At 62.1% G+C, this 111,203-nt stretch carries 118 protein-coding genes and 1 riboswitch (1 of these 119 running past the window's edge); of the genes, 36 read left to right on the top strand and 82 right to left on the bottom strand.

Annotation, left to right across the window (positions count from 1 at the left end):
* The 35 genes from nuoL to ACROHD_RS04265 form a co-directional block, all read right to left on the bottom strand.
* On the bottom strand, positions 1–2,006 hold the 5' portion of the coding sequence (nuoL, locus tag ACROHD_RS04435) for an NADH-quinone oxidoreductase subunit L (RefSeq protein WP_432676144.1). It extends 187 nt beyond the left edge of the window; the window shows 2,006 of its 2,193 coding nt (coding positions 1–2,006); it begins with the start codon at positions 2,004–2,006; the stop codon falls past the left edge of the window.
* Between the two features lie 6 nt (positions 2,007–2,012).
* The gene (gene nuoK, locus ACROHD_RS04430) at positions 2,013–2,321 is read right to left on the bottom strand and encodes an NADH-quinone oxidoreductase subunit NuoK (protein WP_432676143.1); all 309 of its coding nucleotides are present in this window, start codon (positions 2,319–2,321) and stop codon (positions 2,013–2,015) included.
* 91 nt (positions 2,322–2,412) lie between these two features.
* Complete coding sequence (locus ACROHD_RS04425; RefSeq protein WP_432676230.1) at positions 2,413–3,021, bottom strand: NADH-quinone oxidoreductase subunit J; 609 nt, start codon at positions 3,019–3,021, stop codon at positions 2,413–2,415.
* A gap of 10 nt (positions 3,022–3,031) precedes the next feature.
* Positions 3,032–3,445, bottom strand: coding sequence for a carboxymuconolactone decarboxylase family protein (locus ACROHD_RS04420; protein ID WP_432676142.1), 414 nt, complete (start codon positions 3,443–3,445; stop codon positions 3,032–3,034).
* The gene (gene nuoI, locus ACROHD_RS04415; protein WP_432676141.1) at positions 3,442–3,936 is read right to left on the bottom strand and encodes an NADH-quinone oxidoreductase subunit NuoI; all 495 of its coding nucleotides are present in this window, start codon (positions 3,934–3,936) and stop codon (positions 3,442–3,444) included. The genes ACROHD_RS04420 and nuoI overlap by 4 nt, the downstream gene beginning before the upstream one ends.
* Before the next feature lie 3 nt (positions 3,937–3,939).
* A complete protein-coding gene (nuoH, locus tag ACROHD_RS04410) occupies positions 3,940–4,977 on the bottom strand; it encodes an NADH-quinone oxidoreductase subunit NuoH (protein WP_432676140.1) in 1,038 nt (345 codons plus the stop codon).
* A 6-nt stretch (positions 4,978–4,983) separates the two neighbouring features.
* Positions 4,984–5,355: a hypothetical protein gene (locus ACROHD_RS04405; protein ID WP_432676229.1), complete on the bottom strand. Its 372-nt coding sequence runs from the start codon at positions 5,353–5,355 to the stop codon at positions 4,984–4,986.
* A 50-nt stretch (positions 5,356–5,405) separates the two neighbouring features.
* Complete coding sequence (gene nuoG / locus ACROHD_RS04400) at positions 5,406–7,415, bottom strand: NADH-quinone oxidoreductase subunit NuoG (RefSeq protein WP_432676139.1); 2,010 nt, start codon at positions 7,413–7,415, stop codon at positions 5,406–5,408.
* Between the two features lie 243 nt (positions 7,416–7,658).
* On the bottom strand, positions 7,659–8,036 hold the full coding sequence (locus tag ACROHD_RS04395) for a DUF5333 domain-containing protein (protein ID WP_432676138.1): 378 nt from the start codon (positions 8,034–8,036) through the stop codon (positions 7,659–7,661).
* Positions 8,037–8,186: 150 nt separating this feature from the next.
* Positions 8,187–8,480, bottom strand: coding sequence for a hypothetical protein (locus tag ACROHD_RS04390; RefSeq protein ID WP_432676137.1), 294 nt, complete (start codon positions 8,478–8,480; stop codon positions 8,187–8,189).
* Positions 8,481–8,611: 131 nt separating this feature from the next.
* Positions 8,612–9,097, bottom strand: a complete 486-nt coding sequence (locus ACROHD_RS04385; RefSeq protein WP_432676136.1) for a hypothetical protein — start codon at positions 9,095–9,097, stop codon at positions 8,612–8,614.
* A gap of 59 nt (positions 9,098–9,156) precedes the next feature.
* Positions 9,157–9,729, bottom strand: a complete 573-nt coding sequence (locus ACROHD_RS04380) for a hypothetical protein (RefSeq protein WP_432676135.1) — start codon at positions 9,727–9,729, stop codon at positions 9,157–9,159.
* A gap of 147 nt (positions 9,730–9,876) precedes the next feature.
* Positions 9,877–10,527, bottom strand: coding sequence for a class I SAM-dependent methyltransferase (locus ACROHD_RS04375; RefSeq protein ID WP_432676134.1), 651 nt, complete (start codon positions 10,525–10,527; stop codon positions 9,877–9,879).
* Between the two features lie 101 nt (positions 10,528–10,628).
* Entirely contained in the window at positions 10,629–11,927 is a 1,299-nt protein-coding gene (gene nuoF, locus ACROHD_RS04370; protein ID WP_432676133.1) for an NADH-quinone oxidoreductase subunit NuoF, read from the bottom strand.
* Between the two features lie 2 nt (positions 11,928–11,929).
* A complete protein-coding gene (locus ACROHD_RS04365) occupies positions 11,930–12,160 on the bottom strand; it encodes a DUF5337 domain-containing protein (protein ID WP_127560878.1) in 231 nt (76 codons plus the stop codon).
* A 154-nt stretch (positions 12,161–12,314) separates the two neighbouring features.
* Positions 12,315–12,899, bottom strand: coding sequence for a helix-hairpin-helix domain-containing protein (locus ACROHD_RS04360; RefSeq protein WP_432676132.1), 585 nt, complete (start codon positions 12,897–12,899; stop codon positions 12,315–12,317).
* 42 nt (positions 12,900–12,941) lie between these two features.
* Positions 12,942–13,640, bottom strand: a complete 699-nt coding sequence (locus tag ACROHD_RS04355) for a helix-hairpin-helix domain-containing protein (protein ID WP_432676130.1) — start codon at positions 13,638–13,640, stop codon at positions 12,942–12,944.
* 80 nt (positions 13,641–13,720) lie between these two features.
* Positions 13,721–14,419, bottom strand: a complete 699-nt coding sequence (locus ACROHD_RS04350) for a methyltransferase domain-containing protein (protein ID WP_432676129.1) — start codon at positions 14,417–14,419, stop codon at positions 13,721–13,723.
* Positions 14,420–14,551: 132 nt separating this feature from the next.
* Positions 14,552–15,616 carry an NADH-quinone oxidoreductase subunit NuoE gene (nuoE, locus tag ACROHD_RS04345; protein ID WP_432676128.1) on the bottom strand — a complete coding sequence of 355 codons (1,065 nt, stop codon included), beginning with the start codon at positions 15,614–15,616 and terminating at the stop codon, positions 14,552–14,554.
* Complete coding sequence (locus tag ACROHD_RS04340) at positions 15,616–15,984, bottom strand: DUF4267 domain-containing protein (RefSeq protein WP_432676127.1); 369 nt, start codon at positions 15,982–15,984, stop codon at positions 15,616–15,618. The genes nuoE and ACROHD_RS04340 overlap by 1 nt, the downstream gene beginning before the upstream one ends.
* Positions 15,981–17,204, bottom strand: a complete 1,224-nt coding sequence (locus tag ACROHD_RS04335; protein WP_432676126.1) for an NADH-quinone oxidoreductase subunit D — start codon at positions 17,202–17,204, stop codon at positions 15,981–15,983. Before ACROHD_RS04335 ends, ACROHD_RS04340 begins: the two co-directional genes overlap by 4 nt.
* Complete coding sequence (locus ACROHD_RS04330; protein WP_432676125.1) at positions 17,201–18,070, bottom strand: sulfotransferase family protein; 870 nt, start codon at positions 18,068–18,070, stop codon at positions 17,201–17,203. The genes ACROHD_RS04335 and ACROHD_RS04330 overlap by 4 nt, the downstream gene beginning before the upstream one ends.
* An 8-nt stretch (positions 18,071–18,078) precedes the next feature.
* Positions 18,079–18,693 carry an NADH-quinone oxidoreductase subunit C gene (locus tag ACROHD_RS04325; RefSeq protein ID WP_432676124.1) on the bottom strand — a complete coding sequence of 205 codons (615 nt, stop codon included), beginning with the start codon at positions 18,691–18,693 and terminating at the stop codon, positions 18,079–18,081.
* A gap of 30 nt (positions 18,694–18,723) precedes the next feature.
* Positions 18,724–19,248, bottom strand: a complete 525-nt coding sequence (locus ACROHD_RS04320; protein ID WP_071688479.1) for a NuoB/complex I 20 kDa subunit family protein — start codon at positions 19,246–19,248, stop codon at positions 18,724–18,726.
* Entirely contained in the window at positions 19,248–19,613 is a 366-nt protein-coding gene (locus ACROHD_RS04315) for an NADH-quinone oxidoreductase subunit A (protein ID WP_071688470.1), read from the bottom strand. Before ACROHD_RS04315 ends, ACROHD_RS04320 begins: the two co-directional genes overlap by 1 nt.
* A gap of 396 nt (positions 19,614–20,009) precedes the next feature.
* Positions 20,010–20,804: a phytanoyl-CoA dioxygenase family protein gene (locus tag ACROHD_RS04310; protein WP_432676123.1), complete on the bottom strand. Its 795-nt coding sequence runs from the start codon at positions 20,802–20,804 to the stop codon at positions 20,010–20,012.
* Between the two features lie 61 nt (positions 20,805–20,865).
* Positions 20,866–21,648 carry a crotonase/enoyl-CoA hydratase family protein gene (locus tag ACROHD_RS04305; protein WP_432676122.1) on the bottom strand — a complete coding sequence of 261 codons (783 nt, stop codon included), beginning with the start codon at positions 21,646–21,648 and terminating at the stop codon, positions 20,866–20,868.
* A 3-nt stretch (positions 21,649–21,651) separates the two neighbouring features.
* On the bottom strand, positions 21,652–22,506 hold the full coding sequence (locus ACROHD_RS04300) for a hydroxymethylglutaryl-CoA lyase (protein ID WP_432676121.1): 855 nt from the start codon (positions 22,504–22,506) through the stop codon (positions 21,652–21,654).
* Positions 22,506–23,165: a glutathione S-transferase family protein gene (locus tag ACROHD_RS04295; protein WP_432676120.1), complete on the bottom strand. Its 660-nt coding sequence runs from the start codon at positions 23,163–23,165 to the stop codon at positions 22,506–22,508. The genes ACROHD_RS04300 and ACROHD_RS04295 overlap by 1 nt, the downstream gene beginning before the upstream one ends.
* Before the next feature lie 73 nt (positions 23,166–23,238).
* Entirely contained in the window at positions 23,239–25,185 is a 1,947-nt protein-coding gene (locus ACROHD_RS04290; protein WP_432676228.1) for an ATP-binding protein, read from the bottom strand.
* Positions 25,185–25,604: an ASCH domain-containing protein gene (locus ACROHD_RS04285; protein ID WP_432676119.1), complete on the bottom strand. Its 420-nt coding sequence runs from the start codon at positions 25,602–25,604 to the stop codon at positions 25,185–25,187. Before ACROHD_RS04285 ends, ACROHD_RS04290 begins: the two co-directional genes overlap by 1 nt.
* 7 nt (positions 25,605–25,611) lie before the next feature.
* Positions 25,612–27,216: a carboxyl transferase domain-containing protein gene (locus ACROHD_RS04280; RefSeq protein WP_432676118.1), complete on the bottom strand. Its 1,605-nt coding sequence runs from the start codon at positions 27,214–27,216 to the stop codon at positions 25,612–25,614.
* Positions 27,217–27,238: 22 nt separating this feature from the next.
* Positions 27,239–28,402, bottom strand: a complete 1,164-nt coding sequence (locus ACROHD_RS04275) for an isovaleryl-CoA dehydrogenase (protein WP_432676117.1) — start codon at positions 28,400–28,402, stop codon at positions 27,239–27,241.
* Between the two features lie 181 nt (positions 28,403–28,583).
* Complete coding sequence (locus ACROHD_RS04270) at positions 28,584–29,783, bottom strand: DegT/DnrJ/EryC1/StrS family aminotransferase (protein ID WP_432676116.1); 1,200 nt, start codon at positions 29,781–29,783, stop codon at positions 28,584–28,586.
* A 33-nt stretch (positions 29,784–29,816) separates the two neighbouring features.
* The gene (locus ACROHD_RS04265; RefSeq protein ID WP_432676115.1) at positions 29,817–30,482 is read right to left on the bottom strand and encodes an HAD-IA family hydrolase; all 666 of its coding nucleotides are present in this window, start codon (positions 30,480–30,482) and stop codon (positions 29,817–29,819) included.
* Positions 30,483–30,620: 138 nt separating this feature from the next.
* Between ACROHD_RS04265 and glmU the strand changes: the two genes are divergently transcribed.
* Genes glmU through ACROHD_RS04245 form a run of 4 tightly spaced genes read left to right on the top strand, consistent with a single transcriptional unit; the run spans position 30,621 to position 35,027 of the window.
* Positions 30,621–31,985, top strand: a complete 1,365-nt coding sequence (gene glmU, locus ACROHD_RS04260) for a bifunctional UDP-N-acetylglucosamine diphosphorylase/glucosamine-1-phosphate N-acetyltransferase GlmU (RefSeq protein ID WP_432676113.1) — start codon at positions 30,621–30,623, stop codon at positions 31,983–31,985.
* A gap of 1 nt (position 31,986) precedes the next feature.
* On the top strand, positions 31,987–33,804 hold the full coding sequence (gene glmS / locus ACROHD_RS04255) for a glutamine--fructose-6-phosphate transaminase (isomerizing) (RefSeq protein WP_432676111.1): 1,818 nt from the start codon (positions 31,987–31,989) through the stop codon (positions 33,802–33,804).
* Between the two features lie 3 nt (positions 33,805–33,807).
* Positions 33,808–34,350, top strand: coding sequence for a pyridoxamine 5'-phosphate oxidase family protein (locus ACROHD_RS04250; RefSeq protein WP_432676110.1), 543 nt, complete (start codon positions 33,808–33,810; stop codon positions 34,348–34,350).
* Positions 34,347–35,027 (top strand): DNA alkylation repair protein, encoded by a 681-nt coding sequence (locus ACROHD_RS04245; protein ID WP_432676109.1) that lies wholly within the window; start codon positions 34,347–34,349, stop codon positions 35,025–35,027. Before ACROHD_RS04250 ends, ACROHD_RS04245 begins: the two co-directional genes overlap by 4 nt.
* 299 nt (positions 35,028–35,326) lie before the next feature.
* Here the strand turns inward: ACROHD_RS04245 and ACROHD_RS04240 are convergent, their stop codons facing one another.
* The gene (locus ACROHD_RS04240) at positions 35,327–36,298 is read right to left on the bottom strand and encodes a threonine dehydratase (protein ID WP_432676108.1); all 972 of its coding nucleotides are present in this window, start codon (positions 36,296–36,298) and stop codon (positions 35,327–35,329) included.
* A gap of 118 nt (positions 36,299–36,416) precedes the next feature.
* Between ACROHD_RS04240 and ACROHD_RS04235 the strand changes: the two genes are divergently transcribed.
* Entirely contained in the window at positions 36,417–37,655 is a 1,239-nt protein-coding gene (locus ACROHD_RS04235; protein WP_432676107.1) for an aspartate kinase, read from the top strand.
* Positions 37,656–37,873: 218 nt separating this feature from the next.
* Positions 37,874–40,117, top strand: coding sequence for a phosphoenolpyruvate--protein phosphotransferase (ptsP, locus tag ACROHD_RS04230; protein ID WP_432676106.1), 2,244 nt, complete (start codon positions 37,874–37,876; stop codon positions 40,115–40,117).
* Between the two features lie 42 nt (positions 40,118–40,159).
* Here the strand turns inward: ptsP and ACROHD_RS04225 are convergent, their stop codons facing one another.
* The 3 genes from ACROHD_RS04225 to ACROHD_RS04215 all read right to left on the bottom strand — a co-directional run bounded on the left by ACROHD_RS04225 (position 40,160) and on the right by ACROHD_RS04215 (position 41,493).
* Positions 40,160–40,285, bottom strand: a complete 126-nt coding sequence (locus ACROHD_RS04225) for a hypothetical protein (protein WP_432676105.1) — start codon at positions 40,283–40,285, stop codon at positions 40,160–40,162.
* Entirely contained in the window at positions 40,282–40,641 is a 360-nt protein-coding gene (locus ACROHD_RS04220; protein ID WP_432676104.1) for a GNAT family N-acetyltransferase, read from the bottom strand. Before ACROHD_RS04220 ends, ACROHD_RS04225 begins: the two co-directional genes overlap by 4 nt.
* A gap of 375 nt (positions 40,642–41,016) precedes the next feature.
* Positions 41,017–41,493: a GNAT family N-acetyltransferase gene (locus tag ACROHD_RS04215; RefSeq protein ID WP_432676103.1), complete on the bottom strand. Its 477-nt coding sequence runs from the start codon at positions 41,491–41,493 to the stop codon at positions 41,017–41,019.
* Between the two features lie 85 nt (positions 41,494–41,578).
* On the opposite strand from ACROHD_RS04215, the gene ACROHD_RS04210 reads away from it, so the two are divergent.
* Positions 41,579–42,184 carry a flavin reductase family protein gene (locus tag ACROHD_RS04210; protein ID WP_432676102.1) on the top strand — a complete coding sequence of 202 codons (606 nt, stop codon included), beginning with the start codon at positions 41,579–41,581 and terminating at the stop codon, positions 42,182–42,184.
* On the opposite strand, the gene ACROHD_RS04205 is transcribed toward ACROHD_RS04210, so the two are convergent.
* Positions 42,159–43,055, bottom strand: coding sequence for a LysR family transcriptional regulator (locus ACROHD_RS04205; protein WP_432676101.1), 897 nt, complete (start codon positions 43,053–43,055; stop codon positions 42,159–42,161). The two genes, ACROHD_RS04210 and ACROHD_RS04205, sit on opposite strands and share 26 nt — an antisense overlap.
* 103 nt (positions 43,056–43,158) lie before the next feature.
* Here ACROHD_RS04205 and glyA point away from each other — a divergent pair, with 103 nt between their 5' ends.
* The 7 genes from glyA to ACROHD_RS04170 all read left to right on the top strand — a co-directional run bounded on the left by glyA (position 43,159) and on the right by ACROHD_RS04170 (position 49,221).
* Positions 43,159–44,475, top strand: a complete 1,317-nt coding sequence (glyA, locus tag ACROHD_RS04200) for a serine hydroxymethyltransferase (protein ID WP_432676100.1) — start codon at positions 43,159–43,161, stop codon at positions 44,473–44,475.
* Between the two features lie 55 nt (positions 44,476–44,530).
* On the top strand, positions 44,531–45,400 hold the full coding sequence (locus tag ACROHD_RS04195; RefSeq protein WP_432676099.1) for an S-methyl-5'-thioadenosine phosphorylase: 870 nt from the start codon (positions 44,531–44,533) through the stop codon (positions 45,398–45,400).
* On the top strand, positions 45,397–46,680 hold the full coding sequence (locus tag ACROHD_RS04190) for a DoxX-like family protein (protein WP_432676098.1): 1,284 nt from the start codon (positions 45,397–45,399) through the stop codon (positions 46,678–46,680). The genes ACROHD_RS04195 and ACROHD_RS04190 overlap by 4 nt, the downstream gene beginning before the upstream one ends.
* Positions 46,680–47,153, top strand: coding sequence for a DUF2269 family protein (locus tag ACROHD_RS04185; protein ID WP_432676096.1), 474 nt, complete (start codon positions 46,680–46,682; stop codon positions 47,151–47,153). The genes ACROHD_RS04190 and ACROHD_RS04185 overlap by 1 nt, the downstream gene beginning before the upstream one ends.
* Positions 47,154–47,214: 61 nt before the next feature.
* Positions 47,215–47,844, top strand: coding sequence for a LysE family translocator (locus tag ACROHD_RS04180; RefSeq protein ID WP_432676095.1), 630 nt, complete (start codon positions 47,215–47,217; stop codon positions 47,842–47,844).
* 90 nt (positions 47,845–47,934) lie between these two features.
* A complete protein-coding gene (locus ACROHD_RS04175; protein ID WP_432676094.1) occupies positions 47,935–48,603 on the top strand; it encodes a DUF2927 domain-containing protein in 669 nt (222 codons plus the stop codon).
* A gap of 78 nt (positions 48,604–48,681) precedes the next feature.
* Positions 48,682–49,221, top strand: a complete 540-nt coding sequence (locus tag ACROHD_RS04170) for an adenine phosphoribosyltransferase (RefSeq protein WP_432676093.1) — start codon at positions 48,682–48,684, stop codon at positions 49,219–49,221.
* Here the strand turns inward: ACROHD_RS04170 and ACROHD_RS04165 are convergent.
* From ACROHD_RS04165 to coxB, 12 genes are all read right to left on the bottom strand, one after another.
* Positions 49,218–49,994, bottom strand: coding sequence for a hypothetical protein (locus ACROHD_RS04165; protein ID WP_432676092.1), 777 nt, complete (start codon positions 49,992–49,994; stop codon positions 49,218–49,220). The genes ACROHD_RS04170 and ACROHD_RS04165 overlap by 4 nt on opposite strands.
* A 260-nt stretch (positions 49,995–50,254) precedes the next feature.
* Complete coding sequence (locus tag ACROHD_RS04160) at positions 50,255–51,676, bottom strand: FAD-binding oxidoreductase (RefSeq protein WP_432676091.1); 1,422 nt, start codon at positions 51,674–51,676, stop codon at positions 50,255–50,257.
* Positions 51,673–52,206 carry a DUF1697 domain-containing protein gene (locus ACROHD_RS04155; protein WP_432676089.1) on the bottom strand — a complete coding sequence of 178 codons (534 nt, stop codon included), beginning with the start codon at positions 52,204–52,206 and terminating at the stop codon, positions 51,673–51,675. Before ACROHD_RS04155 ends, ACROHD_RS04160 begins: the two co-directional genes overlap by 4 nt.
* Before the next feature lie 9 nt (positions 52,207–52,215).
* The gene (locus tag ACROHD_RS04150; protein ID WP_432676088.1) at positions 52,216–52,800 is read right to left on the bottom strand and encodes a GNAT family N-acetyltransferase; all 585 of its coding nucleotides are present in this window, start codon (positions 52,798–52,800) and stop codon (positions 52,216–52,218) included.
* On the bottom strand, positions 52,800–54,062 hold the full coding sequence (locus ACROHD_RS04145; RefSeq protein WP_432676087.1) for a M16 family metallopeptidase: 1,263 nt from the start codon (positions 54,060–54,062) through the stop codon (positions 52,800–52,802). The genes ACROHD_RS04150 and ACROHD_RS04145 overlap by 1 nt, the downstream gene beginning before the upstream one ends.
* Positions 54,059–55,447: a threonine synthase gene (gene thrC, locus ACROHD_RS04140; protein WP_432676085.1), complete on the bottom strand. Its 1,389-nt coding sequence runs from the start codon at positions 55,445–55,447 to the stop codon at positions 54,059–54,061. Before thrC ends, ACROHD_RS04145 begins: the two co-directional genes overlap by 4 nt.
* Before the next feature lie 16 nt (positions 55,448–55,463).
* Entirely contained in the window at positions 55,464–56,141 is a 678-nt protein-coding gene (locus ACROHD_RS04135) for an SURF1 family protein (RefSeq protein ID WP_432676084.1), read from the bottom strand.
* A gap of 145 nt (positions 56,142–56,286) precedes the next feature.
* Positions 56,287–57,102, bottom strand: a complete 816-nt coding sequence (locus ACROHD_RS04130) for a cytochrome c oxidase subunit 3 (RefSeq protein ID WP_432676083.1) — start codon at positions 57,100–57,102, stop codon at positions 56,287–56,289.
* A gap of 20 nt (positions 57,103–57,122) precedes the next feature.
* Positions 57,123–57,698, bottom strand: a complete 576-nt coding sequence (locus ACROHD_RS04125; protein WP_432676082.1) for a cytochrome c oxidase assembly protein — start codon at positions 57,696–57,698, stop codon at positions 57,123–57,125.
* Positions 57,695–57,889, bottom strand: coding sequence for a cytochrome c oxidase system small membrane protein (locus tag ACROHD_RS04120; protein WP_432676081.1), 195 nt, complete (start codon positions 57,887–57,889; stop codon positions 57,695–57,697). Before ACROHD_RS04120 ends, ACROHD_RS04125 begins: the two co-directional genes overlap by 4 nt.
* Before the next feature lies 1 nt (position 57,890).
* The gene (gene cyoE / locus ACROHD_RS04115) at positions 57,891–58,829 is read right to left on the bottom strand and encodes a heme o synthase (protein WP_432676080.1); all 939 of its coding nucleotides are present in this window, start codon (positions 58,827–58,829) and stop codon (positions 57,891–57,893) included.
* A 72-nt stretch (positions 58,830–58,901) separates the two neighbouring features.
* Entirely contained in the window at positions 58,902–59,789 is an 888-nt protein-coding gene (gene coxB / locus ACROHD_RS04110; protein ID WP_432676078.1) for a cytochrome c oxidase subunit II, read from the bottom strand.
* A 183-nt stretch (positions 59,790–59,972) separates the two neighbouring features.
* On the opposite strand from coxB, the gene tldD reads away from it, so the two are divergent.
* The 4 genes from tldD to dprA are packed head-to-tail and all read left to right on the top strand — an operon-like array spanning position 59,973 to position 63,614.
* On the top strand, positions 59,973–61,397 hold the full coding sequence (tldD, locus tag ACROHD_RS04105; RefSeq protein ID WP_432676077.1) for a metalloprotease TldD: 1,425 nt from the start codon (positions 59,973–59,975) through the stop codon (positions 61,395–61,397).
* The gene (locus ACROHD_RS04100) at positions 61,394–61,888 is read left to right on the top strand and encodes a GNAT family N-acetyltransferase (protein ID WP_432676075.1); all 495 of its coding nucleotides are present in this window, start codon (positions 61,394–61,396) and stop codon (positions 61,886–61,888) included. The genes tldD and ACROHD_RS04100 overlap by 4 nt, the downstream gene beginning before the upstream one ends.
* Positions 61,885–62,376 carry a GNAT family N-acetyltransferase gene (locus ACROHD_RS04095; RefSeq protein ID WP_432676074.1) on the top strand — a complete coding sequence of 164 codons (492 nt, stop codon included), beginning with the start codon at positions 61,885–61,887 and terminating at the stop codon, positions 62,374–62,376. The genes ACROHD_RS04100 and ACROHD_RS04095 overlap by 4 nt, the downstream gene beginning before the upstream one ends.
* 44 nt (positions 62,377–62,420) lie before the next feature.
* Complete coding sequence (dprA, locus tag ACROHD_RS04090) at positions 62,421–63,614, top strand: DNA-processing protein DprA (RefSeq protein WP_432676073.1); 1,194 nt, start codon at positions 62,421–62,423, stop codon at positions 63,612–63,614.
* Here the strand turns inward: dprA and ACROHD_RS04085 are convergent.
* Positions 63,581–64,012 carry a hypothetical protein gene (locus ACROHD_RS04085; RefSeq protein ID WP_432676072.1) on the bottom strand — a complete coding sequence of 144 codons (432 nt, stop codon included), beginning with the start codon at positions 64,010–64,012 and terminating at the stop codon, positions 63,581–63,583. The two genes, dprA and ACROHD_RS04085, sit on opposite strands and share 34 nt — an antisense overlap.
* A 121-nt stretch (positions 64,013–64,133) precedes the next feature.
* Between ACROHD_RS04085 and topA the strand changes: the two genes are divergently transcribed.
* The 3 genes from topA (at position 64,134) to ACROHD_RS04070 (ending at position 68,143) form a co-directional block, all read left to right on the top strand.
* Positions 64,134–66,737, top strand: a complete 2,604-nt coding sequence (gene topA, locus ACROHD_RS04080; protein ID WP_432676071.1) for a type I DNA topoisomerase — start codon at positions 64,134–64,136, stop codon at positions 66,735–66,737.
* Between the two features lie 111 nt (positions 66,738–66,848).
* A complete protein-coding gene (locus ACROHD_RS04075) occupies positions 66,849–67,442 on the top strand; it encodes a nitroreductase family protein (protein ID WP_432676227.1) in 594 nt (197 codons plus the stop codon).
* Complete coding sequence (locus ACROHD_RS04070; protein ID WP_432676070.1) at positions 67,439–68,143, top strand: EI24 domain-containing protein; 705 nt, start codon at positions 67,439–67,441, stop codon at positions 68,141–68,143. Before ACROHD_RS04075 ends, ACROHD_RS04070 begins: the two co-directional genes overlap by 4 nt.
* On the opposite strand, the gene ACROHD_RS04065 is transcribed toward ACROHD_RS04070, so the two are convergent.
* Together ACROHD_RS04065 and mce are read right to left on the bottom strand one after the other, a co-directional pair.
* Positions 68,115–68,393 (bottom strand): DUF1467 family protein, encoded by a 279-nt coding sequence (locus ACROHD_RS04065; protein WP_432676069.1) that lies wholly within the window; start codon positions 68,391–68,393, stop codon positions 68,115–68,117. The two genes, ACROHD_RS04070 and ACROHD_RS04065, sit on opposite strands and share 29 nt — an antisense overlap.
* Positions 68,393–68,797 (bottom strand): methylmalonyl-CoA epimerase, encoded by a 405-nt coding sequence (gene mce, locus ACROHD_RS04060; RefSeq protein ID WP_432676068.1) that lies wholly within the window; start codon positions 68,795–68,797, stop codon positions 68,393–68,395. The genes ACROHD_RS04065 and mce overlap by 1 nt, the downstream gene beginning before the upstream one ends.
* A gap of 156 nt (positions 68,798–68,953) precedes the next feature.
* Between mce and ACROHD_RS04055 the strand changes: the two genes are divergently transcribed.
* Positions 68,954–69,673 (top strand): response regulator, encoded by a 720-nt coding sequence (locus ACROHD_RS04055; RefSeq protein WP_432676067.1) that lies wholly within the window; start codon positions 68,954–68,956, stop codon positions 69,671–69,673.
* On the opposite strand, the gene ACROHD_RS04050 is transcribed toward ACROHD_RS04055, so the two are convergent.
* The 4 genes from ACROHD_RS04050 to aspS form a co-directional block, all read right to left on the bottom strand.
* Entirely contained in the window at positions 69,670–70,389 is a 720-nt protein-coding gene (locus tag ACROHD_RS04050) for a GNAT family N-acetyltransferase (RefSeq protein ID WP_432676066.1), read from the bottom strand. The two genes, ACROHD_RS04055 and ACROHD_RS04050, sit on opposite strands and share 4 nt — an antisense overlap.
* A gap of 65 nt (positions 70,390–70,454) precedes the next feature.
* Entirely contained in the window at positions 70,455–71,690 is a 1,236-nt protein-coding gene (locus ACROHD_RS04045) for a DUF1501 domain-containing protein (protein ID WP_432676065.1), read from the bottom strand.
* 4 nt (positions 71,691–71,694) lie between these two features.
* Positions 71,695–73,056, bottom strand: a complete 1,362-nt coding sequence (locus ACROHD_RS04040) for a DUF1800 domain-containing protein (protein ID WP_432676064.1) — start codon at positions 73,054–73,056, stop codon at positions 71,695–71,697.
* A gap of 139 nt (positions 73,057–73,195) precedes the next feature.
* Positions 73,196–74,971 carry an aspartate--tRNA ligase gene (aspS, locus tag ACROHD_RS04035; protein WP_432676063.1) on the bottom strand — a complete coding sequence of 592 codons (1,776 nt, stop codon included), beginning with the start codon at positions 74,969–74,971 and terminating at the stop codon, positions 73,196–73,198.
* 198 nt (positions 74,972–75,169) lie between these two features.
* On the opposite strand from aspS, the gene ACROHD_RS04030 reads away from it, so the two are divergent.
* Entirely contained in the window at positions 75,170–76,366 is a 1,197-nt protein-coding gene (locus ACROHD_RS04030; protein ID WP_432676062.1) for a class I SAM-dependent methyltransferase, read from the top strand.
* On the opposite strand, the gene ACROHD_RS04025 is transcribed toward ACROHD_RS04030, so the two are convergent.
* Together ACROHD_RS04025 and ACROHD_RS04020 are read right to left on the bottom strand one after the other, a co-directional pair.
* Entirely contained in the window at positions 76,351–76,998 is a 648-nt protein-coding gene (locus ACROHD_RS04025) for an aminotransferase class IV family protein (RefSeq protein ID WP_432676061.1), read from the bottom strand. The two genes, ACROHD_RS04030 and ACROHD_RS04025, sit on opposite strands and share 16 nt — an antisense overlap.
* Positions 76,953–78,083: an aminodeoxychorismate synthase component I gene (locus ACROHD_RS04020; protein WP_432676060.1), complete on the bottom strand. Its 1,131-nt coding sequence runs from the start codon at positions 78,081–78,083 to the stop codon at positions 76,953–76,955. The genes ACROHD_RS04025 and ACROHD_RS04020 overlap by 46 nt, the downstream gene beginning before the upstream one ends.
* A gap of 199 nt (positions 78,084–78,282) precedes the next feature.
* On the opposite strand from ACROHD_RS04020, the gene carB reads away from it, so the two are divergent.
* Complete coding sequence (carB, locus tag ACROHD_RS04015; protein WP_432676058.1) at positions 78,283–81,624, top strand: carbamoyl-phosphate synthase large subunit; 3,342 nt, start codon at positions 78,283–78,285, stop codon at positions 81,622–81,624.
* 70 nt (positions 81,625–81,694) lie between these two features.
* Here the strand turns inward: carB and ACROHD_RS04010 are convergent, their stop codons facing one another.
* From ACROHD_RS04010 to ACROHD_RS03995, 4 genes are all read right to left on the bottom strand, one after another.
* On the bottom strand, positions 81,695–82,705 hold the full coding sequence (locus tag ACROHD_RS04010) for a diguanylate cyclase domain-containing protein (RefSeq protein ID WP_432676057.1): 1,011 nt from the start codon (positions 82,703–82,705) through the stop codon (positions 81,695–81,697).
* Entirely contained in the window at positions 82,702–83,289 is a 588-nt protein-coding gene (locus tag ACROHD_RS04005) for a heme NO-binding domain-containing protein (protein WP_432676056.1), read from the bottom strand. Before ACROHD_RS04005 ends, ACROHD_RS04010 begins: the two co-directional genes overlap by 4 nt.
* A gap of 210 nt (positions 83,290–83,499) precedes the next feature.
* Positions 83,500–85,059 (bottom strand): trimethylamine methyltransferase family protein, encoded by a 1,560-nt coding sequence (locus ACROHD_RS04000; RefSeq protein ID WP_432676055.1) that lies wholly within the window; start codon positions 85,057–85,059, stop codon positions 83,500–83,502.
* A gap of 93 nt (positions 85,060–85,152) precedes the next feature.
* Positions 85,153–85,872, bottom strand: coding sequence for an HAD family hydrolase (locus ACROHD_RS03995; protein ID WP_432676054.1), 720 nt, complete (start codon positions 85,870–85,872; stop codon positions 85,153–85,155).
* Positions 85,873–85,975: 103 nt separating this feature from the next.
* On the opposite strand from ACROHD_RS03995, the gene ACROHD_RS03990 reads away from it, so the two are divergent.
* Positions 85,976–86,425 carry a MarR family winged helix-turn-helix transcriptional regulator gene (locus ACROHD_RS03990; protein WP_432676053.1) on the top strand — a complete coding sequence of 150 codons (450 nt, stop codon included), beginning with the start codon at positions 85,976–85,978 and terminating at the stop codon, positions 86,423–86,425.
* Between the two features lie 11 nt (positions 86,426–86,436).
* Here the strand turns inward: ACROHD_RS03990 and ACROHD_RS03985 are convergent, their stop codons facing one another.
* Positions 86,437–86,715 (bottom strand): DUF3572 domain-containing protein, encoded by a 279-nt coding sequence (locus tag ACROHD_RS03985; RefSeq protein WP_432676052.1) that lies wholly within the window; start codon positions 86,713–86,715, stop codon positions 86,437–86,439.
* Between the two features lie 91 nt (positions 86,716–86,806).
* Here ACROHD_RS03985 and ACROHD_RS03980 point away from each other — a divergent pair, with 91 nt between their 5' ends.
* Entirely contained in the window at positions 86,807–88,174 is a 1,368-nt protein-coding gene (locus ACROHD_RS03980; RefSeq protein WP_432676051.1) for a diguanylate cyclase domain-containing protein, read from the top strand.
* Positions 88,175–88,330: 156 nt separating this feature from the next.
* On the opposite strand, the gene ACROHD_RS03975 is transcribed toward ACROHD_RS03980, so the two are convergent.
* The 4 genes from ACROHD_RS03975 to ACROHD_RS03960 form a co-directional block, all read right to left on the bottom strand.
* A complete protein-coding gene (locus tag ACROHD_RS03975) occupies positions 88,331–88,828 on the bottom strand; it encodes a periplasmic heavy metal sensor (protein WP_432676050.1) in 498 nt (165 codons plus the stop codon).
* Positions 88,829–88,831: 3 nt separating this feature from the next.
* Complete coding sequence (locus tag ACROHD_RS03970; RefSeq protein ID WP_432676048.1) at positions 88,832–89,179, bottom strand: hypothetical protein; 348 nt, start codon at positions 89,177–89,179, stop codon at positions 88,832–88,834.
* Positions 89,169–89,753, bottom strand: a complete 585-nt coding sequence (locus ACROHD_RS03965) for an RNA polymerase sigma factor (protein ID WP_432676047.1) — start codon at positions 89,751–89,753, stop codon at positions 89,169–89,171. Before ACROHD_RS03965 ends, ACROHD_RS03970 begins: the two co-directional genes overlap by 11 nt.
* Positions 89,754–89,840: 87 nt before the next feature.
* On the bottom strand, positions 89,841–90,377 hold the full coding sequence (locus tag ACROHD_RS03960; protein WP_432676045.1) for an EF-hand domain-containing protein: 537 nt from the start codon (positions 90,375–90,377) through the stop codon (positions 89,841–89,843).
* A 167-nt stretch (positions 90,378–90,544) separates the two neighbouring features.
* On the opposite strand from ACROHD_RS03960, the gene ACROHD_RS03955 reads away from it, so the two are divergent.
* Positions 90,545–90,928 (top strand): DUF983 domain-containing protein, encoded by a 384-nt coding sequence (locus ACROHD_RS03955; RefSeq protein ID WP_432676044.1) that lies wholly within the window; start codon positions 90,545–90,547, stop codon positions 90,926–90,928.
* On the top strand, positions 90,901–91,593 hold the full coding sequence (locus ACROHD_RS03950; protein WP_432676043.1) for an NUDIX hydrolase: 693 nt from the start codon (positions 90,901–90,903) through the stop codon (positions 91,591–91,593). The genes ACROHD_RS03955 and ACROHD_RS03950 overlap by 28 nt, the downstream gene beginning before the upstream one ends.
* Before the next feature lie 85 nt (positions 91,594–91,678).
* On the opposite strand, the gene ACROHD_RS03945 is transcribed toward ACROHD_RS03950, so the two are convergent.
* Genes ACROHD_RS03945 through ACROHD_RS03935 form a run of 3 tightly spaced genes read right to left on the bottom strand, consistent with a single transcriptional unit; the run spans position 91,679 to position 94,443 of the window.
* Positions 91,679–92,605, bottom strand: a complete 927-nt coding sequence (locus tag ACROHD_RS03945; protein ID WP_432676042.1) for an AEC family transporter — start codon at positions 92,603–92,605, stop codon at positions 91,679–91,681.
* 3 nt (positions 92,606–92,608) lie between these two features.
* Complete coding sequence (locus ACROHD_RS03940) at positions 92,609–93,520, bottom strand: EamA family transporter (RefSeq protein WP_432676041.1); 912 nt, start codon at positions 93,518–93,520, stop codon at positions 92,609–92,611.
* A 41-nt stretch (positions 93,521–93,561) separates the two neighbouring features.
* A complete protein-coding gene (locus tag ACROHD_RS03935; RefSeq protein ID WP_432676040.1) occupies positions 93,562–94,443 on the bottom strand; it encodes a fatty acid desaturase in 882 nt (293 codons plus the stop codon).
* Between the two features lie 113 nt (positions 94,444–94,556).
* Between ACROHD_RS03935 and ACROHD_RS03930 the strand changes: the two genes are divergently transcribed.
* Positions 94,557–95,414 (top strand): helix-turn-helix domain-containing protein, encoded by an 858-nt coding sequence (locus ACROHD_RS03930; RefSeq protein WP_432676039.1) that lies wholly within the window; start codon positions 94,557–94,559, stop codon positions 95,412–95,414.
* Positions 95,415–95,538: 124 nt separating this feature from the next.
* Here ACROHD_RS03930 and fahA read toward each other — a convergent pair whose 3' ends face one another.
* From fahA to ACROHD_RS03890, 8 genes are all read right to left on the bottom strand, one after another.
* Complete coding sequence (gene fahA, locus ACROHD_RS03925; protein ID WP_432676038.1) at positions 95,539–96,798, bottom strand: fumarylacetoacetase; 1,260 nt, start codon at positions 96,796–96,798, stop codon at positions 95,539–95,541.
* A gap of 8 nt (positions 96,799–96,806) precedes the next feature.
* The gene (gene maiA, locus ACROHD_RS03920; RefSeq protein WP_432676226.1) at positions 96,807–97,439 is read right to left on the bottom strand and encodes a maleylacetoacetate isomerase; all 633 of its coding nucleotides are present in this window, start codon (positions 97,437–97,439) and stop codon (positions 96,807–96,809) included.
* A gap of 63 nt (positions 97,440–97,502) precedes the next feature.
* A complete protein-coding gene (hmgA, locus tag ACROHD_RS03915; RefSeq protein ID WP_432676037.1) occupies positions 97,503–98,861 on the bottom strand; it encodes a homogentisate 1,2-dioxygenase in 1,359 nt (452 codons plus the stop codon).
* Positions 98,862–98,926: 65 nt separating this feature from the next.
* A complete protein-coding gene (locus ACROHD_RS03910; RefSeq protein ID WP_432676036.1) occupies positions 98,927–99,469 on the bottom strand; it encodes a VOC family protein in 543 nt (180 codons plus the stop codon).
* Complete coding sequence (locus tag ACROHD_RS03905) at positions 99,466–99,672, bottom strand: DUF2783 domain-containing protein (RefSeq protein WP_432676035.1); 207 nt, start codon at positions 99,670–99,672, stop codon at positions 99,466–99,468. Before ACROHD_RS03905 ends, ACROHD_RS03910 begins: the two co-directional genes overlap by 4 nt.
* Positions 99,673–99,677: 5 nt before the next feature.
* Positions 99,678–101,294, bottom strand: coding sequence for an FAD-dependent oxidoreductase (locus ACROHD_RS03900; protein ID WP_432676034.1), 1,617 nt, complete (start codon positions 101,292–101,294; stop codon positions 99,678–99,680).
* A gap of 22 nt (positions 101,295–101,316) precedes the next feature.
* The gene (locus tag ACROHD_RS03895; RefSeq protein ID WP_432676033.1) at positions 101,317–101,832 is read right to left on the bottom strand and encodes a DinB family protein; all 516 of its coding nucleotides are present in this window, start codon (positions 101,830–101,832) and stop codon (positions 101,317–101,319) included.
* Between the two features lie 8 nt (positions 101,833–101,840).
* Positions 101,841–102,791, bottom strand: a complete 951-nt coding sequence (locus tag ACROHD_RS03890; RefSeq protein WP_432676032.1) for an MBL fold metallo-hydrolase — start codon at positions 102,789–102,791, stop codon at positions 101,841–101,843.
* A gap of 161 nt (positions 102,792–102,952) precedes the next feature.
* On the opposite strand from ACROHD_RS03890, the gene ACROHD_RS03885 reads away from it, so the two are divergent.
* From ACROHD_RS03885 to ACROHD_RS03870, 4 genes are all read left to right on the top strand, one after another.
* A complete protein-coding gene (locus ACROHD_RS03885) occupies positions 102,953–103,429 on the top strand; it encodes a MarR family winged helix-turn-helix transcriptional regulator (protein ID WP_432676031.1) in 477 nt (158 codons plus the stop codon).
* 116 nt (positions 103,430–103,545) lie between these two features.
* Positions 103,546–103,893, top strand: coding sequence for a Lin0512 family protein (locus ACROHD_RS03880; RefSeq protein WP_432676030.1), 348 nt, complete (start codon positions 103,546–103,548; stop codon positions 103,891–103,893).
* Positions 103,893–104,249, top strand: a complete 357-nt coding sequence (locus ACROHD_RS03875) for a Lin0512 family protein (protein ID WP_432676029.1) — start codon at positions 103,893–103,895, stop codon at positions 104,247–104,249. The genes ACROHD_RS03880 and ACROHD_RS03875 overlap by 1 nt, the downstream gene beginning before the upstream one ends.
* A 9-nt stretch (positions 104,250–104,258) precedes the next feature.
* On the top strand, positions 104,259–105,707 hold the full coding sequence (locus ACROHD_RS03870) for a cobyric acid synthase (RefSeq protein ID WP_432676028.1): 1,449 nt from the start codon (positions 104,259–104,261) through the stop codon (positions 105,705–105,707).
* 144 nt (positions 105,708–105,851) lie between these two features.
* On the opposite strand, the gene cobO is transcribed toward ACROHD_RS03870, so the two are convergent.
* Complete coding sequence (gene cobO, locus ACROHD_RS03865) at positions 105,852–106,472, bottom strand: cob(I)yrinic acid a,c-diamide adenosyltransferase (protein ID WP_432676027.1); 621 nt, start codon at positions 106,470–106,472, stop codon at positions 105,852–105,854.
* Positions 106,473–106,509: 37 nt separating this feature from the next.
* A riboswitch (cobalamin riboswitch) is annotated at positions 106,510–106,737 on the top strand.
* Between the two features lie 85 nt (positions 106,738–106,822).
* On the opposite strand from cobO, the gene ACROHD_RS03860 reads away from it, so the two are divergent.
* The 3 genes from ACROHD_RS03860 to cobN all read left to right on the top strand — a co-directional run.
* On the top strand, positions 106,823–107,209 hold the full coding sequence (locus ACROHD_RS03860; protein WP_432676026.1) for a DUF1636 family protein: 387 nt from the start codon (positions 106,823–106,825) through the stop codon (positions 107,207–107,209).
* A 3-nt stretch (positions 107,210–107,212) separates the two neighbouring features.
* Complete coding sequence (gene cobW, locus ACROHD_RS03855) at positions 107,213–108,247, top strand: cobalamin biosynthesis protein CobW (protein WP_432676025.1); 1,035 nt, start codon at positions 107,213–107,215, stop codon at positions 108,245–108,247.
* A gap of 9 nt (positions 108,248–108,256) precedes the next feature.
* A partial coding sequence (gene cobN / locus ACROHD_RS03850) for a cobaltochelatase subunit CobN (RefSeq protein WP_432676024.1) occupies positions 108,257–111,203 on the top strand: 2,947 nt, incomplete at its 3' end.

Raw genomic sequence — 111,203 nt, 5'->3', positions numbered from 1 at the left:
GTTCGTCCTATCCAACCGGCGGGGATGACGAAGATCCAGTTATAGATCTCGTCAAAGTACCACTTGTTCAGCAGGAATTGATAGGCGGGCTGGAACAGCTCTGCCGTGCGCGCGGGCAATGTCGGGCGAACGATGTAGAACAGCGTCGCGACGACAAAGCCGATAATCATGGCAACGAAGGGCGCCAGCTTGACCCATTTCGGAACCGAATGCGCGTCATTCAGCACGTGGTTGTCGGGTGCCATGTGAATGGCCCCCTCGCCGGCATGGCCGGTGAAGACATAGTGCGCCTCGCCATAGCCACCGTCCTCAGCAGCTGCGTGGCTGTCCTCCGTGGCATGGCTGTCAGCGGCCGCAGTGGCATGGGCATCGGCCTCGCCATGGCTATCCGCTGCGGCTTCGCCGTGATCATCCGATGCCATTGCCTCCTCGCCGTGACCGGCCTCATCCGCATGGCCTTCAACCGCGTAAGGCACGCCGAAGAAACGGCCGACGCTGTCGGCATGACCGAAGAACTGGTTGTACCAGACCATGCCCGAGAACGCCGCGCCCACGGCCAGAACCGCCAGCGGGATCAGCATCGTCTTGGGGCTTTCATGGGCATGTGCGTGCGCGTGCTTGTCGCCGCGCGGCTTGCCATAGAAGGTCAGGTAGATCAGGCGCCAGGAATAGAAGCTTGTGAAACAGGCCGCGACGACCAGCATCCAGAAGGCATAGGTGCCCAGACCGCCACCGAAGGCAAAGGCGCTTTCGATGACCGCATCCTTGGACGCGAAGCCTGCAAAACCAATCCAGCCGGTCAGCGGAATGCCGACACCGGTGATGGCCAGCGTGCCGATCATCATGGCCGCAAAGGTGAATGGGATCTTCTTGCGCAGCCCACCATAGTTCCGCATGTCCTGCTCGTGGTGCATCGCGTGGATGACAGAGCCCGCGCCAAGGAACAACATCGCCTTGAAGAACGCGTGGGTCAGCAGGTGGAACATGGCGACCGAGTAAACCCCGACGCCAGCGGCCACAAACATGTAGCCAAGCTGAGAACAGGTCGAATAGGCGATAACGCGCTTGATGTCGTTCTGCACCAAACCCACGGTCGCGGCAAAGAATGCGGTCGCGGCCCCGACGATGATGATGAAGTTCGACGCATAGGGCGCATATTCCATGATCGGCGACATGCGGCAGACAAGGAACACACCCGCCGTCACCATGGTTGCGGCGTGGATCAGAGCCGACACCGGTGTCGGGCCTTCCATCGCGTCCGGCAACCAGGTGTGCAGGAACAGCTGCGCCGATTTCCCCATGGCGCCGATGAACAGCAACATTCCGATGGTGTTCGCTGCATTCAGCTCGCGTCCCATGAAGCTGATGGTCTGTTCCGCCAGATGCGGGCCTTCCGCCAGGATCACGCTGAAGTTGATGCTGTCGGTCAGTTTGTAGATCGCGAAGATGCCAAGCAGGAAGGCGAAGTCACCCACGCGGTTGACGATGAACGCTTTCATTGCGGCGGCACCCGCGGTCGGCTTGCGGAAGTAGAAGCCAATCAGCAGGTAAGACGCCACACCCACGCCTTCCCAACCGAAGAACAGTTGCAGCAGGTTGTCGGCCGTCACCAGCGACAGCATCGCGAAGGTGAAGAACGACAGGTAAGCGAAGAAGCGGGGGCGATAGCTCTCACCCTCGCGGAAATGTTCGTCATGGGCCATGTAGCCGAAGGAATAGAGGTGGACGAGCGCCGAAACCGTGGTGATCACGATCAGCATGATCGCGGTAAGACGGTCGATGCGCACTGACCAGCTGGTATCCAGCGTGCCCGAAGCGATCCATGTAAACAGGTCGCGCGTATAGGTCTCGCCATCGAAGCCCAGAAAGACAACCCAGCTTAGCAGGCAGGACAGGAACAGCAGGATCGTCGCCGTCCAGCAGGCCGCTGCCTCACCGATCAGACGCCACGAGAACCCGCAGATGATTGCGCCGACGAGAGGGGCAAAGAGAAGGATGGTTTCCATTGGTACTCAGCCCTTCATATTCGAGACGTCTTCCACGGCGATGGTGCCGCGGTTACGGAAGAAGCAGACGAGGATGGCCAGGCCAATCGCGGCCTCGGCGGCGGCGACGGTCAGCACGAAGAGGGTAAAGATCTGCCCCGTCAGATCGCCCAGATAGGCGGAGAAGGCGACGAGGTTGATATTGACCGCAAGCAGCATAAGTTCGATCGACATCAGAATGACGATCACGTTCTTGCGGTTCAGGAAGATCCCGAAAATCCCGATGACGAACAGCGCTGCCGCCACCGTCAGGTAATGTTCCAGTGCGATACTCATCTCGTCCCTCCGGGGCCTGCGCCCCTTGGTTTTGCATCGTCGCGGACCGGCATTTGCGGCCCGCCGTGTATATTCGTCCCCGGCGCGGGCGTTACAGCCCCTGCCCCGGTTTCACATCTTTCAGTTCCATCGCCTTGGCCGGGTCGCGGTACATCTGGGCCAGCACATTCTGGCGCTTGACGTCGGTGCGGTGGCGCAGCGTCAGTACGATGGCGCCGATCATGGCGACCAGCAGGATCAGGCCTGCCAGCTGGAACAGCAGGAAGTAGTGGTCATAGACCACGGCCCCGATCGCAGCGGTGTTATGAGCGGCACCTTCAGGCGTGGCATTGGGTGTGGCCAGCAATTCCACCCCCTCGGCAGTCGCCCAAGGCCCGAAGGCAATCGACAGCTGCATCAGGATAACGACGCCGATCAGGCCTGCCATCGGGATGTATTTGGCCATCTCCGCCTTTAGCTCGGCGAAATCCACGTCCAGCATCATGACGACAAACAGGAACAGCACCGCGACCGCGCCCACATAGACAATGACAAGCAGCATCGCCACAAACTCGGCCCCGATCAGAACGAACAGCCCTGATGTGCTTAGGAACGCAAGGATCAACCACAGCACCGAGTGGACCGGGTTGCGGCTGATGACCACGAAAAGACCGGCCAGCACCGTGGTGCAGGCGAAGAGGTAGAAGGTGAAATCGGCGATACCCATGGGGTTACTCCTCGGTTCCGTCGATGGCCTGACGGGCAAGCTCCATCGCCTTGTTCATGGCGGGAACGCCGCCGAACATGGCAGCCTGCGCGATGGTTTCGGCAACTTCCTGTTTGGTGGCCCCGGCTTCCAGCGCGTGACGCACGGTCAGGCGGATCTGCGGTTCAGCCACGGCACCCTGAATGGTCAGGCCCTGCAAGGTCAGCAAAAGGCGGGTCTTGGAATCCAGCCCCTCGGGGTTGAACTGCTTGCCCATGAACGCCTCCATCATTTCGGCAGGCATGGTCGGCCACATTTTTTCAAAGCCCTGCGGCGTGAATTGCGCCATCGCAGGGTTAACCTGCTTGACCCAATCCTTGGCCATTTCCTGCGTCTGCGCCATCAGCGCCGCGAACGGGTTTTGCGGGGCTTTGGTCATCTGTAGGGGGCATCCAGTTCGAGGTTGCGGGCGATCTCAGCTTCCCAACGGGCCCCGTTTTCCAGCAGCTTTTCCTTGTCGTAGAACAGCTCTTCACGGGTTTCGGTGGCAAACTCGAAGTTGGGTCCTTCGACAATCGCATCCACGGGGCACGCCTCTTGGCAGAAACCGCAATAGATGCATTTGGTCATGTCGATGTCGTAGCGGGTGGTCCGGCGGCTGCCATCGTCGCGCGGCTCTGCGTCGATGGTGATGGCCTGCGCCGGGCAGATCGCTTCGCAGAGCTTACAGGCGATGCAGCGTTCTTCCCCATTGGGGTAGCGACGCAGCGCGTGCTCGCCCCGGAAGCGGACCGACAGCGGCCCTTTCTCGTGCGGGTAATTCACCGTGGCCTTGGGGGCGAAGAAATACTTCAACCCCAACTGGAAGCCTTTGACGAAATCCGCCAGCAGGAAATATTTCGCAGCGCGGGTGTAGTCGATCTGAGTCATGGATCAGCCCCCGATCATCCAGCGGGCATAGGCGCCGCCGAAGAGTTCGAATTTCGCCAGGAAGGCCACGATCACCACCCAGCCAAGCGACATGGGCAGGAACACTTTCCAGCCGATGCGCATCAGTTGGTCATAGCGGTAGCGGGGCGTGATTGCCTTCACCATGGCGAAGATGAAGAAGAAGAACGCCATCTTGCCGACCATCCACAGCACGCCATCGGGCAGGCCCGGAATGGGGGACAGCCAGCCGCCGAAGAACAGCAGCGTGACAAGCGCGCACATCAGGAAGATGGCAATGTATTCGCCGGCCATGAACAGCAGGAAGGGCGTTGACGAATATTCCACCTGGTAGCCCGCAACCAGTTCCGATTCCGCCTCTGGCAGGTCGAAGGGCGGGCGGTTGGTCTCGGCAAGCGCCGAGATGAAGAACAGGAACACCATCGGGAGATGCGGCAGCCAGTACCAGCTGAAGAAGCCGTAAGACCCATCCTGCGCGCGCACGATATCGCCGAAGTTCAGCGATCCGGTCGAGATCACGACACCGATGATGATGAGGCCAATCGAGACCTCGTAAGAGATCATCTGCGCGGCCGACCGGAGCGAGCCGAGGAAAGGATACTTGGAGTTGGACGCCCACCCACCCATGATCACGCCATACACCTCCAGAGAGGAGACGGCGAAGACATAGAGGATAGCGACGTTCAGATCCGCCAGAACCCAGCCATCGTTGAAGGGGATCACCGCCCAGGCAATCATGGCCAGCACGAAGCTGGTCATCGGCGCCAGGATGAAGACAGGCTTGTCAGCGCCTGCCGGGATCACCACTTCTTTGATGACGTATTTCAGTGCGTCTGCAACCGACTGGAGCAGCCCGAAGACCCCCACCACGTTGGGGCCGCGCCGCATTTGTACTGCGGCCCAGATCTTCCGGTCGCCATAGACTAGGAAGAGAAGCGAGATCATCACGAATGCGATCACCGCAAGACACTGCGCGATAATAATCAGCGCGATGCCGGGAGTGGTTGTAAAGAATTCAGCCATCTGTCCTCACACCGTCGGTATGCCTTGCTCGGCGCAGTCGGCGACCACCACTTCGGCGTCTATCGTCTGCACCCCCCGCGGGAGCGCCGGTGACACGGTGTAAACCGCATCTGCGTGCCAAAGGCCAGCCTCTTCCTGCACATTTGTGCGGACATGTCGCGCAAATCCGTAGCCCCGGATCAGCGTGTACTGAGCTGCTGCACATTCGGCATATGCCGCCACGTCCTCGCGCCCCCTTGCACCGCGCATTTCAACGCGGAAGTTAACCAGATCATCATCCAGGAGCCGGGTCTCGACCCCCAGATACTCAAACAGTGACGGATGCCGGTTCTGCTGAACCGCCGGATCGGGCGTACAGCCCGCCAGCACCAGCATCATGGCACCACCACCCACGAAGGGCCGGAGCGTTTGGCCGCCCGGCACCTCGATTACTCCGCCGCGATCGCGGCCTCGGACCGCGCCTTTGCCATCGCGCTGAGTTCAGCCATCACGGCCGATGCGCGGGCAATCGGGTTGGTCAGATAGAAATCCTTCACGGCAGGTACGAAATCGGCCTCGGCCGGTGCGCGCAGCTCTAGCGGAGCGATGTCGTTCACCGGAACCTCGTCGATCATTGCCAGATGCGGAACCGCACCGACCATCGCGTTGCGCAGCTGCGCCAGCGAGTCGTAGGGCAGCGCCGCACCCAATTCCGCCGACAACGCGCGCAGGATCGCCCAGTTTTCCTTGGCGTCACCCGGCGCAAACCCAGCACGAATGGCCAGTTGCGGGCGGCCTTCGGTGTTCACGAACAGGCCGTTTTCTTCGGTGTAGGCCGCGCCCGGCAGGATCACGTCGGCGCGATGCGCGCCCCGATCGCCATGGCTGCCCTGATAGATCACGAAGGGGCCGTCAGCGATTTCCACCTCATCCGCGCCGAGGTTGTAGATCACCTCTGCTCCGTCGATGGCCGCCGGCATTCCGCCCTCTGTCACAGCACCCACATCCATAGCGCCAACACGCGACGCGGCTGTGTGCAGCACCATCAGCTTCGCGCCGCAGCCTTCGACATAGGCCAGCGCCTGGCTCAGAACCGCTTCGCCATCGGCTTCGCGCAGCGCGCCCTGGCCGACGATCACGATCGTGCCCGGTTTGGCTTCCACCTTGGCGACCAGATCGGTCAGCGCCTTCCGGGACGCGCCGAAATGGTAGTAGTCATAGGTCAGGTCGGCCTTGGGGCCGATCAGCCCGATCCGTGCGCCATTGATCCACGCCTTGCGAATCCGGGCGTTCAGAACCGGCGCCTCATCCCGCGGGTTGGTGCCAATCAGCAGGATTGTCTTGGCGCTGTCGATATCCTCGACCATCGCGGTGCCCACATAAGCGCCACGGTTGCCAGCGGGCAGTTTCGCGCCATCGGTGCGGCATTCAACGTTGCCGCCTTGCCCTTCGATCAGCTGTTTGAGGGCGTAGGCCGCTTCGACCGGTGCCAGATCACCGACAAGGCCAGCAACCTTCTTGCCCTTCATGGCGGCAGCGGCCGCGCCAAGCGCCTCGGGCCAGCTGGCTTTGCGCAGTTTGCCGTTTTCACGGATATAGGGCGTGTCCAGACGCTGACGGCGCAAGCCGTCCCACACGAAACGGGTTTTATCGGAAATCCATTCCTCATTCACGCCGTCATGGTTGCGAGGCAGGATGCGCTTCACTTCACGCCCTTTGGTATCCACGCGGATATTCGATCCAAGCGCGTCCATCACGTCGATGGTCTCGGTCTTGGTCAGTTCCCACGGACGGGCGGTGAAGGCGTAAGGCTTGGAAGTCAGCGCGCCAACCGGGCAAAGATCGATGATATTGCCCTGAAGGTTCGAATCGAGCGTTTCGTTCAGGTAGCTGGTGATTTCCGAATCTTCCCCGCGCCCGGTCTGACCCATCTGCCAGATGCCCGCGACCTCGGTCGTGAAGCGCACGCAGCGGGTGCAGGAAATGCAGCGGGTCATCGCGGTGGACACCAGCGGGCCGAGGTTCAGTTCCTCGCTTGCGCGCTTGGGTTCGCGGTAGCGGCTGAAATCGACGCCATAGGCCATCGCCTGATCCTGAAGGTCGCATTCGCCACCCTGGTCGCAGATCGGGCAATCCAGCGGGTGGTTGATCAAAAGGAACTCCATCACCCCTTCGCGGGCCTTCTTGACCATGGGGGAATTGGTTTTCACCATCGGCGGTTGGCCTTCCGGCCCGGGGCGAAGGTCACGGACCTGCATGGCACAGGAGGCGGCGGGCTTTGGCGGGCCGCCAACAACCTCGACCAGGCACATACGGCAGTTGCCGGCGATCGACAGACGTTCGTGATAGCAGAACCGCGGAACCTCGACCCCGGCCTCTTCACAGGCCTGGATCAACGTCATCGCAGGATCCACCTCGATCTCTTTGTCGTCGATGATGATTTTGCGTAGATCGGTCATGCTTCACCCTTGCGCGTCGCTTGCTCCGGTTGGCGGCGTGTCTACCGCAAGCCCCGCCCGGATTCACGCGGAAAATTGCCGTGCCACCCTAGTGCCGCGATTGGCCAGCTTTTGCAACGTGATGGCAGCATTTTTCAAGCGGATAACTCGGATTGCACCGGTATATTTCCGCGCCTAATGCGCACATGCCCGCCTTTTGGGGGCGGGCATGGTGAATTGGTTCGAATTTTATCGAAAAATTGACTAGTGCAATAGCCTGCCAACCGTCGTGCGATCAGCGATCTCCTGACGTCCGACACGGCAGGCGCCTTCGACGTCATCTTCGGAATGAACGCCGCGTTGCGCAAAGTAGGCGCGCGCGAGCGAGAAGTACCGCTCTCTCTCGTCCTCGTCGTCGATATATTGCCGAATCTCATCCCGGCTGTAGCCAAGCGACATCGCGTGATGCGCCAATCCAAGCATAAAGGATGTAGAGGCTATGGTTCTTGCCTCGATGTCAGGGCAAGTGTCCTGGATATGTGCGCCGATGGTGACCACCAGCAGCCCGTTATGCACCCGTTCATCTTCTCTGAGTGCATCCCATTGGTCGGCAAGTGCCGGTTGGGCCGCAAATAGGGCCATCAAAAAAACCGGGAACAGTCGATGCATTCGTGTAAATCCTTAGCAAGTGAGTCTGGAACCGTGGACAAGATGGGGGCAGCGGGGCCTGACATTCAATAACAGGCGCCTGCTATGCACTTGAATCGGCCCGTTCCCGCCGGTTTCCGAATGTCAGAGCCGAACACCCCAATAGGCAATGATGAGGTAAATCACCAATCCGACAAAGCTGATCCCAAGTGTCGTGTAAATCGCCGCTTCCAGCTTTTCTGGGGTGTTGAGCACCATCATCACCATGCCCGCAAGCATAGCCCCGATCACGGTGCCAAGGATCGATCCGCCGATCCCCCATGTGTATCCCAGCCAAATGCCAAGCGCTGCAAAGCATACGAAAACGGCGACCACCCATACCCGGTAGACACCCACCAAAACCGGCCTGCCGCCGTCATATGCGCGTTGATCTGTCACTGCCGCCTCCACAGAGGAAACCACTCGCCCCGTTTTCGGGTGCTCATTTGGCGACACTCTACCCTTTTGCATAGGATTCATCAATGCTTTCAACGGGGCCGCCCAAAGCATCATGGGCTTGAGGACACAGGTCAGTAACAGAATCCAAGGGGATCCTCATCAATGATCCGATCCACCGTTTCCCTGAAGCGCGAAGAATAAAGCGCCGGATCATAATCATCGCCCAGATAGAACCCGCAGTGATACGCGATCTGGATTTCCGCGATGGCGACCCATGCGTCGACCTCCGGGACATGGGCAAAGACCTCTTCGAAGGTCTGGCTCATCAGGTTGACGTACCAGAAATAGCGCTCGTTCTCGATCGGGGTCGCGTCCCGCTCCAGCAAGTCAGGCCGCGACATCTCGGGGTTGTTCATCGAGATGATCAGGAACTCGCGATAGGCGGCCCGGGCGCCACGCTCATTCTCGATCTGCCATTGCTGATTGAATTGCCAAAACGCGACAAGCCCGGCGATCACCGCCAAAAGGATGCGTGTCAGGTCCGCGAAGGAGGCAATTCCGTTGCGTTCCCGCGTCAGCCATCCCTTACTCGGCGTTGTGTCAGGCTTTTCCGTCATTGCGTTCGCCCCGGTCTATCATCGTTCCGAGCGTAACAAGCTCTGCAGCGACTTGAAACTCACTCCATAACCAGAGGCCAGACCGGATAGGCGAAAAAGGCAAGGTCGATCCCGTCGGAGATCGCGTCCTCGGATATGCTTTCCCAAACCTCGGCGGGTTCCACCAAAACGAACAACGCCAGCGTGCCGCGCGGATCGAGGCTGCGCATGAACGTGCCCTGCATCTCGATATCGACGGTCTCAAGCGGCGTCATGGAGAAATCGAATCCATCCCCGGTATTATTATCATTGGCGGTTGCGACCAGCAGCGCCTGTACCGGTTCATCGAAGGTCAGAGTGAAATTGCTACCGATATGGATCGCATCATGCGGCATGGGAAGGTCGTTGAACTCCTGATCTTCCCAGTCATTGGAATAGCCGGTGAAGATGGACGACCCCCGCTCGCCAGTCAGTGTATAGGCGATCCCGTTCGAATGCCCCGAAGCAGACGCGCGGAAATTGGTGCGCACCAGATCTCCGTATTCCTCCAGCGAGAAAATCATCTCGCCAGCAATCAGGTCCTCAAGGCTTTGGGCTTGGGCCATGCCAGAGAACGTGAGCGAAACGCCCAAGGCAAAAACAATAGATCTCATAAAATCGTCTCCGTCATTGAAATCACGACAATAAGCTTATACAGAAATTTTGACGAAGGGTTAGTAAGGGTTCAAGCCGCGCCCATTGGCGACGCAGATGCACCAAATCCGACGGCGCCTCCCCCGCGACTTGGAGAAGTATCTGGCTTAGTTCCGCCCACGCTGCGCATGAGCCGGGCGCGACAGTGCTTGTTTTTCCAGCACAGTAATGGAGTCGTGAACATGCAGCCCGGACAGGCCCCCGGCCGTTGCCTGCACCTTCTCGCCTCGGCTGTGATACCAATGGTGCATGTCATCAATCATGACTTTCACCACCTCCATGAAACTGGAGGGGCGACGGTATCCGCCACCGAAGCTCGGCCAATATGCTGCGTGCAGATCCTCGATCATATATACTCCCCCGTCAGACAGCAGGGGAAAGAGTGTATCGAGCGACTTGCGGATATGACGCGAATGGTGGCTACCGTCGTCAAGGACGAGATCCAGCCCGCCCATTTCTTCAACGACCTTTGCAAGAAACTCCGGATCGTCCTGCGATCCTATTCTGACAGCGCCGCTGCGGCCGTCGAACTCGGCACAATTCGGATCAATATCTATCCCGAAGATCACCGCCTCCGGGCCGAAATAGCTGCGCCACATGTCAAGGGAGCCGCCCTTGGATACGCCAATTTCGAGAAACCGGACAGGCTTTCCCTTAAAGGCCCCGAAATACCGCTCGTAGATGGGGAAATAGTGCAGCCACTTGTGAACGATCGGACCGTCGTTCGACCAGAAAAACCTTTCAAGATCCCCGGACATGTCAGAAGCAGCCGGAACGGAGCCCTCATAGGCCATTCCTTCAATTCCGACCGACTTGCCCCAAAACAAACCCTGGATCCGATGGAGAACAGACAATCCGGTTACTCCGCCGCGACCGCGCTGGCCCGACCGGCTTTCTGTGCCTTGATCCGGTCCTCGATCTCGTCGCGGAAGTTACGGATCAGGCCCTGGATCGGCCATGCCGCAGCGTCGCCAAGGGCGCAGATCGTGTGGCCTTCAACCTGCTTGGTGACCTGGAATAGCATGTCAATCTCTTCCAGTTCCGCCTCGCCGCGAACGAGACGATCCATGACGCGCATCATCCAGCCGGTACCTTCGCGGCACGGCGTGCACTGGCCACAGCTTTCATGCTTGTAGAACTTCGACAGCCGCCAGATCGCCTTCACGATATCGGTCGACTTGTCCATGACGATGACGGCGGCGGTGCCCAGACCCGACTGCAGATCGTTGCGCAGATAGTCGAAATCCATGATCGCATCGCGCATGTTCTCGCCGCGCACACAAGGAACCGAGGAGCCGCCGGGGATCACCGCCAGCAGATTGTCCCAGCCACCGCGAATGCCGCCGCAATGCTTCTCGATCAACTCTTCAAAGCTGATCGACATCGCCTCTTCCACAACACAGGGGTTGTTCACATGACCAGAGATCGCAAAGAGCTTCGTCCCTGCGTTGTTCGGACGGCCAAAGCCCGCGAACCACTCCGCGCCCCGGCGCAGGATGGTCGGCACAACGGCAATGGATTCCACATTGTTCACGGTCGAGGGGCAGCCATAAAGGCCCGCGCCTGCCGGAAACGGCGGCTTCATCCGGGGCATACCCTTCTTGCCTTCTAGGCTTTCGATCAGCGCGGTTTCTTCACCGCAGATATAGGCCCCGGCCCCATGATGCAGGTAAAGGTCGAAATCCCAGCCCGATCCGGCAGCGTTTTTGCCAAGCATCCCGGCGTCATAGGCCTCGTCAATCGCGGCCTGAAGCGCCTCGCGCTCGCGGATATATTCACCACGGATGTAGATATAGCTGACATGCGCGCCCATTGCGAAGGAAGCAATCAGCGCGCCCTCGATCAGCGTATGGGGATCGTTGCGCATGATCTCCCGGTCCTTGCAGGTGCCCGGCTCGGATTCGTCGGCGTTGATCACCAGGTAGGACGGGCGGCCATCCGATTCCTTCGGCATGAACGACCATTTCAGACCGGTGGGGAAGCCAGCCCCGCCCCGACCCCGCAGACCCGATGCTTTCATGATCTCGACAATCTTGTCGCGGCCCAGACCGATCAGGTCCTTGGTGCCATCCCAGTGGCCGCGCGCCTGAGCGCCCGCAAGAGTGCGGTCATGCATGCCGTAGATATTGGTAAAGATCCGGTCTTTGTCCTGAAGCATCCTCAGTCCCTTTCTGCGCGGCGGGCTTGCCAGACCTGATACGTCACGATCAAGGCCCAGACCAGAGCCGCAATTGCCGCAAGGTCGAACAGAAACACATAGCGCACGGGCAGGCCAAGCTGTCCACCCAGAAGCTGCGCCCCCATCCACAGAACCATGGTCGCAGCCATCACAGCGGCAGCGATACGGGCCTTGCGGGCCTGGGGGGGAACAGTCCGGGGGGCGTCGGGCATTGGGCCTGGCCTCGGGTCGCTAGCGGTTTGGCCCGGTTTACGGCAGAGCGGCGGGGAATGTCCACTGTCCCGCAGTGCAAAACACGCTCCCGGAACGGAAAAACGCGCCGGACGGGCCAGCGCGTTCATATTTTTGGGGTCAGAGCCCTAGGCGTCAGACGAATTCGCCCGCCCCAGTAACCAGATCAAAGCGCGCACAGCTGCGTTTGAAGCCTGCCAGATGCTCGTCCAGCCAGTCGATTCCAGCCTCATCCAGCCCGGCGATCTGATCGAAATGGTAAATCCCAATCTCATTCAGACCCGCTTCCAGTTTGGCCCCGATGCCCTTGATCAGCTTCAGGTCGTCAGCCAAGCCCCCGCGCGGTGCGTCCAGCAAATGCGGGTTGGGGGCATCGACCTGAGGGGCTTCGGGGGCCGTTTCAACATCAACCGAGACCGGGGCCGGTTCTGGCGCTGGCTCTGGCTCAACGGCTGCTTCAGGTTCCGCCGCTACGGGTTCCGGTGCGGTCTCCACCACGGTCAGCACGTGGGCCTCAGCCATCGGCGCCTCATCAGCATTCATTGGCTTTTCGTCAAAGGCGCGGGCCATGGCGGACCAGAACACCTGCGGCGCGGTCAGGCCCAAAGACCAGCTCTGCACCGCAGCATTTCCGTAGAACGCGGCCGAGTAGTTCGCGGCCGCGATCAGGTTGTTACGGGCCGCGACAGATCCCAGCCAGATGTCTTCTGCAAGTTTCATGTCGGTTGTCCTCTTGGATGATCAAACACATCCTCCCAGAGGTCAATATACATCGCCTTCGTCAACTTTTCTTGAGAAATCTGTCTCTTCCCCTGCGGCCAATAGCCCTGCCTGCGCGACCCAGTCATCACGGGTCACACGGCCCCGGAAGCCTTGCAGATTGTCATCCATCCAGGCCACTTCGGCAGGCCCCCAAGCGGCAATCTGATCGAAGTGATAGATACCGAGCGAGTGCAGCAGTTGCTCCAATTTCGGACCTACACCCTTGATCCGCTTCAAATCATCCGCTCCGCCTTCGCGTGCAGCTTCCATGGCAACGGGCTGTGCAACGGCGGGCTCTGCCACTTCTGCTTCCGGCGCGGGCTCCGGCGCGACAGCGACGGGTTCCGGCTCCGCTGCGGGTTCCGGTTCTGCGGCCGGCTCAGGTTCTGGCGCGACAGCGACAGGTTCTGGCTCCTCCGCAACTACCGGCTCGGGTGCTGGCTCTGGCGCTGGTTCAGGTGCTGGCGCCGGTGTTGGGCGGGGCGTGGATGCCTCCAGGGTGCTTGCCGCGCTCTCTGTGCACAGAAGCATCCTCAGCACGATCGTCCCAAGAACCGCCACAACAAGCCCGAGGATTAGCGCCATCAATAGGCCCCAACCTGCGGCAAATTTCAGGATCAAGAACACAATGACCCCAAGGACAATCCCGGCGATCAGGCAGTTTGTATGGCAGTTCGTGCTGTCATTCTGTGCAGACATTTCACTTCCCCTTTTTCCCATTCGCGGCAAGTAGACACCAGCCGCCCCTGATCTGGGAAGGATTTTCTCGAAAAAATAGGTTACGTCTTCTTCCTTGCGGCCCGTAGGCGACGCTGAAACGTCTTGATCCGTCTGTTGTAATGCCAGTCGCACACATAAGAGGCTGCGCGCGGATGGATGCGGTGTTCTGCAAGGGACGGACTGACCTCGACGCCATCCTTCACATAGAGCAGGACATTCTGCATCAACCACGGAAGCACCGCGTCAAAGGATGCGATCCGGCGGCGGATCGGATCGTAGCAGGCATAGCCACGATCCTGGAACATCTCGGCCCACTCGCCCTGAAAGCGCAGGTTGATATGGCCGGCCCCACCCTGCCCCGGCACGCCGGCCGAGAACAGCACAACATCCGATAGGGCGCAAAGATCGTCGACGAACCCCTCGGATCGCTCGGGCGACAAATGCTCCGCCACTTCGATCGTGGTGGCTAGGTCATAGCGCTTGCGGGCCTTGTAAGGCCGGTTCAGATCAGCGACCTGACGCACCGATTTGGGAACCACACTATCTTCGGGATCAATCCAATCCCCGTCCACGCCCTTGATCGACGCACCCTTCGCCTTGCAGGCCCTCAGGAAAAACCCAAGACCGCAGCCCAGATCAATGACCGACTTGGGTTGCAGATAGGCCCACAGGATCTCTGCCATGAGATCGGCATTAGCCTGACGCCGTTCGGACTGTTCCACATGGGATTTGAACATGGTGTCATAATCATGAATCATGTCAGCCTCCGGCGCGTCTCACCCTACAAACTCAAGCATAGGTTACGGACACCGCCACCTTAAGCAAGAAAAACCCCCGCATCACGGGATGCAGGGGTGCTATCTTCAGACAGGGGTGCTTGGCCTCTCCGCTCAGGAGCCAGCCAGCTCCGTAGCCTGGGCAACCCAGTTGTCGCGCTCGATCCGGCCCTTGAACTTGAGACGCGCATCGACCCAGGCAATTTCGGACGGACCCCAAGCAGCAATCTGGTCGAAATGCCAGAAGCCCATGGAATTCAGCAGCTCTTCCAACTTGGGGCCAACACCAGAGATCTTTTTCAGATCGTCCGCCTCGCGGCCTTCACGCGGGGCGCTCAGCAATTCAGGTTCCACTTCCGCGACATCCGCCGCAGGGGCCGGAGCAGGTGCGGGGGCCTCTGCTTTTGGCTTAGGCGCAGGCTTGGGCTTTGCGGCGGGGGCCGCAGCCTCGGCGGGAGCGGCGCCGCCCGATTGCTTGCCCCAGGGGGCCAGCAACGGTACTTCGGTGCCATCAATGCGCTTGACCGTATCACCGATATCGGCGGCCAAGCGGGCGGAAGCGTTCAAGCTGTCGCGTCCGGCCTCATGATCCTTGAGCGAGGTCAGACCAGACAGCGGTTCCGACGCATAACGCCCGTTCTGCGGGCCAGGTGTGGGCACACGGCCTGCGGCCAGTTCGTCCAGAATCCAGGCGAATTTCTCAGCCGTCAGATCCTCGTAGTAGTCCTTTCCGATCTGCACCATCGGCGCGTTCGCGCAGGCGCCCAGGCATTCCACCTCTTCCCAGCTGAAATTGCCATCCGCCGACAGCTCATGCGCATTTGCGGCGATCTTGTCCTTACACACTGCAATCAGATCTTCCGCGCCGCAGATCATGCAGGACGTGGTACCGCAAACCTGCACATGCGCAATCGCGCCAACCGGCTGCAACTGGAACATGAAATAGAAGGTCGCCACTTCCAGCGTGCGGATATAGGTCATTCCCAGCATGTCGGACACCGCTTCGATCGCGGGCCGCGTCAGCCAGCCTTCCTGTTCCTGAGCCCGCCACAGCAGGGGGATCACCGCCGATTGCGCGCGGCCTTCGGGGTATTTGGTGATCTGCGCCTCGGCCCAGGCCTGGTTGGCGGGGGTGAAGGCAAAGCTTTCGGGCTGGTCATGGTAGAGGCGGCGAAGCATTAGCTGGCTCCTTCGGTCAAACGGGCAGATACGGCGATGCCAAGAGCAACGGTCGACAGCACACCCGAGATCGTGTGTTTCATATGCGGATGCCCGGCGCGGGCGTAGATCAGGCCATCGGCAAAGCCCATGAAGGCGCAGACGGCGAAAAGGGCGATAAGGACGTTGAGATCCCCGTAGATCGTGAAGACCAGCGCCAGGACTGAGAAAGCAGTATAGCGGTCGGCCATCACGGTTGGCAGCTTCTCAGGACGGTGCGTGGTCTGTTCCAACCCGCGTTCCGGATTGGTCCAGAACGCCCAGGCCAGCAGAGCCAGGATCAGGACGGTGATACCGCCGCAGATCGTCGTGAGAAGCGAAAGGCTCAACGGTCAATCTCTCCGAACACCACGTCCATGGTGCCGATGATGGCGGCCACGTCGGCCAGCTGGTGGCCAGTCGCGACATGGTCCATCGCTTGCAGGTGCAGATAGCCCGGCGCGCGGATCTTGGCCTTGTACGGTTTGTTGGTGCCATCGGCCACAAGGTAGACGCCGAACTCGCCCTTGGGGGCCTCAACCGCCGCGTAAACCTCACCTGCAGGCACGTGGAAGCCCTCGGTATACAGTTTGAAGTGGTGGATCAGCGCCTCCATCGAGGTCTTCATGTCGCCCCGCTTGGGCGGTGTGATCTTGCCGCGGGCAAGAATATCGCCCTGCCCTTCGGGCGCACGCAGCTTGGCAATCGCCTGATGGATAATCGACACCGACTGGCGCATCTCTTCCATTCGAACGAGGTAGCGGTCATAGCAGTCGCCGTTCTTGCCAACGGGGATCTGGAACTCGAACTCGTCGTAGCATTCATAAGGCTGCGCGCGGCGCAAATCCCAGGCGAGGCCCGAGCCACGCACCATGACACCGGAAAAGCCCCAGTCGAGGATTTCCTGTTCGCTCACCACACCGATATCGGCGTTGCGCTGTTTGAAGATGCGGTTCTCGGTCAGCAGCCCGTCGATATCGTCGAGCTTGGCGGGGAATTCATTCGCCCAGGTCTCGATATCGTCGATCAGCTCGGGCGGCAGATCCTGATGGACACCACCGGGGCGGAAATAGGCCGCGTGCAGACGCGCGCCACAGGCCCGTTCATAGAACACCATCAACTTCTCGCGTTCCTCGAAGCCCCACAGCGGCGGCGTCAGCGCGCCCACATCCATAGCCTGCGTGGTGACGTTCAGCAGGTGGTTCAGCACCCGACCGATCTCGGAATAGAGCACCCGGATCAGGCTGGCACGGCGGGGCACTTCCACACCGGTCAGCTTTTCGATCGCCAGACACCAGGCATGTTCCTGATTCATCGGCGCCACATAATCCAGCCGGTCAAAGTAAGGCAGGTTCTGCAGATAGGTGCGGGATTCCATCAATTTTTCGGTCCCGCGATGCAGCAGCCCGATATGAGGGTCGCAGCGTTCGACGATCTCGCCATCCAGCTCCAGCACCAGACGCAACACGCCGTGGGCCGCCGGGTGCTGAGGCCCGAAGTTGATGTTGAAATTCCGGATCTTCTGTTCGCCTGTCAGAGCGTCTTCGAAGCCTTTGCCGCCATCCATCATGCCAGCGCCTCCATGTTATCCGTCCAGCGTTGCGGCAAGGCACCCATATGCCCGCGCACCGCATCATACTGAGGGGCAAGCCACGCCATCGCGCGGGCGCGCTGCGCCTCGGTCATCTGCAAGTCTTCCCCCGCCAGAACCCGCGCCTCGGTATTCGCAGGCCGCTCGGCAATGCCGAGAAAGCCGCATAACCGGGCCAGCGTGTCGGGCTGGAAGAGGGTTTCGTAAAAGGCCGTGAACAGCTTGGCCGGGTCCAGCGCCGCGTTCAGCCGGGCGAGTGTGCCCGCGTAATCGCAGCGCGCCGCCATTGTCTGATCCTCGCCGCCAATCACCTTGTCGAGCAGCGCCCCTGCAGTCGCAGCCAGATCGCCACCCTTGCGGGTCGCGGCCATGCGGATGTTGGACCAAAGACGGTCCAGCGGGTCGCGCATCAGGAAGACAAAGCGCGTGACCGGGGCCAGTGCCGCCATGCGGGTCAGGCTGGTCTCGCTCAGCGTCGCATAGGCCGGGGTGATATCGCCCACCACCTTCGCCTCGCCTGCATTGTGGTTCAGAAACGCCAGATAGCCCGCATCGTTCCGCCCTTCGCGGATCACGTTGAGCCAGCCCGTATAGGCCCAGACCTCGCGTTGCAGCCGCTTGTCCAGACGCGCGTCGCCCGTGGGCAGGCGGTCCTTGCGGCGCTTGCGTTCACGGGTCATGCGGCTCACCTGCCGGTCGAATTTGCCGGTTTCGCAGGTGTCAAAGTAATGCAGTTCCTTGACGGCGGGCAGGCGCACTTCGGGATGCGCGGCAAGATAGCGGTAAAGCCAGGTCGTCCCTGCCTTTGCCGCGCCGATCCCGAAAAGGAGTGTCGCCTGTGCCATGACCGTGATCAGCCTTTCGCGGCCTCGGGTTTTTCGTCGCCCGGCAAGATGTACTCGGCGCCTTCCCAAGGGCTCATGAAATCGAACTGGCGATAGTCCTGAACCAGCTTTACCGGCTCATAGACCACGCGCTTCAGCGCCTCGTCATAGCGCAGTTCGGTATAGCCGGTGGTCGGGAAGTCCTTGCGCAGCGGATAGCCGCGGAAGCCATAGTCGGTCAGGATGCGGCGCAGGTCCGGGTGGCCGGAAAACAGCACACCATACATGTCGAACACTTCCCGCTCGAACCAGTTGGCCGCGGGATAGACACCGGTGATCGAAGGCACCATGTCTTCCTCGCGGATCTGGGTTTTCACCCGGATGCGGTGGTTCTGATACATCGACAGGAAATGCCAGACCATGTCGAAGCGCTTGTCGCGCGACGGGTAGTCGACGGCGGTGATGTCCACCAAAGTCGAAAACCGGCAGGCAGTGTCAGTCTTCAGGAAGTCCATGAAGGCCGGGATCGAGGCCAGCGTAATCTCCACCGTCAACTCGCCATGGGCGATCTCGGTGCCGATAACCGCGTCGCCCTGTTTGAGGGTGATCAGGTCAGCCAGTTCGCGAAGGGCGTCTTCACTCATGCGTCGTCTCCTCGGTCAGCGCGGGCGCGCTTAGCGGGTAATGGTGCCGGTGCGGCGGATTTTGCGCTGCAGCTGAAGCAGGCCGTAAAGCAGCGCCTCTGCCGTCGGCGGGCAGCCGGGAACGTAAAGGTCTACCGGTACGATCCGGTCACAGCCGCGCACCACGGAATAGCTGTAGTGATAATAGCCACCGCCATTGGCGCAGGATCCCATGGAGATCACATAGCGCGGCTCTGGCATCTGGTCATAGACCTTGCGCAAAGCGGGCGCCATCTTGTTGGTCAGCGTGCCGGCCACAATCATCACGTCCGACTGCCGCGGGGAGGCGCGCGGCGCGATCCCGAACCGCTCGGCGTCATAACGCGGCATCGAGGTATGCATCATCTCGACCGCGCAGCAGGCGAGACCAAAAGTCATCCAGTGCAAGCTGCCGGTCCGCGCCCAGTTGATCAGGTCATCTGCGGTGGTCAGCAGAAAGCCCTTGTCCTGAAGCTCGGCATTCAGGGCGCGGGTGGCAACGTCCTTGTCCACACCGGCGGTGTTGGCGCTGGTCATCACTCCCATTCGAGGGCCCCCTTCTTCCATTCATAGGCAAAGCCGATGGTCAGCACGGCCAGGAAAATCATCATAGACCAGAAGCCCAGCATCGACATTTCCGGGAAGGCCACGCCCCATGGGAACAGGAACGCAATTTCCAGGTCGAAGATGATGAACAGAATCGACACGAGGTAGAACCGCACATCGAATTTCATCCGCGCATCGTCGAAGGCGTTGAACCCGCATTCATAGGCCGACACCTTTTCGGGGTCCGGGTTACGGACCGCCAGAATGACGGCGGCAAGGATGAGGACAATCCCAAGCCCGATGGCAAGGGCGAGAAAGATCAGAACGGGCGCATAATCCCTGAGCAGGTCTTCCAAGGCTGGCTCCTTCGGCTCGCGGGCGCCACGGCAGGTGTGGCGCAGGGTCATCCCCCGCTAAACGCGACTGCGCGCGGGGACTGTTCGCTGTTTATGCCCGTGCCGCGCGGGGGTCAACCGAAGCAAAGCGCCACAGGGGGGCTTGTGGCAGGAAAAATCACCGCAGGGCCTGCAATATATCCCACCCCTGCCCCCGAACGCCTGCAACCAGCCGCGCGTGATCGCCCGTTTTGGTCAGAATCCGAGGTCTCATCTTAATAGACAGACCTCGGGAGAGTCGCGCAGCGGCAGGGGCAGCTCCCCGTTCTGAACAGTGGAGTTTTCCCGGGAAGAAAATTGATACGGCCCGGAACGGGCCGCACGGATCGACGCGCGTGCAGCGTGCGGCGAACCCTCTCAACGTGGCCAGACGATCGGAAACCAGTCCTCTCGCAATCGCTGCCCAGGCTCCATGTCATGCCCAGGAAACGGCGGCGAGGTCCGCCCGGGCCGTTCCACATACCTTGCATCATCGCCCAGGAATCGCACCGAAAACGCCCGACGGCGGCGGTCGCTCGTGTTGCCACGCGCACCATGCAGGGTGCGGTAGTCAAAGGCCACCGCATCGCCCGGTTCCATCTGCCACTCCAGCACTGTCATACCCTCCGCATCCGGATCGGGCACCGGGATATAAGCGCCTTCATCTGGAAAAAACGCGTCTTCTTTCAACCATCTGGTGGGCAATACCGGCTTGGGCCACTTGTGGCTGCCCGCCACCAGGCGCAGCGTCGCGTCAGTCACCGGATCGAGCGGAGACCAAAAGCTGATGGTCTGTTCCCCCTCGACGAAATAATAGGGCCCGTCCTGATGCCAGGGCGTGGGTTTCGAGGTTCCCGGCTCCTTCACCAACACATGATCATGGAACACCTGAACCGCATCCGAGCGCATCAGTGCACCCGCCACCCGTGCCGCGTCGGAATGGCGAATGACCTCCTCGAACTCTGCTATCCGCGTCCAGTTGCAATAGTCGTCAAAGAAGCGCCCGCCCTCTCCCGGCAGCAGGTTCTCAGCCGCATAAGGCCCTGGCTCCGCCATGTTCCGCTCCACGCCTGCGCGCAGGGTTTCCACATGATCAGCAAAGAGCCCCTTGATGAAAACCGCACCATCACGGGCAAAATCCGCGATCTGCTGGTCAGTGACTGTAATGCCCATGGCCGATGCCTCCCTGTTTCAGCGCTGAGAAAACGTCAGTGCAATGAACTTGGCAAGCCCCTCAGCCCTTCTGCCAGTGCGGTTTTCGCTTCTCGAAAAAGGCCGCGACGCCTTCCGGCCCCTCGTCGCTCTCCCATGCATCGACAAGCGCAGCAATGGTCATATCCACCACGGCATCATTCACACGCGGCTCCAGCGCCGCAACCAGGGCCTTGGCCTTCGCCACCGCGCCTGGCGCGCAATTCAGATAGGGCGCGACCTCGGCCTCCACCGCCGCATCCAGATCGTCCGCGGCAACGACCTTGGCGAGCAGACCCAATTCCATCGCTTCGGCCGCGTCGAAGATGCGCGCTGACATGAACACCCGCCGCGCTCGGGCTGCGCCCATGCGTGCCACCACATAGGGCCCGATCGTGGCCGGGATCAGCCCCAGCCGGGTTTCCGTCAGCCCAAACTTTGCACCATTAACGCCCACGGCTACATCACAGACCGACATCATGCCGATGCCGCCACCAAATGCCTGCCCCTGAACCCGGCCAATCAGCGGCTTGGGCATACGGTCCAGCGCGCCCAGCATTTCGGCCAGGTTGCGCGCTTCGCGCCCGCGGGTCTCGGCATCAGCGGCCATCTGGTCCTTCATCCAGGCAAGATCACCGCCTGCGCAAAAGCTGCGCCCCGCCCCTGTCAGCACCACGACACGCACCTCAGGATCAGCCCCAAGCCGCTCTGCCGCCTCGGTCAGTTCCGCGATCATCCGGGCAGACAAAGCATTGTGCTTGTCCTCTCGCGCCAGCGTCAGCGTGGCGACCCCGCGACCGTCCACGTCAATCCGAATCGTGTCCATCTCTCATCCCTTCCGCATCGCGCGCGCCATGTGCGCGGCTTCGGCGATCACATCCATGTCGAGCCCGGTCTCATAGCCAAGCTCTGCCACCCGCGCGGCCACGGCCTCGGTGGCGACATTGCCCTCCGCCCCCGGCGCGTATGGACAGCCACCAAGCCCGCCGACAGCGGCATCAAAAACCCGTAAGCCCCGCGCCAACGACACTTCGATATTGGCCAGCGCCCGACCCGCTGTGTCATGGAAATGACCGGCCAGTTCTTCCGGCGCGCATTCCTCCAGCACCGCCGCCAGCATCGCATCCACTGTCTCTGGCCGCCCCTGCCCGATCGTGTCGCCAAGCGAGATTTCGTAAGAGCCGATATTGCGCAGCGTGGCGGCCACGCGGGCCACCTCCGAGGGCGGTGTTGGCCCGTCGAACGGGCAGTCGGTCACGCAAGAGATGTAGCCGCGCACCGGGATGCCGTCGGCCTTGGCCGCCTGCGCCACCGGCACGAAGCGGGTGATGCTTTCTTCTATCGTTGCGTTGATATTGGCTTTGGAGAAGCCTTCCGAGGCCGATGCGAAGATGGCGATCTCGTCCGCTTTCGCGGCCTTCGCGCCCTCGTAGCCCCGCATGTTCGGCGTCAACGCCGCATAGGAAATGCCCGGCGCACGGGTGATCCCTGCCAGAATTGCTGCCGAATCCGCCATCTGCGGAACCCACTTGGGGCTGACGAAGCTCGCCACCTCGATCCGGTGGAAACCCGCCCTGCTGAGACAGTCGATCAGGGCAATCTTCGCTTCAGTCGGGATTTGCCGCGTCTCGTTTTGCAACCCGTCGCGTGGACCGACCTCGAAAATCTCGACATCTTCGCGCATCAAACGGCCTCCCACGGCTCATAGAAGTCACGTTCGTACAACTTAGGGTGCGCCTCTGTCGGACGTGACATCAGGAACCCAGGGCGACTGGTGATCCGGTCATACCATGCCGACAGCGCCGGGAACGGAACAAGCCGCGCGAAATGGCGCGCCATATAGAGCGCCTGACCCACGGAAATATCCGCCGCAGAAAAGCCGCTGTCGAGCAGGTAATCGCGGCCTTGAAGCCGCGCCTCAATGGCCGCGTAGCACTTTTCCAGCCGCTTGGCTTCCAGCTTCATCACAACGGGGCTGCGCATGGAATCGTCATACAGCGCGATATGCTGCTGTGTCAGGGCTGCGGCATGTTGGCTGATCGTCTCGGAAAAATGCACCCAGATCAGCCACGTCGCGCGGTCGGGATCGCCAGGCGCACGGCCCATTCCCGCCTTTGGGAACCGTTCGCACAGAAGCTCGGTGATTGCGCCGGTTTCCCACCAGCACTCCCCGTCGATCTCCAGTGCCGGGACACGACCAGCCGGGTTCATTGCGAGAAAGTCGGCCGAGCGGAGTGACTTGTCGAAGGGCCAGACCTGAAGCTCATAGGGCACACCCAGTTCATTCAGCAGCCATAGCGTTCGCATCGAGCGGCTTTGCGGCACATGATGCAACCGGATCATCGTGCCACCTTTCCGCCGGGGACAAGAATTTTCGAAAATTCTTGCCAAATTTCTTCCAAGAAATTTGCCCCGCTCATGTCTCGTCCTCGTCTTCCAGACGGATCAGCGCCGCGCCTTCCTCTACCTGCTGACCGGCGCTGGCCAGCACTTCGGCCACGGTGCCATCCCGGCCTGCGGTCAACGTGTGCTCCATCTTCATCGCTTCCAGAATCGCCAGACGGTCGCCTGCGGCCACCACCTGCCCTGCGTCCACGAATACGGCTTTCACCAGCCCCGGCATCGGCGCGACGATCAGGCCAAGCGCCAACGCACCCTCGGTTTCCACGTCCAGCGGATCCACAGGATCGAAGCCATAGCCATTGCCCCAGAACACCGAGATGCCCGCTGCATGGGTCACAACCTCGGCGGGCGTGGGCGCGCCATCCACGCTCCAACGGCCCGCTTGGCGCGTGATCTCGTGCACAGCGTCCCCGATCTCGACCCAGAACCGGCCCGGTGCCAGCGTTTCCACAGCCGCACTCAGCCGTTCGTCGCGATAGTCGAAGACAACGCGCTGACGCAGAGGCGACCAAAGGCTGAACCCCTGAAGCGCAGGCCCGTCCCGATGCAGCCCAAGCGCCGCCAGCGCGGCCAACGACTGCGCCCGCGAACAGGCCACCGGATCGGCGGCAAGGCTGTCGAGGTCACGATCAATCAGGCCGGTATCCACATCCCCCGCCGCAAAACCTTCGTGCCGCGCCAGTGCCCGCAGGAAGGCCAGGTTCGTCACCGAGCCCGCAACCTGTGCGCCCGCCAAAGCCTGATCCAGGCGCTTCAGCGCAACCGCGCGGGTGGGGCCATGCACGATGACCTTGGAAATCATCGGATCGTACCAGGGGCTGATCGTATCGCCCGCCCGCACACCAGTGTCACAGCGCGCGCCATCGGGGAATTTCAGATGCGCCAGCGTGCCAGTTGCGGGCAGAAAGCCCTTCGGCACATCCTCGGCATATAGGCGTGCCTCGAACGCATGGCCGGTGATGGTCAGCTCGTCTTGGTGCTTAGGCAGGGTTTCGCCCGCCGCAACGCGCAATTGCCACTCCACAAGATCGACACCTGTAATCGCCTCTGTCACCGGGTGCTCCACCTGAAGGCGCGTGTTCATTTCCATGAACCAGAACCCGTCAGGGCGCAGCCCATTGGAGCCATCCACGATAAATTCAACTGTGCCTGCGCCCTTGTAGCCGATGGCCTCGGCAGCGCGTACGCCGGCCTGCCCCATGGCCGCGCGCATCTCTTCGGTCATGCCCGGCGCGGGCGCCTCCTCGATCACCTTCTGATGGCGGCGCTGCAGCGAGCAGTCGCGTTCAAAAAGGTGAACCGCGCGGGTGCCATCGCCAAACACCTGCACCTCTATATGACGCGGTTGCAGGACATATTTTTCGATCAGCACCGCGTCATTGCCAAAGGCGGTCTTCGCCTCACCCTTGGCACTGGCAAGCGCGTTCATGAAATCCTCGGGCCGGTCGACCTTGCGCATCCCCTTGCCACCACCACCGGCGACGGCCTTGATCAGCACCGGGTAACCGATGGCATCGGCCGCGCCCGCCAGGTGCTCGGGGTCTTGATTGTTGCCATGATAGCCCGGCACGACGGGAACGCCCGCCTCCTCCATCAGCTTCTTGGCCGCATCCTTGAGACCCATCTTGCGGATCGCATCTGCCGACGGCCCAATAAAGGTCAGCCCTACAGCCTCGACCGCATCCACGAAATCGGGGTTTTCGGACAGAAAGCCATAGCCGGGGTGAATTGCCTCTGCGCCGGTTGCCAGAGCCGCCGAGATGATCACATCGCCTTTCAGGTAGCTGTCAGCCGGTGCAGGCCCGCCGATATGCACGGCCTCATCGGCCATCGCCACATGTCGCGCTCCGGCATCGGCGTCGGAATAGACGGCCACCGTCCGCACCCCCATGGCGCGGGCCGTGTCTATCACCCGGCAGGCAATCTCGCCGCGATTGGCAATCAGGATCTTGGTGAACATCATGCGTAGTCCTCCACCATGCGGAACCGTTCGCACATGATTTCCATGTCTTCCGAGAAACCGCCATTGCGGGTGAAATAGGCCCGATACCCCTTGCGCCAGTGGGCCAGGTCGCGGAATTCGCCTTGCGCGGCCACGAATTCTTCGTCCATCTCTTCGAAGCGGCGGATCTTCACCTCGACCGTTTCCAGCATAACGGCGGGCGTCCCGTCCCAGTTCAGGGCAACGTCACGGCGTCCCACCACCGGCAGGGCATCGCCTTCTTGCGTATAGGCGCGCATCGCCTCGCAGGTGGCGGTCTTTTTTCCGGCGCGCACAAGCGACAGGATCTCGGCACAAAGCTTGGCGCTGTCCCCAAAGCGAAAGGTTTCTGCCTCGGGGTTTGCGTCGATGATCTCTTGCAGGGCTTTCTTGGTCATATCGGCCTCACATCCGGAACACGCCGAAGCGCGTTTCCTCGATCGGGGCGTTGAGAGAGGCCGAGAGTGACAGGAACAGCGTCTCGCGCGTCTTGCGCGGGTCGATGATCCCGTCATCCCAGAGCCGGGCTGAGGCATAGAGCGGATGCGACTGGTGCTCGAACATCTCAAGCGTGGGGCGCTTGAACTCCGCCTCTTCCTCTGCCGACCACGCACCGCCTGCCCGCTCGATCGCGTCGCGCTTGACGGTCGCTAGCACGCCCGCCGCTTGCGGGCCGCCCATGACCGAGATGCGGGAATTGGGCCAGGTCCACAGGAACCGGGGGGAATAGGCCCGCCCCGCCATGCCGTAATTCCCGGCCCCAAAACTGCCGCCAACCAGCATGGTGATCTTGGGCACTTTCGTGGTCGCCACCGCCGTTACCATCTTGGCGCCGTGGCGCGCGATCCCCTCAGCCTCGTATTTGCGGCCCACCATAAAGCCTGTGATGTTTTGCAGGAAGACCAAAGGGATATTCCGCTGGCTGCACAGTTCGATGAAATGCGCGGCTTTCTGGGCGCTTTCGCTATAGAGCACACCATTATTGGCCACGATCCCGACCGGACAGCCCATGACATGGGCAAAGCCGCAGATGATGGTTTCGCCAAACCGCGCTTTGAACTCGTCGAAACGTGAGCCATCGACAACGCGGGCAATAACCTCACGGATATCATAGGGCGTGGTCAGACTTGCCGGCACCACACCGAGGATGTCTTCCGGGTCATAGGCCGGATCTTCGGGGCTTTGCCAATCCACGGTCGCGGGCTTTTTCCGGTTTAGCCCTGCCACCGCCTGTCGCGCCAGTGCCAGCGCATGGGCGTCGTCCTCGGCAAGGTAATCGGCCACGCCGGACAGGCGCGTATGCGTATCGCCGCCGCCAAGCTCCTCGGCGCTGACGATTTCTCCTGTCGCGGCCTTTACCAGCGGCGGACCGGCAAGGAAGATCGTGCCCTGTTCCTTAACGATAATGGTGACGTCCGACATGGCTGGCACATAGGCCCCGCCCGCCGTGCAAGACCCCATGACGACCGCGATCTGCGGGATGCCCTTGGCCGACATATTGGCCTGGTTGAAGAAGATGCGCCCGAAATGTTCCCGATCGGGAAAAACCTCGTCCTGCTGCGGCAGGTTCGCGCCGCCCGAGTCCACAAGGTAGACGCAGGGCAGGTTGTTCTGCTCGGCAATCTCCTGCGCGCGCAGGTGTTTCTTGACGGTGATCGGGTAGTAGGTGCCGCCCTTCACGGTGGCGTCATTGCAGACGACCATGACCTCCTGCCCATACACCCGGCCGATGCCCGCGATGGCACCCCCACAGGGGGCGGCCCCGTCATACATCCAGTGGCCGGCGGTCGCGCCCACTTCCAGAAAGGGTGAACCGGGATCGAGCAGGTTCGCCACCCGTTCACGCGGCAGCATCTTGCCCCGGCTGAGATGCCGGGCACGGGATTTCTCGCCGCCCCCAAGCGCAGCCGCCTCCGCCGCCTCGCGCACCACGGCCAAAGCCTCCAGATGCGCCGCGCGATTGGCCGCGAAATCCTCTGAGCCGGTGATAACCTTCGATGTCAGTTTCATCTCATCCTCCCGGAACAGGGGCTCAGCCCATCGTGTTCATCAATTCGCGCCCCACCAGCATCCGCCGGATTTCCGAGGTGCCCGCCCCGATTTCCATCAGCTTGGCGTCGCGGAAAATGCGGGCAACCGGGCTGTCAGACAGGAACCCTGCGCCCCCCATGGCCTGCACCGCCTGATGCGCCTGCTTCATCGCCTCTTCCGAGGCATAGAGACAGCAGGCCGCTGCGTCCTGCCGGGTCACGTCGCCCCGATCGCAGGCCTTTGCGACCTCGTAGACATAAGCGCGGGCCGAGTTCATCGCCGTGTACATGTCGGCGATCTTGCCCTGCATCAGCTGGAAGTTGCCAATCGGCTGACCGAACTGCTTGCGGTCACGCATATAGGGCATGATTTCATCCAGGCAGGCGGCCATGATACCGGTGCCTATGCCTGCCAGTACCACACGTTCATAGTCGAGCCCCGACATCAGCACGCGGACGCCCTTGCCCTCTTCGCCGAGAATGTTCTCGAAGGGCACTTCCACGTCTTCGAAGATCAGTTCCGCCGTGTTCGAGCCGCGCATACCGAGCTTGTCGAAATGTTCCGACGTGCTGAAGCCCACCATCTCCTTCTCGATCAGGAAGGCGGTGATGCCCTTGCTGCCCGCCTCGGGGTCGGTCTTGGCATAGACCACCAGCGTATCGGCGTCGCAGCCATTGGTGATCCAGTACTTGGTGCCGTTCAGAACGAAGCGGTCATTGCGCTTCTCCGCGCGAAGCTTCATCGACACGACGTCGGACCCGGCCCCGGCCTCGGACATGGCCAGCGCGCCCACATGGTCGCCCGATACCAAACGTGGCAGGTATTTCGCGCGCTGCTCGTCAGTGCCGTTCAGCTTGATTTGGTTGACGCACAGGTTGGAATGCGCGCCGTAGGAGAGCGAGACCGAGGCAGAGGCCCGCGCGATTTCCTCAACTGCGATCACATGGGCCAGGTAGGACATGCCCGCGCCGCCATATTCCTCGGGCACGGTGATGCCGAGCAGCCCGAGATCACCCATCTCTTTCCACAGGTCTGCCGGGAACAGGTTCTGCTTGTCGATGTCCTGCGCCATGGGGCGGACACGATCCTGTGCCCAGCGATGCACCATGTCGCGCAACGCATTCACGTCTTCGCCCAGGTCGAACGTCATGCTGGCCGTGAACATGCGCAGCCCTCCTCCTTAATTGAACGCTTGTTCAGTTAATACGCATCCGCAGTGCCAGAGTCAAAGGAATCCTGATGACACGACGCTACGGCACGAAGACGAGGCCGCAGAAAAATCTTCCCGAAGATTTTTCGGAGGTCTGGGCAGAAAAATCTTCTGGAAGATTTTTCGATTGCCGCGCTCAACTGGCCAGGGCGACCCGGCTTACTTCCTCGCGGATGATCTCAGAAATCAGCCGCGCATCCTCGACTGAGAAGGTCAGAGGCAGACGCATGTCCAGAAGCCCTGCAAGAATGCGATCGGTGTTGGGCAGGCTTTGTGGGTTGGCGTAACGCCAGCTGTCATAGCGCGAGGTGAAGGCCACGGGTTCCGCGCCTCCGAACCATTTCAATTCCACCCCTCGCGTTCCGCAGGCTTTCAGCACCTCGCCGATCTGGTCAGGCGTGAAGTCCGGCAGCAGGACCTGAATAGACGAGCCGACGATGCTTTCCTCGGCGGGCCGGTCGATAATCTTCAGCCCCGGCGTATTGCGCAGCCCATCCTCGACCGCGCGGTAGAGGGAATTCCACCGCTCGATCTGGCGCGGCAAGTCCGCCAGTTGCGGACGCAGGATTGCGGCGCGCAGGTTATCCATCCGGCCCGAGACATTGGGCGTCACCCACTTGACCTGCTCAAAGGCTTCGGGCGGCGGGGCCGCGCGGTGACGGGCGTAGAGCATATAGCTGCCAGACAAGATGATCGCGCGCGCCATCAGGTCCGGATCATCAGAGGTCAGGAACCCGCCCTCGCCAGAGTTCATGTGCTTGTAGGTCTGCGTGGAATAGGCCGCCATCGCGCCATGCCGCCCAGACGGCACACCTTTCCAGGCGCCGCCCATGGTATGAGCGCAATCTTCGACCACCTTAACCCCTGCGCCGTCACAGATCTGCATCAGCAGCTCCATGTCGCAGATATGTCCACGCATATGCGACAGCAGCAGCACCTTGGCGTCCGTCTCTGCCACCAGCCGTGCAAGGTGGTCGAGGTCGATGGTCAAATCCTCGGTCACTTCCACGAAAACGGGCTCTCCGCCGACAGCGGCAATCGCGCCTGGCACCGGGGCCAGCGTAAAGCCGTTGGTCAGAACCTTGTCGCCGGACCGCACCCCAAGTGCCCGCAATGCACAGCCAATCGCATACCCGCCCGAGGCAAGACCGAGCGCATATTTTGCGCCTGTGTAGGCGGCAAATTCTTCTTCCAGCAAGGCGGTCTCAGCGATTTCGCCATCGACCACGTTATAGCGGTGAAGTCGGCCACCACGCATCACCCGAAGCGCGGCTTCGATCCCGGCGTCGGGGATCGGTTCCTGCTGTGTGAAACTACCTTTGAATACTGTGTTCATGGGCGAAGTCTTAGGGGGCTTGCCCGGCCTTCGTCAATCCAGAAGCTGGCGGGCAAGTGCCGGCATATCCTCATAGCGATGAAGTAATGCCTCGGGCTCCAGGTCGACCACCCCCGCCCCGAGCGGTCCGAAGGTCACCAGAACCGAGGGAACCCCCGCCGCGCGTGCGGTTTCGCGGTCGGTTATGGTGTCGCCGACAAGCAGCGATCGGGCCACGTTGCCCCCTGCCCGTTCAACAGCCGCCACGAAAGGCGCCGGGTCGGGCTTGCGCGTGGGCAATGTATCTGCCCCCACAAGCGAGCCAAAGAGTCCGCGCACGCCAAGCCGGGTCAGCAGAGTCTCGGCCAGCCCTTCGGGTTTGTTGGTACAGACGCCCACGCGAATGTCCGCTGCCAAGAGCGTCTCAACCGCCGCCACGGCGCCCGGATACATCACCGTGTGAACATCAATGGCCTGCCCGTAAGCCTCGAGCAAAATCGGATAGCCGCGCTCGATTTCCGGACCGGGCGCATCATGGCCAAGCCGTTCAAAACTCAGGGTTAGCATTGCCCGCCCGCCACGCAAAGCCGTCGGATCATCCTGCCCACGCTCCAACTGAGGTGCGTATCCCATGGCCGCCATCGCTGCATTCCCCGCCGCGATCAGATCGCCGCTGGTATCGGCCAGGGTTCCGTCCAGATCGAAGATCACCGTGCGCATCTCTGCCCCTTTTTCCGTCAGCCTTGGCAGGATTTCGCCTGCGATTGAAACGATCCGTAAGGGTTTTTGACGAAAGCCCGCCTTGCGCCCTTAGCCCGCTTGCATAATACCGGTGGCGACAAAACGAAAGCAGGTGACATGCAGTCTGATGAACGGCCTTGCGCCCTTGTGATCCTCGCGGCGGGTCAAGGCACCCGGATGAACTCCGATCTGCCAAAGGTGCTGCACCCGCTTGGGGGGGCGCCGCTTGTCATCCATGCGATGGATGCTGGCGCTGCACTGGCTCCGGAACGGACCGTTGTCGTGGTTGGTCATGGCGGGGCGCATGTGGAACACGCGGTGCGCGCCCATGACGAAAACGCGATTTGCGTCCACCAGGCCGAACAACTGGGCACCGGGCACGCCGTGTTGCAGGCGGCCCCTGCGCTGAAGGGCTTTCACGGTGACGTCATTGTCCTTTATGGCGACACACCCTTTGTCAGCGAAGACACACTCTCGCGTATGCTGGCCGCCCGCGCCACCCATGATATCGTGGTTCTGGGCTTCGAGGCTGCCGATCCCGGGCGCTACGGACGGCTGGTGATGGAAGGCAACCGTCTGGCACGCATCGTCGAGGCCAAGGACGCGACGCCCGATGAACTGGCCATTGGGTTCTGCAATTCCGGCCTTATGGCCGCTGATGCAGAAGCGCTGATGACCCTTCTGTCTGAGGTTGGCAATGACAATGCTTCGGGCGAATACTACCTGACCGACGTGCCTGCCATTGCCGCCGCGAAGGGGCTGAGTGCAACGGCCATTTCCTGCGATGAGGCTGAGACGCTCGGCATCAACACCCGTGCCGAACTGGCAGGGGCAGAGGCACGCTTTCAGAACCGCAAACGCGCGGAGGCGATGGAGAATGGCGCGACGCTGATCGCTCCAGGCACCGTTTTTTTTGCCCACGACACCTATCTTGGCCGGGACGTGGTGGTGGAACCCAACGTGGTTTTCGGCCCCGGCGTCACGGTCGAGAACGATGCGCAGATCCGGGCTTTTTCTCATCTGGAAGGATGCCATGTCGGCGCGCGCGCCATCGTAGGGCCTTACGCCCGCCTGCGCCCCGGTGCAGAACTGGGCAATGACGCACGGATCGGCAATTTCGTCGAAGTCAAAGCCGCTGAAATCGGCGAAGGTGCCAAGGTCAATCACCTCTCCTATATCGGCGATGCCGAGATCGGTGAGGGCAGCAATATCGGCGCGGGCACCATCACCTGCAACTATGACGGCGTCTTCAAGCACCGCACCGTCGTAGGCCGCGACGTCTTTATCGGGTCGAACACCATGCTGGTTGCGCCGGTAAAGGTGGGGGACGGGGCCATGACCGGATCAGGCTCTGTCATCACCACGGACGTTCCCGCAGGTGACATGGCCCTTGGCCGCGCCAAGCAAGTTAACAAAACGGGCCTCGGCGCTCGGCTCATGGCGCGACTGCGCGCAATGAAAGCATCGGGAAAGGGGCAGTAACATGTGCGGCATCGTCGGAGTACTTGGCGACCACGAGGTCGCGCCCATCTTGGTGGAATCGCTGAAACGGCTGGAATATCGCGGCTATGACAGCGCTGGCATCGCCACCGTCAGCGACGGCCAACTCGACCGCCGCCGCGCTGTCGGCAAACTGGTGAACCTGTCGGACCTGCTGGTCCATGATCCTCTGCGCGGCAAATCCGGCATTGGCCACACCCGTTGGGCCACCCACGGCGCGCCTACGGTGGACAATGCGCATCCGCATCGCGCGGGCCGCGTGGCTGTCGTGCATAACGGCATTATCGAAAATTACCGGGAACTGCGCGCTGACCTTGCCACCAAGGGCATCGGTTTTTCCACCGACACCGACACCGAGACCATCGCGCTGCTCTGCGAACACCTGCTCGACACCGGCCTCGCCCCACGCGCCGCAGCCCGCGAAACCCTGCGCAGATTGGAGGGGGCCTTTGCGCTGGCCTTCCTTTTTGACGGGGAAGACGACCTGATCGTCGCCGCCCGCAAGGGTAGCCCGCTGGCCATCGGCTATGGCGATGGCGAGATGTTCGTCGGCTCCGACGCCATTGCACTGGCGCCCATGACCGACCGTGTGACTTATCTGGAAGAGGGTGATTACGCCTATGTCACACGCGCGGGGGTGGACATCTTCGACGAAGAAGACCGCCCCGCCAACCGCGAAGTTCGCAAGATCTCGGCCCAGGCCGCACAGATCGACAAGGGTGGGCACAAGCATTTCATGGCAAAAGAGGTCTTTGAACAGCCTGTCGTTCTGGCCGAATGCCTTGCCCACTATTCCAGCGGCGATGCGGTCGACATTCCCGAAGGCACGGTTGATTTCACTGATACAGACCGGCTGATCCTGGTGGCTTGCGGCACCGCAAACTATGCCTGCCTCGTGGCCAAGTACTGGTTCGAACAGCTGGCGGGCCTTCCCTGCGACGTCGATATCGCAAGTGAGTTCCGCTACCGCGAACCGCCCGTCTCGGACCGCGCCACCGCCGTATTCGTTAGTCAGTCGGGCGAAACAGCCGACACGCTCGCCGCCCTGCGCTACTGCGAAGGCAAGGCCGCGCGTATTCTCTCGGTCGTCAACGTCCCGGAAAGCTCCATCGCCCGCGAAAGCGACCTCGCCCTGCCGATCATGGCCGGGGTCGAGGTTGGCGTTGCCTCCACCAAGGCCTTCGTCTGCCAACTGGCGGTGCTGGCCAATCTCGCCATCCTCGCAGCCCGGCAGAAGGGCCGCATCGACGCCGCCCGCGAGGCCGAGTTACTTGCCACGCTCCGCGGCCTGCCCGGTCTGGTCAATCAGGCGCTCGCACTGGAGGATCAGATCAAGCGCCACACCGGCGCCCTGTCGCGCGCGCAGACCGTGCTCTTCCTCGGCCGTGGCGCGATGTTCCCGCTGGCGCTGGAAGGCGCACTGAAGCTTAAGGAAATCAGCTATATTCACGCCGAAGGCTACGCTTCGGGCGAATTAAAACACGGCCCGATTGCACTGGTAGACAAGACCGTGCCGGTGGTCGTCATGGCCCCCACCGACGCGCTGTTCGACAAGACCGTCAGCAATATGCAAGAGGTCATGGCGCGCGAAGGTCAGGTCTGGCTGGTCACTGACGCGGCAGGCTCCTCCATGGCGCGCGAAGGCGTCTGGCAGACGCTGGTGATGCCCAATGTGGATCCGTTCTTCGCGCCGATCCTCTATTCGATCCCGGCGCAGCTCATCGCCTACCATACCGCCGTGCACAAAGGCACCGACGTGGATCAGCCACGCAATCTGGCGAAATCCGTGACGGTGGAGTGACCCATGGGCAAACGGTTCGACCAGATCGGCAACGCGCATCGCAAGTTCATCGAAGCACAGCATATGTTTTTCGTGGCCACCGCAGCCCCCGACGGTCGCGTCAATGTCTCACCCAAGGGCATGGACGCCCTGCGCGTCCTTGGGCCCAACCGCATCCTGTGGCGCAATATCACCGGCTCGGGCAATGAAACTGCCGGGCACTTGCTCGAAAGCGACCGCATGACGCTGATGTGGTGCGCATTCGAGGGCGCGCCGCTGATCCTGCGGTGTTTCGGAACGGCCCGCTCGATCCACGCAAGCGACCCGGATTGGTCTGAGCTTTCAGCCAATTTCCCCCCGCATCGAAGCGCCCGCCAGATCTTCGACATGAACGTGGATCTGGTGCAGAACTCCTGCGGATACGTGGTGCCGCTCATGACATATGAGGGTGAGCGCGACATCATGGACAACTGGGTTGCTGCCAAATCGGATCAGGAGATCCGCGACTACTGGGCCGAACGCAACGCCGCCACCATCGATGGACGCCCGACCGGCATACCGACATGACCCTGCACGACGCCCTTTCCGCATTGAATGCCGAGGCCGATCCGGCCCGTGCCGACCAGATGCGCGCCTATCACAAGATTGACCGGCCCTATCTGGGCCTCTCGAACGAGATCCCGAACCGACTGGCGCAGGAGTGGCGCCGCTCTTTGCCGCTGGAGGATCGCCTGGCGCTCGCCGATGCACTTTGGCAGACCAATATCTTCGAGGCCCGTATCACTGCGGCAAAGCTGCTGGTGCAGGCCCGCATCAGGCCAGAGGACGAAAGCACCTGGCGGCTCATCCAGTCCTGGATGCCCGATTTTGACAGTTGGGCCATCGCGGATGCGGTCGCCATGGCAGGCCAGCGTCGCCTCGCCGCAGATCCCGCACGGCTCGACACGGTGGAGGGCTGGACCATGTCGGGTCACCTGTGGACCAAACGCGCCGCACTGGTCTTCACTTTGCCATGGGCCAAACCTCGCCACCCCAAGCCTGAGGAGCTCGCCGCGCGCGAACGCATTCTGGGATGGGCCGCCGCCTATACCGAAGACCCGGAATGGTTCATCCAGAAAGCCGTCGCATGGTGGCTGCGCGACCTGTCGAAGAAAGACCCCGAACGGACGCGCGCCTTTCTGTCCGACCATGGCGAGAAGATGAAAGCCTTTGCCCGCAAGGAAGCCGCCAAGTACCTGTCATGACCGGGCCATCAGCTCCACATCGCGAGTCGGGGCCGGGTCAAGGGTCGCGCCAGCGACGGCCGAAGGCCGCTTGCCCTTGACGCGGGCACGACTCGCACGCAGCCTCGAAAAGGTTCTGTGCCGGGACAGATCCCGGCAACAGGACCTCTCAGCAGAATGGCAAAAAGCTCTCAGCCCAAGCCACCCTCACACTCAGCGAACCGCACCCATCCGATGTCCCGTGGCAACGCGGCCCGACGAGGGCCCCAAAGGGGCCTGAGGAGGGGCGCTCACGCCGCGACGGCGCAAGCCGGCGCAAGTCACACGACCGGCACACCGCCCTCCAGCACAGTCCGGAACCAACCTATGTCGATATTGCCGCCAGACAGGATCACCCCCATCTTCTTGCCCGCCATCCGGTCCTTTTCCTGCAACAGTGCTGCCAGCGGTGCGGCCCCGGCGCCTTCGGCCAGATTATGGGTTGCAGTATAGTAAAGCCGCATCGCCGCCGCGATCTCTTCTTCCGAAACGCTCAAGATCCGCGCCGCCCCGGCAGTGTAGATCTCCAGCGCCTCTTTGACCGGCACCCTCACCGCCATGCCGTCGGCAAAGGTCCGGGCCGTGAGCGTTTCCACCATCGCGCCCGCCTCATATGACAGTTTCGCCGTCTGCGCGCGGTCCGACACCACACCCACCACTTCCGTCTTCAGTCCGAAGGCATCGCGCGCAAGGATCGTCCCGCAGATGCCCGACCCGCAGCCGATCGGCACATAGACCGTGTCGAGATCTTTGAGCGCCGAGAACAGCTCATAGCCGTAGGTCGCCACGCCCCGCACCAACTCCTTGTGAAAGGGCGGCACGACGGTCAGCCCTTCAGCTTCTGCCACGCGCATGGCCTCTTCCTTGGCCGTATCGAAATCCTCTCCGAATTCCACCAGCTCTCCGCCATAGCCACGCATCGCCGCGTTCTTTTCGACCGAATTGCCCTTGGGCACGTAGATCAGCGCCCGAAGCCCCGCCGCCGTTGCCGCGCGTGCCTGGCTTTGCCCGTGATTGCCCCGCGTTGCCGTGCAAATACCCGGACTGTCGGGATGCTCTCGCCGCAGCCAATCCATGAAGGTGATGCCGCCCCGCACCTTGAAGGCTCCGGTCGCGGCGTGGTTCTCATGCTTGACCCAGACCTCAGCCCCGACAGCCGTGGAAAGGCCCGGCCAGTGATATTGCGGCGTTGGCGACATCTGCCCGTGCACCAGCGTCGCCGCTGCCTCCAGCTCTTCAACCGAAAACCGCATTCGCTGCCCTCCTCATCAATCCATTGGGTCGCACCCTATCGTTGCCTCCGGCCCTTGTCAGGCCCCCCGCGCACCCGTAATAAGCGCGCGACAATCAAAGGGGGACGGCTGGAAACCCATGCCCATTCTCGTGATGAAATTCGGCGGCACGTCTGTCGCCACACTCGACCGCATCCGCCGCGCCGCCAAGCGCGTGGGGCGTGAAGTTGCCAATGGCTATGACGTGATCGTCATCGTCTCTGCCATGTCCGGCGAAACCAACAAGCTCGTAGGCTTTGTCGAGGAAACCTCGCATCTCTACGATGCCCGCGAATATGACGCGGTGGTCAGCTCGGGCGAGAATGTGACCGCGGGCCTCATGGCGCTGACGCTTCAGGAAATGGACGTGCCGGCGCGCAGCTGGCAAGGCTGGCAGGTGCCGCTGATCACCACGTCCGCCCATGCATCGGCGCGGATCGAGGAGATCCCGACCACCAATATCAACGCCAAGTTCGGCGAGGGCATGAAAGTGGCCGTCGTCGCGGGCTTCCAGGGGATTTCACCCGAAGGCCGGATCACCACGCTCGGCCGCGGTGGATCGGACACAACCGCCGTGGCCTTCGCCGCCGCTTTCGGCGCGGAACGCTGCGATATCTACACCGATGTGGACGGGGTCTACACAACCGATCCCCGGATTTGCGACAAAGCCCGCAAGCTCGACCGGATCGCGTTCGAGGAAATGCTGGAACTGGCCTCGCTCGGGGCAAAGGTCTTGCAGACCCGCTCGGTCGAACTGGCAATGAAATACAAAGTGCGCCTTCGGGTGCTGAGCTCTTTCGAAGAGCAGACGGACGAGGCCGGAACCCTCGTCTGCGATGAGGAGGACGTCATGGAAGCCAACGCAGTTGCAGGTGTCGCCTATTCCAAGGATGAGGCCAAAGTAACCCTCGTATCCGTCGCCGACCGCCCCGGCGTGTCCGCCGCCATCTTCGGCCCTCTGGCCGAGGCGGGCGTGAATGTCGATATGATCGTTCAGAACATATCGGAAGAGGGTCGCACCGACATGACCTTTTCCTGCCCCACCAACCAGGTTGCGCGGGCAGAACAGGCGCTGAATGCGGCGAAAGAGCGGGGCGAGATCAACTTCCACGGCCTGATCTCGGACACCAATGTCGCCAAGGTCTCGATCGTCGGCATCGGCATGCGCAGCCACGCAGGCGTCGCAGCCCGGATGTTCCAGGCCCTGCGTGATGAGAATATCAATATCAAGGTGATCACCACCTCCGAGATCAAGGTCTCGGTCCTGATCGACCGCAAATACATGGAACTGGCCGTGCAGGCCCTTCATGACGCGTTCGAACTGGAAAAGGCCGGGTAAGTCTGCCGGTTCAACGGCCGGAAAGACGAAGGGGCGCACAATGGTTGCGCCCTTTTCTTTTGCACTCGTTGCTTTCGAAGGCGACCTGCCGGCCGAGGCCCCGGCAATTCGCTGGTTCGCGCTAACACCGCGCCTTGCGCATTGCGCCCACCCCAATCCGCACGGTATTGCTGATGTGCGGGGCAGAACGCCCGACAGGGATCCAGGGATAAGGCAAGATGCCCGAAAGGACAGAAACCGAGAGCAGGAAACTGCTCCGCCGCTTGCAGGCGACGCTGGCCGAGGCTGGCGCCGGGCAGGAACGGCTGGACCGGATTACCCATATCATTGCCGATTCGCTCGGATGCGAAGTGTGCTCCATCTATTTGTTCCGGGATGCCATCACACTGGAACTGTGCGCCACCGAGGGCCTCGCGCAGGAAGCCGTCCACGTCACCCGCCTGCGCGTGGGCGAGGGTCTGGTGGGCCGCGTCGCCAGCCGGATGCGCCCCGTCAACACCGACAACGCCCCTGCGGAACCGGGCTTCCGCTACATGCCGGAAACCGGCGAAGAGGCGTTTTCCTCCTTCCTCGGCGTCCCGATCCAGCGCCTTGGCGAAAAACTGGGCGTGCTGGTGATCCAGTCGAAACAGGCGCGCGCCTTTTCCGATGACGAACTCTATGCGCTGGAAGTCGTCGCCATGGTACTGGCCGAGATGACGGAACTTGGCGCCTTCGTCGGCGAAGGCGAGGCGATGTCTGCACGACATCAGAAAAGTGCCGTATTTCGCGGCGGCATCGGTCAGGAAGGCGCGGCAGAGGGCCGGGTCTATCTTCATGAACCGCGCGTCGTCATCACCAATCCGGTGGCCGATGACCCGGTTGAGGAAACGCGCCGCCTGACCGAGGCGGTGGACCAGCTGCGCATGTCCGTCGACCAGATGCTCGACAGCGCGCCCAAAGGCGATTCCGAACAGATCGAAGTGCTTCAGGCCTATCGCATGTTCGCCAATTCCCGCGGCTGGATGCGCCGAATGGAAGAGGATATCGCGCGCGGCCTGTCGGCCGAGGCCGCCGTCGAGAAAGAACAATCCACCGCCCGCGCCCGAATGCAGACCGTCCCCGACGCCTACTTACGTGAACGGCTGCACGATCTTGACGACCTGTCCAACCGGCTCCTGCGGCAACTGACCGGACAAGGCAAGGACACCGGCGCGCAGATGCCCGACAACCCCATTCTGGTGGCGCGCAATATCGGCCCGGCGGAACTGCTGGATTATGGCCGGTCGCTGCGTGGGGTGGTGTTGGAGGAAGGCTCGGTCGCAAGCCATGCCGCCATTGTCGCCCGGGCTCTGGCGATTCCGCTGATTGTCCATGCAGGCCGGATCACGCAAGAGGCGCTGAACGGCGACACGATCCTTGTCGATGGCGATGAGGGGGTCGTTCATCTGCGACCTGAGGAAACCGTGGCCTCCGCCTTTCGCGATAAGATCGCCATGCGCACGGCCGCACAGGAACGCTATGCCTCGATCCGCGAAAAGCCCGCCGAGACGCTTGATGGAACGGTTGTATCGCTGACCATGAATGCGGGCCTGATGGCCGATCTGCCCTCGCTGCCCTCATCCGGGGCCGAAGGCGTGGGGCTGTTCCGTACCGAATTGCAGTTCCTGACCCGCAACAACGTGCCCAAACGGGGCGAGCTGGCGGCGCTCTATGCCCGTGTCATGGATGCCGCCGGTGGCAAGCGGGTCTGTTTCCGCACACTCGATATCGGCTCAGACAAGGTGCTGCCCTATATGAAGCCGCAGGACGAACCCAACCCGGCGCTTGGCTGGCGGGCCATCCGGCTGGGGCTGGACAAGCCCGGTGTGATGCGAATGCAGCTTCAGGCGCTCATCCGGGCCGCGAATGGCCGTCCGCTGACGGTCATGTTCCCCTTCATCGCGCAGTTCGAAGAATTCACCGCCGCCCGCGATCACCTGTTGCGAGAGCTGGACCGAGAGGCCGCGCTTGGCCATGTCTTGCCGGAAAACGTGGAAATCGGCGCAATGCTGGAAACGCCCTCACTGGCCTTCGCACCGCGGCAGTTCTTCGAGCTGGCCGATTTCATCTCAATTGGCGGCAATGACCTGAAGCAGTTCTTCTTCGCCGCCGACCGCGAAAACGAACGGGTGCGGCGGCGCTATGACACCCTGAATGTGAGCTTCCTGACCTTCCTGGGACAGATCGTCGAACGGTGCAGGGACACCGGCACCCCGCTCAGCTTCTGTGGCGAAGATGCGGGCCGCCCGGTCGAGGCGCTGTGCTTTGCCGCCATGGGGCTGAGGGCGCTGTCGATGCGGCCGGCCTCGATCGGGCCGGTCAAGTCGCTGCTGCGGCGCGTTGACCTGCGCGAGGCGCGGGCCGTCATCAACGAGGCCCAGGCCCAGGGCGCCCAATCGGTGCGGCCAGCGGTCATGGACTGGCTGAAGCGGGTGGGCTGAGAGCGGCGGAAATGTCTTGAAAGACATTTGACCCCGCCCGGATCAGACCGTTTCAAGCCTGAACTTGCGAAACGTCTGTCCCGCATGGTCCACAAAGCCGACCTCCCGGGCACCAAGACGCCGCAGCGCCCCCAGATGCTGGCGCGACGGTGGCAGCAGGAAGGTCACGAAAGGAATGCGCGGTCCTCCCTTGCGAAGGCCAGAGCCTTCCTGGCGATCGGCAGCCCAAGCCCAAACCGCTCAGGCGTCAGGACAAGCCCGAGGTCCCACTCGTCGCCTTCCTTCTGAAACCCGCCCCAACCCACATAGTCACCCCCCACGGCAAAGGCCCAATGCCCCAGCCCGTCGCGCTGCCACATAGCTTCTTTCGCCGCAACGAACTCCGCCACCCGATCTGGCGTCCATTCGAAAGTGAGAAGTGGCATGTGCTCAGCCAGGCGCGGGTGGCGCATATGGGTCAGGATCGCCTCCGATGAGACCTCTGTCAGGCGCAGAAAACGAATATCATCGGCAGGGCTTGGCATCAGGTTCCTCGGATTGGCAAGCTGGCCCGTCACATAGCCGCAGCATCCTGATCCGCACAAGCCAGCCAGCAGTCACAACCGCGTGCTCTGCACCAAGAACACAGATCGTCGGCACCAGGCCCCGTCCTGGCCCTAAGACGTCGCCTCCCTTCTTCTTTGCCCAAATACTCCCGCCGGAGGCATCCCGCCCTCTCAACCTCGCCAAGCACCCGACGCGACAGAGCGCGCTTTCCAACAGCGCGTGGAAACGCGGCCCGACGAAGGCTCCCGAAGGGGGCTTGAGGAGGGCCGCTTCCGGGTCGATGCCGAAGGCAGCGAAATCGGTCGAACAGCAGTACAAGGGCTGGGGCGCACCCGATGCATAGTGACCCGGGTTCAGCGGGTCCAGGCAGTGACGCTCCCCACGATCCCGTCCCAATCCCCGATCCCCAGAACCCGGTCGGGGTTTGTCGGCGGCGGCATCTCGACGCCGTCCAGCCGGGAAAATCCGAAACGGCTGTAATAGGGGGCATCGCCCACCAGCAGCACCCTGGGCCAGCCGAGATCCCACGCGATAGACAGGCTGTCCTGCATCAGCGCGCCGCCCAGGCCCTCGCCTTGTCGGGTCGGGTGCACCGCAACCGGCCCAAGCAGCAACGCATCCTTTGTGCCCACATGCACCGGCCAGTAGCGTATTGCTCCGGCGAGAATATGATCAGGGTCACGCGCCACGCGGCACAGCCGCGCCACCGGCTTCACACCATCGCGCAGCCGGTAGGAGGACAGCGCCTCACGCCCCGGTGCGAAACAGAGGTCATAGAGCGCCTCGACCTCCCATAGGTCTTCCGCATTTTCCTGCCCGAACTGGTACACCCGCCCGATCCGTCCCGATTTTCTTCTGGAACCGCTGCTAGCACGGCGCTAGGTCGTTGCCAAACGGATCAACAAGGATTGCGCGATGTTCTATGAACCCAAGGACGGCCACGGCTTGCCCCACAACCCCTTTAACGCGCTGATAACACCACGCCCCATCGGCTGGATTTCCACCAGATCATCAAAAGGTCACGACAATCTCGCCCCCTATTCCTTCTTCAACGGCGTGGCCTATACCCCGCCGCAGGTGATGTTTTCCTGCACCTCCGGCAAGCATGATCGGGATGGTGTGAAGGACAGCGTCGCCAACATCATGGAGACCGGGGTTTTCTGTGTGAACGTCGTAGCTTACGAGATGGCGCAGGTGATGAATCAAACCTCTGGCCCCTGGGACAAGGAGGTGGACGAGTTCGCGGATGCCGGCATCGAGAAAGGCGAATGCAAGCTGATCGACTGCCCCCGCGTCACCGCTGCGCCTGCGAATATGGAATGCCGACTGACCCAGATCGTGAAGATTGAGGGCGAGGCCAACACGGTCGTGTTCGGCGAAGTCATCGGCATTCATATGCGTGACGATTGCCTTGTCGATGGCATTTTCGACGTGCGGACCTTCCAGCCCGTGGGGCGGCTTGGATACCGCGACTTCACCCGCGTGACAGAGCTGTTCAGCCTGCGCCGTCCGGGGGAATAACGCCTGATAACAAAGCGATAAGTCGGGCAAGATCACCTTTGGCCCGCGCCGGGCGGTCCAGCATCAGAACGCGGCCAGTCGGGTGACGCCGCGTGTGGAGGGGCACCAGTGATCCCTCCGCAAGCTGGCGCTCCAGCAGGAAGCCATGACCGATCAGCACGCCCGCTCCCGCCTCTGCTTCGGCCACGGCGAGACTATACAGAGAGAAGCGCGGCGCGTCGGTCAGGTCGGGCAGCGCCACGCCCTCGGCTGCGGCCCAATCGGGCCAGTCGGCGGACCAGCTTTCATCATTCAGCAATGTTTCCGCACCAAGGCCACCCGCTTTGCGCACCCGCGCCGCAACCTCGGGTGAGGCGACCGGGAAAATCTCATCGGGGGCCAGCACCACTCCTTGCGGACAGTCCTCCGGGTAGCGGGGAAACAGGCTGAGGTCGAACAGGTCCCGCCTCAGGTTCGGCGGGGTTTCCAGTGCCGTGATCGACAGCTTCACGCCCGGCAGCGCCACCCTGATCGCCGCCAATCGGGGATAGAGCCAAAGCTGCGCCACGCTTGGCAGCGCCGCGATGGTCAGCGTCGCGCGAGGCTTCATTTCGCGGATCATCCGTGTGGCCTCGCCGATCCCATCAAAGGCCCCCGCCAGCACCGGGGCCACTTGCCGCCCGGCCTCGGTCAGTTCCACCCCCTGCGCCCGGCGACGAAAAAGGGCCACGCCTGACCACGCCTCCACCGCCTTGATATGCTGGGAAATCGCACCGGGCGTCACTGTCAGTTCCTCTGCTGCTGCCGCGAACGACCCAAGCCGCGCAGCGGCTTCAAACGCGCGCAGGGCGTTCAGTGCAGGTCCTTTCGGGCGTGGTGGTGCGACGGTCATATCAACTACCCCTAGTTTTTCTAAACACACTTCTAGGAAATCTGGTTTGCCCTGTCACCCTCGGACGCCCCATGATCGCCCCAATCAGATGAGGAGACTCCCAATGACCCTAGCCCGCCGCCCTTGGGTGCCCGACGCCTGCGAAGACCTGATCCAGCGCATCGCCACCCACACCGCCACCGAAGACAGCAGCACCATCCATGAGCGGATCGAGGCGCTGGCCGAGGCCAACCGCCACATCCACGAGCGCGATTGCTTCAACCTCAACCCGGCGACCAACGTCATGAACCCGCGCGCCGAGGCGCTGCTGGCCAGCGGCATGGGCAGTCGCCCGTCGCTCGGCTATCCCGGCGACAAATACGAGATGGGGCTGGAAGCGATCGAGGAGATTGAGGTCATCGCGGCGGAACTGGCCGCCGAGATTTTCAACGCCAAATACGCGGAAATCCGGGTGCCGTCCGGGGCGATCTCCAACCTCTATGCCTTCATGGCGACCTGCAAGCCGGGAGACACGATTATCGCTCCGCCCGCCGCCGTGGGCGGGCATGTCACGCACCACGAAGCGGGCTGCGCGGGGCTTTACGGGCTGCGCATCCTGCCCGCGCCGGTCCATGCGGATGGCTACACGGTGGATGTGGACGGCCTGCGCAAACTGGCACAGGCGGAGACCCCGAAGCTGATCACACTCGGAGCGAGCCTCAACCTGTTTGAGCATCCCGTGGCAGAGGTCCGCGCGGTGGCCGATGAGGTTGGCGCGAAGGTTCTGTTCGACGCAGCCCATCAATGCGGGATCATCGCGGGCAAGGCGTGGAAAGACCCTCTGGCCGAGGGCGCACATCTGATGACCATGTCGACTTACAAAAGCCTTGGCGGCCCGGCTGGCGGCTTGATCGTGACCAATGAGGCCGATCTGGCGGAAAAGCTGGATCACATCGCCTTCCCCGGCATGACGGCGAATTTCGACGTGGCAAAATCGGCGGCGCTGGCGGTCACGATGCTGGACTGGCGCGATCATGGCCGGGCCTATGCAGCAGAAATGATCCGCATGGCGCAGGCTTTGGCTGGGGCGCTGGCGGATGAGGGCCTGCCGGTCTTCAAGGGCGCTGGTGGGTACACCCAATCGCACCAGTTCGCAGTTGAAGCGGCAGGGTTCGGCGGCGGGCAGGCGGCGTCGAAGACGCTGCGCGAGGCCGGGTTCCTGGCCTGCGGCATCGGGCTGCCAATCGACCCGGTCGCGGGCGACATGAACGGCTTGCGCATAGGCACGCCGGAACTGGTCCGGTGGGGCATGACGGCAGAGGACGCCCCGCGTCTGGCAACGCTTATTTCACGGGCATTGCGGTCCAATGATCCGGCATCCCTTGCCTCTGAAGTTGCAGACTGGCGGCAGAGCTTCACCAAGCTGCATTTCGTGAATTGAGACCAAAGCCCCACGCCGTTAGGGTGCCCCCGACAGATCAGTGACGGGGGCATTCATGGACACGGTGATCGGGGTAATCGGCGGCTCGGGCGTCTACGAGATCGAGGGGCTTGAGGGCGCGGAATGGGTGACTGCGGAGAGCAGTTTCGGCACACCCTCTGATCAGGTGTTGGTGGGCCGTCTGGATGGCGTCAAGATGGTCTTCCTGCCCCGCCACGGGCGCGGCCATGTCCACACGCCCTCCACCGTGCCCTACCGCGCCAATATCGACGCGCTAAAGCGGTTGGGGGTCACCGATGTGATCAGCGTATCCGCCTGCGGGTCGTTCCGGGAAGAGATGGCGCCGGGCGATTTCGTGGTGGTGGATCAGTTCATCGACCGCACCTTCGCCCGCGAGAAGAGCTTTTTCGGCCCCGGTCTGGTGGGTCATGTCAGTGTCGCCCATCCCACCTGCCCGCGCCTGTCGGCGGCCTGCGTGACAGCAGCGAAGGATGCGGGCATCACCGTGCATGACGGCGGCACCTATCTGGCGATGGAAGGCCCGCAGTTCAGCAGTCTGGCAGAATCGAAGATGTACCGAGAAAGCTGGGGATGTGACGTCATTGGCATGACCAACATGCCCGAGGCGAAACTGGCCCGCGAGGCGGAGCTTTGCTATGCCAGCGTCGCCATGATCACCGACTATGACAGCTGGCATCCCGATCATGGCGAAGTGGATATTGCCGAGATCATCGCGACACTGACGGGCAATGCGGGAAAGGCAAAGGCGCTGGTGGGCAAACTGCCCACCCTACTGGGCGCAACGCGCACCCCCTGCCCCCATGGCTGCGACCGGGCGCTGGAATTCGCCATACTGACCGCGCCCGACAAGCGCGATCCGGCGATGATCGAGAAGCTGTCCGCTGTCGCTGGCCGCGTGTTGTGAGCCGCGCGCGCAAGATCCTGCTTCTGGGTGCGGACGGGTTCATCGGCCGCCATATCGCCTTTCATCTGCGGGCCGAGGGCTGGACGGTTCTGGCTTCGGCGCGGCGGGTTCGGGCGCTCGATCAGATGGGGTTTCAGACCGTCGCCGCCGACCTGAGCCTGCCGGAAACCCACGACCCTGCCTTCTGGGCCCCGCATCTGAGGGGCTGCCAATATGTCGTGAACGCGGCGGGGTTGCTGACCGGCAGCGAGGAGGCGTTTCAGGGCGTGCATGTTCTGGCCCCAAAGGCTGTCTATCAGGCGATGCCGGAGGGGTGCCGCGCATTGTTGATTTCCGCCGTAGGACTGGAGGCGGACACGGATTTCGCGCTCTACCGACGGCAGGGCGAGGCGCTGGCCGACCGGCACCGCGTCACGATCCTGCGGCCCGGCCTGGTGCTAGCCGACAGCGCCTATGGTGGTTCGGCCCTTGCTCGGGGGCTGGCGGCGCTGCCGCTGGTGACGCCCGTTGTGGGCAAGGGTGAACAGGTGTTCAACCCGATCCACGCCACCGATTTGGCGAAGGTGATCCTTGCCTGTCTGGCCGACCGCCCTGGCCCCGGCGCGCATGAGATTGGCGGGCCAGAACGGGTGACACAGGCCGATATGCTGAAGGCTATGCGCCGCTGGTTGGGTCTGCGTCCGGTGCCGCTGTTCAGGATGCCCCGGGTTCTTGCGCGTGGCTTGTCGCGGGTGGGGGATGTGCTGAAATTCGGGCCGATCTCCACCACCGCATTGGATCAGCTGGCAACGGGTGTCGAAGCACAAGAGGCCCCGCTGCTGGAGCATCTGCCAGAGAGCGCCCATCCGCGCGGGTTTTCCCAGTTCATAGCCGCTCGGCCTGCGGGCACCGCAGACCTTTGGCACGCTCGGCTCTACCTGATGAAACCGGCGCTCAGGCTGGTGCTCATCCTGCTTTGGCTGGTCTCGGGGCTGTTGGGCCTTTTCCTGCCCTCGCAAAGCTTCCTGCCGATGATCCCCGAAGGCATGTTGTCCGATCCGGTGCTTATTGTCCTGGCCCGCGCGGGCGGGGTGGCGGATCTTGCGCTTGCGGTGCTCTTGGCGGCGGCATGGCGGTTAAGACTGCTTGGCTGGCTACAATTGGGGCTGGTTACGGCCTACACCGTGGCCTTTACGGTTTTGTCCCCGGACCTGTGGCTGCTCCCACTCGGCGGGCTGCTCAAGAACCTGCCCATTCTTCTGCTGATCTGGGTCTTCCTCGTGCTGGAGGAGGAACGCTGATGGACCCCTACCTGCTGGCCCGCTGGCTGCATATCCTGTCGTCCACTGTTCTGTTCGGCACCGGGATCGGCACGGCGTTCCAGATGGTCTGGGCGATGCGAACGGGCAAGGTGGAGACGGTGCATTCCGTGGCCTCTGGCGTGGTCTGGGCCGATTGGCTGTTCACCACGCCAGCGGGCATCGCGCAGCCGCTGACGGGGCTGTGGCTGATCTACATCGCGGGGTATTCCCTGGCGGAGCCTTGGTTGCTGGCAACCTACGCGCTCTACGTGCTGGCGTTCATCTGTTGGGCCCCGGTGGTGCATCTGCAGATCCGCATCCGCGATCTGGCGGGCGAGGCGCTGGCCAACGGTCAAGCGCTGCCCGCAGAGGCAAACCGCCTATACCGCATCTGGTTCGCACTTGGCTGGCCAGCTTTCGGTGCGCTGATCGGCGTGTTCTGGCTGATGGTCTCTCGTCCTGCGCTTTGGTAGGCCCGCTTGACCTGACCTTGGATCCGAGGCTTGCTGCGAGCGGAAACCATTGGAGCACCTTATGTCCCTCGAACTCTGGCTCGCCTTCGTCGCCGCCTCGACCGCCCTGTTGATCATCCCCGGCCCCACGGTTCTGCTGGTCTTGTCATATGCACTGAGCCAGGGGCGCAAAGTCGCGGTGGCCTCTGCAGCCGGGGTGGCGCTTGGGGATTTCGTGGCGATGACCGCCTCGCTTCTTGGCCTTGGGGCATTGGTTTTGGCCTCGGCCACGCTGTTCACGGTGCTGAAATGGGTCGGCGCGGTGTATCTCATTTGGCTGGGGATCAAGCTGATCCAGTCGGCGGGCGGTGCAACCCTGACCGAGCTGCCGGAAACCCACCGGATCACGCCCGCGCGGGTCTTTGGCCATAACGCGGCGGTCACGGCACTGAACCCGAAATCCATCACCTTCTTCATTGCCTTCGTGCCCCAGTTCCTTCGGCCCGAGCAGCCGCTCATCCCGCAATTCGCCATCCTGATCGCCACCTTTGTAACTCTGGCGGCCCTGAACGCGCTGGCATATGCGCTTCTGGCTGACCGGTTGCGTGCCCGGATCGCGCGGCCCGGAACTATTGCCTGGCTGACCCGCGCGGGCGGGACCGCACTGATCGGGATGGGTGTGCTGACGGCCAGCATTCGCCGCGCAACCTGACCAAAAGGACGAGTCCACGCCGCAACAGCACCGCGCAGATTACATCTGCCCCGCTTGCCCGACCCCGCAGCTTGCGGCATCTCTGTTCTCATGATCATTCGCCTGACCCTTCTTGTGGCCCTTTTGGTCCTGCCCTCGATTGCGGCGGCGCAAGAATTCATCACCGTTCCGCGCCGGTTGTCGGATGATGCGTTCTATCGTCTCGTGTCCTGTGCCGCGCCGCCAGGTGGCCAATGCGCCAAGCCCGAAATTCGCTGGTCCGAGGAACGCCGGGTTTCGCTGAGCGTGGGCATCGCGCAAACCGACGCGGGCTTTCCGACTTACAAGCTCGACCTTGTTGACGACGCCATTGACCGGGCGATTGCGCAGATCAATGGCTCTGGTGCGTATCTGGTGCTGGAACGGATCTACGAAGGCACGCCCGATATCGCGATCTATCTGCTCGACACTCCGCAGGGCGGGATCATCTCGGGCACCGGAAACGAGGAACTTGACGGCTCCGAACTGGCCATCGGGCGGGTTGCGATCCGGTCGATTGGCGGTGACATTCAGGAAGCGACGATTGCCATTTCTCGGGACATCCAACGCCGAGAGGTCGCCAGCGTGGTGTTGGAGGAGATGGTGCAGGCACTTGGCCTGCCGACGGATATCCAATCCCCCGCCTACCCGGACTCGATCTTCAATGAAAATTCCAACGCGGTTGTCTGGCTTCGTGGACAGGATGCTATGGCCCTGCGGCGACATTACCCGCGCCTGTGATCGCGAAAAGGGGCTGCACCGCGCCGCGGCGGCCGCTATGTTGATGCCCGGACACTCAGCCATGAAAGGCCCGCTTCGATGCTCGATCAAAAGGTGGTCGCAGACTACATCCGCACGATCCCGGACTTCCCCCATGAAGGCATCATGTTCCGCGATGTGACGACGCTTTTCCTCGATCCGCGCGGCTTTCGGCTGGCCATCGACCAGCTGCTTGCGCCTTTCGTCGGGCGACGCATCGACAAGGTCGCAGGGTTGGAGGCTCGGGGGTTCATCCTTGGTGGCGCGGTGGCGCATCAGCTTTCCGTGGGCTTCGTGCCGATCCGCAAGAAGGGCAAACTGCCGGGCAAGACGATTTCGCAGGATTACACGCTGGAATATGCCAGTGCGACGGTCGAAATCCATGACGATTGTCTGCAACCGGGCGAAACCGTTCTGCTGGTCGATGACCTGCTGGCCACCGGCGGCACGGCCGAGGCCGGGATCAAGCTGATCGAACGGTTGGGTGCTCAGGTCGTTGGCACGGCATTTGTCGTGGACCTGCCCGATCTGGGCGGGCGCAAGCGGCTGGAGGCAATGGGCATGTCGGTTCACACGCTCTGCGAGTTCGAGGGCGACTAGATCCCTTTACGGCGGCAAATTTCCTGCCAGATCTGGGTAACGGACCATCCCTTGTAGCCAACAAGATCGCCATCCAGCACCACGCATGACATTGCATCCGGGCTGGCAAGGCGCACACGTGCCTGCTCGGGTTTACTCAGGTGATCGTGGCGGGTAGCCAGCCCGGCCTCGCGACCGCGGCTTAGCAACTCTTCCGCCCTTTGCCAAAGTGCGTCGCCATCGCCGAGGCTTTGTACCACCAGACCCGGCCCCAACCGGCTCGCCCGTCCGAGCCAGTCCTGTGGCAGAAGGGGCAAGGATATTGGCCCCTGCAGCACCCGCCCCCAAAGCTGCACGCTGCCCATGGTCCGGTCCAGCGTCACATAGTTCTGACGACGCAGCTCTGCCCGCATTTCCGGATCATCACCGTCACGCACCATGATCAGCAGCGTGGAGAACCCGAAGTACCGCGCCCAGTCTTCCGCGACGCGCAGCAGCGCCCCTATACCGACCACACGCCCGGCCTGCCCATCCACCCGCAGGGCTTCGATCACCACCGATTGACCGGCCCCGGTGATCGGTCGCCAAGTGGCGCGGCCGGGCACAAACTCGATGAAACCACGAAGAGGGGGGCGAAGCATACGCACCTGTAACCCTTGGGATAGCCGGTCGATCAGCCAATCCCGACCTGTGGAATGATCCGGTTCTGCAAGGCCCTTCTCAAGGCTCAGAAACCCGGAGCGGTCCAGGTTGGGTGGGGAAACGGTGATGACATTGCGAGGCACCCGCGCCATCGGGGCAATCCCTTGTCCGTTGTAGCCTTCGTGGTGTCCAGCATAGCCAATGGCGATGAGAGGCTACATTGATCTGCCGCAAATCCCGTCCACCCTGACCGGATCTGCAAAAAATGTTCTGCGATTTACGATTACTTAACCAATCACTGGTTAAGTGGGCGTGTTCGTCACTCACGAACAATGTTGCTTGCTAATGACAAGAACCCAGGGCGCCCCGTCATCCCCCGACGGGGCGTCACCCCGTTCTTAGGGCCCCAGGATCAGATCGCGCGCAGCACTGCGCCGGGGTTCATGATGCCCGATGGATCCAGCGCCGTCTTGATTGCCTGCATCGCTGCTAGCATCGCGGGATCACCATAGCGTTCCAGATCACCCACTTTCATGCGCCCGACCCCATGTTCGGCAGAGACCGAACCGCCCATTTCGGCCACCAGATCGTGGATCAGCTGCTTGACCTCATCGCGCCTGTCCAGCCATGCAGCGCGCTCCTCGCCCTTGGGCGGGAAGATGTTGTAGTGCAGATTCCCATCCCCCAGATGACCAAACCCGTTGATCCGCACAGGCCCAAGATGCGCCAGTCGGCGCGGGGCTTGCTCCAGAAATGCCGGGATCGCGCCAATGGGAACAGAAATGTCGTGGCTAGAGATTGCCCCAACCCTCTTGTTCGCCTCCGGGATCGATTCCCGGATCGTCCAGAAATCCTGCCGCTGTGTTTCGGATTGGGAAATCAGCCCGTCATGAACCAGCTCGGCCTCTGCTGCGGCCTCGAAAAGCGTCATCAACGCCTCGCCTGCGTTCTGGCCTTGCGACACACCAAGGTCGATCAGGCACATCCAGTCGGGCTTATCCGCAAAGGGCTGGCGGACCTCCGGGCCGACCTCCTCCAGAAACTCCAACCCTGCCCGTCCGATGAGTTCAAAGGCCGAGAGCCCATCCCCCACCACATCGCGCGCCATATCCAGCAGGCGCAGGGCGTCGTCAGGCGTATCCACAACCATCAGCGCGGTGGCCTGATCGGCGGGACGCGACACCAGCCGCAGACAGGCCGCCGTGATGATGCCAAGCGTGCCTTCCGCCCCAATCAGCAGATGCCGCAGGTCATAGCCCAGATTGTCTTTCCTAAGGCCCTTGAGGCCGTGCATCACATCGCCCGAGGGCAACACCGCCTCGATCCCCAACACCAGATCGCGGGCATTGCCGTAGCGCAGCACGTTGACGCCGCCCGCGTTGGTGGACAAAAGCCCGCCGATCCGGGCAGAGCCTTCGCTGGCCAGCGACAAGGGGAAAAGCTTGCCCGCCTCCGCTGCCGTTGTCTGAACATCGGCCAGGATCGCGCCGGCCTCGACAATCAGGGTGCCTGCCAGCGGGTCCATTGCACGCGTGGCGGTCATGCGTTCCAGGCTGATTACCAAAGGCGCGGGCCCATCCCAAGCGACCTGCCCGCCGACCAGCCCGGTGCCGCCGCCGTAGGGCACAACCGGCACCCGCGCGGCGGCAGCGTGGCGGATCAGGGTGGCCACCTCTGCGGTGCTGCGAGGGCGTGCCAGAATCCCGACCTGTCCGTGATAGAGGCCACGCGGCTCAGACATGTATCGCGGCTCTGCCTCGCTTAGCACGCCCTCCGGCAGATCGGCGGCGAGGCGGGAGAGGAAGCTTTCGTCAGCGGGGTTCAACCGGGTCATGCGTGGGCCATTTCTTGCAGTTTGAGGCAACTGGACAGGTTCCGTGCAGTCATGAGGTCAGCCTTGAGCACCCGGTCCAGCCGTTCGGCGATCTTGGACCGGCCATAGCCATTGGGCGTGAAAAGGTAGAACACCCCCTGCCCCATGTGAAACTGCTCTCCCGCCGCGCAAAGGGCTTCCGCGGCCTCTTCGTCAAGCACCGCCTCACCGTGCAGGAACACCAGATGCAGCGCCTTTGGGGTTTCCATCACTTCGGGAAATGGGTTGGCGGCAAGCGCGGCGTCCAGATCGGCGGCGGACAGGATGCAGCAGCCGGGGGCAAAGCCAAAGCGATCTTCGAAATCTTCGGTGATCTGCGCCTGCAACTCGTCCGGGGCCTCATCTGCGTCAAACACCGCGTTGCCGCTCTGGACATATGTCGCGATGCAGGCGTAGCCCCGCGCCGCTAGCAGCGCCTTCCAGTCGGCCATGAGAAGCCTGTTCCTGCCGCCCACATTCACCCCCCTGAGAAGCGCCACATAACGTGTCATCACCGCCCCCTAGCCCGCGTCGGACCGTCCGCGCCGGTCGTGTCTTAGCATGGCGTAGAGGACGTGATTGCGCCAGCGCCCATTGATCTGGAGATAGCTTTGCGCGACGCCTTCGTATTTGAAGCCCGCCTTTTCAAGCACCCCGCGCGACGGCGCGTTTTCGGGAAGGCAGGCGGCTTCCAACCGGCTCAGGTCCAGATCGCGGAAAGCGTAATGGGCGACGGCCTCAATCGCCTCCAGCATATAACCCTGACGCTGATGGGGCGCACCGATCCAATAGCCGAGCGTGCCCGCCTGCGCAGGACCGCGGCGGATATTGTCCAGTGTGATCGCCCCGACAAGCGCGTCATCGGCACGGCGGATCAGAAACAGCGGCACCGCGCTGCCGTTGCCCATGGATCGCTGCGCCCAGTAGACCCGGTTGGTAAAGCTTTTGCGCGTCAGGTGATCCGCGGCCCAGGTGGGTTCCCACGGTTGCAGAAACTTGGAGGAATGATCGCGCAGGCTGGCCCAGGCCCGATAGTCCGAATGAACCGGCAGACGCAGGCTCATGCGCTCGGTTTCAATACGGAGTCTCTTTTTGCGGGCAATCATCAGGCAGCCAGACGCTCCACCAAATCAGCGACGCGAGGGCCACGGTCGACAGGTCCATAAAGCGCCAAAGCCGCCTGCCCAGAACTGACCAATGCAGCGGCGTGGTCGCGCACGGCGGCCCGGTCGACAGCATCGATCCGGTCAATGCTTTCCTGAAGCGGGGGCACCCTGTCCCAGATCGCCACAAGCCGCGCCAGGCGTTCGGCACGCGCCGAGGGGCTTTCCAGCCCCATCAGCATCCCCGCCTTCATCTGTGCACGGGCGCGGTCGATTTCTGCCTGGGTCAGCCCGTCGACCGACCGCCGCACTTCCTCGATGGTCAGGTCGGACAAAGCCGCCAGATCCTCACCCCCGGTTCCCGCATAGATCGTCAGCATTCCGGTATCGTCATAGGCGCCGACCTGGGAATAGATCGTGTAGCACAGGCCCCGCTTTTCACGGACTTCCTGAAACAGCCGAGAGGACATGCTGCCGCCAAGCGCGGTCGCATAGATTTGCGCGGTGTAGATGTCATTGGACCGATAGCCCGGTGCCTCCAGCGCCAGGGTGAAGTGCGCCTGTTCCAGTTGCTTCACCTCACGCCGTTCGCCACCATGGAACACACCCGGTAACGCGGTGGAGATCTTGACCGCTGGCAGATGGCCAAACGCAGCCTCGGCCAGACGCACGATCTCGTCGTGGTCAACCGCTCCCGCCGCTGACAAGATCATTTGCCCCGGCCCGTAGTGCTCAGCCACAAACCGTTTCAGATCGGCCTTGTCGAAGGATTTCACCCGGTCCACCGGGCCAAGGATGGTTCGGCCAAGAGGTTGTTCTGGATAGGCCACCTCTTGCAGCCAGTCGAAGATGATGTCGTCGGGGGTGTCCAGCGCCTGCCCGATTTCCTGCAGGATCACACCGCGTTCCACCTCGATCTCTCGCGGATCGAATACCGGGTTCAGCAGGATGTCGGATATCAGGTCCATCGCCAGCGGCACGTCATCCTTCAGGACGCGGGCGTAATAGGCCGTGACCTCGCGGCTGGTATAGGCGTTGATATAGCCGCCCACATCCTCGATCTCCTCGGCAATTTGCAGGGCTGACCGGCGCTTGGTGCCCTTGAAGGCCATGTGTTCGAGGAAATGGGCAATGCCATTCTGTTCGGGCAGTTCGTGTCGCCCGCCAGCATTGACCCAGACGCCCACGGCCGCCGACTGCAGCCCCGGCATGTGCTCGGTCACGATGCGCATACCGTTTGCCAGAGTATGAAGTTGAACGGTCAAGCGGCGCGCTCCTTGCGGACGAGGGCCTGAAGCGCGGCCAGATCATTTTCCACGCGGGTCACACGCTCTTCACGATCAAAGAGATCAGCCATACGCGAGGGCAGGCCCGGACGAATGCCGCTGGCCTGTTCCACCGCATCGGGGAACTTCGCAGGATGCGCAGTGGCCAGCGTGATCATCGGTGTTGCGCCCAGATGGTCCTGCGCGACATGGACGCCCACGGCAGAATGCGGACACAAAAGCTCCCCCATCTCCGCGTTGGCGCGGGTGATCATGGCGAGCGTTTCCTCTTCCGAGCAGCGGCCAGAGGCGAAAAGCCCGCGCAGCCGTTCCAGCGCGCCTTGGGAAATCTTGAACCCGCCCTGCCCTTTCAATTCGTCCATCAATTGCGCCACGACCCCGCCGTCGCGGTCATAGACGTCGAAGAGCGCGCGTTCGAAGTTGGAGGACACCTGGATATCCATCGACGGGCTGATCGAGGGGGTGACGCCATGGGTTTCATAAGCGCCTCCGGAAATCGCCCGGTGCAGGATGTCGTTCTGGTTGGTGGCGATCACCAGCTGTTCAATCGGCAGCCCCATGCGCTTGGCGATGTAGCCTGCGAATATGTCACCAAAATTGCCCGTGGGCACGGTGAAGCTGACTGCGCGATGCGGTGCGCCGAGGGAAACGGCGGCGGTGAAGTAATACACGACCTGCGCCAGAACACGCGCCCAGTTGATCGAGTTCACGCCCGCAAGATGCACCTCGTCGCGGAAGGCATGGTCGTTGAACATATCCTTCAGCCGCGCCTGGCAATCGTCGAAATCGCCGGTCAGGGCGAGGGCGTGGGCATTCGCCTCGCTCACCGTCGTCATCTGGCGGCGCTGTACGTCGCTGACACGGCCATGGGGGAAGAGGATGAAGACATCGACATTGTTGAGGCCTCGGAACGCCTCCATCGCCGCCGACCCGGTATCGCCCGAGGTCGCGCCCACGATGGTCACTCGCTTGCCCGACCGGCTGAGAGAGGCCTGGAACAGCTGACCAATGAGCTGCATGGCGAAGTCCTTGAAGGCCAGCGTGGGCCCGTGGAACAGTTCCAGCAGGAAATGGTTCGGGGCAAGTTGCACCAAAGGCGCGCGCGCGTCGTGGCCGAAACCCGCATAGGCGCGAGCTATGATGTCAGCAAATTCCTCGTCCGTGAACGCATCGCCAATGAAGGGACGCATTACGCGGAAGGCGACCTCTTCGTAGCTCAGACCCGCCAGCGCGGCGATATCGGCGTGGCTCATGGTCGGGATTTCGGCGGGCACGTAAAGCCCCCCGTCGCGGGCCAGCCCGGTCAGCATCGCTTCTTCAAAACTCAGGTCCGGGGCCGCGCCCCTGGTCGAGACATAACGCATGGGTAATTCAGTGCCTTCAGTTCGCTCGCCTGCTGATACGCCAGACAAGATAGAGTGTCATCCCCAACCACACGGCCGCCAGCAGAAACCAGGTGATCGCGTAGGACAAGTGGTCGTTCGGAATCGCCCCGCTGTCCACGGGGAAGGGCGTCACGCCAAGGTCCGTTTGCGGCGGATCAAGCAATACCAGCAAGACGGGTTCGGTTTCCAGTGCCTCGGCCATGGCGGGGATATCGCGGGCGAACCAAATGCCTGCCTCCAAATCGGGCGCGGGGGTCTGGTTGCCGATCTCATCCGGCCAGTGCAGGTTGCCCACCAGATCAGCGGGGACATTGCCCGCGCGGGGCGTCTCGCGCTCGGTTTCCCGGACGAAGCCCATGTCGATCAGGATGCGCCGACCGTCCTCGGTCTCGAAATCGCGGATGATGCGAAAGACCGGCCCGGCGTTGCGGAGCGAAGCAAGGATGGTGATCTCGCCCGATCCGATCACACCGGAAACGGCGACGGGCAGGAACTGGTCCTCTTGCTCGTTCGGCGCGTCAGGCAAATCCACTGGCGCGGCCACGATCCGCGCGTCGATATCAGCCAGCAGGGCCTGTTTCCACGCCAGCCTGTCCACCTGCCAGAAACCGAGCTTAAGCAGGATGGCACAGCCAACCACACCGAACAGCAAGGGCAAGATCACCCGTTTCATTTGCTCGCGTCCTCCACGGGAAAAGGCCGACCCCGTGGCCGGCCCCTTGGTTTGTGTAGTGGCATAGTTGCCTGCTCGTTCATGTTCCAGCATGACCACGCACTGCTGGAACATGTCAGGCCGTCCCGCACAGACGGCCCGGTGGTTACAGGGCCGACTGACCCCAGATGTACACTGCGAAGAACAGGAACAGCCAGACGACGTCCACGAAGTGCCAGTACCAGGCAGCGGCCTCGAACCCGGCATGACGCTCGGGCGTGAAATCCCCCGCGATGGCACGGAACAGACAGACGGTCAGGAAGATCGTCCCGATGATAACGTGGAAGCCGTGGAAGCCGGTGGCCATGAAGAAGGCGCCGAAGAAGCGATCGCCGCCGAAGGTCCAGCCGTAATGGGCAATCAGTTCCCAGTATTCAAAGGCCTGAAGTCCGGTGAATGCGAGGCCCAGGATGATGCCGATGGACAGACCCCAGATCAGGTCCTTGCGGTTGTTTTCATGCACCAGTGCGTGGTGAGCCCAGGTCACGGCACAGCCCGACAGCAGCAGGACCAGCGTGTTGATCAGCGGCAGGTGGAACGCGTCGACCAGGTAGATTTCGGGCGTCACGTAGGTGGAGCCTTCATATTCGCTCATCGGGTAGAGCATGTGCTTGAAGAAGGCCCAGAACCACGCGAGGAAAAAGAACACCTCAGACAGGATGAACAGGATGAAGCCATAGCGCAGGCCGATCCGTACAACGGGGGTGTGGTCAACGCCGTTATTGCCTTCGTGCACCATGTCCTTCCACCAGCCGAACATGACGTAGAGAACACCGATCAGGCCGATGGCGAAAAGCCAGGGGCCATTTCCCGAAATCCACAGGACGACGCCAAAAAGCATCAGGAATGCCGAGACGGCCCCGAGGAACGGGTAAATCGAGGGTGTGAGAATGTGGTAGTCGTGGTTTTTAGCGTGGGCCATTTTGCGCGGTCCTTCCGTGGTCACTCACTGTCGCCGTCTAGCGCGGCGTATTCGTCTTCGGGCAAGTCCGTTTCGTAGAACGTATAGGACAAGGTTATTGCGGGGATGTGGCGTGCTTCCGAGTCGTTGACGATTTCGGGATCCACATAGAAGGTCACGGGCATCTCCACCCGCTCGCCTGGGTCAAGGATCTGCTGGGTGAAACAGAAGCATGCGATCTTGGAGAAGTACCCACCCGCCACATAGGGCGTGACGTTATAGGTCGCCGTACCGGCAATCGGACGGTCGGTCGGGTTGTAAGCGGTGTAGAAGGCCATGCCGGTTTCACCGATGCGAATTTCCATCGGCTCGGAGGGCGCTTCAAACTCCCATTCCATGTTGTGATCCAGCGATGCGTCAAAGCGGATCAGGATGGTCTGGTCGAGGATCACATCGCTGGCACTCTCGGAGACAGAGGTTGTTCCGCCGAAGCCGGTCACACGACAGAACAGGTCATAAAGCGGCACCGAGGCGAAGCCGAGCGCCAACATGAAACTGACGACACCCACCAGTTTCCAGACCGTCTTGCTGTAGTTTGGAGTTGGCTGGTCGGTCATTGGCTTTCCTCCTCACTTTGCGTAATTGACGGCCGCACTGAATGGTCGAAAGCCTCGACCGAGCCGCCATTGCGGATCTTGGACATGGTCAGCAGAAAGACGATGGCAACGAAGCCGATGAGCGTAAGAGCAACACCCAGGTTTCGGCCAAATCGGCGCTTGTGAATCTCGTGGGTTTCGGTGATCGGCATTCTACCAGCCCCCCAACCCGAAGTGACGCAGACCGGCCTCGGCCAGCAGCGCACCGAAATGCAGGAATAGATAGAGAAGCGAGAAACGGAAGACCTTCTTCTCGGTCTTGTAATCGTCTTCCAGAGCCTGCTCTTCGCTGCGCTTCCAGATGTCGTAGCCACCCTTGACGAAGAGGATGTTCAGCACCACCGCAGCCGCCATATAGACCGGACCACCGATCGAGGTCAGACCGGTTGCAATGGCCACGGGGGCCAAGAGCAGCGTGTAGACGAGGACCATCTTGCGGGTGTGGGGCCGCCCGTGCGTCACGGTCAGCATCGGCACCTTGGCCTCGTCATAGTCGGACTTCATGAACAGAGCCAGAGCCCAGAAATGGGGCGGCGTCCACATGAAGATCAGCGCGAACATCAGCACGGATTCGATTGAAATGCCGCCAGTTGCCACGGCCCATCCGATCATCGGGGGAAATGCGCCTGCGGCTCCACCGATGACGATGTTCTGCGGCGTGGAGCGCTTGAGCCAGACAGTGTAGACGACGGCATAGAAGAAAATGGTGAAGGCAAGGAATGCAGCGGCAAACCAGTTGGCCGCAAGACCCAGCATCACCACCGATAGGGCAGAAAGCCACAATCCGAGGCTCAGCGCTTCACCCGCAGTCACGATGCCCGAGGGGATCGGGCGTGACTGCGTGCGCTTCATGACACGGTCAATATCGCGATCATACCACATGTTCAGCGCACCCGAAGCACCGCCACCCAGGGCAATGAACAGGATCGCGGTGAAGGCATCGACCGGCGGAACACTGACCGGGGCGACCATCAGGCCCACGAAAGCCGTGAACACGACAAGCGACATTACGCGAGGTTTCAGCAAGGCGATATAATCGCCGAACTGTGCCTCCTGCGGAGTGCTGCTGGTATTCGCGGTGAAATCGCTCATCTCGGGCTCTTGTCGCTGGATTGAATGGGACCACGGGCGGGGACAGGTCCGCCCATGGTCATTTGTTTTAGGTTAGTTATCGACCGAGGCCAGCTCGATATCGCCCGCAAGGGACCCATCCATCAGCGAAGCGAAGTCGGTGCCGCCGGTGGACAGCCACGCCTCGTATTCTTCGGTGGTGACGGCCATGACGGTGATCGGCATGAAGGCGTGGTTCAGGCCGCAAAGCTCGGAACACTGGCCAAAATAGATGCCTTCGTTGCCTTCATCTACTTCGAACCAAAGCTCCGCCAGGCGGCCCGGAACACCGTCCTGCTTCACACCGAAGGAGGGGATGGTCCAGCTGTGGATCACGTCAGATGCGGTCACCTGCATCACGATGGTCTGGCCGGTTGGCACGACGACGGCGGTGTCGGTGGCCAGCAGGTATTCATCCTGGCTGTAGCCATACTCTTCCAGTTCGTCGCGAGTCAGCATGTAGCTTGCGAAATCGATATCGGTCCCGGGGTATTCATAGCTCCAGTACCACTGGTGACCGGTGGCCTTGATCACCACGTCGCCTTCCGGGATCTCCTGCTGGTTGAACAGCACCGGCAGAGAGAACGCGCCGATGAACACCAGGATGCCAAGCGGCACCAGCGTCCAGGTCACCTCGATCGGGGTGTTGTGGCTGAAGGTCGCCGGGGTCGGGTTGGACCGCGCGTTATAGCGCAGGACGACCCAGACCAGCAGACCAAGCACAAACAGGCTGATCGCAGCGATGATATAGAGCAGCATCCCGTTCAGGAAATGGATCTGCTCGGCTAGGCTGGTGGCCGCAGGCTGCCAACCGATGCCGCCCGGAGTGGGCGCGCCGATGATTTCCAGTCCCTCGGGTGCGGTTTGCGCGGCAGCCATGCCGGCGGCGAATGTTGCACCAATACCGGCCCAGAGGCCGTTCAGCTTCTTGAGAAGTTGCATTCTTATCGTCCTGTCCTTGCGGGGATCGGCCGGATCGGCCACGCTCACCCCCGTTGCGTCTATCTGGTGTAGAACCATATAGATGGGATCGTGACAAGACAGTGGTGAAAAATGTCTCACCTCGTCGATTGTACAGTTTTGGTTGATGCAAATCATTTTCGGCTTGGAAAGGGTCCTTCCCACATGACGCAAAGCGCTGCCTTCCGCCCCTTCGACACCCTGCTCGACAAGGACGCGGCCCTGTCCATTCTCCGCGCTGCCACCGATGGGGCCGACGATGGAGAGCTGTTTCTGGAGCGCAAACGCTCGGAAATGCTGTTGTTCGACGATGGTCGGGTCAAAACCGCCAGCTATGACGCGTCCGAAGGCTTTGGTCTGCGCGCCGTGCGCGGCGAGGTTGCAGGCTACGCCCACTCTACCGAAATTTCCGAGGCTGCACTGATCCGCGCCAGTGAAACCGCGCGTTTGGCCGTCGGTGATGGCGGCGGCACCTGGGCCGATGCGCCGCAGGCTACGAATCGCCGTCTCTACACCGATGCAGACCCGATGGCCGGTGCGGGATTCGGCGCAAAGCTGGATATTCTGAAAGAGGTCGACGCCTATGCACGCGGTCTGGACCCCCGGGTGGTGCAGGTGTCCGTCAGCCTTGCGGCGTCTCATCAGGAGGTCGAGATACTGCGCCCCGACGCGGTGCATGTCTCGGACGCCCGTCCGATGATCCGGGTGAATGTCTCGGTCATTGTCGAAGAAAACGGCCGTCGGGAATCCGGCAATGCCGGTGGCGGTGGTCGGGTGGAGCTTGGCGATTGGCTGGACCTGACCAACTGGCAGTCCCTGGCACGAGAGGCGCTGCGCATCGCTGTGGTCAATCTGGGTGCCGTTCCCGCCCCTGCGGGCATCATGGATGTGGTGCTTGGACCGGGATGGCCCGGCATTCTCCTGCACGAGGCCGTGGGTCACGGACTGGAGGGCGATTTCAACCGCAAGAAGAGTTCCGCCTTCGCAGGCCTGATGGGCAAACGGGTGGCCTCCAAGGGCGTGACCGTGCTGGATGATGGCACCATCCCCGACCGGCGCGGCTCAATCACCGTGGATGATGAGGGCACGCCGTCCTCCAAGACCACGCTGATCGAGGATGGCATCCTCGTGGGTTTCATGCAGGACCGCCAGAATGCGCGTCTGATGGGGGTTCCTCCAACCGGCAATGGCCGGCGCGAAAGCCATTCACATGCGCCGATGCCGCGGATGACCAACACCTATATGCTCGGCGGTGACACCGACCCCGGCGATATAGTGGCGAGCCTCAAGGATGGCATATACGCTGTCGGGTTCGGCGGCGGCCAGGTGGATATCACCAATGGCAAGTTCGTGTTTTCCTGCACCGAGGCGTACCGGGTTGAAAACGGCAAGGTCGGCGCGCCGGTCAAGGGCGCAACGCTGATCGGCGACGGGGCAACGGCGCTGAACCAGATCCGCGCGATCGGCAATGACATGGCGCTTGATCCCGGCATGGGAACCTGCGGCAAGGCGGGCCAATGGGTGCCCGTCGGTGTCGGGCAGCCAACCGTTCTGATCGGCGGGCTGACCGTGGGTGGCTCGGCCGCGTGAGGCCATTTGCGGGCGGCATAAGGCGGGCCGACCCGCAGGACTACCCGGCGCTGGCGCGGCTGTGGCACGACGCCTGGCATGACGGCCACGCCAACGCGGTTCCCGCAGACCTGTTGCGCCACCGGGGGCCTGACTTTTTCACCGCTGAGATGCAGCGCATAGGCCCGGCCTGCCATGTTTGGGAAGGTCTTCATGGCGCCGAGGGTTTCGTGACGACCACAGGCCGCTGGATTGACCGGTTGTTCGTATCTCAGCCCGCGCGCGGCGGTGGCGTCGCGGGGCGGCTCATGGCCCATGCCGAAGATCTGTTGCGCGCCGGGGGGCATGACGAAGGCTGGACCGACGCCCTTGTCGGCAATGACCGTGCGCTTCGGTTTTACCAGCGGCAGGGCTGGCGACTGGATCGGATCGAGGCGATTGAGGTTCCGACCCCGGACGGCCCCATTACCCTGCGTACCCGTATCTTGCGAAAGGGCCTGACTGACGCATGACCCAGCATCCCTTGCTCCGCCCGGCTCGGTCCGAGGATATCCCCGCACTGGCCGCGCTTTGGCACGCGGGCTGGCACGAGGCCCACGCCGCCTATACGCCGCCTGCCCTGACGGCCCTGCGGACAGAAGAGGATTTTGCCCGGCGTCTTGTTGCCTTGCTACCTGACACAGTCGTGGCAAGCGATGGATCTGCACTGGGGTTCTGTTCGATCCGCGATGATGAGATCTACCAGCTATACGTCGCGCCAGAAGCCCGTTCAAACGGGCTTGCCGGCCGGCTCCTCGCGGATGGAGAGGCCCGGCTGGCCGCGCGTGGTGTCGGGCTGGCGCGGCTTGATGTCGGGGTCGAGAACGACCGCGCGGCGCGGTTCTATGCCCGGCAAGGCTGGGAAGAAACCGGCAGCGGAGAGGCGCCGGTCGACAGCTCCGCCGGGCCATTCCGCCTGCGCTTGCGATTTTTCGTCAAGCGGGTCTCTCTCGATCCGTAAACTCCCTGTTAACCCCCCTGCGCCTAGCCTTCCGACTCATGTGGATGGACAGCGACACAGGTTTTTATGAGGCGGCGACCGCCTATTGCCCCGGCCCGTCGGCGGACAACGCCGACCGCATGGCGCGACTTCGGCTGATCCGGTCTCGTCGGGTGGGGCCTGCCACCTTTCGGCGGCTTCTGGCGGAACATGGCAGCGCTGAGGCGGCCCTTGCGGCCCTGCCTGAGGTCGCAAAACGGGCAGGCGTAAAATCATACGAGGTCTGTTCCGACACTGCCGCGATGGCCGAGGTTAAAGCAGCCCGGCGTCTTGGGGCCCGAATGCTCAGCCTCGGCGATCCTGGCTACCCTGCCCATTTGGCCGATTGCGCCGATGCACCGCCGATCCTTTGGGCGCTAGGCGACACCGGTCTGCTGACCCGACCGTTGCTGGCCATGGTCGGCACCCGAAACGCATCTTCGCTTGGCGCAAGGATGGCGCGCAAACTGGCGGGTGAGCTGTCGGAGGCGGGGTTTGTCATCATTTCCGGCCTGGCACGCGGTATTGACGCGCTGGCCCATCACGCGGCCTTGCCGAAGGGGACAATCGCCGTGCAGGCCGGCGGGCTCGATGTGATCTATCCATCGGAGAACACCGATCTGGCCCATGCGATTGCCAAGAACGGCCTGCGCCTGTCCGAACACCCCTTCGGGCTTGAGCCGCAGGCGCGTCATTTTCCGCAACGAAACCGCATCGTGTCCGGCCTTGCCCGCGCGGTCATCGTTGTCGAGGCGGCGGCGCGGTCGGGCTCGCTGATCACCGCGCGCAACGCGCTGGACCAAGGGCGCGAGGTGCTGGCCGTGCCCGGTCATCCGATGGACACCCGCGCCTCTGGCTGCAACATCCTGTTGCGCGACGGGGCCACTTTGGTGCGTGACGCGGAAGATGTGATTGAAGCCATCGGCCCCGCCATCACCACCCGTCAGGCGGAATTGCCCTTGGCCAAAGCCACCGACATCCCGCAGCAGCCCGAACGCGACTGGCGGGATCGCGCGGCACTGAATTCCCGCATCCTGTCACAGCTTGGCCACGCCCCGGTGGCGGAAGATCAGCTGTTGCGCGATCTGGGGATGAGCCCGGCAGACGCCGCTACGGAACTGGCGCGGATGGAACTGGATGGCTCGATACATCGCCAACCCGGAGGGCTGATTTCCCTGGCCTCAGGTCAGCAAAGTGGCTCGGGGAAGAAATCTCCATAGTTGCGACAATCCCACCCCCACCACCATGCATCGGTGGCGCCGATGGAGTATTCAACGATCTGCCAATAGGTGCCCGGACGATACAAATAAGCCTGCACCGTAGGGCCGTCGATCAGATCGGGTGGGATGCCCTCCACGATGACCAGGGGCGTGGAGGCAAGATCAATCGGTGTCCCGCCCGGGCGTTGCGCTGTCAGGTTCGCGACCGCCCGCCGGTCCTGAACCAGCAGGGTATCGACAACAAACTCCACCGGTCCTCCGAAACGCGGTTCCACATCGCGACGGATCGCGTCGAGCAGTTCGGCCCGCAGCGCGCTGCCGCGCGGTGGCTCGACCGGGTCGGCATGGGCGGTAATAGAAAGGCAAAGCCAAAGGGCGAGCAAAAAGAGAAATCTCATGGATGAGGTCCCTGAGGTTGAATGGCCGCATTGTCTTTTTCCGATAGCGCATTGACAAGCCCCACCAGAGCGACACATGTTCCCGCGCCACCCGTCATCCGTTGCCCAGAGGTCATTCTGAATGCCAGTCGTCGTCGTCGAATCCCCGGCTAAAGCCAAGACAATCAACAAATATCTCGGGGATAACTTCACCGTTCTGGCCTCTTATGGGCATGTGCGCGACTTGCCGCCAAAGGATGGTTCGGTCGATCCGGACCAGGATTTTGAGATGCTTTGGGAGGTCGGCAACGACAGTAAAAAGCATGTGAAGGCCATCGCCGACGCGCTGAAAGATGACGATACACTGATCCTCGCAACCGACCCCGATCGCGAGGGCGAGGCGATTTCATGGCATCTGCAACAGGCGCTGACCAAGCGCCGCGCGATCAAGAAATCGACGGAAGTCAGCCGCGTCGTGTTCAACGCGATCACCAAATCCGCCGTGACCGAAGCGATGAAAAACCCGCGCCAGGTGGATGAACCGCTGGTCGAGGCATACCTCGCCCGCCGCGCGCTTGATTATCTGGTGGGTTTCAAGCTGAGCCCGGTTCTGTGGCGCAAACTGCCCGGCGCGCGGTCGGCCGGCCGGGTGCAGTCCGTCTGCCTGCGGCTGATCGTCGAACGCGAAATGGAGATCGAGGCGTTCACCGCCCGCGAATACTGGTCGGTGCGCGCCGTGCTGGAAACCCCGCGGGGGCAGACGTTTGAAGCCCGCCTGACCACGCTCGGCGGCAAGAAACTGGACCGCTACGATCTGGACAACCAGGCCGCCGCCACCATGGCCGTGCAGGCGGTGTCTTCGCGGGCGCTCAGCGTCGCATCGGTTGAGGCCAAACCCTCAACCCGCAACCCCTCTGCCCCCTTCATGACCTCGACCTTGCAGCAAGAGGCCAGCCGCAAGTTCGGTTTCGGCGCGCGTCAGACAATGAACGCGGCGCAGCGGCTCTATGAGGCCGGGCACATCACCTATATGCGGACCGACGGGATCGACATGGCGCCCGAAGCGGTCAGCGCCGCCCGCGACGCGATCAAGGATCGCTACGGGGCCGATTACCTGCCCTCCTCCCCGCGCATCTACAAGAACAAGGCCAAGAACGCCCAGGAAGCCCACGAATGTATCCGCCCCACGGATATGTCGAAAGATCCCGCCAGCCTGCGGGTGTCCGAGGCCGATCAGAAGAAGCTGTATGAGCTGATCTGGAAACGCACCATCGCCAGCCAGATGGAGGCTGCGCGGCTGGAGCGAACCACGGTCGATATCAGCAGCGATGACGAACAGGTCGTGCTGCGCGCCACAGGTCAGGTGGTTATGTTCGACGGGTTCATGAAGGTCTATGAGGAAGGCCGCGACGACGATGCCGGGTCTGACGAAGATCGCCGCCTGCCGCAGATCAGCCAGGGCGATAAGCTGACCAAGGTTGGCCGCGCGATGGCTGATGAACATGCCCGCCTGACCGCAGATGGCAAGGCGCTGATCTCGGACGATGGCGCTGTTCTGGGCCAGCAACATTTCACGCAACCGCCGCCGCGCTATACCGAAGCAACACTCGTCAAGAAGATGGAGGAGCTTGGCATCGGACGGCCCTCCACCTATGCCTCGGTGATCACCACGATCCAGGATCGCGAATATGTGCGGAAAGAGAAAAACCGCCTGTTCCCGGAAGATAAGGGCCGGATCGTCACGATCTTCCTGCTCAATTTCTTCCGCAAATATGTGGGCTATGAATTTACCGCCGAACTGGAACAAGAGCTGGATGAAATCTCGGCCGGGGATCTGAATTACAAGGCGGTTCTGGCGAAGTTCTGGCGCGATTTCTCTGCCGCAATTGCCGAAACCTCGGAACTGCGCATCACCGAAGTGCTGGACAAGCTGGACGCGGCCCTTGCCCCGCAGCTGTACCCGCCCCGCGAAGATGGCACGGACCCCCGCCAATGCCCATTGTGTGGCGAGGGCAACCTGCATCTGAAAACCTCGCGCACTGGTGGCTTCGTCGGCTGCTCGCGCTACCCCGAATGCCGTTACACCCGCCCGATTGGCGGCGATGCAGATGCGCAGGCGGGGGACAAGGTTCTGGGCTATGACGAGGGCGAGGCGGTGACGCTGCGGTCCGGCCGGTTCGGACCGTACGTGCAAAAGGGTGAGGCAAGCGAGGAAAACAAGAAGCCGCCACGCGCCTCGCTGCCCAAGGGCTGGTCGGCGGATGCCATGGACCTCGAAAAGGCGCTGACGCTGCTGAGCTTGCCGCGCGAGATTGGCCCGCACCCGGAAGACGGCAACATGATCAGCGCCAATTTTGGCCGTTTCGGGCCCTATGTCATGCATCAGGCGGCTGATGCCGACAAACCCACCTATGCCAATCTGCGCGATCCAAATGACGTGTTCGAGATCGGCATGAACCGGGCAGTGGAACTTCTGGCTGAGAAGCGGTCTCGCGGGCCGGGTCGTGGCCGCACGGCTGTGGCACCGCTGAAGGAACTGGGCGAATACCCGGATCGCGGCGGCGCGGTGAGCGTGATGGAGGGCCGCTACGGGCCTTACGTGAAATGGGAAAAGGTGAATGCCACCATTCCCAAGGACGTGAAACCCGAGGACGTGACCATGGAGATGGCGGTGGAGCTGATCGTGGAACGCGAAGCCAAGGGCGGCAAGAAGAAGCCTGCTCGCAAGAAAACCGCGAAGAAATAGATCTTCGCGGGCATCGCCCCGAGGCAAAATATGGCCAAAACGGTTGGGATGGGTTGAACTCCTGCCCGTCCTTGCCGACATGTCTGTGACCCGTTCCAGATGAAAGCCGACATGCCCGATATCGCCCCCCTGTCCGCCCGCCCCGAGGTGCTCGATTTCCTGCTGACCCGCCGGTCGCGCCCTGCCAAAACACTGACCACCCCTGTGCCGGACCGTGCGACTGTGGAAACCCTGCTGACCGCCGCTGCGCGCAGCCCGGATCACGGAAAACTGGAGCCATGGCGCTTCATTGTGCTGGAACGGGCGGCCAATCTGCGGCTGGCAGCGCTGACGCGTGATTGTGGCGCCATGGCCGGGATCGAACCCGAAAAGATCGAAAAAAACGCACGTTCCTTCGAAGACGCGCACCTGGTGGTGAGCGTGGTTGCCGGCCCGAAGCCCTCGGACAAGGTGCCGGAGGTGGAACAGGTCCTGAGCGCTGGGGCCGTTTGCCTTGCACTGGTCAATGCCGGGCTTGCTGCCGGATGGGGCGCGAATTGGTTAACGGGCTGGATGGCTTTTGACCGGCCTTTCCTCACCGAGGGGCTGGGGCTGGCTGATCACGAATTCGTCGCCGGATTCATTCATCTTGGTACCGAAACGAACGTGCCACCCGAACGCCCACGCCCCGACCTGTCCGCGATCACCTCTTGGGTAAGTAAATGATTTTCGAAGATTTTCTGAAGGCGGTTCGGCAACTCTCCGACCCGCGTTTCCTGCGCGTTCTGCTGATGGGTCTGGCGCTGACCGTGGCTTTGCTGGTTGGCATCTATTGGGTCTTCGCCACCGCCATCGGCTGGCTGGTGCCCGATACGATAGCCCTGCCCTGGATCGGCGAGATCGGCGGCATTGACGCGGCGCTGTCCTGGGCGGCGATCCCGGTGATGCTGGTGGCCTCGATTTTCCTGATGGTGCCCGTGGCCTCGGCCTTTATCGGCATCTTTCTCGACCAGATCGCCGATGCCGTGGAGGATCGCCACTATCCCAACCTGCCGCCTGCACGAAAGGTCGGTCTCGTGGAAGGGCTTGCCGACAGCGCGAAGTTCCTGGGTGTGCTGATCGGGGTCAACCTTGTCGCGCTGGTCGCCTATATCCTCTTCGCCCCGATCGCGCCCTTGCTGTTCTGGATCGTGAACGGGGTGCTATTGGGCCGGGAATATGCGCAACTGGTGGCCTTGCGGCGCCTGGACGCGGCAGGTGCGGCCACGTTTCGCAAACGCAACCGCACCCAGATTTTCGCAGCGGGCGTGCTGATGGCCGTGCCGCTGACGATCCCGGTCGTGAACCTGCTGGTTCCGATCCTCGGCGCCGCCACCTTTACCCATCTTAATCACCGTCTCAGTCGAGCTGACCGCCGAACCGGGTGAACAGATCGAAACTGTCGACCGTGATGCGGCCAGACAGGATCAGAGCCACAAGGATGGCCCAGATCGGAAGAGCCACCAGGGTGGTCAGCAGGAACTTCTTCTTGATCTGGATGTTGTCTGGCGCCGATGCGGGCGTACCGGGCACGATATTTCCCGTGTCGCCTTGGGTTTTCAGACGCAGGGGCAGCACGACAAACAGCGTCATGAACCAGACGACCGCCAACAGAACGAGTGAGGTAAACCAGCCCATTAGACCTGCTCCAGCTCAACGAGAGTACCGGTGAAATCCTTGGGGTGCAGAAACAGGACCGGCTTGCCATGGGCGCCGATATTTGGCTCTCCACTGCCCAGAACCCGCGCGCCCGAGGCTTTCAGCTGGTCGCGTGCGGCAAGGATATCCTCGACCTCGTAGCAGATATGGTGGATGCCGCCAGAGGGGTTTTTCTCCAGGAAACCGTTGATCGGGCTGTTATCCCCCAGGGGGTAGAGCAGTTCGATCTTGGTGTTGGGCAACTCGATGAACACTACGGTCACACCATGGTCAGGCTCATCCTGCGGCGGGTTCACCTTGGCACCGAGCGTGTCGCGATATTGCGCCGCCGCCGCGTCCAGGTCGGGCACCGCAATCGCCACGTGGTTCAGCCGTCCGATCATTGCATGTCTCCTTCATCTCTCGCTTGCGCAGCATATGGGGCCGCATGTGTGGGCTTGGCAAGCGGTGGATCGCCGCGCCCCCTCTGGCTGCGTTAACCCTCTGTCAACCTCGGGCGGGTCTAATGGGATTCAGAATCGCCTTGGGGGCTTTTGGACATGGACACCGAAACACGCAGACCGGATGAGGAGATCCCGTTTTTCAACCCTTTGCCAACGGCGGAACGCCCGCTTGCCGGGCTGACCGTTCTGGTCGTCGAAGACAGCCGCTTCGCGTCAGAGGCGCTGCGCCTGATGTGCCTGCGCTCCGGCGCGCGCATCCGGCGGGCCGACTGCCTGGCCTCGGCGCATCGACATCTGAACACCTATCGACCAAGTGTTGCCATTGTCGATCTGGGCTTGCCCGATGGATCGGGGCTTAGCCTGATCGACGAAATGCACGGTAGCAACCCGCGCGTTCCGGTTTTGCTGGCCACATCGGGCGCGGAGCGGAACGCTGCGGCGAAAGCTGCCCTGAACGCAGGCGCGGATGGGTTTCTGCCAAAACCAATGGACAGCCTGACCTTCTTCCAGACCGAGATTTTGCGACATCTACCAGACCACATGCAACCAAGCGGCCCGCGAAGCATGGACACGCTCGTGATCTATCCCGACCGGTTGGCATTGAGAGAGGACTTCATCCATGCGCTCGATCTGCTGGATCAGGATCCTTTACCGACCGACTATCTGCAACGCTTTCTGATGGGCATCGCCCGTAGCGCGACCGATACCGGGCTTTTGGAAACTGCTCGCGCCCTGCCCGCCCGACTAACCCATGCCGACCGTGCAAACCTGCGGACGTTGCTGGCCGATCGGGTGGCTGGAATGGAAGCTGTCTAAGATCTGGTAAAAGCCGGGTCGGATTTGGCACGCACCAGCCGCGTCAGATCTGACAGGGCCTCGATCTGAACGCCGTCAGCCGTGAAATTCGAGGGTGAGAGCCACGCGTTGTACGCTTCGCGCAACGCAGGCCATTCTGAATCGATACAGGCGAACCATGCCGTATCCCGGTTGCGGCCCTTGACGATGGTGGCCTGCCTGAAGATGCCCTCGTAGCTGAACCCGAGCCGCTGCGCCGCCCGCCTCGACGCCATGTTCAGCGCGTCGCATTTCCACTCGAACCGGCGATAGCCCGCCTTGAACACCCATTCCATCATCAGGAACAGCGCCTCGGTCGCTGCCCTGGTTCGCTGAAGCTCCGGGGCGAAGTTGATATGACCAACCTCGATCACGCCGACCTCTGGAGTGATCCTGAGAAAACTGGCCACTCCGCCGAAATGCCCCGTCTCTCTGTTTTGTACGGCATAGAACAGCGGGTCTTCCGTGCCCGTGATCTGGCGAATCCAACGGTGATAGGCTGCCGCCGAGGAAAACGGGCCGTAAGGCAGGTAGTCCCAGATCGCCGCATCGGCAGAATTGGCACGATGCAAGTCAGCCGCATGTAGATCGGCGTCGAGTCGCACCAGCCGCGCATATCGACCGTCAAGCGGCTCCAATCGCGGACGTGGCGGCGCTTCCCAGTCGGTCAAACTGGCTCCGAATCTCTTGTCGGTCATGTCACGCTCCACCTCCGCTTCTTCAAACGGCAGAAGATGGGATCAGGGAAAGAAGCGCAAGAACTTCAACGCAAAAGGCCGGGATCGGCTCCAAGTTCCAGCGACGGGAAAATCCGGCTTTCAAGGGCGGATGCTTCCGTGCCGAACAAGCCAGCCATCGCCCAAGCCGCATAGGCCCGCACATCACGGGTGGGCATCAGGTCTCGATCCGCGAAAAGATCGCCCGGCCCCAAACCGGGCCAGTCCCCCATGACCCGGCCACCACGAATGGCGCCGCCTGCCAACAGCAAGGCGCTGCCCGTGCCATGGTCGGTGCCGGCCGAGCCGTTCTGGCGCACCGTCCTGCCGAACTCTGTCATGGCCAGCACAACGGTTTTGTCCCAATCCGGCCCAAGCCCGTCGCGCAGGTGCGTTATCGCACTGGACAGGTGGCGCAGCGCCCTGCCCATCCGGTTCACCTGCCCGCGATGCGTGTCCCACCCGCCAAGCGAGAAGCTTGCGATCCTTGCATCGGCGCGCAGCCGTTCGGCGGCGAACCCGGCAAGGGACCCTGCCGTTACAGAGCTGTTGGAGGCGGATATGCTGTCGGCCATCGCCGCCATCATGTCATCCTCGCTCATATCGCCATCTGACAGGGCCCCGCGTAGTAGATCGGAATAAAATTCAGCGCCCTCAAAGGCTTCCCGGAAAAGAGGGTCGTCATGATAGAGCATCCCAAGAAGGTCCGACGTGGCCGGGGACAACCCAAGCTGCGATGCTGGCGACCAGGCCACCGACGGTGCGGCCCCACGCAAGATCAACGCCTCTTCCCGGCCAACAGCCAAGGCTGTTTCGCGTGTGGCCCCCGGCATGATCTGGACCAACCGGTTCAACCAGCCATCTTCGTATGACCCTCCGAGCCGATCCGCCCCGGTGCCTGCCTCCAGCAGATCCTGGCCATCGAAATGGCTGCGCTGATTGCGATATGGCGTGGAAACCGCATGTGCAAACCCCAGTTCACCTGACTGCCAAAGCGGCATCAACTCTCCTAGGCCGGGATGAAGCGAAAAGAACCCGTCCAGATCATGCGCGCCGGCAGCGGGACCGATAGCGAAATCGGGACGGGCGGCGGCGAAATGCGGATCTCCGTAAGGTTGCACGAGGTCGAGCCCATCCATGGCACCGCGCAGAAGGATCACCACCAGACGGTTTTCGGTCGGGGCAGACGCGAAGGCAACAGGGGTCAGCAACGGGCTGGCGGCCGCGGAACAACCGATGGCCGAGGCGCGCAACAGCAGATCGCGGCGGGTCAGACGGGACATCGGCTTAACTCCTCTGAAACGCGGGCGAGGCAAGGATCAGCCCGATGCCCTCGACCCGGCTTTCCGCTCGGGTCGCAGCCAGCAAAAGCTCTGCCGGGGCAGCATCGCCTAGCGCGTCGCGAACAAAGGCCCGTGGATCGGGCAGGTTGGGGCGCAATTCGGACGGAACGGTCATGCACCAGCCGATCCGTGCGGCAAGGGTCTGTGGGCCGATCCATTCCGCATCATCGTCGAAATAACCGTCCGGCCCCGATGCATTCTGCCACCCCTGCCCCATGGCCGCCATCGGACGAAGCGCGAGGTTGCGAAGGCGCGGGACGCGGGTCTGGACCCAAACCTCCGGTGGCACCTCCAGCGCACGCATGGCCGAGGTGAGAAAATGCAGCGGTTGCTTGACCCGGCCCGGTCCAGGTATCAGTGCAGCGGGATGTGTCAAAAGCGTTGCCGTCACCGCCGCCAGATCGCCGCCGGTGTCCATCCAGACCGCCTGCATTGCCGCCACCAGCCCCGGATCAGGCGTGTCAGACAGGAAGTGATCGGCCAGCTTGCGGCTGATATGGCGGGCGGTTTCAGGCCGCATTGCCAGGTCGCGCAGGACCGCGCGGATATCCGAAAGCTGTGCCGGATCGCTTCCACCATAGCTTTGCCCCAACACGATCTCGGCCCCTGGTTCCGCGTTGTTGGGGCGAAAAGCCAGCTCGCCGTTCCGCGTGATCCCGAGCCCGGTCAAAAGCTCTGCCATTTGCCGCACATCGGTTTGGGTGTATCCGCCATCGGCCCCGACCGTATGCAGTTCCAATAATTCTCTTGCCAGGTTTTCGTTCAGGCTTGCGCCCCGGCGCAGACCGGTGACGGAATTTGGCCCATAGGACCGTTCCTGATCGAGATACAGCACCATGACAGGATGCAGGATTGCAGCCTCCAGCATGTCGCTGAATCGGCCCGCAACATGGGGGCGGATCGTTTCGTCGATATAGGCAGCAATCCCGCCGCGCATGAAACTGCGCCCGCCGACAGTGGTGAAGTGATCGGCCCAGAACCAAACCAGCCGTTCCCGCAGCCCATCAGGATCGGCCATGCCGCGCGCAATGGTTAGGGTCATCTGGTTCACGATTTCCCGGTTCAGCGCGTCGCGGACTGCACGGAATGCCTGCAGCGCCTCTTCGCTTTCGTCGCGCGCACGCTGTAGCCGCGTATATTCAAGACGGAACGCGACACGGGTTTCAAAGCTCTCGAACGGGAAGGCTGAAATCATCCGGTCAGGACCAGACAGCGCGGTCAGCATTTCCTCCGGATGCATGGCGGGAGTGCCGGGCCGCAGCCCGGTGCCAAAGCGGATTGTGGCCTGGGCCGCAGATAAGGTCATTGGATTGGGTACACAGGATTACACATGTGATCCAAGATAGCCCGCTTATCGCCGGCACCAAAGGCCCAGACCCATAAAAAGCAACAGGCCCGGCGGAGAAATGCCGGGCCAGTCGCAAATCGCAAATCGCAAGTCTAATTCAGTCCTGCGGGATAACGCGCAGGCCCAGTTCCATCAGCTGTTCCGCCATCGGCTCAGAGGGCGCGTTCATCATCAGATCTTCGGCACGCTGATTCATCGGGAAGAGCATGACCTCGCGGATATTGGCCTCATCAGCCAGAAGCATCACGATCCGGTCGATGCCTGCCGCACAGCCACCATGGGGCGGGGCGCCATACTGAAACGCGTTGACCATGCCGCCGAAGCGCTTGCGCACCTCGTCTTCGCCGTAGCCTGCAAGTTCAAACGCTTTGAACATGATTTCCGGCTTGTGGTTCCGAATGGCGCCGGACACCAGTTCATAGCCATTGCAGGCAAGGTCATACTGGTAGCCGAGCACGTCGAGCGGGTTGCCCTGAAGCGCCTCCATCCCGCCTTGCGGCATGGAAAACGGGTTGTGGCTGAAATCGACCTTGCCGGTTTCCTCGTCGGCCTCGTACATCGGGAAATCGACGATCCAGGCGAAGGCGAAACGGTTCTGTTCCGTGAGACCCAGTTCGTTGCCGATCACGGTGCGGGCGCGGCCAGCCACGGCCTCGAACGCTTCGGGTTTGCCACCGAGGAAGAAGGCAGCGTCGCCCTTGCCCAGTTTCAGCTGCTGGCGAATGGCCTCGGTCCGTTCAGGCCCGATATTCTTGGCCAGCGGCCCGGCCGCTTCCATGCCGTTTTCGCCGTCGCGCCAGAAGATGTAGCCCATCCCCGGCAGGCCCTGTTCCTGCGCGAACTTGTTCATGCGGTCGCAGAATTTGCGGCTGCCGCCAGAAGGCGCGGGAATGGCGCGGATCTGGGTGCCGTCCTGTTCCAGGATCTTGGCGAAGATGGCAAAGCCGGAGCCTGCGAAATGCTCGGACACGTCCTGCATCTTGATCGGGTTGCGCAGGTCGGGCTTGTCGGTGCCATACCAAAGCGCTGCGTCCTTGTAGCTGATCTGCGGCCAGTGCTTGTCTACCTTGTGGCCACCGCCGAATTCTTCGAACACGCCCTCGATCACCGGTTGGATCGTGTCAAATACGTCCTGTTGGGTGACGAACGACATCTCCATGTCGAGCTGGTAGAAATCGGTGGGGGACCGGTCGGCGCGCGGGTCTTCGTCACGGAAGCAGGGCGCGATCTGGAAATACTTGTCAAAGCCCGAGACCATGAGCAGCTGCTTGAACTGCTGCGGGGCCTGCGGCAGGGCGTAGAACTTGCCCGGATGCAGGCGCGACGGCACGAGGAAGTCACGCGCACCCTCGGGCGAAGAGGCGGTGATAATCGGCGTCTGGAACTCGTTGAAGCCCTTGTCCCACATACGGCTCCGGATCGAGCGCACCACGTCCGAGCGCAGCTTCATGTTCTTCTGCATCTTCTCGCGGCGCAGGTCGAGGAAACGATAGCGCAGGCGGGTTTCTTCCGGGTATTCCTGATCGCCGAACACCATCAGCGGCAGTTCCTCGGACGCGCCCAGAACCTCCAGCTCTCGCACGAACACCTCAACCTCGCCCGTCGGGATCTTGGGGTTGATCAGTTCCGGGTCGCGAGCCTTCACTTCACCGTCGATGCGAATACACCATTCGGAGCGCACCTTTTCCACGTCCTTGAACGCGGCGCTGTCGGGATCGGCCAAAACCTGAGTCACGCCGAAATGATCGCGCAGGTCGATGAACAGGATGCCGCCGTGGTCGCGTACCCGGTGGACCCAGCCCGACAGACGCACGGTCTGGCCTACGTTTTCCTTGGTCAGTTCGGCGCAGGTATGGCTGCGGAAAGCATGCATCGCGGATGTCCCTTCGGGGGTGGAATTTCGACTGTGCCGATACACCTTCTGCGCGCCGGGAAGTCAAGGCCGACCCGGCGGTGCTTTGCCGGGCTTGGGGCGGTTTCGCAGCGAAATCTTCCCTTTTTCGCGGGATTTGGCAGAATACCCCTCGGATTGTGACACGCGCGACCTGATGAAACGGGGGTTTTTAGGGCGATGTGGGACAAGCTGTTGGACTCAATGCTGCGCGGCTTCATCAAGACTGGCGCACTGGAAATCACGCATCCTGATGGCAGGGTCCACAGATATGAGGGTGGACCGGGGCCGAGCGTAGGCCTGCACTTTCGCGACGAAGGCATTGCGCGGGGAATTGTTACCGCGCCTGATATGACCCTTGGTGAAGGCTTCATGAATGGCCTTATTACCATCGAAGATGACGATCTGGACGGGCTGCATGCGCTGCTGGCAATGAATGTGGTGCTCTCGGGCGATCTGTGGTGGCGCAACGCGATTCAGGCCACCCGGCTGGCCCGGCGCAGGCTGGACCAGTGGAATCCGGCCAGCAAGGCGCGGGCCAATGTCGCCCATCACTATGATCTGTCGGCAGCGCTCTATGACCTCTTCCTTGACGCCGACCGGCAATATTCCTGCGCCTATTTCACAAGGCCCGGCATGACACTGGAGGAAGCACAGGCCGCCAAGAAAGCGCATATCGCCAAGAAGCTGTGCCTTGAACCAGGGATGCGGGTATTCGAGATCGGATCAGGCTGGGGCGGGATGGCCCTGACACTGGCACAGGATTATGGCGTCGAGGTTCTGGGAGTGACCCTGTCCACCGAACAGCTTGACTGGTCGCGCGCAAGGATCGAGGCGGCAGGCTTGTCGGACAAGGTGCGGTTTGAGCTGAAGGACTATCGGGCCGTCACTGGCCAGTTTGACCGGATCGTATCCGTCGGCATGTTCGAACATGTGGGTGTGCCGCACTATCGAGAGTATTTCGACACCGTGCGCGACCGGCTAAGCTCCGAAGGCGTGGCGCTGATCCACACGATCGGGCGCGCAAGCCCGCCGGGCAGCACCAGCCCTTGGATCACTAAGTATATTTTCCCCGGTGGCTATGTTCCTGCAATGTCGGAAATGTCGGCAGCGGTGGAAAAATCGGGGCTTTACCCCACGGATGTGGAGGTCTGGCGCCTGCATTACGCGGACACCCTGCGCCACTGGTATGACCGGTTCATGGCCAGCGCGGAGGAGGCAGAGCGGCTATATGATGCCCGTTTCGTGCGGATGTGGCGCTATTATCTCAAGGCAAGCGAAATGTCCTTCCGACACGCAAGGCAATGCGTCTTTCAGATGCAACTTGCCCGCCAGCAGGACGCAGTGCCGCTGACACGGGATTACATCACCATCTGAGCAGGGATCTCACCTCGCAGGGAATTGCCGACGCTGATGGCCTTGGCATTGCGCAGCATATCTAGGGTGATCGGAGCTTCCTCTACCTCGCCACGAGACAGCAACTCCTCGCGAAGAATACCCGGCAGCACCCCGGATGACAGGGGGGGCGTTACCCGGCGGCCGTCTTGACGCATCGCAAATACGTTGGTGATCGTCCCCTCACAAAGCTCATCCCGCTCATTCAGGAACAGGTATTCGTCCACGCCATTGGGCAGGGCCGTCCGTGCGCGGTCATATAGCGCCCGGTTGGTCGTCTTGTGAGCGAGCCAAACGTCACCCGACCGCACCCGTTCCGGATGGATCGCCACGCGCCATGCCCGGTCTGGCCCCGGCGGCAAGGGAACGGCAGCAAGCTCCATGTCCCCGCCCGCCCCGAGCGTCAGGCGACAGCGCAGGGCGTCCTGCCCGTTCAGCCCCGCGACCCGCTCTCGCGCCGCGTCCTCATGGAAGGGAAAGCCAAGCGTCCCGGCGCTCCTTCCCATCCGGTCCAAATGCAGGTCAAACCGCCTTGCGCCTTCCCCCGGCCACCAGCCGAAGGTTTCGATCAGGCGGGTTCCGGCTGGAACCGGCTCAGGAAACGGGCTTTCCACAGCGCCTCCTCATATTCCGATTGGGCCGTCGAATCCCAGACCACGCCACCGCCGACGTTCAGCACCGCGTGGCCCGTCTTGTCACGAATGAGCGTGCGGATCGCGACACTGAATTCCGACCGCCCGTCGGGCGCGGCCCATCCGATTGCACCGCAATAGATGTCGCGCGGCCATGGTTCGAGATCGCGGATCACCTCCATGGCGCGAATCTTGGGCGCTCCGGTGACCGATCCGCAGGGATGCAGGGCGCGCAGGATTTCGTCCAAACCCATGCCGTCCCGCAACTGCCCTTCAATGAGCGAGACCATCTGGTGAACCGTCGCGTAGCTTTCCACGGTGAAAAGCTCTGGCACCTTCACGCTTCCCGCTACGCAGACACGGGAAATGTCATTTCGCAGCAGATCCACGATCATCAGGTTTTCCGCGAGGTTCTTTTCGTCACTTTTCAGGAAATCGCGCCGTGCGGCATCCTCGACCGGGTCCGCAGATCGCGGCTGCGTACCTTTCATCGGACGGGTCTGGATACGACCCGCGCGGTCAGTGCGGAAGAACAGTTCGGGCGAGCGGCTGAGGATATCGGGGCCGTCCATCTGCTCGATCAATGCGCCATGGCCGACAGGCTGCCCGGCGCTTAATCCTTCATAAAGCGATGCTGCGCTATACCCCGCCAAATCCAGATCAATCGGGAAGGTCAGGTTCGCCTGATACAAATCCCCTGCCCCGATCAGCCCGTGCAGCCGGTCAAACGCCTGTGCGTAGCGTGTCGCGCTCCAGCGGGGGGCGAGGTTCTTGGGGCGAACAACGGTGCGCGAGCCGGGCTGCGCGGGCTCGGGTCGGTCATAGACGCCAAAGCACAGGAGCGGCATTTTCCGCGCCTCGGGCATCAACGGGGCGAGCTTGGGGTCCAAGGCATATCCGAGCTCGTAACTTGCATAGCCCGCCAGCCACCCGCCTGAAGCCCTTGCCTCGTGCATCTGGGCCAGCGCATCGGGCACATCCCCCGGATCCCGCGCGACGATCAACCCGCGCGGGGATTCGAACTTTTCGCGCCCTGAACCGGGCCCGTGATCGAAGGTAATGCGCATGAAAGATGTCGACTCGTATTCTGATTTCGCTCGTTCACCCCAGATAGGGCCATTCGCCCTAGGTTGACACCCCTGGACGCGACAGAATGAGATTCATTCCAGACCCCCCTTGCGCGTGGGCGCTCCATCCCTATAACGCAGGACAATTTGCGCGGGGGGGCATCCCCCGACGCCCACGCCTGCTGCCCGGGGACACGCCATGCCGAAGAGAACCGATATCCAGTCCATCATGATCATCGGAGCGGGGCCAATCGTAATCGGTCAGGCCTGCGAGTTCGACTATTCCGGGGCCCAAGCCTGCAAGGCCCTACGCGAGGAAGGCTATCGCGTCATCCTCGTCAACTCGAACCCGGCCACGATCATGACCGATCCGGGCCTTGCCGATGCGACCTATATCGAACCGATCACGCCCGAGGTTGTTGCCAAGATCATCGAAAAGGAACGCCCTGACGCGCTGCTGCCCACCATGGGCGGCCAGACCGGGCTGAACACTTCGCTGGCGCTAGAAGAGATGGGCGTGCTGGAAAAATTCGGTGTCGAGATGATCGGCGCCAAGCGCCACGCCATCGAAATGGCCGAAGACCGCAAGCTGTTTCGCGAGGCGATGGACCGGATCGGGCTGGAAAACCCCAAGGCCACCATCATCACAGCCCCCAAGAAACCCAATGGCCATGCCGATCTGGATGCAGGTGTTCAGATGGCGTTGGAAGAACTGGAAGAAATCGGCCTGCCAGCGATCATCCGCCCCGCCTTTACCCTGGGCGGCACCGGCGGCGGCGTGGCCTATAACCGAGAGGATTACATCCATTTCTGCCGCTCGGGCATGGATGCAAGCCCGGTGAACCAGATCCTTGTGGATGAAAGCCTTCTGGGCTGGAAGGAATACGAGATGGAGGTGGTGCGTGACACCGCCGACAACGCCATCATCGTCTGTTCCATCGAAAACGTTGACCCGATGGGGGTGCATACCGGCGACTCCATCACTGTTGCGCCCGCGCTGACGCTGACCGACAAGGAATATCAGATCATGCGCAACGGCTCGATCGCTGTGCTGCGTGAAATTGGCGTGGAAACTGGCGGCTCAAACGTGCAATGGGCCGTAAACCCCGCCGACGGGCGCATGGTGGTGATCGAGATGAACCCACGCGTGTCGCGGTCATCCGCCCTGGCCTCCAAGGCGACAGGCTTCCCGATTGCCAAGATCGCTGCCAAGCTGGCCGTTGGCTATACGCTCGATGAGTTGGACAATGACATCACCAAGGTGACGCCCGCCAGCTTCGAGCCGACCATCGACTATGTCGTCACCAAGATCCCGCGCTTCGCCTTCGAAAAGTTCCCCGGATCGAAGCCCTACCTGACCACGGCGATGAAATCCGTGGGCGAAGCCATGTCCATTGGCCGTACCTTCCACGAGTCGGTCCAGAAGGCGCTGGCCTCGATGGAAACCGGCCTGACCGGATTTGACGAAATCAGCATTCCCGGCGCGCCGGACAAGGCGGCCGTGTCCAAGGCGCTCTCCGAACAGACCCCGGACCGGCTGCGGGTCATTGCCCAGGCCATGCGACACGGCTTTAGCAATGACGAGATCCAGGCCATCACCGCTTTCGATCCGTGGTTCCTGGCCCGCATCCGCGAAATCATCGACGCCGAAGAGGTGATCCGCCGCAAAGGCCTGCCAGTAACCGAAGAGGGCCTGCGCAAGGTCAAGATGATGGGCTTCACCGATGCCCGCCTTGCCAAGCTGACAGGCCGGGACGAAGACAATGTGCGGCGCGCCCGTATTAACCTTGGTGTGACCGCGCAATTCAAGCGGATTGACACCTGCGCGGCAGAGTTCGAAGCGCAGACACCTTATATGTATTCAACATATGAACACACTGTGATGGGCGCCGCTGAATGTGAAGCACGTCCCTCAAGTGCCAGAAAAGTCGTCATTTTGGGTGGTGGACCCAACCGGATCGGCCAGGGCATCGAATTTGACTATTGCTGCTGTCACGCGTGTTTTGCGCTGACCGAGGCGGGCTATGAAACGATCATGGTCAACTGCAACCCTGAAACCGTTTCGACCGACTACGACACCTCCGATCGCCTCTACTTTGAGCCGCTGACATTCGAACATGTGATGGAAATTCTGCGGGTCGAGCAGGAAAACGGCACGCTTCACGGCGTCATCGTTCAGTTCGGCGGCCAAACGCCGCTAAAGCTTGCCAATGCGCTGGAAGAAGCAGGCATTCCGATCCTTGGAACGACACCCGATGCCATCGACTTGGCCGAAGATCGCGAACGTTTTCAGGATCTTGTGAACCGTCTTGGATTGAAACAACCCAAGAACGGCATTGCCTCCACGGATGCGCAGGCGCTGGCGATTGCCGAGGATATCGGCTTCCCGCTGGTGATCCGGCCCTCCTATGTGCTTGGCGGTCGCGCGATGGAAATCGTGCGCGACATGGATCAGCTTCGCCGCTACATCGCCGAAGCGGTCGTCGTGTCCGGAGACAGCCCGGTGTTGCTCGACAGCTACCTGATCGGTGCCACGGAACTTGACGTGGACGCGCTTTGCGATGGCAAGAGCGTGCATATCGCAGGGATCATGCAGCATATCGAAGAGGCCGGCGTGCATTCCGGTGACAGCGCCTGTTCGTTGCCACCGTATTCACTGTCGGCCGAAATCATCGAGGTGATCAAGGAACAGGCCAACGCATTGGCGCTGGCGTTGAACGTGGTGGGCCTGATGAACGTTCAGTTCGCTGTAAAAGACGGTGAGGTTTACCTGATCGAGGTCAACCCGCGCGCGTCGCGCACTGTGCCCTTCGTTGCCAAGGCCACCGACAGCGCGATTGCTTCGATCGCCGCGCGGCTGATGGCGGGCGAACCCTTGTCGACCTTCCCGATGCGTGCGGCCTACCCGGCGAACGCCAAGCCCGGCACCCTGCCCGAGGCCGACCCGATGACACTGGCCGATCCGAACATGCCATGGTTCTCGGTCAAAGAAGCGGTATTGCCCTTCGCCCGGTTCCCTGGTGTCGATACCATTCTAGGCCCCGAAATGCGGTCAACCGGCGAGGTCATGGGGTGGGATGTGTCCTTCCCCCGCGCCTTCCTGAAAGCCCAATTGGGTGCCGGGACGATCCTGCCCACGGAAGGCCGCGTGTTCCTGTCGATCAAGGATGCCGACAAGGGCGCCTTGATGCTGGAGGCCGTGCAGATCCTGACTGAGCTTGGCTTTACCCTGGTCGCCACCCGGGGAAGCGCCGCCTGGCTGGATGGCCATGGCATCGCGTGCGAGACGGTCAACAAGGTTTATGAAGGCCGTCCGAATATCGTCGATCAGCTCAAGGATGGCGGGATTCACCTTGTCATGAATACAACCGAGGGTGCGCAGGCCGTTGAGGATAGCCGCGAAATCCGGTCCGTCGCACTTTATGACAAGATCCCCTACTTCACCACCGCAGCCGGTGCCCATGCGGCCGCGTTGGCCATGCGCGCCGCGCGCGAGGGGGATATGAACGTCCAGAGCCTTCAGGCCACGCCCGCAGCCTAAGACCCGGCCTGTTCCGATTGTGTCAGGGCCCGCCCAACTAGGGGGTGGGCCCTGCTTTTTCAGGCCCATGTCAATTGGGCCTGAGCGGAGCCAAAAGATCCTCCGAATACAGCGTGTGTTGTGCCCGCCCCCTGTTCTTGGAGGCATAGAGGGCCACATCCGCGTCATTGAACATCCTGTCAGGTGTCGGCCGGTCGTAGCGAGAGGCCAGAACCGACCCGGCACTGGCGGAGATACGGCAGGCCTGCCCGTCGAAGATGGTCGGTTCTTCCAAGCGGGAAATCAACCGCGCCCCAATCGCGTCCAGCAGATCGGGGTCGTCGCAATCGCGGAACAAGAGAACGAACTCATCCCCGCCGACCCTTGCCACGATATCACCACCCCTGATTTCCGAGCGTAAAATGTTCGCCACATGGGTAAGCACGTGATCCCCCGCCGCATGGCCAAGGCTGTCATTCACCTCTTTGAAAAAATCGAGATCGAGATGCATCAGGCCAAAACGCGGCACCGGCGCTTCGGTCAATGCCAGAAGTGCTGCATCCATTGCGCGCCGGTTGCACAGCCCGGTCAACGTATCGGTCATGGCTTGCGCTTCTGCCGCTTGTTTCGCGCGCTGCAACCGACCAGTCAGATTGCGTGATTCACGGGCGATGGCGGCGTTGGCCTCTCTCAGGTAGAGCAGGTCAACGGTTTGATCACATGGCGAAAAATCCTTCAAGGTCAATCCGCAATCGGCCACCGCCTTGGAGAAGGACAGCCCAAGCGACAACTGAATCAAACCGCCCACACCCGCAGGCAAGCCCACAACCACGCCCCTAAAAGGCAAGTCCGGCCGGGTTCGAAGGCTAAGTGTCAGACGCGCGCCTTGCAGTGACAGCAGCGCCTCCAGCGTGCGGGCTGCACGTGGGCGTTGCAGGTCAATCACATCGAACAGGGGCCGCCCCCGAAGATCCTCACCCGCGATCCGTGTCAGTGTCGGGCCGACCCGATTGATCAGACCTGACGGCCCGATCCATAGATGCATTGGCATCAACTGGTCCAACGCCCGGCCGGAAAGCCCAATCACTCGATCCTGGATCATGCCAGTCGCCCCCCGAGGGAAAAGCTGCGGCCCGATGCAAATGACTGATCCACAAGGTCGATCACAACCCGCTCATCGCCACTTTCACCCTCTTCCGCTTCGAAGAACGCCAGCGCGCCATAGTCATCCGCCATCGCACGCAACGCGCCAAGGAAGACAGAGCCCGCTCCCGGCAGGCACCACCTGACCGACAGAACAAAGCGGATATTGCTGTCATGCTGGATCGTAAGCTCGGGCATGTCGAGATCCGGCAGTGCCAGCCGCGCGCGGCCGGACAGATCGTCGAGCGATTGCAGAAAATCAAAGAATGTATCCCCGCCAAAGCGCATCAGACGCCGCAGCCCTTCCTGGTTGGGATGTGAGAGCAGATAGGTTCCCAGATCTTCCAGCAATGTGCACCGGTCCTTGTGCAGCACGGCAGAGGCCGCGAGGATCACATCACTGGTGATCCTGTCCTCATAGTGCAACATCGACTCGAACCCGCCCTCGGGCAGCCCGGCCTGGCTTAGCACCTCACCCCAGATTTCATCGCCATAGGTGTCAGTCAAAAACCCCTGCAAGGCTCGATTAACAAGGCCATGCATTCCTTGACTCCCTTCTTCTTTCCCAAGGGGATAGAGGGCAGAGGTTAAGGATCGGTTACATGTGATGCCATCATCGCTGCCGCGGAATTAGCGGGGGAGCTTTGGGCCCATAGAGCGCAGAGCCCCTCCGAAAAGCTCATCCAGAAGCCTGTTTGCGGCCCGTCAGGGCCGCGCGGATCGACGTGGCGAAGCCACGGCGAAATACCGGGTTCAGAAATCGGTCGGTGCACCACCTTCGGAAATTCGCCGGTCCACGAAGGCCCGCAATTCTTCCTTCACGGCTTCATCCATTGCTGGCGCTTCGAACTCCGCGATGATGTTCTTGTAGATCTTATTGGCTCGCTCTGCCGTCCACACGCCACCATCCGCTTCCCAAGCCTCAAAGTTCCGCCAATCGCTTGCAAAGGGCGAATAAAAGGCCGTCTGATACCGGTCCTGCGTGTGCTGCACACCAAAATAATGCCCGCCCGGCCCGACTTCTCGGATCGCGTCAATGGCAATATCCTCCTCCTCGGTGGCCCAAAGCTGCGGCTCGAAGTAGCGCTGGATCATTTGCAGCACTTCGCAATCCATCACGAATTTCTCGGGGCTTGCGATCAGTCCCCCCTCCAGCCAGCCAGCCGCGTGATAGACCATGTTGGTCCCCGACTGCACAGCCGACCACAGTGAATGGCAGGTCTCCCACATCGCCTGCCCGTCGGGCACGTTGGCCGCACAAACGCCGCTGGCGCGCATCGGCAACCCATAGAACCGCGCCATCTGGCCGGTCATCTGGGTGGCGCGCATATATTCGGGTGTGCCAAAGGCGGGCGCGCCGGATTTCATATCAACATTCGAGGTAAAGGTGCCAATCGCCACCGGGCACCCTGGTGCAATGAACTGTAGCAGCGCGATTGCGGCGAGCCCCTCAGCCAGGCTCAGTGTCACCGCGCCCGACAGGGTCACCGGGGCCATGGCGCCCGCCAGTGTGAAGGGCGTCACCACCACGCCCTGCCCCGCCTCGGCCAAAATCATCGCGCCTTCCAGCATCGGGAAGTCGTGTTTCAGCGGCGAGACCGAGTTGATATTGGTGTACATCCGCGGCGTGGCGCGGAACTCTTCGTCGCTCAGCCCCCCGGCGATGCGCACCATTTCCATGACATCCTCAACCCGCTCCTTCCCGAGCGAGTAGGCATGAGCCACTTTGTCGGTCAGCGTCAACTTTTCGTAGAGGCATTCCAGATGCCGGACCGACGCATGAATGTCGATTGGTTCCGGCGCATAGCCGCCGGCGAAATGGATGCAGTTGAAATACTGGGTAAGTTTCAGAAACTCTTTGTAGGTTTCAAAATCGCCCGACCGTTTTCCCCGATCCATATCCCAGGCATTGGGTGGAGACGATACATTGCCGAACACAATATGCTTTCCGCCGATGATCAGTTTCCGATCAGGGTTACGTGGCGTGATGCTGAAATGATCCGGCGCACGGCCAACCATTTCCATCACGAAGTCTTCATCCATTTTGACGTTTTCGCCCACGACCTTGCACCCGGCCCGCGCAAGGTGGTCCCGTGCGACGGGATTCAGGAACTCGATCCCGATCTCAGAGAGGATCCGCATCGCGCCCTTGTGAATCGCCCGCACACCTTCTGGGGGCATAGGCTCCGTCGGCCGATCAGTGTTGACCGGCAAACGCCAGGGCATCTGGTCGACGGCGGCATGTCCGGCACGGTCTGCGTGGCCTCGGCGTCCACCTGCACGGCGGCGGCGGGGGGCGGCGTCTTCGGTCATCTGGGGTTCTCCAATCCTGTTGGCCCCAGATTGACGCAGCGCCCTGCCGGGCAGTTTTCAGATAGCGACGGATTCCGATTCCGTTTGCGTCGTTTACGAAAGATGACCCGTCGGCTTCAAACGATTGTCCGGCCCCAACAGATCAGGAAGCGCAGCAATACTCGGCAAGACGAAATCCGCATTTGGAGAAAGCGCATCTGCGCCCGCAACGCCGGTCAGCACCGCAAGCGTCCGCATCCCCGCCGCGCGGCCTGCATGCAGGTCGTGCAGGCTGTCGCCCACCATCAGCACCTCGCCTGGCGGCACCTCGAACGCGGCCGCAAAGGCCAGGCACATTCCCGGTCCGGGCTTGGCTCCGTGGCCGCTGTCGGCGCCGGTCACGAAATCGAACCGGTCCAACACTTTGACCGCCTCGAGATGCGCGCGGGCCGTAGATTCGGTGTCATTGGTCGCAACCCCCACCCTCAGACCCCGCGCTTTAAGCCCGTCAAGGAACGGCGCAAGCGGCACCACCTCGCTCATCGGGGCCTCGGCCGCGGCCAGGCCGATCCGCAGCTTTATCTCATCCCGCGATACACCCGGCATTTCGGGGATCAATATAGAGATGATATCGTCATCGGTTCCAGCAATCACACAGCTGTCTTCGCGGAAGCGAGCAGCCTGCCAATCGAAGCCCAGGAGATTCCCCAGATGGGCTGCACGCAGGTCATTCCCGTCGGCAACATCACGCAAGAACGCCTTTGCCCAGGCCGACCAGCTGAGCTGAAAATCGAACAAAGTGCCATCCTTGTCGAATAGAATTGCTGAAATCATTGATATCCTCCTGAACTAATGAAATACTGCACAGTGGTAACGATTTGTCACCATGAAGTGTCTCGGATCACCCGGGCACGTTTTTTTATTGTCTGAGGCTTTCATGGACGGACAACGACTCAAATACGGATTACACGACAGCATCGGTTTTCACGCCACTTTCGCCGCCCGATTGGTTGAACGGCGCGTTGAAGACGCATTGCGCAAGTTCGGCCTTACACGGGTTGGCTTTTGCATACTCCTTGCGGTGGCCGAGGAAGGGTTGAAGAACCCCTCTGACATCGCTGCCTTCGTCGGCATTGACCGTACCGCAACATCCCGCGCCCTGCGCGCGCTGGAAGCGGAGGGGCTGATTTCTCGTGCTATTGGTCAGGAAGATCGCCGCATGACGGAGGTCAGCATGACCGATGCAGGTTATGATCGCATGATCCAGGCAGTTCCTGTCTGTTCTGAAAACATGGATCATTTCAACGCCAAGCTGACGATCAGCGAACGGGCTGAGCTGAAGCGGCTTCTGACCAAGCTAAGCAGTGGAGAGGGAACTGGCGAGTAATCGCCGGTTTCTCAGGTCCAGTTCGGAAGATCCCCGCCAGGAAGATTCTGGCGCACCTGAAAGAGTGTGTCGTAGGGCAGCCCCAGATGATCACTGACCGAGATCACCCAGGCATCGTCCATCATTAGAAAATCAACGACAGACGCCAAAAACGCCGGGTCTTGCGCACCTGCGCGCAGGTCATCGGCGGATGCGCCGCTGGCCCCTTGAAAGACCGGTAGCAGGTCGTCGTTCCCCACCAGCCAGCCAAGCGCCAAAAGCGCAACTTCTTCCGCACGGCCTGCATTCATTTGCCCGCGAATCCCTCTTGTTAAAGGCTTTGTTAACCTTTCCGGAGCATGGATGAAGAAAGCCCGGAGATAAACAGTGGCGGAGCATATGATGACAGGGCGCATTCTGGTTGTGGACGATGTTGCCACCAATCGCATCGTAATGAAGGTTAAGCTTTCGGCTGCCTGCTACTCGGTGTTGCAGGCCGATTGCGGTCAGGCAGCGCTGCGGCTGGCGAAGTCAGAGCAGCCGGATCTGATCCTGCTCGATGTGATGATGCCCGACATGAGCGGGGTCAGCGTGTGTGAACAGCTCAAGTCAGATCCTGACACTGCTGATATTCCGATTATTCTCGTCACTGCCCTCGCTGATCGCGACAGCAAGATGGCGGGGCTTTTGCGTGGTGCGGATGATTTTCTGTCAAAGCCGGTGGATGAGGTCACGCTGCTGGCGCGGGTTCGGTCATTGCTGCGGGCTCATGAAACACAGCGAGAGCTGCGCCTGCGCGAAGAGTCCTATGCCGGGCTTGGCTTCGCCGAATCAAGCACCGCTTACGCGACGCCCGGCAAGGTGGCGCTGGTCGCCCCCGACGCCCAGACCGGGATGGCATGGAAACGCGCCCTGGAACCGCGCCTGTCTGAAGACCTGGTGGTGATGCCCCGTGAACAGGTGCTCCAGGCCCGCGACACCGGCAATGCCCCCGATGTGTTCGTCATCGCCGCCGACCTGACAATGCGAAACGAAGGGCTGCGCCTGCTGTCTGACCTGCGGTCCAGGCCAGCAACCCGCCATGCGGCGGCGCTGACCATCCTGCCCCGCAATGACAGTGAACGCGGTGCCGTGGCGCTTGATCTCGGGGCTGGTGATATCCTCTACGACCCGATTGATGCCGAGGAACTGGCCGTCCGCATCCAGACTCAACTGCGCTGCAAAAGACAGTCCGACAAACTGCGGGCCGCCGTCGAGGCGGGGCTGGAACTTGCCGTGACAGACAGCCTGACCGGGCTGCATAACAGGCGCTACGCGCTCAAGCGGCTGGACCAAATGCTAAAGGATCCGCAACGCGGGGTTGCCGTGATGATGCTCGATCTCGATCATTTCAAAGCGGTCAACGACCGGTACGGCCATGCCGCGGGCGATGCCGTGCTGTCAGCTGTCGCCAAACGCCTGCGCGCAGTTCTGCGCCCCCAAGATTTGCTGGCGCGCCTCGGGGGGGAGGAGTTCCTCGTCGCCCTCCAGGACACGGATTCCGGCACCGCCCTGCATTGCGCCGAACGGCTGCGAGAGATCGTTGGAAGCAGCCCAATCGCCGTCGATGGCTTGGCCACGCCGATCCCGTTGACCATGAGCGTCGGACTGACCATCAGCGACACGCCCGGTGATCTCGCGGAAACCCTGATCCAGAACGCGGACATGGCGCTTTACGGCTCGAAATCCGAAGGCCGGAACCTCGTCACGCTTTCGGCTTCGGCCGCTTAGCGCGGACCCTCCTGACAGCAACCACAAAGCAACGTTCCTGATACGAACCCAACCCGTCCACCTATCCGTGGCAACGCGGCGCGACGAGGCCCCCCGCATCAGCGGGGGGTTGAGAAGCGTCGCTCCCCGGTCGGCGCCGAAGGCGGCGAAACGGCCCTATCGGCGATCGGAATCGTGGCGCCGGATAGATCGGCGCAGGCGCTCTGCGAATTCTGCACGGGCTGCGGGCGACATCTGCTCCAACTGCTCTATCAGGGCCCCATGGCCCCGTTGCTGCAATCCGCGAACATGATCTCGCTGCATCGCCAACGCCGCGGCACTTGCCTCCGGGTCGAACGGATCGCGCTCGACGCTGGTCACGAAGTCCAGTGTCGCCGCGAGCAGCGCCTCCCGTTCGGCACGAACGTCTTCCCGATTCTGCCCCACTCGCGCAATGATCTGGTTGCGATCTTCGCGATCCAGGGCACGGCCAATCGGCCCGAGCCCGAGCGTGCGCACCATGTCAAACCGGTCCCGGATCGGACCATCCGGGCGCCCGTTCAGCATCGCGCCGCCAATTGCGCCCAAAATCAACAGGTTAATCGCAAGGCTAAGGCCAAGAGCGATCTTGATCCCCCGGCGCGTGCGCGGCTTGGTTTGGGTGGGTTCCGTCATCGCTTATTCCCCTTCGCCGGGCAGCAGATAGGTCAGCCCGGGCAACAAATCATCCTGCGACACCAAGCCCAGTTCGGACAATTGCCCGCCCAGAATGTTGTCAACTGTGTCTGGCGCATAGACCCCGATCAGCAGCCCCGCCGAAGTCGCAGCAACCAGACCACCGGCCCCGACCCAACCGCCGATACTGGACAGAAGGCCCGCAATCCAACCACCACCCGCAGGGGCGGCGGGGGTCGCAAGTTCCGCCTGCACCGTTTCGGCATCTGCCAGCACGCGGGCCACCAGATCGTCACCCGGCACCTCCGCCCCTCGGGCCTGTGCAAAAAGATCGTCCAGCTCATGTGTCATAACCAAGGGCCTCCTTTTGTCCGGCCAGCGCCTGCGCCAGCGCGCGTTTGCCGCGCGCGGTCAGGCTTTCGACTGCCTCGACGCTGATCTCAAGCACCTCTGCAATGTCGGGGTTCGCAAGCCCCTCGATATGGCGCAGCACCACCGCCTGGCGCTGCCGTTCCGGCAGCCGGGCCAGCGCTGCGTCGAGCGCCGCCATCCGGCCTGCCTGAACCAATTGTTCCTCGGCACCAGGCCGATCATCCTCTGGCTCGGCGCTTTCGTCCAGCCCGACGGCGCGCCCCGATCGGCGCAACCGGTCCACGGCAAGGTTTGCCGTCACCTTGTACAGCCAGGTTGAGGGCTTCGCCCCCCCGGCCTGCCAGTCCGCCGCTGCCCGCCACAGCCGCAGCATCGCGTCCTGCGCCACATCCTCGGCCTCGGCCCTGTCTCCCAGGACACGGGCGGCGTGGTTCAGCACGCGGGGCAGCAGGCGGGCGGTCAGAATACGGGCCGCTGCCGGTTCACCATTGGCAAACAGCACCATCAGGGCATCGTCCTGAAGTTGGTCCAGATCGGCATCCAACGGCTCCATTCTCCTGTCGTAGCCCGCCTGCGCATCGGGGAAAAGAGCGACCGGGGGGATGGGCCGCTCTTTCCCATGTCACGATTGGTTGGTCGATCAGCCGTTGTCGGGCTGGCCCCAACGCCAGCCATGACCCTCGCCGCCGCCATGGCGCCCCTGGCCGCCCATGCCGCCGCGGCGTTGCATCATGTTGGCAGTCGCGGTTTCGAACTCCTCGGCCGTCACCACGCCGTCACCATCGGCATCCATACGGCCAAAGACCCGCTCCGGGCTGGGACCACGGGGACGCATGTCATCAAGCTCATTGGCGCTCAGCAACCCGTCCTCGTTGTCGTCAAACCGTTCCATCCGGCGGTCGATGGACTCTTCCACCCGGCCCATGGCCGCGGCGATCATCTCGTCCCGGCTCAGGTTTCCGTCGCCATCGGTATCAGCCTCTGCAAAACGGGCCTCGCGATGCGCCAGCATCTCCTCCAGCGTCAGCTGGCCATTGCCGTCCGCATCAAGCTCGGTGAAGGCGGGGCGCTCATTCTCGCCACCGCGCCCGCCGGGGCCCATGGCCGCCGCAGGAAGGGCAAGCGCAAGGCCAACGGGGATCAGAACGCTCAGCATCAGGGCTTTCTTGGTCGACATCTGCAATCTCCTTTTTCATGCCTGTCTGACCTTTCAACGGCGCAGGTCACAGTTTCCGTCGCAAAAATATTCGCAGCCAGTATGCCGCGCCCTTGCGGGGTTCCGATTGTTGCGCCCGAGGATTAGATATGGAGACAACCCAAAGAAACGCGCATGAGGAGGCCGCCATGGCCACGGAAACGATTTCAGCCCAGGTCGAGGAACGCCCCTTCTGGCCCGCGGTCCGCAAGGGCTGGCGCAAGCGCTGTCCGCAATGCGGTGAAGGCCATGTGCTGCAGGGCTATCTCAAACTCAAGGACAGCTGCGAGCATTGCGGTTTGGACCTGACCAAGACTCGCGCTGATGACGGGCCAGCCTATCTGACGATCCTGATTGTCGGCCACCTCATGGTGGCGGGTATGCTGCATGTGTTCATGGCATACCGTCCAAGCCCGCTAGAGATGCTGACCATCTTCGGCATCGGCACCGTGGCGCTGTCGCTCTTCCTGCTGCCGCGTTTCAAGGGAATCTTCGTGGGCATTCAATGGGCGAAAAGGATGCACGGGCTGTGAGCGAAACCCCGATCCGCGATGCCGCCACCATTATCATGGTGCGCGATACCGGGACGCGGCCCCGCGTCCTGATGGGCCAGCGCGGCCAGAGCGCGGTGTTCATGCCGTCGAAATTCGTCTTTCCCGGTGGCGCGGTGGATGCGGTTGACGCCGACATTCCGGTGGCCAACCCGGCAGGCGCGGATTGCTTGCGTCGGCTCGCCAATCAAAGCACGGCCAAGCCCGAAGCATTGCTGAATGCCGCCACGCGTGAGCTGTGGGAAGAAACCGGCCTGCTTCTGGGTGCGAAGGACCCGCGTGCAGGGCAAATCGAGGCCCCTAAGGGCTGGCGCGGCTACCTGCGCACAGGCCATCTGCCGGACGGTGATGCGCTGAGCTTTGTGTTCCGTGCGATTACCCCTCCCGGCCGCCCGCGCCGCTTTGATGCGCGGTTTTTTTTGGCGGAGGCCGAAAAGCTAGCCAATGACCCCGATGATTTCGGCAATGCCGAGGATGAGCTGAGCCACCTGCAATGGGTGCCTCTTGATGAAGTGCGCAAGTTCGACATGCCCTTCATCACCGAGGTTGTTCTGGCCGAAACCAGTGCCATTCTGAACGGCACCGACCAGCCGGGCGTGCCGTTTTTCAACAATTTCGACGAGATCAGCCGCTTCGAACGGTTGTGAGGGGGGAAGCGGCTTGCAAGCCGCTTAAAACGCGGTTGAAACCGTGTTCAGAAGGGCCTTCAAAGGCCCTTACCTGCACCAAATATCAGAGGAAGAGCCTCTCACCAATCGCTATCCAGATCGGCATTGCGGCGAAGCTCAGCAATGTCTGAACGGTGATCATCGCGGCCATCAGCGGCGCATCCCCACCCAATTGCCGTGCAAGCGTGTAAGCCGCGACGCCCGTTGGCAGCGCACCGTAAATCAGCAAAACCTGTGCCTGCATCGGTTCCACCCCAAGGGCCAGTGCCAATGCCAACACCACCGAGGGAAACACCACCAGCTTTCCCACGGCCGATAGCGCAATGGGCAGCGCATCGCCAGACAACCCCCGCAGCTTCAGGTTCGCACCCACGCAAAGCAGCATGATCGGCAGCGCTGCCGCCCCCAGTACCGCCAGTGTATCGTGCAGGACCGGCAGCCGCCCCAGCCCGGCCCAATTGGCCAGAAGCCCTGCAAGGATCGACAAGATCAGCGGGTTTGTCGCCAAGCCTTTCAGGGCAGTCACCACAGGCCGCGCCCCCGGTCTCGGCACGTAAAGCGCGAACAGGGCCACCACCGTCAGGTTCACAACCGGCACCAGCGCCGCCGCCGCCAGCACCGCGATCTGCAATGCTGGCGCACCGTACAGCGCCTCGGCCACGGCAAGAGCGATAAATGTATTGAAACGCCCGACGCCCTGCAAAAGCGAGGTCACAACCGCCCCCTCCCGCCGGATCAGCCAACCCACAATGACGCCATATCCGATGGCCGCGAAGAAGGCCGCGTAAAGCACGCTGGCCAGGTTTGCCAGAGTCTCGCCCGACAGCTCCGCTGTGGAAATCCGCACATAAAACAGCGCGGGCATCAGCAGGAAATAGACCAGCCGATCATTTAGGTTCCAGAACTCTGCCGAAGGTATTCCTCCCCGACGCAGCACGTAACCCAGGCAGATCAGCACGAAAACCGGCGCGATGCTGAGAATGATATCCATGCGTTAGAACGCTCCCCAGACGATCAACAGAAGGCTCAGCACGATCAATGCCGCGCCGCCAAGCTCTTTGGCCGAGGACCGCTCCTTCAGCCAAAAGACGGAAAAAAGGAAGGTGAACAGCAACTCCACCTGACCCACGGCCTTCACATAGGCCGCACTTTGCAGGGTGAAGGCGATGAACCAACCCAGTGATCCCAGCATCGAGGTCAGCCCAACCAGCCCCGACACCCGCCAGCTGGACAGGACGCGGCCGATCTCCTGCCGTTCACGCAAGAAGAGCCATGCACCAAGCGCCAGAGCCTGCACCATTGTCGCCGCCGAAAGGGTGAAGGACGCGCGCATGAACACCGATCCGTCCGCCAGCGCCAGCGACGCACCCCGATATCCAACGGCAGAGACGCTGAAGAGCAGCCCGGACAACAGTCCATATCCTGACGCCACATTGAACAGCCGCAGACGCCAGGGCAGCGCCACATCCCCCCTGGGCGGGTCGGACAACAGCAATACGCCGATGAAGCCGAAGCCGATGGCGATGACGACCGGCATCGACACCGCATCTCCCAGAACCACGAGACCCAATAGGGCGGTCAGGATCACCTCGGTCTTGGCCAAAGTCACGCCGACGGGAAAGTTGCGCCGCGCAAACAGCGCCACCACGCACATGGTCGCTACGATCTGTGCCCCTCCGCCCGACAGGATGAATGCCCAGAAGCGCAGGTTCGTGTTGGGCAGGTCCTGCCCCGTCGCTGCCGCAAACCCCAGAACGATCAACAACACCATCGGTGCGGAATACAGGAATCGCGCCCAGGTCGCGCCTGCCGTTGACAGGCTGGTGACTTTCAAATGCCGTTGCAGCAGGAACCGCAGGTTCTGCATGAAGGCGGCAAAGATCGTGACGGGAATCCAGAGGGGCATGGCGCTTCTTGCGCCCAGCCTCAGGCGCTTGGCAAGTCAAATCACCCGCGCGGCCACAGAGGATGCGGAACCGGATCTTTCGCGCGCAGGAAATGACGCCGGAAGATCTGTCCGTAGCTGCGATAGCAATAGCCCTCATTCCGGGTCAGGTATTTCTCGCGATTGGCGAAATAGAGCGCTGGCAACCGGTACCAGGGTGTGCATGGATGCATGTGATGAACCACGTGGAAATTGTTGTTGAGGAAGAGGAACGCCAATAGTCCCCGATCCTCGACAATCACCGTGCGCCCGCGCACCCTTTCATGGGCCTGATGTTCCAGGAAGGTGCGGATTTTGAGCACCCCAAGCCCCGCATAGCAGGTCAACAGATAGAGCCAGATGGGCAGCAGAGACAGGCTGACCACCCACAGGACCAGAACCATCATCACCCCGTGTCCAAGCCAAGACATCAGCACGCGCCGGTTCCCTGCCCTGATCTGCCGCCAGTCGCCTGCCATGAAGGTCATCTGACCGATCGCTGGTCCCAAAACCACACGGCCAAGCAGCGTGTTATTGGCCCGCAACAGCGCCCGAACCAGCCCTGCCAGCCGCCCCCAGACGGCCGGATCCAGATAGTTGCTTTCCGGGTCGTCATAAGGATCGGTCAGGGTGCTGTCCAAATGGTGCGACAGGTGGGTATCACGGAAGCGGCCATAGGGAATGGCGAGGTTGAGCGAGGCATAGACCAGTGCCGCACCCCATTTGCGGCCGGGGAACGGGTGGCCATGAATGACCTCATGTTGAAGCGAACTTTGCAGGGAAATCGACAAGACCAAGGCCAGCATGGCCAGCGGCATCCAGACCGCAGGCAACCAGAACAGACCCGCGACCCAAACCGCATAACACGCCAAAATCAGCCCAAGCGTTGGCCATTCCACGCGCATCTTTGTCCCCTTCACTCTTTCGGTGCCTTGTTCAACCTCTTATCAGGGCTTGTTTTTTCAGGGCAGTCGGGGAATTATCCACAATAAATCAACATTGGTGATATAATTAAACAATGCACACAATGATCAACAAGTTTAGCCGTGCTGCCCTGTTCCGCGACCGTCTTGCACAGGCGATGGCCCATACCGGCACCAGCCGCGCGGCGCTGGCGCGGGCAACGGGTGTTGACCGCTCGACCGTCACGCAGCTTTTGGCCGATGGTGATGCGCGGATGCCGGGGGGGCATCTGGTTGCTGCTGCGGCTGAGGCCCTGTCCGTCTCCACCGACTGGCTTCTGGGCCTTACGGACCGCCCCGAAACAACGCCAGATCTGCTGACTGCCAGTCTGACCCAGGCCGAACGCGCCACTTCCGCCGATGACCAGATCTTCGCCTGGCATCAGGAGGCCGCCGGTTACAAGATCCGCCATGTCCCCGCGTCCCTGCCCGACATGCTCAAGACCCGCGCGTTGATGGAATGGGAATATGCCGCCACGATGAACCGCAGCCCAGGCCAGGCCATTGCAGCGTCAGAGGCACGGTTGGATTGGATGCGCGCGTCAGAGAGTGATTATGAGATCGCCCTGCCACTTCACGAAATCCGCAGTTTTGCAGAAGGAACGGGCTACTACGCCGGACTCCCCGCAGAGGAACGGCGAGAGCAGCTCGACTGGATCCTGTCCGTTCATGATCAGCTGTACCCGACACTGCGACTGTTCCTGTATGATGCCGCTCGCGTCTATTCTGCCCCGATCACCATTTTCGGCCCAAAGCTCGCCGCGATCTATCTGGGCCGTTATTACGTCGCCTTCCGAGACCGCGACCGGGTGCGCGCCGTGACGCGCCATTTCGATTGGCTGGTCAGAGAAGCCAAATACACCGCCCGGGACGTGCCCCCGGTACTAAGCGCCCTGCGAGATCGCGTCACCTGACCGATGCGCTTTGTGGACATTCCACGGGGGGCCAGAACGGCAGCGGGGCAGCGCCCCAGACAAAAGGCGCGGCCCGTCAGGGCCGCGCCGGTCGACGTGGCGAAGCCACGGCGAAATACCTTGCTTACCGCGCGTATGGGTCGTCTAGCGCCGGAAGAACCGTGCCTGAACAGGCCCCGAAGCCGATGCGATACCCGTTTCCTTTTGCTGCCCCCAACAATGTCAGCGTGTCGCCGTCTTCCAAAAAGGACCGCGTCTCGCCGGAATCCAGCTCCAAAGGCTCCTTGCCGGCCCAGCTCAGCTCCATCAGCGAGCCGCGTTCGGATTTCACTGGCCCCGAGATCGTCCCGGACCCCAAGAGGTCTCCCACCCTCATCGGACAGCCCGACGTGGTGTGATGAGCCAGTTGCTGGGCGGCGGAATAGTACATCCGGTTGTAGTTGGTCTCGGCAATGACAGTCGGCGTCTTACCCTCAGGCGCCAACGTCACCATCAGATCGATATCGTAGATCATCGGCCCGGGTTCTACGAGATGCGGCAGCAGCTCTTTTTCGCGTTCTGGCGTCGAGGCGCGGAAGGGCTCCAGCGCCGCTTTGGTCACGATCCACGGCGAGATCGACGTGGCCGTCGCCTTTGCCTGGAACGGCCCGAGCGGTTGATATTCCCAGCCCTGAATGTCACGCGCTGACCAGTCATTCAGCAAGACGTAGCCGAAGATCATGTCGTCGGCCTCCTGCACGGTCACTGGACCATTCGATGGAACACCCACAATGGCCCCCATCTCCAGTTCCAGATCGAAGCGTTTGCACGGGGCAAAGACCGGCGCCTCCATATCCGGGCCCTTCAACTGCCCCCAGGGGCGGCGCACATCAGTGCCCGAGACAACCACGGAAGACGCCCGGCCATTGTAGCCAATCGGGATATGCAGCCAGTTCGGCGGCAATGCGTTCTCTGGCCCGCGCAGGATAATGCCGATATTCATCGCGTGGTTCTTACCCGCATAGAAATCGGTATATTCCGCGACCGCCATGGGCATGTGCATCCGGGCATCTTCCATCGGCACAAGAAACGGCTCCACCCGTTTGCGCAGGCTGGATCCCTCTGCCAGCAACGCCGTCAGCGCCCCGCGGAACCCGGCCCACCCTTCGGGCCCAAGCTCCATGAAGGCGTTCCAGGACGGCTCGGAAAAGACCGGGGGATCGCCTGCCGACAAAATGCCCTCGGCCTCCAGACCCGCCACGTCGAGGATCATGTCCCCAATGGCGACACCGCAGCGCGGTCCTTTTCCGTCGGTCGAGAAGACCCCGTAAGGCAGGTTGTTCAGCGGAAAATCGGTTTCAGGGTCATTGGCACTTTCGACCCAGCTTTGGCGTAGTCCGGTCATGCGGTCCTCTATTCGGCGTCAGGTTGGGTTTCAGGGCGCGCCGCGTCAAAGGCCGGAAGGGCAAGAGCGGCGCGCTCGATCTCGGTTAAGCGGGGAAAGCGGGACAGATCCACCCCCCATCTATGGGCATTGTAGAGCTGAGGGATCAGGCAGATATCGGCCCAGGTGGGGCTGTCACCGAAGCAGAACCGACCGGCAGGCGCGATCAGCTTGTCAAAAGCCGCAAAGTTCCGCTCCATGAAATGCACCATCCAGTCGATGCCGCCCTGTGTGTCCGCGCCATAGGCGGATTTCAAGTAACCCACCACGCCCACATTTGTCACCGGCTGCGTGTCCATGGCAATCACATGAGAGGCTGCCAGCACCCTTGCTCGGGCCAGCGGATCGGAGGGCAGTAGTGCCGGGTCGGGATAGACGGTTTCGAGATAGTCGAGAATGGCCAAAGACTGCACCAGTTCCGTTCCGTCTTCCAGCACCAGCGTGGGAACGAAGCCCGACGGATTATGCGCCAGATAGCCCGGTTTGTGCTGTTCGCCCTTCACCAGATGTACCGGGATGCTCTCCCACGCCAGACCCTTCAGGCCAAGCGCAATACGCACCCGATAGGAACAGCTGGAGCGCCAGTAGGTGTAGAGCTTCATCACGACCCCGCGCAAATTTCTTCGAAGAAATTTGACAAGAATTTTCGAAAATTCTTTTCCACCCTACTTCACACCCGGTGTGCCGTCGAATTTCTTTTCCAGGCTCTCCCAGCAATCGATATAATCGTCCTGAAGCGGTGCCTCCTTGGCGGCAAATGCCGTGAGATGCTGCGGGAAACGGGTTTCAAACATGAAGCTCATGGTGTTGTCCAGCTTCTCGGCCTTCAGCTCGGCGTTGGAAGCGCCTTCGAAGGCGCTTTTGTCCGGCCCATGCGGCAGCATCATATTATGCAGGCTCATTCCGCCGGGGACAAAGCCTTGCGGTTTGGCGTCATACTGGCCGTAGATATTACCCATAAGCTCGCTCATCACGTTCTTGTGGTACCAGGGCGGGCGGAAGGTGTTCTCGGCAACCATCCAACGTTCGCGGAACAGGACGAAGTCGATATTGGCGGTGCCTTCAACGCCAGAGGGCGCGGTCAGCACGGTGAAGATCGACGGATCGGGGTGATCGAACAGGATCGCGCCGACCGGGCAATAGGTCCGCAGATCGTATTTGACCGGCGCATAATTGCCATGCCAGGCCACCACGTCCAGCGGGCTGTGTCCGATCTTGGTCTCGTGGAACTGGCCACACCACTTGATCGTCAGGGTCGAGGGAACCTCGCGGTCCTCATATGCAGCGACAGGCGTCTTGAAATCGCGGCGGTTGGCCATGCAGTTGGCCCCGATCGGCCCACGCCCCGGCAGATCGAATTTCTGTCCGTAGTTTTCGCAGACGAAACCGCGTGCCGGACCTTCCAGAACCTCCACGCGATAGACCAGACCGCGCGGCAGAATGGCGATTTCCTTGGGCTCCAGGTCGATCACACCAAGTTCGGTGCAGAACCGCAGCCGCCCTTCCTGGGGCACCACCAGAAGTTCGCTGTCGGCGGAGTAGAAATAGGCGTCCTGCATGGACTCTGTCACGAGATAGATATGCGAGGCCATGCCCACCTGGGTGTTCACATCACCCGCCGTTGTCATCGTCCGCATACCCGTCAGCCAGGTCAGCCCTTCGTCCGAATGGGGCACCGGATCCCACCGGTACTGGCCCAAAGAAATCACGTCCGGGTCCACATGCGGGGCCGATTTCCAATAAGGCAGGTCGATCTTGGTGTAGCGGTGCGAATGCTTCACCGAGGGCCGGATGCGGTAGCACCATGTGCGCTCGTTCTGATGGCTGGGGGCGGTGAAGGCCGTGCCTGACAGCTGCTCACCATAAAGGCCGTAATTGCATTTCTGCGGGCTGTTCATGCCCTGGGGCAGGGCACCGGGCAGGGCTTCCGTTTCGAAATCGTTGCCAAAGCCCGGCATGTATTGCAGCTCGTTGGGACGAGTCGCCGCCGTTACCATGCCCTTGGGCAGATCATGAGTAGTCATCGCGCGTTTCCTCTCGGGTCAATAACCGGGACAGGTCCTCTCCCCCCTGCCCCGGCCCTGATGTCTCAAGCCTTGTTCAGTTCCTTGGCATGAAGCCATGCGGCGTGCTGCGGGGCCTTCTTGGTCCGCGACCATTCTTCCAGCATGTCCCATTTCACTTCGTCCATGCGCTTCAGCAGCGCCTCTTCTTCCGGGTCCGGGCAGGCCAGCTCGATCCGGTGGCCGTTGGGATCGAAGAAATAGATCGAATGGAAGATGGAATGGTCTGTGACGCCAAGAACCTCGACGCCATTGGCCTCCAAGTGCTCCTTGAAGGCAATAAGCTCATCCCGGTCCTTCACCTTGAAGGCGATATGCTGCACCCAGATGGGCGTGTTCGGATCGCGGCCCATTTCCGGCTTGGTCGGCAGTTCGAAGAAGGCCAGGACGTTGCCGTCGCCCGCATCGAGGAAAAGGTGCATGTAGGGATCAGGCTCGTGGGTCGAAGGCACGTGGTCCTCTGCGATGGCAAGGATGAAATCCATGTTCAGCATCTTGCCGTACCATTCCACGGTTTCCTTCGCGTCTTTGCAGCGATAGGCGACGTGGTGAATCTTCTCAATTTTCATGCGGCATCCTCCTGTTTGAGGGCGGCGGCGCCAAGGGCTTGCGACAGCACCTTCCGGTCGCCGATTTGATTGGCCAGCACCAGCACCAGCCGGGCGTTGAGCGCGTCGCTTTCCGCCTTGGTCAGGCCCTCATGGGTGGCCAGAAGCTCGGCGTAGAAATCATCCGCGCCGGGGATGTTCGGGGTCAGAATGAGGTCGGACATGGGGCTTACTCCTTGCCGATGGCGCGTTTGAGCGCGGCTTTGACGGCGGCGGCGTCATAGGCGGGCCAGCGTGCCGCGACGTGCTGGTCGGGACGGATGAGATAGACGGCGCTGGCCGCCTCACCCAGATACCGTTCGGTGATGTCGGAGGTCGCCTCCAACGCCAGACGGGTCAGCGTCAGGCCCTCGGCCTCCAGCGTCGCGGGTGCGTCAGCGCCGATCGTCAGCAGCGTGAACTGATCCCCCAGTTTCGACAGCAGGTAGCCATCGCCAAGCGGCGCATCCGCGCAAGGGCTGCCGGGGCGAGACCGCGCCGGGCCGCCGGGCAGCGCGTCGGGCGTGTTGAGCGGCGAGCCATCATAGGTGCAGGGCACGCTGAGCCGACCGGAATTCACCAAGGGCCGGGCAAAGGCATAATGCTCGGACAGGTCCAGCACCGCGTCGCGCAGCACCCGGCTCATCTCGGATTTCGGCGTGATGAAGTCGGTCGATCGGGAGGAGTTAAGGATATTCTCTTCCGCCCCGTGAATGCGTTCAATGTCGTAGCTGTCCAGCAGGCTTTCAGGCGCGATGCCGTCCATCACCAGCTTCAGCTTCCAGCCTAGGTTGTCGGTATCCTGAAGCCCGGAATTCGCGCCTCGTGCGCCGAAGGGGGAAACCTGATGTGCGGAATCCCCCGCGAAGATCACCCGATTGTGGCGGAACTTTTCCATCCGGCGGCACTGGAACGTGTAGATCGAGACCCATTCCAGATCGAACTTCACGTCCTCGCCAAGCATGGTCTTCAATCGCGGAATGACATTTTCCGGCTTCTTTTCCTCTTCCTTGTCGATGTCCCAGCCCAGTTGCAGATCGATGCGCCAGACCCCGTCGGGCTGCTTGTGCAAAAGCGCCGACTGCCCCCGGTTGAAGGGCGGGTCGAACCAGAACCAGCGTTCGGTCGGGAAATCGGCCTCCATGATCACGTCAGCAATCAGGAAGTTGTCCTCAAACACACGGCCCACGAAGTCGAGCCCCATCATGGCGCGGGTGGGCGAAGCTGCTCCGTCACAGGCGATCAGCCAGTCGGCCTCCAGCTTGTATTCCCCCTCGGGCGTGTCGATCAGCAGGCTAACATGGTCGCCCGTGTCCGTCACGCGCAGCACCTTGTTGCGGCCCCGGATCTCGATCGGTGCGCCCTCTGCCTGCAAGGCCCGCACCCGGTTCACCATGTACTCTTCGAAGTAATACTGTTGCAGGTTGATGAAGGCCGGAAACTCGTGGCCCTTTTCAGGCAGCAGGTTGAATTCATAAACCTGCCGCTCGTCGAAGAATACCTTTCCAAGCTGCCACTCAACGCCCTTTGCCACCATCTCATGACCGCACCCGAGGCGGTCGAGAATTTCCAGCGGCCGCTTGGCGAAACATATCGCGCGGCTGCCGAAGCTGACCTTGTCATTGTCGTCCAGAACGATGACCTCCACCCCCTGCTGTGCAAGGTCGATGGCTGCACCAAGCCCGATAGGACCAGCCCCGATCACCACCACCTTGCGGCGAACGGGCGCTTCAGCATCCTGATCCGGGGACCGCTGATAGGCGTAGAGCGGCACCTCGAAGATCTTCTTGTCATTCATCTGGTTCATTTCTCCCCCTCCTCCGCGAGGATCATGTCCAATATGCGGCGGCGCTAGGCACGCGGCCGAATTCAAGATGGAAATCGTCCAACTGCGGCGGCGCGATCCCCGCGTCATGCACCATCGTATGGGCCTGCCCCCGGTGATGAACCTGATGCTGGAACAGGTGGAGCAGCAACGCACCTATGGTTTCCGTTACCGGGCCTTCACGCCGCTCGGTCACGCGGTCCTCGTCCAGCATCGCAGGCGTCAGCCCCTTGCAGAAGGACGCCAACCGCATGTCCACATCGGCCTGCGCCTTGGCCAATTCCGCCACCGATCCGATGTCCCTCCTGTCAAAGACCGCCCGGCCACGTCCGCCGGCCTCCAGCGCATCCACGTAGTAGAGATCGACCTCGTAGATATGGTTCAAAGTGGCCTTCAGCGACGGAAAGAACCCCGGACGCGGCGCGGCGAATGCCTCCTCTGACATGTCCGCAATTGCGCCGTAGAGCGTTGCGTTCGCCCAGGCATTGTTCAGAGCCATCGTCAGAAACGGATCACGCATCGCCCAACCTACCCTTGCAGGGCCTCCCACATCTCCAGATCCCGCTGCGCTGTCCAGATGCGGGGCGTGTCGATGCCGCGCGCTTCGTCATAGGCGCGGGCCACGTTGAAGGGCAGGCAGTGTTCATAGATCGCATAATCCCCGAACTTGGGGTCGCATTCAGCGCGTACAGCGTCCCAGGCCTCTTTCAGGCTGCCGCCGCGCGCCGCGACACGGGCCGCCGGGCGGTAGGTCGACTCGACGAAATCGCGGGTGTTCTCGATGGCCGCATTGACCATTTCCTTGCCGATCAGGGCATCGCCGCGCCCCGGCGCAATCGCGTCCACGTCGAACCAGGCGATATTGTCGAGCGTATTGCCCCAGTCGCCGAAATGCCCGTCGCCGCAATAGCAGGCAGAGTGGTATTCGACGATATCGCCGGTGAACATCACGTTCTGATCGGGCACGTGGATGACTGCATCGCCTGCCGTATGTGCGCGGCCCAGATGCATGATATCGACCCGGCGGTTGCCCAGATAGACGGTCATCGCGTCGGAAAAGGTGGTGGTAGGCCATGTCAGGCCCGGAATGCTTTCATGCCCTTCGAAGAGACGCGGGAAGCGCTGGAACTCGCTGTCCCAGTCCTCCTGCCCGCGTTCGACGACCATGGAACGGGCGGTGTCAGACATGATGATCTGACCGGCGCCATAGGCCGACGCCCCGAGCACGCGCACCGCGTGGTAATGGGTCAGCACAAGGTGGCTGATCGGCTTGTCGGTCACGCTGCGCACGCATTCGATGACCTTGTTGGCCAGACGCGGCGTCGCCTGCGCCTCGACGATCATCACCGACTCATCGCCGATGATAACGCCCGAATTGGGGTCGCCCTCAGCGGTGAAGGCCCAAAGCCCCTCGCCCACTTCCGTGAAGGAAATCTTCTTTTCCGACATGTCCCCCTGGGACGCGAATGCCTTCGCCATATCCTGTCTCTCCCGTGTCTCGCGCGCTTTGGCGGTGCGGCCCTCTGCCCCTTCCCGCCGGTCCTTGGCTCTGGTATCGTTGCAAATGCAACAAATGTCAACGCCGTTGCAACTGCAACGAATTATCGGGGAAAACCGGACGGATGGCGAGCGGAGACTTCATGCTGGCAGAATTTCTGCCCTACCGAATCGCGGTCCTGTCCGAGCGCATCAGCCGCCGGCTGTCGCTGATATACGGGGCCGAGGCCGGGATCAGTGTCGCCGAATGGCGGGTCATGGTGCATCTCGCACGCTGCCAGGAAGTCTCGGTGCGCGAAATCCACAACTGCGTAAATCTTGACAAACCCCGCGTCAGCCGCGCCGTCAGCCGCCTGACCGAAGCGGGGCTTGTCGCCAAGACCGGCAGCCCAAATGACCAGCGGCTTTTGTCGATTTCCCTGACAGATGACGGTCGCGCACTGTTGGATCGCATCCTGCCCCCGGCGCTGGAATACGAGGATCGGCTGTGCGCCAATCTGACAGCGCAGGAGCAGACGACCCTGACGGCGATTATGGAAAAGCTGCACCGGATGATGGACACAGATCCAGATGCCCGCCCAAGATCCCGTCTCGACCTGCCGCGAGATGCGGTGGAGTAACCCATGCATTTTCGCTCGTAAGCACTGCCATTGCACCACCGCTGAAAACACGCTCTACCGGATCGCGGCAGGATCGCGCAGACTGCCCAAAACGTAGACCAGGATGGAGAGCTGATGTGCCCGGAAAACGATTACTGACAGAGTTCGGACAGGGCACCAGCCTGCGCCGCCAGGACTATACCGAGGCCGCGATCCGGGCCGTGAAAGACGCGCTTTGGCACAACTCGATCAACCTGGCCGAGCTGTTTGGGCGCGACAAATCCGACATGCAGATCGAGGTGGACATTGGCGTGGCAGAGCCCGATCAGGTGGATGTGGACGCCGTTGGCGCGGTGTTCCCCTACGGTCAGGTGTCGGTGACGGCTGTCAAGGGCGGGCTGGATATTCCGCGCTCCGACGGCAAGGCCCCCACGGTGATCGCGGTCGCAGCGCTGTCGGTCTCTTTCGAAATGGAGGGAGCGTGATGGCTGAGCAGCGGTTTATCATCGAGATGGGCATGGGCAATGACCAGTACGGGCAGGACTACACCAAGGCCGCCGCGCGTGCGATTGAAGACGCGATCCGACACAGTTCCATTCCGATGTTCGACGCTCTTGAGCTGGACCACTCCCAGATGCGGGTTCAGGTGACAGTCGGCGTTCAAGACCCCGAACAGGTCGATTGTACGGCTCTCCTCAAGCGATTGCCGCGCGGACGGGTCGAGGTCAGGGCGGTTAATGGCGGGCTCAACGTGACCAATCCGGACAATGGCAATGTCACAGTGCTTGCAAGCGCGGCGGTAGAGGCGTTCCTGGACCCTGCTCTGGTTTCCGGGCGTTAGGTGGCGAGTATGACCAAGGCGCTGATGATCCAGGGGGCGGGGTCGAATGTGGGCAAGTCTCTGCTTGTGGCGGGGCTGTGCCGGGCGGCGCGTCTGCGCGGGCTGTCGGTCGCGCCGTTCAAGCCGCAGAACATGTCCAACAACGCCGCCGTAACCGTTGACGGGGGCGAGATCGGGCGGGCGCAGGCGTTGCAGGCAATGGCCTGCGGGCTCGATCCGGTCGTGGACATGAACCCGGTTCTGCTGAAGCCCGAAACCGATGTGGGCGCTCAGGTTGTCGTGCAGGGCAAGCGGCTGACCACGGTGAAGGCACGGGACTACGCGGCCCTGAAACCGCAGCTGATGACGCCGGTTCTGGACAGCTTCAATCGCCTGAAGGCACGGCACGATCTGGTGATCGTGGAGGGCGCGGGCAGCCCGGCAGAGGTAAACCTGCGCGCGGGTGATATCGCCAATATGGGCTTTGCCGCCGCTGCGAATGTGCCGGTGGTACTGGCCGGGGATATCGACCGAGGCGGCGTGATTGCCCAGATGGTCGGAACACAGGCCGTTCTCGATCCGGGTGACGAGGCGCTGATCAAGGGTTTCCTGATCAACAAGTTCCGCGGCGATGTGCGGTTGTTCGACGACGGCTATGCGCTGATAGAGGCGCGCACGGGCTGGCGCGGCTATGGGGTGCTACCCTTCTTCTCAGAGGCCTCAAAATTGCCCGCCGAGGATGCCCTCGACCTGCCCAAGGGCGGCTTTGGCGAGGGGCTGAAGGTGGCTTGCCTCGCGCTCAGCCGGATCGCGAATTTCGACGATCTCGACCCTCTGGCACAAGAACCGGGCGTGTCGCTGACCATGGTTCGGGCGGGCGAGGTTATCCCTGCCGAGACCGATTTGGTGATTATCCCCGGCAGCAAGTCCACACGCGGCGACATGGCCTTTTTGCGTGCGCAAGGTTGGGACGTGGACCTGTTGGCACATTGGCGCCGGGGTGGGCACATTCTGGGGATCTGCGGTGGATACCAGATGCTGGGTCGCGTCGTTCACGATCCTGACGGGATCGAGGGCGCGGCCGGCTCCACAGAAGGTCTCGGGCTTTTGGACGTCGAAACCATCATGACCGGAGACAAGAGCCTGACCCGTGTCGATGCCACCCATGAAGCCACCGGAGCAGGGATGAAGGGCTATGAGATCCATATCGGACGGACGGATGGACCAGACCGCGCGCGCCCCTTCGCACGGGTGAGCGGCAACGCCGAGGGAGCGCGATCCGCAGATGCGCGCGTTCAGGGCAGCTACCTGCACGGAATGTTCGTGGAAGACGGGTTCCGGCGCGCTTTTCTGGACGGGTTCGGGGTGACTGCCGGGCCATTGTCTTACGGACGGGTGGTAGAGGACACGCTCGATGCACTGGCGGCGCATATGGAGCAACATCTGGATCTGGACGGGCTGCTGGCGCTTGCGCATTGACACGGCATAGGGTGCGGTCTCTCTGGCTGCACTCTGCAGGCAATGTCGCTATGGCGCCGCCAGAAAGACGGCGGGGGCAGTGCCCCCACATGCGCGCCCGGAACGGGCGCGCCGGTCGACGCGCGAAGCGCAGTCAAACAGTTCTTAGAATTCCACGCCCTTTTGCCCTTTGATCCCGGACCGGAACGGATGCTTGACCAGCGTCATTTCAGTCACCAGATCAGCGATCTCGATCAGCTCTTCCTTGGCGTTCCGACCGGTCAGCACCACATGCGTCATCGGTGGTTTCTCTTCGCTGAGAAAGCGCACGACCTCGGCGATATCCAGATAGTCATAGCGCAGCGCGATATTGATCTCATCGAGCAGCACCATCTTGATGTCTAGGTCGCGGATCAGCTCTTTCGCCTTTTCCCAACCCTTCGCGGCCATGGCGATATCGCGGCTTTTGTCCTGGGTTTCCCAGGTGAATCCCTCGCCCATGGCGTGAAACTGGCAAAGGTCCGAGAAATTGCCTTCCAGAATCCGCCGCTCGCCGGTGTCCCAAGCGCCCTTGATGAACTGAACCACGGCGCAGGGCATTTCATGGGCGATGCAGCGCAGAATCATCCCGAACCCTGAGGAGGATTTCCCCTTGCCAGGCCCGGTGTGGACGATGATCAGACCCTTCTCGCCCTCTTTCGTGGCCATGATCTTATCGCGTGCGGCTTTTTTCTTGGCCATCTTCTGGGCGTGGCGGTCTTCATCCGAAAGCGGCGTATCGGCCATTTCTTCATCCTTCGCTTGACATCGGGGCGGCTCATGCCGCAGGTGCGGAACTGCTGGTTCCTGTTCCTAGAACAGGCGAAGAGGGAATGCGACAGGCTTTGCGACCTTGCTGGGTTCATTGCCGAAGCGCAGCCGCCCCCGCGACCGTGACCGGAGAAGGCCCTGGAACCACTGGCAACCATGCCGGGAAGGACCAGACGCCGCCGGGGCCGCCCGTGCCCCGATATCCGCAAGCCGGGAGACCTGCCAGCGACAAGAGTAACGGGCGGCCGGGGTGCGTCGCGCCGGCCATTGCGGGCTGATTGTCCAGGCTGGTTCCCCCTATCGTCCCAAAACAGATGAGGCCGCGCATGGGCGAGGTAACAGTCACGGTCTGCACGACCTGCCGCAAGACGGTGGATGGTGAACGTGTTCCAGAGGAACCGCGCCCCGGCCACCGCCTGCACGAGGCACTAAAATCCGCCGACCTGCCCGAAGGTGTGCGCCTGCGCGGGAATGAATGCCTGTCCGCCTGTTCCAACGGCTGCTCTCTGGCGATCACAGGCGGGCCAGATCGCTGGACCTATATCTATGGCCGTCTCGATCCCGAAGATCACCTCGACCAGATCCTCGCGGGTATTCGCGCTTATGCCGCCACCACCGATGGTCTTGTGCCCTGGCGCGAACGGCCCGAGGTCTTCCGCAAACAATCCATCGCCCGCATCCCCCCGCTCTCGGCTCCAGACAGCAAGGACTGATCCATGCAATCGCTTTCCAAAATCCCCGTTACCGTCATCACCGGCTTTCTCGGTGCGGGCAAAACCACGCTGATCCGTCATCTGATGACAAATAATCAGGGCAAGCGACTGGCCGTTCTGGTCAATGAATTCGGCACCGCAGGAGTGGATGGCGATATTCTCAAGACCTGCGCGGATGAAAACTGCCCGGCGGAAAACATCGTGGAACTGGCCAATGGCTGCATCTGCTGCACCGTGGCCGACGATTTCATCCCAACGATTGAGACGCTGATGGCGCTGCCCGAAACGCCCGACCATATCCTGATCGAAACCAGCGGATTGGCCCTGCCCAAGCCGCTGCTGAAAGCCTTCGACTGGCCCGCGATCCGGTCGCGCATCACCGTTGATGGCGTCATCGCACTGGCCGATGCCGAGGCCGTGGCCGCAGGCCGCTTCGCGCCGGATGTGGATGCCGTTCAGGCACAGCGAGAAGCCGATGACAGCCTCGACCACGACACGCCGCTTGGCGAGGTTTTCGAGGATCAGATTTCCTGCGCCGACATCATCCTGCTGTCCAAGGCAGACCTTGCGGGCGACGAGGGGCTGGCCAAGGCCCGCGCGGTGATCGAAGCCGAGATGCCGCGCCCTGTTTCGATCCTGCCAATGACCGAGGGCGTCATCGACCCGCGCGTCGTGCTGGGGCTGGAAGCGGCGGCCGAGGACGATCTCGATGCCCGCCCCAGCCACCATGACGGCGCGGATGACCATGAACATGACGATTTTGACAGCGTGGTGATCGAGCTGGACGAGGTAGAAGACGTGAAAGCGCTGGAGGCCGCAGTCGTGCGGCTGGCGCGGGAACAGAACGCGCTGCGTGTGAAAGGGTATATCGCCGTGAAGGGCAAACCGATGCGACTGCTGGTTCAGGCCGTGGGCGAACGCCTGCGCACCCAGTTCGACCGTCCGTGGGGCGATATGCCCCGCCGGTCGCAACTGGTGGTGATCGGTGAGCATGACCACGTAGACCCCGCCGCCATCCGCGCCGTGCTGGAGGGGTAGGCCGGGCCGATGCATGTCGTCTTCCGCGAAAGCCACGGGTTGGAGGAAACTGACACCCCCATGGATCTCGGGCAGAGCCCCGCAGACCTAGTGGTGCTGTCCTTTTCCGATTCCGACCTAGGGGCATTCGCGGCTGGCTATGGGCGTGCCAAGGCGCATGGGTTCGAACCGAGCGTTCGGCTCGCCAATCTCGTCGCCCTGAAACATCCGCTGTCGGTCGACACCTACGCCGAGCAGACCCTGGTGGGCACACGCGCGGTTCTGGTGAAGCTCATCGGCGGCGAAAGCTACTGGCCCTATGGCCTCGCCACCTTGCGAGAGTTGGCCGACCGCACCGGCATGGCGTTGGCGATCCTGCCCGCTGATGGCCGGCCCGATCCGCGCCTTGACGAACTTTCCACCCTGCCGGTTTCCACCCTGCGCCGTTTGCAGCACCTATGCGACGCGGGCGGGGCGGTGGCCGCCCACGCAGCGCTGGCGCAACTGGCACTGGCGGGCGGGCTCTATGCGGGCCCCGTGGTGGGCGAAAAGACCGTGCCGGATTTCGGCTTCTACCGTCCGGGTGACGGCGTACTGCGGTCTTTCCAGCCTTCGGGAAAGCCGCTCGTTCCCGTCACTTTCTACCGCTCTTATCTGACCGCTGCTGATACCGACCCTGTGGATGCCACGATCGCAGCACTGGAGGCCAAGGGGTTCGACGCCGTGGGCATCTTCGCGGCGAGCCTCAAACAACCCGCAGCCGCCGACTGGGTGCGGGAGAAACTGACTGAGCTGTCTCCCGCCGCGATCATCAACGCCACTGCGTTTTCCGCCCAAGGCGCTGACGGCAAACCGTCACCCCTTTCGGAACCCGGCTGCCCAGTGTTCCAGATCGCCCTGTCCACCGCGCGGCGCAAGGACTGGGTCGGGGCCGACCGGGGCCTTTCACCCGCTGACCTCGCCATGCATGTGGTGCTGCCAGAGGTGGACGGGCGCATCTTTGCCGGGGTGGCCAGCTTCAAACAGCCGGGCCGCAAGGATCCCGATCTTGAGTATTCGCGTTTCGCGCATCGTGCGGATCAGGGCCGCATCGCGCAGGTGGTGGACCGGGTGGCCAGCTGGCATCGCCTCGCCACTCTTCCCGCCGCCGACAAACGGCTTGCAATCGTGCTCTCCACCTATCCGGGCCGCGACTGGAACCTCGCCCATGCGGTCGGGCTTGATCCGCTGGCCTCTGTCGACGGTCTGCTGAAAGCGCTGGCCGATCAGGGTCATGACCTCGGCGACGCCTCCGATATGGGCAAGCGCCTGTTGGACGAACGGATCACATGGCCGATGGCGGACTACCGCGCGGCGCTATCCTCCCTGCCTGAAAACCTGCGCGACGACCTCTTCGCAGCATGGGGTGAGCCGGAAACCGACACCGCCACCCAAGGCGATCAGATCACCTTCGCCGCGATCCGGGCGGGCAAGGCACTGATTGCCCTGCAACCGGAGCGTGGCGAGGTCACAACCCGCGACGACGACTACCACGACCTCAGCCGCACCCCGCGTCACGGCTATGTCGCCTTTTACCTGTGGTTGCGGGCACAGGCCGATGCGCTGATCCACGTGGGCGCGCATGGCACGCTGGAATGGCTGCCGGGCAAGGCGGTGGCGCTGTCGGATGCCTGCTGGCCCGAAGCGCTGCTTGGCCCCCTGCCCGTCATCTATCCGTTCATCGTCAATGACCCCGGCGAGGCCGCACAGGCCAAGCGCCGTGTGGGTGCCGTCACCATAGGCCACCTGCCGCCGCCCATGGCGCAGACCACCCTTCCCGAAGGAATGGGCCGGCTGGAACACCTGCTGGATGAGTACTCCACGGCCGATGGTCTCGACCCCGCCCGCCGCGACCGGCTGATCTCGGACATCCGCGCCGAGGCGCAAGGCACCGGTGTGGAGAACGATCTGGGCATTCCGCCTGATGCCAGCGCCGCCGAGGCGATCACCCGCATCGACCGCTTCGTCTGTGACATCAAGGAAAGCCAGTATGGTGACGGGCTGCACGTTTTCGGAACAGGCGATTGCGGGGCCGAGGAACGCGCCGGATTGATGGCCGCGCTTCAGGGTCGGCTGGTCGCGCCCGGCCCTTCCGGCTCTCCCTATCGCGGGCGCGCTGATGTGCTGCCCACGGGGCGCAACCTTTTTACCACTGACCCGCGCGCGGTGCCCTCTCGGGCGGCGCAAGCGCAGGGCGTGAAACTGGCGGAAGAGCTGGTACGCCGCCACCTTCAGGATCACGGCGACTGGCCCAAGGGGCTGGTCGTGGACCTGTGGGGCTCCGCCACCATGCGCACGGCGGGTGAGGAATTCGCCATGGCGCTGCATCTGGCGGGGCTGGCCCCGAAATGGGACGAGGGCAGCGAACGGGTGTCAGGCTTCGAGGTGATCCCGCTGGCCCTGCTTGGCCGTCCCCGGATCGATGTGACCCTGCGGATTTCGGGCCTGTTCCGTGATGTGTTCCCCGGCCTTGCGCAGATGTTCGAAGCGGCGGCGGGCGCGTTGGCTGAGCGCGAGGAAGCGGCAGAGGACAACCCCTATGCCACCCGCACCCCACGCGTTTTCGGCCCGCGCCCGGGCAGCTACGGCGTGGGGATGACGACGCATCTGGACGATTACAGCGATGAGGCGCGTGCCGCAGCGGGCGAGGCCTGGCTGACCGCCTCGAGCTACGCAATCGACGCGCAAGGGGTGTCAAGCGAGGCGCGCGGCGCGCTGGAGGATCGCGTGAAGGCGGCCGACAGTTTCGTGCATCTGCAAGACCTGCCGGAAACCGACCTGCTGATGGCCTCCGACTATGCCGCGCATGAAGCAGGTTTTGCCGCCGCCGTGGCGCGCTTGGGTGGCGATGCGCCCGCGCTCTACCACATGGACGCGACCCAGCCCGACCGCCCCCGCGCCCGCGACCTGACTGAGGAAATCGCCCGCGTGACCCGCG

Origin of the sequence: Nioella aestuarii (assembly GCF_050896395.1) — a bacterium.
Taxonomy (GTDB): Bacteria; Pseudomonadota; Alphaproteobacteria; order Rhodobacterales; family Rhodobacteraceae; genus Nioella; species Nioella aestuarii.
The sequence above is the reverse complement of the archived record's forward strand: the minus strand, read 5'-3'. Positions and strand labels throughout refer to the sequence as shown.

Bases quoted from the DNA above. Each gene is read 5' to 3' on its own strand.
- ACROHD_RS04005 (WP_432676056.1), bottom strand. From the start codon at position 83,289: ATGCATGGCCTTGTTAATCGAGCCTTGCAGGGGTTTTTGACTGACACC.
- ACROHD_RS03860 (WP_432676026.1), top strand. From the start codon at position 106,823: ATGGGCGAGGTAACAGTCACGGTCTGCACGACCTGCCGCAAGACGGTG.
- ACROHD_RS04220 (WP_432676104.1), bottom strand. From the start codon at position 40,641: ATGCCAAGCCCTGCCGATGATATTCGTTTTCTGCGCCTGACAGAGGTC.
- glyA (WP_432676100.1), top strand. From the start codon at position 43,159: ATGACCCTAGCCCGCCGCCCTTGGGTGCCCGACGCCTGCGAAGACCTG.
- nuoE (WP_432676128.1), bottom strand. From the start codon at position 15,616: ATGCTTCGCCGCCTCTACCATGACCAGCCCGAAAGCTTTGCCTTCACC.
- ACROHD_RS04280 (WP_432676118.1), bottom strand. From the start codon at position 27,216: ATGAAACTGACATCGAAGGTTATCACCGGCTCAGAGGATTTCGCGGCC.
- ACROHD_RS03900 (WP_432676034.1), bottom strand. From the start codon at position 101,294: ATGAACCAGATGAATGACAAGAAGATCTTCGAGGTGCCGCTCTACGCC.
- topA (WP_432676071.1), top strand. From the start codon at position 64,134: ATGCCAGTCGTCGTCGTCGAATCCCCGGCTAAAGCCAAGACAATCAAC.
- ACROHD_RS04095 (WP_432676074.1), top strand. From the start codon at position 61,885: ATGACCCAGCATCCCTTGCTCCGCCCGGCTCGGTCCGAGGATATCCCC.
- ACROHD_RS03910 (WP_432676036.1), bottom strand. From the start codon at position 99,469: ATGAAAATTGAGAAGATTCACCACGTCGCCTATCGCTGCAAAGACGCG.
- thrC (WP_432676085.1), bottom strand. From the start codon at position 55,447: ATGCGTTATGTCTCGACCAGGGGCGCGGCCCCGGACCTGAGTTTTGAA.
- ACROHD_RS04375 (WP_432676134.1), bottom strand. From the start codon at position 10,527: ATGTCCGGGGATCTTGAAAGGTTTTTCTGGTCGAACGACGGTCCGATC.
- ACROHD_RS04245 (WP_432676109.1), top strand. From the start codon at position 34,347: ATGACCCTGCACGACGCCCTTTCCGCATTGAATGCCGAGGCCGATCCG.
- ACROHD_RS03970 (WP_432676048.1), bottom strand. From the start codon at position 89,179: ATGACACATGAGCTGGACGATCTTTTTGCACAGGCCCGAGGGGCGGAG.
- ACROHD_RS04010 (WP_432676057.1), bottom strand. From the start codon at position 82,705: ATGATCCAGGATCGAGTGATTGGGCTTTCCGGCCGGGCGTTGGACCAG.
- ACROHD_RS04175 (WP_432676094.1), top strand. From the start codon at position 47,935: ATGATCATTCGCCTGACCCTTCTTGTGGCCCTTTTGGTCCTGCCCTCG.
- ACROHD_RS03965 (WP_432676047.1), bottom strand. From the start codon at position 89,753: ATGGAGCCGTTGGATGCCGATCTGGACCAACTTCAGGACGATGCCCTG.
- nuoH (WP_432676140.1), bottom strand. From the start codon at position 4,977: ATGGCTGAATTCTTTACAACCACTCCCGGCATCGCGCTGATTATTATC.
- ACROHD_RS03875 (WP_432676029.1), top strand. From the start codon at position 103,893: ATGGCTGAGCAGCGGTTTATCATCGAGATGGGCATGGGCAATGACCAG.
- ACROHD_RS04250 (WP_432676110.1), top strand. From the start codon at position 33,808: ATGGGCAAACGGTTCGACCAGATCGGCAACGCGCATCGCAAGTTCATC.
- ACROHD_RS04000 (WP_432676055.1), bottom strand. From the start codon at position 85,059: ATGACCGAAGACGCCGCCCCCCGCCGCCGCCGTGCAGGTGGACGCCGA.
- ACROHD_RS04350 (WP_432676129.1), bottom strand. From the start codon at position 14,419: ATGATTCATGATTATGACACCATGTTCAAATCCCATGTGGAACAGTCC.
- ACROHD_RS04300 (WP_432676121.1), bottom strand. From the start codon at position 22,506: ATGCGCGAAGATGTCGAGATTTTCGAGGTCGGTCCACGCGACGGGTTG.
- ACROHD_RS04270 (WP_432676116.1), bottom strand. From the start codon at position 29,783: ATGAACACAGTATTCAAAGGTAGTTTCACACAGCAGGAACCGATCCCC.
- ACROHD_RS04160 (WP_432676091.1), bottom strand. From the start codon at position 51,676: ATGACCCGGTTGAACCCCGCTGACGAAAGCTTCCTCTCCCGCCTCGCC.
- ACROHD_RS04285 (WP_432676119.1), bottom strand. From the start codon at position 25,604: ATGACCAAGAAAGCCCTGCAAGAGATCATCGACGCAAACCCCGAGGCA.
- nuoI (WP_432676141.1), bottom strand. From the start codon at position 3,936: ATGACTCAGATCGACTACACCCGCGCTGCGAAATATTTCCTGCTGGCG.
- ACROHD_RS03940 (WP_432676041.1), bottom strand. From the start codon at position 93,520: ATGCCCCTCTGGATTCCCGTCACGATCTTTGCCGCCTTCATGCAGAAC.
- ACROHD_RS03955 (WP_432676044.1), top strand. From the start codon at position 90,545: ATGGCCACGGAAACGATTTCAGCCCAGGTCGAGGAACGCCCCTTCTGG.
- coxB (WP_432676078.1), bottom strand. From the start codon at position 59,789: ATGCAACTTCTCAAGAAGCTGAACGGCCTCTGGGCCGGTATTGGTGCA.
- ACROHD_RS04205 (WP_432676101.1), bottom strand. From the start codon at position 43,055: ATGACCGTCGCACCACCACGCCCGAAAGGACCTGCACTGAACGCCCTG.
- ACROHD_RS04290 (WP_432676228.1), bottom strand. From the start codon at position 25,185: ATGTTCACCAAGATCCTGATTGCCAATCGCGGCGAGATTGCCTGCCGG.
- ACROHD_RS03930 (WP_432676039.1), top strand. From the start codon at position 94,557: ATGCACACAATGATCAACAAGTTTAGCCGTGCTGCCCTGTTCCGCGAC.
- ACROHD_RS03990 (WP_432676053.1), top strand. From the start codon at position 85,976: ATGGACGGACAACGACTCAAATACGGATTACACGACAGCATCGGTTTT.
- ACROHD_RS04120 (WP_432676081.1), bottom strand. From the start codon at position 57,889: ATGCCGATCACCGAAACCCACGAGATTCACAAGCGCCGATTTGGCCGA.
- ACROHD_RS04070 (WP_432676070.1), top strand. From the start codon at position 67,439: ATGATTTTCGAAGATTTTCTGAAGGCGGTTCGGCAACTCTCCGACCCG.
- ACROHD_RS04240 (WP_432676108.1), bottom strand. From the start codon at position 36,298: ATGCGGTTTTCGGTTGAAGAGCTGGAGGCAGCGGCGACGCTGGTGCAC.
- ACROHD_RS04185 (WP_432676096.1), top strand. From the start codon at position 46,680: ATGGACCCCTACCTGCTGGCCCGCTGGCTGCATATCCTGTCGTCCACT.
- ACROHD_RS03945 (WP_432676042.1), bottom strand. From the start codon at position 92,605: ATGGATATCATTCTCAGCATCGCGCCGGTTTTCGTGCTGATCTGCCTG.
- ACROHD_RS04020 (WP_432676060.1), bottom strand. From the start codon at position 78,083: ATGCGCATTACCTTCGATCACGGGCCCGGTTCAGGGCGCGAAAAGTTC.
- ACROHD_RS03870 (WP_432676028.1), top strand. From the start codon at position 104,259: ATGACCAAGGCGCTGATGATCCAGGGGGCGGGGTCGAATGTGGGCAAG.
- fahA (WP_432676038.1), bottom strand. From the start codon at position 96,798: ATGACCGGACTACGCCAAAGCTGGGTCGAAAGTGCCAATGACCCTGAA.
- ACROHD_RS04380 (WP_432676135.1), bottom strand. From the start codon at position 9,729: ATGAGATCTATTGTTTTTGCCTTGGGCGTTTCGCTCACGTTCTCTGGC.
- ACROHD_RS03890 (WP_432676032.1), bottom strand. From the start codon at position 102,791: ATGGCGAAGGCATTCGCGTCCCAGGGGGACATGTCGGAAAAGAAGATT.
- ACROHD_RS03885 (WP_432676031.1), top strand. From the start codon at position 102,953: ATGCTGGCAGAATTTCTGCCCTACCGAATCGCGGTCCTGTCCGAGCGC.
- glmU (WP_432676113.1), top strand. From the start codon at position 30,621: ATGCAGTCTGATGAACGGCCTTGCGCCCTTGTGATCCTCGCGGCGGGT.
- ACROHD_RS04075 (WP_432676227.1), top strand. From the start codon at position 66,849: ATGCCCGATATCGCCCCCCTGTCCGCCCGCCCCGAGGTGCTCGATTTC.
- ACROHD_RS04030 (WP_432676062.1), top strand. From the start codon at position 75,170: ATGTGGGACAAGCTGTTGGACTCAATGCTGCGCGGCTTCATCAAGACT.
- ACROHD_RS04295 (WP_432676120.1), bottom strand. From the start codon at position 23,165: ATGATCCGGTTGCATCATGTGCCGCAAAGCCGCTCGATGCGAACGCTA.
- ACROHD_RS03895 (WP_432676033.1), bottom strand. From the start codon at position 101,832: ATGCGTGATCCGTTTCTGACGATGGCTCTGAACAATGCCTGGGCGAAC.
- ACROHD_RS04305 (WP_432676122.1), bottom strand. From the start codon at position 21,648: ATGGACACGATTCGGATTGACGTGGACGGTCGCGGGGTCGCCACGCTG.
- hmgA (WP_432676037.1), bottom strand. From the start codon at position 98,861: ATGACTACTCATGATCTGCCCAAGGGCATGGTAACGGCGGCGACTCGT.
- mce (WP_432676068.1), bottom strand. From the start codon at position 68,797: ATGATCGGACGGCTGAACCACGTGGCGATTGCGGTGCCCGACCTGGAC.
- ACROHD_RS04045 (WP_432676065.1), bottom strand. From the start codon at position 71,690: ATGTCCCGTCTGACCCGCCGCGATCTGCTGTTGCGCGCCTCGGCCATC.
- ACROHD_RS04325 (WP_432676124.1), bottom strand. From the start codon at position 18,693: ATGAGTGAAGACGCCCTTCGCGAACTGGCTGACCTGATCACCCTCAAA.
- ACROHD_RS04365 (WP_127560878.1), bottom strand. From the start codon at position 12,160: ATGCCCGACGCCCCCCGGACTGTTCCCCCCCAGGCCCGCAAGGCCCGT.
- nuoG (WP_432676139.1), bottom strand. From the start codon at position 7,415: ATGACCGATCTACGCAAAATCATCATCGACGACAAAGAGATCGAGGTG.
- ACROHD_RS04265 (WP_432676115.1), bottom strand. From the start codon at position 30,482: ATGCGCACGGTGATCTTCGATCTGGACGGAACCCTGGCCGATACCAGC.
- ACROHD_RS03950 (WP_432676043.1), top strand. From the start codon at position 90,901: ATGGGCGAAAAGGATGCACGGGCTGTGAGCGAAACCCCGATCCGCGAT.
- ACROHD_RS04165 (WP_432676092.1), bottom strand. From the start codon at position 49,994: ATGGCGCGGGTGCCTCGCAATGTCATCACCGTTTCCCCACCCAACCTG.
- ACROHD_RS04125 (WP_432676082.1), bottom strand. From the start codon at position 57,698: ATGACCGACCAGCCAACTCCAAACTACAGCAAGACGGTCTGGAAACTG.
- ACROHD_RS04135 (WP_432676084.1), bottom strand. From the start codon at position 56,141: ATGAAACGGGTGATCTTGCCCTTGCTGTTCGGTGTGGTTGGCTGTGCC.
- ACROHD_RS04040 (WP_432676064.1), bottom strand. From the start codon at position 73,056: ATGACCTTATCTGCGGCCCAGGCCACAATCCGCTTTGGCACCGGGCTG.
- aspS (WP_432676063.1), bottom strand. From the start codon at position 74,971: ATGCATGCTTTCCGCAGCCATACCTGCGCCGAACTGACCAAGGAAAAC.
- tldD (WP_432676077.1), top strand. From the start codon at position 59,973: ATGACGCAAAGCGCTGCCTTCCGCCCCTTCGACACCCTGCTCGACAAG.
- ACROHD_RS04065 (WP_432676069.1), bottom strand. From the start codon at position 68,393: ATGGGCTGGTTTACCTCACTCGTTCTGTTGGCGGTCGTCTGGTTCATG.
- cobW (WP_432676025.1), top strand. From the start codon at position 107,213: ATGCAATCGCTTTCCAAAATCCCCGTTACCGTCATCACCGGCTTTCTC.
- ACROHD_RS04155 (WP_432676089.1), bottom strand. From the start codon at position 52,206: ATGACACGTTATGTGGCGCTTCTCAGGGGGGTGAATGTGGGCGGCAGG.
- ACROHD_RS04275 (WP_432676117.1), bottom strand. From the start codon at position 28,402: ATGTTCACGGCCAGCATGACGTTCGACCTGGGCGAAGACGTGAATGCG.
- ACROHD_RS04235 (WP_432676107.1), top strand. From the start codon at position 36,417: ATGCCCATTCTCGTGATGAAATTCGGCGGCACGTCTGTCGCCACACTC.
- ACROHD_RS04170 (WP_432676093.1), top strand. From the start codon at position 48,682: ATGCTCGATCAAAAGGTGGTCGCAGACTACATCCGCACGATCCCGGAC.
- ACROHD_RS04405 (WP_432676229.1), bottom strand. From the start codon at position 5,355: ATGATGCTGGTGCTGGCGGGCTGTACGCCCGATCCGGCGGTTCAGCAG.
- cobO (WP_432676027.1), bottom strand. From the start codon at position 106,472: ATGGCCGATACGCCGCTTTCGGATGAAGACCGCCACGCCCAGAAGATG.
- ACROHD_RS04385 (WP_432676136.1), bottom strand. From the start codon at position 9,097: ATGACGGAAAAGCCTGACACAACGCCGAGTAAGGGATGGCTGACGCGG.
- ACROHD_RS04310 (WP_432676123.1), bottom strand. From the start codon at position 20,804: ATGGGCATTACAGTCACTGACCAGCAGATCGCGGATTTTGCCCGTGAT.
- ACROHD_RS03980 (WP_432676051.1), top strand. From the start codon at position 86,807: ATGACAGGGCGCATTCTGGTTGTGGACGATGTTGCCACCAATCGCATC.
- ACROHD_RS04330 (WP_432676125.1), bottom strand. From the start codon at position 18,070: ATGGCACAGGCGACACTCCTTTTCGGGATCGGCGCGGCAAAGGCAGGG.
- ACROHD_RS03935 (WP_432676040.1), bottom strand. From the start codon at position 94,443: ATGCGCGTGGAATGGCCAACGCTTGGGCTGATTTTGGCGTGTTATGCG.
- ACROHD_RS04085 (WP_432676072.1), bottom strand. From the start codon at position 64,012: ATGAGATTTCTCTTTTTGCTCGCCCTTTGGCTTTGCCTTTCTATTACC.
- nuoK (WP_432676143.1), bottom strand. From the start codon at position 2,321: ATGAGTATCGCACTGGAACATTACCTGACGGTGGCGGCAGCGCTGTTC.
- ACROHD_RS04180 (WP_432676095.1), top strand. From the start codon at position 47,215: ATGTCCCTCGAACTCTGGCTCGCCTTCGTCGCCGCCTCGACCGCCCTG.
- ACROHD_RS03995 (WP_432676054.1), bottom strand. From the start codon at position 85,872: ATGATTTCAGCAATTCTATTCGACAAGGATGGCACTTTGTTCGATTTT.
- cyoE (WP_432676080.1), bottom strand. From the start codon at position 58,829: ATGAGCGATTTCACCGCGAATACCAGCAGCACTCCGCAGGAGGCACAG.
- ACROHD_RS04360 (WP_432676132.1), bottom strand. From the start codon at position 12,899: ATGAAACTTGCAGAAGACATCTGGCTGGGATCTGTCGCGGCCCGTAAC.
- nuoF (WP_432676133.1), bottom strand. From the start codon at position 11,927: ATGCTTCAGGACAAAGACCGGATCTTTACCAATATCTACGGCATGCAT.
- ACROHD_RS04395 (WP_432676138.1), bottom strand. From the start codon at position 8,036: ATGGCCCTATTTGCGGCCCAACCGGCACTTGCCGACCAATGGGATGCA.
- carB (WP_432676058.1), top strand. From the start codon at position 78,283: ATGCCGAAGAGAACCGATATCCAGTCCATCATGATCATCGGAGCGGGG.
- ACROHD_RS03960 (WP_432676045.1), bottom strand. From the start codon at position 90,377: ATGTCGACCAAGAAAGCCCTGATGCTGAGCGTTCTGATCCCCGTTGGC.
- ACROHD_RS04210 (WP_432676102.1), top strand. From the start codon at position 41,579: ATGTTCTATGAACCCAAGGACGGCCACGGCTTGCCCCACAACCCCTTT.
- ptsP (WP_432676106.1), top strand. From the start codon at position 37,874: ATGCCCGAAAGGACAGAAACCGAGAGCAGGAAACTGCTCCGCCGCTTG.
- maiA (WP_432676226.1), bottom strand. From the start codon at position 97,439: ATGAAGCTCTACACCTACTGGCGCTCCAGCTGTTCCTATCGGGTGCGT.
- ACROHD_RS03905 (WP_432676035.1), bottom strand. From the start codon at position 99,672: ATGTCCGACCTCATTCTGACCCCGAACATCCCCGGCGCGGATGATTTC.
- ACROHD_RS04355 (WP_432676130.1), bottom strand. From the start codon at position 13,640: ATGTCTGCACAGAATGACAGCACGAACTGCCATACAAACTGCCTGATC.
- ACROHD_RS04050 (WP_432676066.1), bottom strand. From the start codon at position 70,389: ATGACCGACAAGAGATTCGGAGCCAGTTTGACCGACTGGGAAGCGCCG.
- ACROHD_RS03985 (WP_432676052.1), bottom strand. From the start codon at position 86,715: ATGAATGCAGGCCGTGCGGAAGAAGTTGCGCTTTTGGCGCTTGGCTGG.
- ACROHD_RS03975 (WP_432676050.1), bottom strand. From the start codon at position 88,828: ATGACGGAACCCACCCAAACCAAGCCGCGCACGCGCCGGGGGATCAAG.
- ACROHD_RS04320 (WP_071688479.1), bottom strand. From the start codon at position 19,248: ATGACCAGCGCCAACACCGCCGGTGTGGACAAGGACGTTGCCACCCGC.
- ACROHD_RS04130 (WP_432676083.1), bottom strand. From the start codon at position 57,102: ATGGCCCACGCTAAAAACCACGACTACCACATTCTCACACCCTCGATT.
- dprA (WP_432676073.1), top strand. From the start codon at position 62,421: ATGGACAGCGACACAGGTTTTTATGAGGCGGCGACCGCCTATTGCCCC.
- glmS (WP_432676111.1), top strand. From the start codon at position 31,987: ATGTGCGGCATCGTCGGAGTACTTGGCGACCACGAGGTCGCGCCCATC.
- ACROHD_RS04420 (WP_432676142.1), bottom strand. From the start codon at position 3,445: ATGACCAAAGCCCCGCAAAACCCGTTCGCGGCGCTGATGGCGCAGACG.
- ACROHD_RS04055 (WP_432676067.1), top strand. From the start codon at position 68,954: ATGGACACCGAAACACGCAGACCGGATGAGGAGATCCCGTTTTTCAAC.
- ACROHD_RS04335 (WP_432676126.1), bottom strand. From the start codon at position 17,204: ATGATGGATGGCGGCAAAGGCTTCGAAGACGCTCTGACAGGCGAACAG.
- ACROHD_RS04195 (WP_432676099.1), top strand. From the start codon at position 44,531: ATGGACACGGTGATCGGGGTAATCGGCGGCTCGGGCGTCTACGAGATC.
- ACROHD_RS04150 (WP_432676088.1), bottom strand. From the start codon at position 52,800: ATGATTGCCCGCAAAAAGAGACTCCGTATTGAAACCGAGCGCATGAGC.